Here is a 105287-nt window from a genome sequence, read left to right on the forward strand (position 1 = left end):
CCTCCCGTGCCGCCGGGATTGATGAACGGGGCCGGCAGTTGATTCCCGGGTCCGGCCGGTGCGGGTGGCCCCGGAGGCAGGGCGGGCGCGAACGTTGACGGTGGCGGCAGCGGCCCGGCGGGCTGCAGGTTCTCGGAGCGCGCGCCCGGCGGTGCCTGGGTGGGCAGTGGCACGGGTGTGCCCGGCACCTCCGGGGGCGGATCGCCCGGCCGCCCGGCGATCGCGATCCCCGGCGTCGGGGGCAGGCCGTTCGGGTTCGGCGGCGAGGCCTGCACGTCCATCGGCGCCGGGAAGCTGCCGCCGAACGGGCCGACGGTTACGCCCGTGCACGGCAACGGGTTCCACGGCCGGGGCAGCGCGTCGGCCGGTGGTGTGTACGAACACGCCGTTCCCGGCGGGACGGCCGGTCCCGGATGGTCGGGCGTGCCCTCCAGCACCGGAGGTGCCGGCGGTGGCGCCCCGTTGGGGAACCGGGTCCCGTTCGGGTCGGGCCAGCGGAACTCGGGCAGCCCGGCGCTGCGCCAGAAGTCCTCCGGATCGATACCTCGTTTCTTGAAGGCGGCATCGACGAACGGCTGCAGGATCCAGTACGGCAAGAGGTTGGACAGCACGATCTTGAAGTACGGTCCCGACGCGACGGATTCGCCCAGCGATGCGGCGAATTGGCTGACATAGGTGAGGGTTTGGGCCAGGTCGTCCTTGCGCGCCACCAGCACGTCGGTGATGGCGTGCAACTGCTCCAGCACGGGGTTGAGGCTCGGGTTGTCGTTGATGAACCCCTGCACCTGCGTCGAGAAGGCCGATACGTTTTGCAGCAGGGCGTCGATGGCCCGGCCGCGCTCGTTGAACGCGACCAGCAGCGTCTTGGCGTTGACCAGCAATCGGTTGATCTGTTCGCTGCGGTCACCGAGCACGCCGGCCACCTGGTGGGCCTGTGCGAGCAGGTGCTTGATCTGTTCGTCGCGCTTGCCGATGGTGTCGGAGAACTTGGTCAACCCGTCGAGCGTGGCGCTCAGGTGCGGGTAAGTCTGGTCGATGGTCTGCGACAAGACGTTCAGCGAACGCTTGACGGTGTCGATGTCCCAGCCGGCGGCGGCCCTGGTGATGTCGAAGTTCGCGTCGTAGAGCTGATAGGGGGTGGTGCTTTGGCTCAGCGGCAAGACGCTGCCCGGCTTCAACGTCTGGTTTCCGCGCGGCTCGATCTCGAGAACTTTCTTGCCCAGGATGGTGTCGGTCTTGATCGCGAGCCGGCTCTCGGTGCCGATGGTGTTGGCGCCGATGTCGAACTTGATCAGGACATGGTCGCCGTCGATCGCGAAGGACTCCACCTTGCCGACATTCACACCGGAGATGCGCACCTTGTCGCCCTTGTTCAGCTGGCCGGTGTCGGTGAACTGACCGTAGAAGCTCGGAGTGGCGAAGATCATCGGCACACTGGTGAAGCTTTGGCCGACCACGACGCCGAGAATCAACACCGTGATGCCCATGAGACCCACGCGGCTGCGGTTGAATTCGGTCAGCGTTCTCATTGCGGCGAGCACCTGCCCGTGGGCTGCTGCCAAATACGGACCGTCCGGACCGGGCCCCCGGCCTGCAGCCCGTTCCACTTGATCGTCAGGTCGCAGAGGTAGAAGTTCACCCAGTCGCCGTAGAGGCCGATGCTGCGCCCGATCAGGTTGAGCGCGGTCGGCGTCTTGTGGATCAGATCGCTGAGCTGATCGCGTTGGTCCACGAGCGGCTGCTGGAGCGCCTGCAGGTAGTCGATCTCCTTGTGCAGCAGAGCGCGGTTGTCGGCCAGCAGGTTGGCCACGGTTCCGGCGGCGTTGCTGATGTTCGCGGTGCCGGCGGCAAGCGGGTCGGCGTGGTTTTCCAGCCCGGTGATCAACCGCTCGAAGTTGTCGACCGTCTGGTCGAATTCCTTGCGATGCCGAACCGTGGTGTCCAGCACCACATTCAGATTCTTGACCACCTCGCCGATTGCCTCGTCACGCTCCGCGAGGTGCGAGGTCAGCTGCGCGGTCTGGTCGAGGATATCGTTGATGGTGCCGCCCTGACCCTGAAACACGGTGATGATCGCCGACGCGATGGTGTTGACCTTTTCCGGATCCAGCGCCCGGAACAGGGGTTTGAAACCACCGATCAGGGCGTCGAGGTCTAAGGCCGGTGAGGTTCGGGACAGCGGGATGAATCCGCCCGGCGGCAGCACGCGATCGGCACCCGCACCCTCGCCGCGCTTGAGTTCCAGGAAGCGGTTGGCGAACAGGTCGAGATAGCGGATCTGGGCCGTCGTCGACTGGTAGAGCGGAATCGAGCGGTCGACGGCGAAGTCCACCTGCGCCTTGCGGCCACCGTCGACCAGGCGCACCTTCTTGACCTTGCCAACCTCCACTCCGGAGGCGCGGACGAACTGGCCGTCTTTGAGGCCGCTGGCGTTGCTGAACTCCGCGGTATAGCTGTTGGTGCGGTTGAAGCGCAGCTGCGCGAACACGACCACGATCGAGACGGTGATCAGCGCCAGCACCAACGAGACGATGCCGAGCTTGATTGCGGAGCCGGTGATTTTCATGGGTTGATCGTGTTGTCCCCGACTTGGCGGCCCCACACGTACTCGATGGCGTACGGCGAGCCGGTGTCCAGATGGTTGTACGGCGCGAGGCTGGCGCCGGTGTCCAGCACCAGCTCGGGCGCGGGCCACAGGTCATGGGTGATGGCTTGCCAGCAACCCGGCGCACCCCCGGGTCCGCCGCGAGCGTTCACCCGCGGCAGATTGTCCGGGTAGACATAAGGATTCGGCGCGCCGCCCACCAGTCCGGCCAGCCCGAGGAGCCCCATGGTGGCCACCGTGCCGGCCAGCCCGGGGAGCGTCAGGATGCCGCCCAACCCCGACGTCAGCTCGGTCATCGTCCTCAGCGCGTAGCCGTTGCCGCCGCCCGTCGTCGCGAAGGCCGCGGGCTCTTCGTCGTAGTAATTGCGGATGGTGCAGAAGAATTCGGGGCTGTAGGTGTCGAGCAGCTGGGCGGTGGGCACCAGATCCGCGGCGCCCCGCTGGAAGTAGGGGCCGCCGCGGGCGAAGATGTCCTCACCCGTGTTGCCCAACCCGGCCGCGGCCAGCAACGCGGCGTCCAGGTCGGCCTCCTGCCGGTGCAGGGTGCGCGCCGTGACCACCGCGTGGTTAAGGGAGTCCAACAGATCCGGTGCGGCGTTCGCGTAGGTGTCGCCGAGGTCCGCCAGCCGCGCAATGTCGTGGCGGATCTGCGGCATTTGCGGATTGATGTCGTCAAGGATGGTGTTGCCGTTGACGATCGACTGCCCGAACTTGTCACCCAGCCCGGTCAGTGCCTGCGCCGCCGCGGCCAGCGTGAGGTTCACCTTGACCGGATCGACCTTGTCCGCGATCGAGGTGATCGTCCCGAACAACGTGTTGAACTCCGTCGTCACCGACCGCGCCTCGATCACCTGACTCGTGGTAACGCGTTGCGCCGTCGGGTTTTTCGGTGAGGTCAACGACACGTATTTGTTGCCGAACACGGTGGTCGCCTTGATATTGGCCTCAACGTTGGCCGGGATCAGGTCGATGTACTTGGGCTGGACGTCCAAGACGAACTTGGCCGCCGGCACGCCATCGCGCTGGATCTGCGAAATGCTGGCCACCCGGCCGATTTCCACCCCGTTGTAGGTGACCTTCGAATTCGGATCCATCACCAAGCCGGACCGGGGGGCCACCATCGTCAGGGGCGTCTTCGGCGTGAGCCGGCCCCGGAACTGCAGCCACACGAACGACAACACCACCGCGGCGATCACCAGGAACACCGCGGCCGTGGTCTTGTAGGGCGGGATCCGTGGCGGGTGATCCTTGATTTGCGGGGCCGCCGCTGTCCGAGTCGTCATGGGCGGCTACACCGTGAGGTTGAAGTTCGGGCTCTTGCCGTAGACCGCCATCGCGGTCAGGACGACGACGACGACGATCGTGATCAACGACAGCCGCATCGACCGGCCGACGGCTTCGCCGACGCCGACCGGCCCGCCGCTGGCGGTGTAGCCGTAGTAGCAGTGGGTGGTCATCACGACCACCGCGACCAGGATCACCTCCGCGAACGACCAGCCCACGTCGTTGAGGCGCAGGAATGTGTGGAAGTAGTGGTTGTAGGTGCCGGCGGACTGCCCGTAGAAGAAAACCGTGGTGACCTGCTGGGACACGAAGGCCAGGGTGATCGCCAACCCGTAGAGCGGGATGATGACGACGAGACCCGCCACCACCCGGGTGGACGCCAAAAAGGCGACCGACCGGATGCTCATCACCTCCAGCGCGTCGATCTCCTCGCTGATGCGCATGGCGCCCAGTTCCGCGGTGGCGCCGGCACCAACCGTCGCGGCCAACGCCTGACCGGCGGCCACGGGCGCCACGAACCGCACGTTGACCAGCGCGGCCAAGAACCCGGTGAACGCCTCGACACCGATGTTGCCCAGCGTCGCGTAGCCCTGGATGGCGACCAGCGAGCCCGCGGACAGGGTGATGAAGCCGACGATGGCGGCGGTGCCGCCGACCACGGCCATGGCGCCGGTGCCCATGCCCATCTGGGCGACCATCCGCAACATTTCTTTGCGGTAGCGGCGCATGGCGAAGGGGATCTGCCCGACGGCGGTCATCGCGAACCAGACCATCTGCCCGATCTCGACCAGTGCCCGGGCCGGGGCCTCGCCGTATCGGCTGAGGCTGGCCCATGAGAAGCGGGCGGGCGCCGTGGATTCCGCTGCGGTGACCGTCATCAGCGCCCCGTCCCGAACCGGACGCCGATGGTGGTCAGCGCCGCGTTGACCGCGAACAAGGCGATGAAGCACAGCACCACCGTCTCGTTGACCGCGGTGCCCAGACCCTTGGACCCGCCGCGGACGATGAGCCCGCGGTAACAGCCGACGAGGCCGGCGATCAGCCCGAACGTCGCGGCCTTGATGAACGCGATCACCACCTCCGGCAGGCCGGTCAGCGCCGTCAACGTGGACAGGTAGGCACCGCTCGAGACGTTCTGCAGGTAGACGCTGAAGAGGTAGCCGCCCCCGAGGCCGACGGCGACCACGAGGCCGTTGAGCAGCACCGCGACCATCGTTGAGGCGACGACGCGTGGCACCACCAGCCGGTGGATCGGGTCGATGCCGAGTACCTCGAGCGCGTCGATCTCCTCGCGGATGGTGCGGGCGCCGAGGTCGGCGCAGATGGCGGTGCCTCCCGCGCCGGCGACCACCAGCACCGTCACGATCGGGCCGAGCTGGGTGACCGCGCCGATCGCGGCACCGGCACCGGAGACGTCGGCAGCGCCGATCTCGGCGAGCAGCAGGTTGAGCGTGAAGATCAGCAGCACGGTCTCAGGGATGGACACCGCGATCGTCGGCAGCAGCGACACCCGCATGAGGAACCAGCCGGTCCAGATGAACTCGCGCCACTCGAACGGCTGCCTCAGGGCCTTGCCGGTCAGCACGCACATCCGGAAGAACCCGCCGGCGACTTCGGTGCCCGGCCGGATCCGCTGGCCCACTTTGCCGGCAAACGAGTGCGTAGTGGTCATCGGCGCAGACCCCGGCGCGGATGCGTGACGGATTGCGGCTCTTGTGCCGGCCGTTCACGTGAGCGACGCGGCGGCGCGGGGGAGCGGCGGAGCCAGCCGGCGTGATTCCGATTCACGGCCCTGCCCTTAGGGTAGGTACGCCCCGAAAATCGGCGCGGCAGAGCGCTTTTCGATGGTGGCTCGAGAGATGACGCCTGCCGGCTGCCGCGCGACGCGATCGGTCCCAACGGTGCTCGACGCGACCCCCGGCGTCGCGCATCATGCCGTTCGAGGTGCTGGCTCACTCCGTGGTCCTCCCAGGCGGCGGCCCGGGTCCCCGCCCTCCGGCCCGTCGCCGCCATCGTTTGCGCCACGCTGCAACTATCGCATTAGACCGTACGTGCGGTCAATAAATCGCAAATCTCGCCCGCTTTCGCCCAAATCATGGTGCCGATCCGCGTAACGCCCGGTTTTATCAGGGCTTCTTGTGTTTCATGGCGGCTGCCGGCGCAAGCCAGCTCAGCGGTATGTCATGCACGCCGACTATCGGCGACTTTGGCTCCCGTGCAACGCGTTTCGGCGATCGCCCGTCAGCGTCGCCCGGCCGTGACCGCGGCGAGGCACTCACGCACCACCGTGACGACGGCGGCGGACGGGTTCGCCCACTTGGCGAGCCCGAGGCGGTCGAGCAGGAGCCCGCCCAGAAACACGTCGACGAAAGCGGCGCCGACTTCTTCGGGCGTCCGGGAATCGGCCGGATCGAACCACACCCACATCCACTCCAGCGATCCCCACAACTGCAGCGCCGCCAATTCGACGTCCACGCTTCGGAACACGCCGAGGTCGATTCCGTTGCGGATTTCGTCAATCGCGTGTGCCTGCAACTGATCGCGCAGCTTGCGTACGTGCTGCATCGCCGGGTCGTCGGACAGTTGAACCACCTCGCGCTGGCTCGCGACCGTCGCGTGGCGCGCGCTCACCTGCAGCAGTGCGGAGGCGTAAATGATTGCCGCGATGCGCTCGTGCGGGGCGGCCAGGCGATCCCAGGCCATCCGCAGCACATCGAGCTGGAGGGCCAGGTGGGTCTCTTCGAGCTCCCGCAGCATCTGGGCCTTGGTGCCGAAGTGGTGGACGATCGTGCCCTTCGACATGCCGAGTTCGTCGGCGATGTCGCCGATATTCGTTCTCTCATAGCCACGTTCGGCCACGTAGCGGACGAACGCGTCCAGAATCTCGCCACGCCTGCCAGGCGACCTGGGCATTCTTCAACCCTTCGGCATAACTAACCGTACGAACGGTCTATCATAGCGTTCGGCGGCGCGAATACACGTAACGGTTTGGTCAGCGGGGCCCGCGGCGTGCGGGGCCGGACCCGTCCGGTGCCGTCACGACATACATGTCCTCGCCGGGCGCGGAGCTGATCTCACCGGCTGCGTACACGGTCAGAAGTTCGGCGCCATCACGATCGGCGACGCACACGTAGGCGTCCGTCTCGGCGTCGTATTCGAAACTATCCCAAGCCAATACAAACGCTAGGCAGTTGCCGTCGCGGTCCAGAACGACGAGCTTGTGTACGCCGGATTCCTTCAATACTTGGGCATCCCGGGCGCACCCTTGAGGGCCGTGGTTGTTGGTGACCGCTAGGCTGTCTAACATCTGCGTACTCCCTTTGCGAGGGCGTTGGGACCTGCCAGAGACGTTTCTCCCAGATACGGCCTCCGACCAGGGCATTACGGCCCCTCTCAAGGGGTCGTAAGTCGCTTGCCAAACGGGCCGGGCCGTTATCCCCGGGGCGCCCGAGTCCTCCCTGTCGCCGGTGCCGGATCGAGCGCGCTCCGGCCGGTCCTGGTCGGGCGAAGCGCCACCAGCAGCACGCCGCCGGCGAACAACGCGGTGGTCACCCACGGTAGGCGGCCGTCCGGCGCGAACCCCGCGTAGGCGAAGAAATGTAGGCCAGCGGCGGCCAGCGCGGCACCGACCAGCATGGTCACTTCCCCCCAGCGCTCCGTAAGGGGCACACCCAGCATGGGCAGCGGGGCCGCGAAAACACGCCGCAACGACCACAACAACACGAGCTCGACTGCCGTCACGACGCCGAGGACGACCACCCACTCCAGCCGGGCCAGCCACCACAGGCCCGTTCCCTCCGGCGGTTGGGGCAGCAGGCCCGCCGGATACGCGACGATCGCAACGATCACGACCGGGATCATGTGCCAGAGGTAAAGCGCCATCACGTTGTTGTTGCCGATGGCCAGCGCCCGCTTGACCCGGGCGGCGCGCAGCGCGCGGTTCAGCGCGGGGGCGAGCGTTATCGCCAGCCCGCCCTGCGCGCATCCGAACGCCAGCAGCGCCGCGGTGGGTGGCGTCGTGTTGTCGATCGTCTGCCCGGGAACGCCGATCATGCTGACCGGATACATCCCCAGCCCGATCAGCAGCCCGAGCGCGATCGCCGAGCAGGCGGCCAGCACCACCGCTCTGCGGCCGCCCAGTAGCCCTCCGCGCCAAGCGATCCCGAGCTGGTAGAACGCCCCCCAGCACAGCAGGTAGTTGACCCAGCCAAGGTTATGCACGTGGGCACCGATCGAGAGGGCGTCCACCGCCAGGACCCCCACCCCCAACGCCGCCGGCGCCAGGAGCCCCCAACGACGATGCGCCGCAACCGCAATCGGGGTCAGCGAAACGACGATCAGGTAGACGGCCAGGAACCACAAATGCATTGCGACGGCCCAACCCGCGTACTCCATCGTCGTACGGGCCACATGGCCGACGTCGAGAACCGCAACCACCACCAACACCAGCGCCACGTAGACCGCCGTCGGGCCCAGCACGCGGGCCAGCCGGTGCCGAAGCCAGGCCTGGCGCGACACACCGTCGGTTTCGCGCCGATGCGTCCAGGACAACGCGCCGGCGTAGCCGGCGACCAGAAAGAACGTCGGAACCGCCTGGAAGGGCCAGGTCAGCCATTGGGTCCACGGTATGTCGACGAGCGGGTTCTGCCGACCGAAGGAGCCGTCGTGATAGGTCACCGAGCCGGCCAACCAATGCCCCAGCACGATCAGGATCACACCCGACACGCGGTAGAAGTCGACCGCCAGATTGCGGGCCGGTCGCGCTGTGTCCTGCACGAACGCAACCGTACCCGCCCGGTGGCCCCGAGGAGCCCGGCGCACAATGGGGGCCATGAAACGGGCTCATCTCGCGCAACTCGAAGTCGGACGCCTCGGCCTGGGCGCGATGGGCATGTCCGTCGCGTACGCAGGCGCCGGCACCGACGACGCCGAATCGATTCGCACCATCCATCGCGCCATCGACCTCGGTGTCACGTTGATCGACACGGCGGAGGTCTACGGGCCCTACGTGAACGAGGAACTCGTCGCCCGCGCCCTGCAGGGCCGCCGCGACCGGGTGGTGCTGGCGACAAAGTTCGGCCTGATCTCGCACACCGGCCGTAACGGCCTCGACAGCAGCCCGGCCAACATCCGCACCGCGGTGGAGGGATCCCTGAAGAGGCTGGCGACCGATCACATCGACCTCTACTACCAACATCGCCTCGATCGCGAGACCCCGATCGAAGACACGATCGGTGCCCTGGCCGAGCTGGTGGCGGCCGGAAAGATCCGGCACATCGGTCTTTCCGAGGTGGGCGTCAACACCATCCGCCGGGCCCAGGCCGTGCATCCCATCACCGCTGTGCAGTCGGAATACTCCGTGTGGACCCGCGACCCCGAGGACGGGGTGCTCGACGTGCTACGCGAACTCGGCATCGGGTTCGTCGCCTACTCGCCGCTGGGCCGCGGGTTCCTCACCGGCGCCATCCGCTCCAACGGAGAGCTCCCCGACAGCGACTACCGCAAGACCAACCCCCGCTTCTTCGACGAGAACTTCCAGCACAACCTGCGCAGCGCGGACGAGCTCCGCGACATCGCCGCCGACGCGGGGGCCACCCCGGCCCAGGTGGCATTGGCCTGGCTGCTGGCGAAAGGTCCTGACATCGTGCCGATTCCGGGGACCAAGCGCGTCGCCCGCCTGGAAGAGAACGTCACCGCCGACGCCGTCGAACTCACCCCCGACCAACTGGCGAGGATCGACCGACTCACCCCACCCGTCGGCGGCCACCACGCCGAGGCGCAAATGGGATGGATCGATCGCTAGTGGTCGCCAAAAAGAAGCTGGTGATCGGGGCCAGCGGTTTCCTCGGGTCCCATGTCACGCGGCAGCTCGTCGCCTCAGGCGCCGATGTGCGAGTCATGTTGCGCCGCACCAGTTCCACCCACGGGATCGACGACCTCCCCGTCGAGCGCTGCTACGGCGACGTCTTCGACGACGACGCCCTGCGCGCCGCCATGGCCGGATGTGACGTCGTGTACTAATGCGTGGTCGACGCCCGGATGTGGCTGCGCGATCCGGCGCCGTTGTTTCGCACCAACTTCGAAGGGCTGCGGCACGTTCTGGACGCCGCCCTGGATGCCGACCTGCAGAGGTTTGTATACACCAGCACCACGGGCTCTTTGGCGATCAGCGACAGCCGGCCGGTCACCGAAGGCGACCCGCACAACTGGGACCAGGGCGGCCCCTACATCGAGGCTCGGGTGGCCGGCGAGAACCTGCTGCTGTCGTACGCCCGGGAGCGGGGGCTGCCCGCCGTGGCGATGTGCATCTCCACCACCTACGGTCCCGGCGATTGGGCGCCGACGCCGCACGGCTCCCTGATCGCCCTCGTCGCCAAGGGCCGTTTCCCGTTCTACTTCGGCTACTCGTCGGAGGTCGTGGGCATCGAGGACGCCGCCAGGGCAATGCTTTTGGCCGCGGAACGGGGACGAAACGGCGAGCGCTACATCGTGTCCGACCGATACATGAGCGGCCGGGAGCTGCACCAGATCGCCGCCACCGCCGTCGGCAGGCGCCCGCCGCGCATCGGCATCCCGATTTCGGTGGTGCGCGCCGGTGCGCGCGTCAACGATCTGGCGGCGCGGCTGCTGCGCCGAGACCTTCCGTTCGCCTACGCGGGAATTCGTATGGCGGAGCTGATGTCGCCGCTCGACCACGGCAAGGCCGAACGCGAACTGGGGTGGAAACCGGAGCCCGTCGAAGACTCGATTCGCAAGGCCGCGATCTTCTTCGCGTCCGGCGGATAGCCCTTAATCCGAGGCGGCCAGCGCCGCCGGGCCGTACTTCTGCTCGATCAGCCCCCACGGGTCGGCGTACGGGCCACGGCCCTCGGCGCGGCGCTGCAGCTTGAGCAGGGCGCGCAGCACCGGTCGCAGGATCGGGCCCAACGCCAACAGGACGATGCGGGTACGACCCTGGGATTCGGCGACCCAGGCGGTCGACTCGTGCCAGTCGTGCTCCTGGAAGTCAAGCAGCGCTTGGGCTTCGGTGGTGTCGAACCATCCGGTGAAGCTCCAGCCGCGGTCGTCGCTTGGGTCGCCGGGCAGGCTCGCCGAGGGCCCGAGCCGGCCCAGGCCCGCCGCGGTCATCAGGTCGTCCTCGAGGTCGCGCTGCAGCATCACATACGAATCGTTGCCGCCGATCAGCAGCACCTTGCCGGCGATGCTGGCACCCCGATCGACGGCGTTGGCGAACGCCAGCGCCACGTCGCGCGCGTCCACCATGTGGATGCGGTTGTCACCGGGCATCGAGCGCATCAGGAGCAAGTGGTCGCCGCTGATGCTTGCCTGGGTATCCGGCGAGATCACCCCGCCCAGCCGAAACATCGCATACGGCAGGCCGCTGGCCCGGATCGCCGCCTCGGCCAGCACCTTGTCCTCGCCGTACTGGTCGATCGGCTGCACCGGCGTCTCCGGGGTGATCCGCTCGGGGTAGCGGTACGGATTGCGCGACCCGTAGACCGCGGCGCTGGACGCCATCAAGAACAGCGGGGGATCGGGCAGCTGGGCGGCCGCCGCCAGCAGGGTCTCGGTGCCCCCGACGTTGACTCGTCGGGCCAGCGCGGGATTGCGGTACGACGGCGGCGAAACGATGGCGGCGAGGTGAACGATCGCTTCGGGCCGATGGGTCGCGATCAGGTCGCCCACCGCCTCGGCGTCCAGTAGGTCGATGTAGGCCGCAATCAGCTTGCCGGGGCCCTGGGACAACTCCGCCGCGGCGGCCAGGGTCTTTTCGGTCCGCAGGTCGGTGGCGACGACGGTCCGTCCCCGGTCGAGCAGGATTTGCGCGCATCGCTTGCCGACCTGGCCGAACGCGCCGGTGATCAAAATGGTGCCAGCACTCATCGGCGTATCACTGCTCCATCATTCGGCCGGCGAGCTTGGTGGCGGCCCGCCGGATACGGTCGGAGATATAGATCGAGAACAGCGGGGTGACGATGTCCTCCCGCAGCCGAGTCAGCTTGGAGCTCTTGATGAGCCAGCGCCCGTCGATGCTCTCGTAGGTCTCGTGGTAGTGGCCGTACCCGACCAGCGTCACCCCCGGCCCGAAGCGAACCACATCTTGCAGCGCCCACACCCCGCGCGCCGTCGTCGCCGACGTCAGCTCGATCTCGGGCGCGTGCACCTGGTGCGCCGTCGCCTGCGTGGGGCGTCCGATGCCTTTGCGGGTGAACGCCACGAACTCGTCGGCGCCGACGATCAGCTTGCCGCCGGCCTCGGACGTGTCGCTGACGAAGTCGTCGGCGAACAGCGCCCGCCACGCCGCCCAGTCCTTGCTGTCGAGGTACCGGCAGTAGCGGGCTTTGAGCTGTTTGATGGCCTCGATCGTCAGGAGCGCGGTGGCGTGATCTGCTGCGGCGTCCCCCGTCATCGCGGGGCCCTCGCGTGACACTTCACCCCGAAACTGTAACCCGAGAAGCGATCGACGCCTCGGGTGGCGCCCAGGCGGTCTGCGCCGCCCAGGGGAATCAACGGTCGCCCGCGGATGCTTATCGTCACATCTACAGGGCGCAAGCGCCGAACGTGAGGAGCCGAATCGCATGAGCATTCCCGATCGTCAGCGTGCGGTGGTGATGCCGGGGCCCGGGGCGCCCCTCGAGACCGTGGACAGGCCGGTCGATGGACCGGGCCCGGGCCAGGCCCTGGTCAGGGTGAGGGCGTCGAGCCTGAACTTTCACGACAACATCAACCTCATGGGGCTGCTCCCGGGGCCGTGGCCGCGCGTGCCGATGAGCGACGGTGCGGGAGAGGTCGTCGCGGTCGGGCCCGGGGTGGACGGGCTGCAAGTGGGCGACCGCGTCATGGGCGCGTTCCACCCCGGTTGGCTGGATGGGCCGCCCACGCCGGAGTCGAAACGGGAGCTGCCCGGCGACACCGAAGACGGGTGGTTGCAGCAGTACCGCGTCGCCGGCGTGTCGGCTCTGGTCCGCACGCCCGCGCACCTCAGCGACGTCGAAGCCGCCACCGTGCCGTGTGCCGGCGTGACGGCCTTCAGTGCGCTGATGGAGGCCAACATCGGTGCCGGCGACGTCGTGGTGACCCAGGGGACCGGCGGCGTCTCGTTGTTCACGGTGCAGCTCGCCCGGGCGCTGGGCGCCACGGTGATTTTGACGTCGTCGTCCGACGACAAGCTGAAAATTGGATCCGATTTGGGCGCAACGCATCTCATCAACTACCGCGCGACCCCGGACTGGGAGACCGAGGTGAAGCGACTGACCGGCGGACAGGGCGCCGACCTGATCGTCGACCTCGGCGGGCCCGCTACTCTGGCGAAGTCGGTGCACTCGGCGCGGGTGGGCGGCACGGTCGCCGTGATCGGCGTCCTCAGCGGATTCGACACGGCGCCCATCTCCGTCGCGGAAGTGATGCTCAACAACCTGCGCATCGTCGGAATTACGGTGGGCAGCGTGCAGTCGCAGCGGTCCCTCTGCGATTTGATGTCGGCCACCGGCATCAAGCCCCACATCAGCCATGTCTTTGACTGGCAGCAGCTGGACGAGGCGCTGGCGGTGATGCGTGCCGGCCAACACGTCGGCAAGATCGCCATCACCATCCCCGACGAAACCACCGGAAAGGCAACATGACGGACTCTCCCTCGAAGCTAATCGACGCCAGGATCAAAGAGCTGGGCGATTGGCGCGGCGAAACGCTTTCTCGCATCCGGGAATTGATCAAGCAGGCCGACCCCGACGTGGTCGAGGAGTGGAAGTGGCGAGGTGTCCCGGTGTGGTACCACGACGGCACGATCTGCACCGGCGAGACCTACAAGAGCGTGGTCAAGGTGACGTTCGCCAAGGGCGCCTCGCTGGCGGACCCGTCGGGCCTCTTCAATTCCAGCCTCGACGGCAGCACCCGGCGCGCCATCGATTTCCACGAGGGCGACGAGGTCGACGAGGCTGCGTTCAAGGCGCTCGTTCGCGCCGCGGTGAAGCTGAACGCATCCTAGGCGACCTGTACAGTCGTCAAGCGGTGCTGTACAGTCGCCCAGCACAAGCCCGAGGAGGCCATCGGCGATGACGCACAGGCGAATTCGGTGACCGTCGAGTCGGTCGAAGAATTCCGCGGCCGCGCCAAAGCGTGGCTGGCCGCGAACCTGCCGAGGCTCGACTCTGAAGACGCCATGGTCCTCGAACGCGACGAACTGGCGTCCTGGCGGCGCGCTCGCGAATTGCAACGCAAGTTGTACGACGGCGGCTTCGCCGGGATTTGCTTTCCCCGCGAGTACGGCGGCCTCGGGCTGAGCTACGAGTACAAGAAGGCGTTCGACGCCGAGGCGGCCGCCTACGAGACGCCCTTGCTGCTCAACGTCCCGTCGTTCGCCATTTGCTGCGCGACGATTCTGGACATGGGCACCGAGGAGCAGAAGCGCACCCACGTCGGCGCGGCGCTGCGCGGCGACGAAGTGCTCGTCCAGCTGCTCTCCGAACCGAGTGGCGGTTCGGACCTCGCCGGGGTGATCACCCGCGCCGACCGCCGAGACGGACGGTGGGTCATCAACGGCGCCAAGACGTGGAGCACCTGGGCGTTCGCCGCCGACTACGGGCTGTGCCTGGCCCGAACCGACTGGGACGCACCCAAACACAACGGCCTCACGATGTTTTTGCTGCCGCTTCGACACCCCGGCGTGACGATCAACCGCATCCGCCAGGTCAATGGCTCGGTCGAATTCTGCGAGGAGTTTTTCGACGACGTCGATGTGGGCGACGACGCCGTCGTCGGGGAACCGGGCAAGGGCTGGGACGTCGCGTCACGACAGCTTTACCACGAGCGCCGCACCATGGGCGACGGCTCGGAGTACACCAGCGGACCCGGAATCGCTGAGGCCGAGGACATTTCGATCGACCTGATGTCGTTGGTCGACAGCACCAGGCAAGGGGACAGCGAACGCGTCCGCGAGATGGTGGGCCGCGTCCTGGTGCACCGGGCCGTGCACGGGCAACTGAGCGAGCACGTCTACCACGCCGTCGTCGACGGATCCTTGCCGCCCGCCGCGGGGTCGATCATCAGGCTCGACATGGCCGAGGTGCACGACGTCGAGAACGACACCGCCCTCGCCATTGCCGGTTCGGCCGGCGTGGTCGACGATGACGCGGGGCTGCTCGGTATCGGCATGCGATATCTGGGCCGTCAGATCGCCAGCATCGGGGGCGGCACCACGGAGATGGCGCGCAACGTCATTGGCGAACGGGTCCTGAACTTTCCGCGCGAGTACGCCGCCGACCGCGGTGTGCCGTTCAACCAGGTGCGCCGGGGCAAAGCGGCGAAGGGAGATCAACGGTGAGCGACCAACTTCGCGACATCCGAGAGCTGACCAACGACGCCGGCGCCTACCGCGACGAGTTGTACCGACGCTGGACCGGGCTGCTCAGCTATCGCTACATCGGCCGTAACCACTCGGCGATGAACATCGGCGAGACCGACGACACCGTGACCATTCGCCGCGACATGCGCAACGAGGCCGGCGGGCTCATGGTGGCGCCGTTGGCGATCTCGTCGCCGGAGGGATGCCAGACCGACATGGTCGCGGTGCCGAACCCGGTCATCGCGTCGGTACAGATCATCGACCCCGGCTACGACGTTTCGCGGATCGAGATCGTCGGGTCCGGCATCGTGCACCAGGGCCGGACCATGGGTTACGGCCGGTGCAAGATCGTCGACGCCGACAACCCCGACCGGGTGATTGCGTTCAACGAGGGCCAGGGAGCCGTCATCGGTGTTCCCCCGGAAGGCCTTGGCAAGATGGATGTTTCGGGCACCGAGCTGGTGATCGAGGATTCGCCCGACCTGCCCCCGCTGTGGCAGGCCTTCGGGGCCGACAAGCGCGACGACGGGCATTGGGTGCTGCCCGCGCTGAGCGCCGAGCTCGCCTCGCCGGACGCCGCGCTGCACATCGGGCCTCAGCACGTGGTCCTCGAGACCGCCGCAACCGACCTGGCCGCCGAGGTCGCCGGCACCCGGAAGCTTCAGGTCATCAGCTGGCACGTGATGTTCATGTCCCGCGGCAAGGTGGGCCCCTTCCGCGTCGAGGGCACGGCGCATGCCGGTGGGCCCGGACGCATCGGCGTGCGCATGCTCCTGCACGACGAAGGAAACGCGGACAAGGCCGTCACTTCCGCCGCAGCGATCTTCGAAACGGTGACCCGCGGCATTTAATTCAGCCGGAATTAACGACCAACGGCCGGTAAACCTTCCTGCCTCGTCGGCCGCGGCGTGCGTCGGCCCTTGACGGGCGTGACCTGGCGAGCAATGATCTTTGCCGTATGCAATCATCGATGCTAGACACGGTAAATGTTAGAAACAGTCCGACGTGTAATTTCAGCGGTTTGGGTCAATCCGAACTAGGTGTCGAGCCTTGAATGTGATGGGGGAACGATGAAGCAGCACCGGATTGTTGGGAAGATTTCTGCCTGCGCGCTCGGTGCGCTGGCCACTCTCATGCTGGCTCCGTCGAGCGTCGCGCGCGCCGACCAGACGGACCAGGACTTTACGGAATACCTGCAGGCGCATGGCGTCGACCTCGGTGGCCCGGCAATGGACGTGAAGGCGGCCCAGGTCATGTGCAAAGACCTCGACGCCGGCTACAGCCAGAAGGACGAGATAGACCAACTGACCGGCTCGCATCGGCTGAACCAGGGCCAAGCCCAAATGTTCGTCGCCGCGGCTACCGCGGATTACTGCCCCGCAAAGCACCCGGCGAGCAAGCCCAGCAAGTAACGGCGTTCGTCGGGTCGCGACTGCGGGGATCGCGACGCGTCGCGGCCCTGGTCATACATCTGTGTGCGTCTGTATGGTGCAAAAAACGCACCGGATGACAGGAGACGCACAGTGGCAGAACGGTTGGCGGGGAAGGTCGCGCTCGTCAGTGGCGGGGCTCGGGGGATGGGCGCATCACACGTGCGGACCCTGGTCGCCGAGGGGGCCAAGGTGGTGTTCGGCGACATCCTCGACGACGAGGGCAAGGCCGTCGCGGCCGAGCTCGGCGACACCGTTCGCTACGTGCATCTGGACGTCACCAAACCCGAACAGTGGGAAGCCGCGGTGGCCACCGCCGTGACCGAGTTCGGCGGGGTCGACGTCCTGGTGAACAACGCCGGCATCATCAACATCGGCACGTTTGAGGACTACGAGCTCTCGGAGTGGCAACGCATCCTCGACATCAACCTCACGGGAGTGTTCCTCGGCATCCGCGCCGTGGTGAAACCCATGAAGGAAGCGGGACGGGGATCGATCATCAACATCTCCTCGATCGAAGGCATGGCCGGCACCATCGGTTGCCATGGGTACACCGCAACCAAATTCGCGGTCCGCGGGTTGACCAAGTCGGCCGCACTGGAACTGGGGCCCAGCGGAATCCGGGTCAACTCGATTCATCCCGGGCTCATCAAGACGCCGATGACCGAGTGGGTCCCCGAAGACATCTTCAATACCGCGGTGGGCCGGATCGGCGAGCCGAAGGAGGTGTCCAGTCTCGTGGTGTATCTGGCCAGCGACGAGTCCAGCTACTCGACCGGCTCGGAGTTCGTGGTCGACGGCGGCACCACCGCGGGCCTGGCACACAAGGACTTCTCCGTGGTCGACGCCAGCCAGCAGCCCGAGTGGGTGACCTAGCCTCTCGCCGAGACTGCGCCCAGCGCTAGAGAATTGGTGCCAAGCACGCGCTGTGCGCAGGCTCGGCGACTCGCTCCCTAGTTCAGGGCGCCACCGCGAACGATTCGCGCTCCTTCGCCGGCGTGGGCCACGGCGCAGGCAGCGGCCGCTGCCGCACCCGTTGCGGCCACCAGAACCACTTGCCCAGCAGCGCGGCGATCGACGGCATCATCAATGACCGCACGATCAGCGTGTCGAAGAGCAGGCCGAGGCCGATCGTGGTGCCGACCTGGCCGATGACCGTGAGTTCACTGACCGCCATCGTCATCATCGTGAACGCGAACACCAGGCCCGCCGACGTGACCACCGACCCGGTCCCTCCCATCGCGCGGATGATGCCCGTGTTCAGGCCGGCGTGGATCTCCTCCTTGAACCGGGCCACCAGCAGCAGGTTGTAGTCGGCCCCGACGGCCAGCAGGATGATGACCGACATCGCCAGCACCATCCAGTGCAGTTCGATGCCGATCAGGTGTTGCCAGATGAGGACCGAGAGTCCAAAGGATGCGCCCAGCGAGATCAGGACGGTGCCCACGATCACGGCCGAGCCGACGACGCTGCGCGTGATGATCAGCATGATGATGAAAATCAGGCACAGCGAGGCGATTCCGGCGATCAGCAGGTCATAGTTGCTGCCGTCCTGCATGTCCTTGTAGGTGGCCGCGGTGCCGCCGAGGTAGATCTTGGAGCCCTCCAGCGGCGTTCCCTTGAGCGATTCGTAAGCGGCCTTCTTGATCGCGTCGATGTGCGAAATGCCCTCTGGCGTCATGGGATCGCCGTCATGGCTGATGATGAACCGCACGGCGTGGCCGTCGGGCGAAAGGAAGTTCTTCATGCCCTTCTTGAACTCGGCGTTGTTGAACGTCTCCGGGGGCAGGTAGAACGAGTCGTCGTTCTTGGAGGCGTCGAACGCCTTGCCCATGGCGTTGGAGTTCTTCTGTGCCTCGTTCTGCTGATCCTGCAGGCCCTTCTGGGTCGAATACATGGTCAGCATCGTCGTTTTCATGGCCCGCATGTTCTCGATCATGGAGGGCATCAGCGCCACCATCTGGGGCATCAGCGTGTCGAGATGATCCATGATCGGCAACAGGCTCTGGATGTCGTCGGTCATCGTGTCGATGCCGTCGAGGGCGTCGAACACCGACCGAATCGAGAAGCACACCGGGATGTCGTAGCAGTGCTTCTCCCAGTAGAAGTAGCTGCGGATCGGCCGGAAGAAGTCCTCGAAATCGGCCATGTGCTGGCGCAATTCCTGGATGTCGATGGTCATGTCATGCATTTTCCTGACCATCACGTGCATGTCGTCGGCCATCTGCGCGGTGATGCTTTGCATCTTTTCCATGCTGTCGATGGTCGTCTGCATCATGTCGGCCTGGTGCAGCATGTCGGCCATCTGATCCGCTTGGTACTTCTGATTCATCTGCTGGGTGACGCCCTGCATGCTGATCTGGAACGGGATCGAGGTGTGCTCGATCGGAGTGCCCTGCGGACGGGTGATCGCCTGCACGCGCGAAATTCCGGGCACCCGGAAGATCGACTTGGCGATCTTGTCGATGACCAGGAAATCGGCGGAATTGCGTAGGTCGTGGTCACTTTCGATCATCAGCAGCTCGGGGTTCATCCGGGCGTTCGAGAAGTGCCGGTCCGCCGCCGCATAACCGGCGTTCGCCGGCAGATCGGCGGGCAGGTATTTGCGGTCGTTGTAATTGGTCCGGTAGCCGGGCAGGGTCAGCAGGCCGATGAGTGCGATCGCGATCGTCACGATCAGAACGGGGCCGGGCCACCGGACGACGACGGCCCCGACCTTGCGCCAGCCGCGGGTCCGCTGCGCCCGCCTGGGCTCCAGCGTCTGGCGGAACCGCGACGCCACCGAGATCACCGCGGGGCCGAGCGTGAGAGCTGCCGCGACGACGACCACCATGCCGATGGCCAATGGGATGCCCAGCGTCTGGAAGTAGGGCAGGTTGGTGAAGTGCAGGCAGAACGTCGCGCCGGCGATGGTCAGGCCGGAGCCGGCCACCACGTGCGCGGTGCCGCCAAACATGGTGTAGTACGCGTCTTCTCGCGATTCGCCGACCGACCGGGCCTCCTGATATCGGCCGATCAGGAAGATCGCATAGTCGGTCGCGGCCGCGATTGCCAGCGTCACCAACAGGTTCGTGGCGAAGGTGGACAGCCCGATGATGTTGTAGTAGCCGAGGAACGCCACCATGCCGCGCGCCGCGGAGAGTTCGAGCACCACCATCACCAACGTGAGCAGCACCGTGATGATGGACCGGTAGACCATCAGCAGCATCGCGATGATCACGACGAACGTGACGGTCGTGATCACCTGCAGGCTGCGGTCGCCGGCGATGTGCTGATCCGCTTGCACGGCGGCGGGCCCGGTGACGTAGGCCTTGACCCCGTTGGGCGCCGGCAGGCTCTTGACGATGTTCTGCACGGCCTCGACCGACTCGTTGGCCAGGGCCTCGCCCTGGTTGCCCGCGAGGTAGACCTGGACATAGGCGGCCTTGCCGTCATTGCTCTGGACGCCGGCCCCACTCAAGGGATCGCTCCACATGTCCTGGACGTGTTCGACGTGTTTGGTGTCGGCGTCCAGCTTTTTGACCATCTGGTCGTAGTAGGCGTGCGCGTCGTTGCCCAACGGGTTTTGGCCCTCGAGGACGATCATCACCGAGCTGTTGGACTTGTACTCGTGGAACACGTCACCCATGTGTTTGGTCGCGATGACCGACTGCGCGTCGTCCGGGCTCATCGACACCGAGCGCATCTTCCCGACCTCGTCCAGCTGCGGGACGATCGTGTTGAGCACCGCGATGATCGCGATCCAGCCGAGAACGATTGGCAGGGCGAACTTTCGGATGATTCGCGGGATCGCCGGGCGCTCCGCGTGTCTGGCGACCGGAAGGGTATCGGTCGGGTGTTCGGTGCTTGCGCTCATGCGGATTTCACCAAGCAAAAGGTCAGGGCGTGCACGCCGTTGGTTATGTTCTCGTCCTTCACTTCGTCGTCGATCGTGATGCGACAACCGAGGCGGTCACCGTCGCTTTGGGCAGAAAGGTTCGGGAACACCGACGGGGCCGTCGTGCTCAGGACCAGCGTCCAGGGCAGCGGCGCGTCGTCGACGCGTTTCGGGTCGGCGGACAGATCGAGGTAGTTGACGTTGGCGTGGCTGGCCGAACCGAAGATCTCGTATTTGACGACCTTGGGCTTGAACGGCTTGGAATCGTCCTGCCGGGGGCTGGTCATGACGCCGGTGTCGTTGGCAGCGAAGAACGTCTTGACCCGCGCCACGGTGAACCCGCCGATCACCACCACCGCGACGATCAACAGCGGCAACCACGCGTTGCGCACGATCCTGGATAGCTGCACCTGCGTGGATTCCTCTCCTGGTCAATCAACGGTGCCGCATCACCCGCTAGGTGATCACCGCATTACGTTGCGCCACAACGAAGTTCATGACCCGCCGCGATCTGTACGGTCTGAGCCGTCGGGCCCCTGGAAATCTGCCCTGCATCGTCGAACCCCCGCCTGATGCCACCAAAGCATAGTACATCGCCTGCAGAGTTTGCAGACAGTGCAAAAAAGTGATCTAGCTAACTATCCGGGCTCACTTCGCGAAGATGCTGTTGACCAGCGCGGCCGCGCGTTCGACGTAGGGCATCGGGGTGTCGTCGGAATCCTTCGGCACGCCACTGGCCCAGCGCTCGATGCCCGACCGCACGGCGGTCAACGCCAGCGCGGCGATCAAGGCGGGTATCTCGTCTTCCGGCCGCATCGCCTGGCGGCGGGCGACGATGTCGGTCAGCTGGTTCTGGAACCGCTCCAGCTCGGCGAGAAAGGCGGCCATGACGGCGGGGCTGGTCTTGGCGAGCTCGAGCATCCCGACGGCCTGTTCGCGTCGTGGGGGCACGTCGCGGAGATGGTGCGCCGCCAGCGTGATCAGCTCCGCCAGGATCACCCGATACGGTGCCGGCCCGGCCGCGACGAAATCTTCGGCCAGCTCCGGGGGCAGGTCGGAGGGGCCGTAGGCGATTGCCGATTCCTTGGTGGGGAAGTAGTTGAAGAACGTCCGCGTCGAGATTCCCGCCTCGACGCAGATCTCCTCGATGGTCACCTTGTCGAAACCGCGGCTGGTCGTCAGGCGCACCGCGGCGTCGCGGATGTCCGCGCTCGTCTGGCGACGACGTCGCTCGCGAAGACCCATAGGGTGGCACTGATTGCGCATGACACTCATCGTTGCACGATACGCAAACTTTGCAGTCAACTAGCCGTGCGGAGCGAGGGCCGCGCGCAGGTGAGCGCACTGACTGGCGAAGAACTTCACCGAAATCGGCGCCTTGTCCGCGATCTGATCGAACGCGTGAAACGCGCCCGGGACGATCTCTTCGTGGACGGGCACCCCGGCCTGCCGCAGGCGCCGCCCGTAGTCCAAGCACTCCTCGTAGAACAGGTCCAGCGTCCCGACGCCGATCCAGGCCGGCGGCAGGCCCGAGAGGTCTTCTCGACGGGCCGGCGCCGCCTCGCGAGGATCCGCGCCATTGAGGTACCACCGCCACGCCAGCTGATTGTCGGTTTCGGTCCACATCAGCCGCTTGTGGCCGTCGTGCCCGGCGCCGGTGCGGTCGTCGAGCATCGGGTAGACCAGCATCTGGAACGCGAGGTTGACGTCGCCGCGATCGTGCGCCCGCTGTGCAACCGCGGCCGCGAAATGCCCACCGGCACTGGCCCCGCCGACGGCGACGCGGTCCGAGTCGGCCCACGGTTGGCGCGCCAACCACCGCAACGCCGCGTAGCAGTCCTCGACCGGGATCGGATAAGGGTGCTCCGGCGCCAGCCGGTGTTCCACCGCGGCCACCGCGACACCGGTGAGGTGTGACAGCCTGCGTAGAAACTTGTCGTCCTGCGCGGCATGTCCCATGATCGTGCCGCCACCGTGGATCCACAGCATCGCCGGCGCCGGATGGGGAAGGCCGACGGGACGGTGCAGGCGAACCGTGACGTGCTCGTTGACGGTGGCCACCGGGACATTTCGCAGCCGGCCCGCGTTGCCCATCAGGTTCATCAGCGCGCGTTGCACCCGGTAGCCGCGCTGCAGGGCGTATCCGCGGGGCAAGAAGTGGGCCGCCTTGCGCAGGCCGGGATCCAACACATGCCGCGACGTGAAGGCCTTGCCGGCGTGGGTTTTTGCCATCCCGTGCCCTCCGCTCCAGTGCGCCGACCATACAAGACGTGGTCATGAACTGATTGGCCCGCGCACCGAGAGGGTAAACGGGGTCGTGGCTTCGACCATGACCAAGGTCATCAACGTCCTGGATCCCCGCACCGGCGACCAAGTGACGCAGGTGCCCGTCACCGAGCCGTCGGACTGTGACGATGCGGTGCGGCGCGCCGCGGATGCCGCCGCCGGCTGGGCGCGCACGGCGCCCGCCGACCGGGCCGAGGCCATCGCGGCGGCCGCGGCCGACGTCCGCGGTGCCGCCGACGAACTCGCCGAACTGAACGAGCGGGAAACGGGGAAACTGGGCGACGACGCTCGCGGTGGCGTGGAGGCCGGGGTGGGCACCCTGTTGCAGTACGCCCAACTCGGCCCGTTGCATCGCGGGCGCAGCCTGCAGGGCGATTGGTCGGCAACCGATCTGATGATCCCGCAGCCGCGCGGTGTCGTCGCGGTGCTCACGCCCTGGAACGACCCCGTCGCGGTGGCCGCCGGACTGCTCGGCGCGGCGCTCGTCACCGGAAACACCGTGGTCCACAAGCCCAGTGAGCGCTGCCCGGGGACCGGTCGGCGGTTCGCCGAGCTGCTGGCCGCGCGTCTGCCCGAGGGCGTGCTCGAAATCGTCGACGGCGACGGCACGGTCGGTGCGCGGTTGGCCGAGTCGGAGCGCGTCGACGTGGTCGCGCACGTCGGCAGCAGCGCGACCGGCCGGGAGATCGCCCGGGCCTGCGTGGAACGCGGCGCCAAGGCGCTGCTGGAGAACGGCGGAAACGACGCCCTAATCGTCGACGCGGACGTCGATCCCCGCTGGGCGGCTGGCCAGGCGGCACTTGGCGCCTTCGCCAACGCGGGTCAGATCTGTGTGTCGGTCGAGCGCGTGTATGTGGTCCAGCCGATCGCCGACGAGTTCGTCGATGCGTTGGTCGACGAGGCCTTGGCGTGGGCCGAAAGGATCGGGCCGTTAGTGGACCAGGGCCACCGCGAGCACGTGCACGCCCACGTCGAGGACGCGGTGCGACGCGGCGCCCACGTCCTGGCGGGCGGCGAACCGCGTCCGGGACCGGGTTCGTTCTATCCGCCGACCGTGCTGACGGACTGCGCGCCGGACATGCTGGTGCTGCGCGAGGAGACGTTTGGTCCGATCGCGCCGGTGCGCATGGTGCCCGACTTCGCCGCGGCCTTGGCCGAGGCCGCCGACGACCGCTTCGGCCTCGCCGCCACGGTGCTGACCGGAGACATGGCGCACGCGCAGGAGGCGTGGCGCAGCCTCCCGGTCGGCACCGTAAAGATCAACAACGTATTCGGGGGAGCCCCCGGAGGAGCGTCCGAGCCGCGCCGGGCCAGCGGCACCGGCTTCGGCTTCGGTCCGGAGCTGCTCGACGAGATGACCACCACGAAGGTGGTGCACTGGTCGCCGCTTTGATTGGTCGCGAAAGTGCAACTACGGACGCGTCCACTCGAGAAACGTGCCGGCAGTTGCACTTTCGCGGCTAGGCTTGGTTCCGTTCCAGGTCGAGCAGGACGCGCTTGGCGGTCGGGCCGCCGCGGTAGGCGCCCACGGCTCCGTCGGACCGGATCACCCGATGACACGGCACGAAGATAGGGATCGGGTTCGTCGCGCACGCCGTGCCGACGGCGCGGACGGCCTTGGGGGAACCGGACAGTCGGGCCAAGGTGGCGTAACTCGCGGTGTTGCCGTAGGCGACGTCGGCGTTGAGGTGTTCCAGCACCGTGCGCCGAAAACCTTGTGAAAGCGACCAGTCCAGCGCGACGTCAAACTTGTGGCGGCGGCCGGTGAAGTATTCGTCGAGTTGTTGCGCGAAAGGGTCCAGCCGTGGGCGCGATTCGAGCACGCGCGGACTGATGCGCTCCGCGAGGTTCTGCAGCACGCTGTCGCGGTCTTCGTTGGCGAACGCCACCCGCAACAGCCCCTGGGGGGTGGCCGCCAACAGTAGCGGTCCGACGTCGGAGTCCACTGTGCGATAGGCGATGTCGAGCAGATCGCCGGCCTGGGCGTCCCTTTCCAGGCGTGCGTGCAGGCGCCGGAGCCGATCGCGATCGACCGGATAGTGCTGGGTGAGATCCATTGCGGTCATTCATGATTCCTTGTCGTATCGATGCGGGGATAGGTGCGGCGGAGGGTGGCGATACCGTCGGCGGCGGCCCGGCGAGCAGCGTCGACGCTGCTGTCGAGGATCACCGCGATCTCGGCGTAGGGCAGGCCGGCCAGATAGTGGTACGCGACGGCCTGGCGCTGTTTGGGTGGCAGCGCGCTCACCGCGGCGTCCAGGTCGAGATCGTGCGCGTCGGCCCGCTCGGCGGCGGGGGAGTCGGGCGGATCGGCGACGGGGGCGGCCCGTCGCGCGGCACCGCGCGCGATGTCAATGGCTTTACGGTGTGCGATGGTCACCAGCCACGCTTCGACGTTGGCGTCGGCGGGCAGCTGCGGGTAGGCCTTCAAGGCGGCCAAGAACGTGTCCGACCAGGCGTCATCGGCGTCGACGTGCCCGATCACCGCGCGGACGACCCGCCACACCGTGGCGCCGTGTCGAGCCACGACAGCCTCGAAAGGTGGCTTGACGTGCCGATCGACATTCATCCCGATGCCATTTCCTCCGTGACAATCCGCACTCTCATTGTGAAGACGCGGGGCCGGCCCCAGATGTGAGACACCGAGATGCGGTCTCACGTATTCCAGCCGCCCGTCGTCTACCAGGAAAGGAGGTTGAACGATGCACACCCGACACACGGTGATCGATAGCCCCCTCGGGGAGCTGACACTGGCCGCGGACGGCGACGCCCTCACCGGTGTGTACTTCCGGCATCATTGGCACCCACCCGCTGCCGACGCTCTCGGTCGGTCGGTGCCACCGGTCGTCGACGAACTCTTCCGGCGCGCCGCCGATCAGCTGGGAGAATACTTCGCCGGAGAACGGACTCGGTTCGAAGTCCCCTGCGCCCTGAATGGCGATGCCCGTCAGAGAAGAGTCTGGGACTTGTTGCCCGGCATCGGCTACGGCGAGACCACCACCTATGGCGAGCTGGCCGCGACGCTGACTGACGGCTACACCGCGTACGAAGTTGGTCAGGCGGTGGGACGCAACCCGTTGAGCATCGTCGTCCCGTGCCACCGCGTCGTCGGCAAGAACGGCGCCCTCACCGGTTACGCTGGCGGCCTGAAGCGAAAACGATTCCTGCTAGATCTAGAGGCGCCGGTGCCCGCGGCGGCCGGCAGATTGTTCTGATGCCGTCGAAATGGGATCGGAGGGTGAACGCCGCGGACTGGGACGCGGTCACCGCCGACATGAATGAGCTTGGCGGCGCGCTGCTTCCGCAGCTGCTGACCCCAAGGGAATGCGCAGCCGTGCTCGATCTCTATCCCGACGACAGTCGATTCCGCGCCACCGTCGACATGGGGCGCCACCGTTATGGGCAAGGCGAGTACCGCTATTTCAAGCGGCCCTACCCGCACCCCATCGACGAGCTGAAGCAGGCGCTCTATCCCCGGTTGTTGCCGATCGCGCGCGACTGGTGGACGAAGCTGCGACGCGACCCGCCCTGGCCCGACACACTCGACGAGTGGCTCGACATGTGCCATCGCGCCGGCCAAACCAAACCCACCGCGTTGTTGCTCAAATACGGGCCGGGCGATTGGAACGCGCTGCACCGAGACCTGTACGGGGACCTCGTCTTTCCGCTTCAGGCCGTCATCAACCTTACCGAGCCGGGCGTGACGCACAGCGGCGGCGAATTCCTGCTCGTCGAGCAGCGACCCCGGGCGCAATCGCGTGGAACCGCCACCACGCTGCCGCACGGGCACGGCTACATCTTCACCACCAGGGAACGGCCGGTCCGCTCGACGCGGGCATGGTCTGCCGCGCCCGTGCGGCACGGGGTCTCGGTGGTCCGCACCGGTCACCGGTGCACGCTCGGGTTGATCTTCCACGACGCCGCCTGACCCCATGCGGCACGATGGCTTGTATGGAGCTCTACGACGTCATGCGGTCGACGCCCGCGGTCCGCGAATACACCGACGACCCGCTTCCCGACAAGGTGCTCGAACGGATTCTCGACAATGCCCGCTTCGCGCCGTCCGGCGGCAATCGGCAGGGCGTGCGCGTCATCGTGGTGCGAGACAAGGACACCCGGGCTGCGCTGGCCGAGCTCGGACTTCCCGCCGCACGGCGGTACGCCGCACAACTCGCCAACGGTGAGACGCCGTGGAATCCCTTGCAACCGACGGGCGTCGACCCGTCGACCATCGAGGCGACCGAGCCGCCCGCGCAGATGTCGGCCCCGATCCGCGACGCTCCGGTGGTGCTCGTTATTTGTCTGGATCTCTCGGTCGTCGCGGCCACCGATCAGAACCTCGATCGCATCGGCGTGGTGCCCGGAGCCTCGGTCTACCCGTTCGTGTGGAACGTGCTGCTGGCCGCGCGCAACGAGGGCTACGGCGGCGTGCTGACCACAATTGCCGTCGCCGAGGAGCCGCGCGTCAAAGAGCTTCTCGGCATGCCCGACTCGTACGCGATTGCCGCGGTGGTGCCGCTGGGTAAACCGGTGCGCCGGGTGACGAAGCTGCGACGACGGCCGGTCTCCGAGTTCGCCACCCGCGAGCGCTTCGACGGGGAACCCTTCGACGCTTAGGCGGGCGCCGACACGACCGCGACGCCGACCATGGCGTCGCGGCTAACAAGTCGCGTCAGCGCCTCCATGCTCCATCCCCTGGTGTTCGGTGGTCGCTGTGGCAGTACCAAGTAGCGGGTTTCGGCGTTGGAGTCCCATACGCGGATCTGAGTCGAATCTCTCAGGTGCAGGCCAAATTCGGCGAGCACCGCGCGCGGTTCGATTACGACGCGGGACCGGTACTCCGGGGACCTGTACCAGTCGGGCGGGAGGCCAAGTATGGTCCACGGATAGCAGGAACACAGTGTGCACACTATGACGTTGTGGACCCGATCGGTGTTTTCAACCACGATCAGTTCGGTGCCCAGCTTGAGGCCGGCTGCTTCAATCGCGGCATTGCCGTCCCGTAGCAGTAGGTCTTTGTAGTCCGGGTCGCTCCAGGCGCGAGCGACGACTCGCGCGCCATTGAGGGGGCCGATGTCGTGTTCGAGCATGTCGGCGACCGCGTCAATTGCCCCCGGTGGAACCAATCCCTTTTCAAGCAGCAGGGATTCGATCGTCTCTGCCCGTAAGGCCGGATCCGGTCGCCGGGAATCATGGTGGTCGCTCATGCCGCCTCCAAATACGCTTCCCATAGCCCGACGTATATCTCTTCGTTTTGCTCGGCTGTGGCTCCCCACAGGTCGTGGCTGTCGAAGCGCACGGTGTAGACGTGTTGAGGGTGCTCTCCTTGACCGCGAGCGTCGGTGTCGGGAAAGACGGCCGCCGGGTGAACGCGCACAATCGTGCCGGGACGGCCACGGACGTAGCGAGGCAGCCGGGTGTGACCCCGCGGGTGCATGTTGATGGCAATTACCGCGTCGCCCAACGCAAACCGCGGCGTGCGGTCAATGTCGCGGCGGTTGGTCGGTGCGCCACCACCGGTCATCGTGGCTTCCAGCACGTCGGCTACTGGGATGTGCTCGCGTTGTGGCGGCGCACTAGCATCGGCGGCAAGCCGTGCGGCGCGAACACGGATCTCCTCCGCACTTAAGAGCATGCGGTCCACCAACAGCGATTCCAGCCCGTCGAGGTGGCGTTCGTAATAGCTGTCTACCAAGTAGCGCAGCGGCGGCAGACTCTCCATCGCGTGGCGCAGAGCACCGCCCCCGCCGAAGAGGCCGCGCATCAGTAATATCATCGTCATCGCTTCGACCCGACCTTCCCATGGGTTGTGAAATGCCGGCTCGTTGTGCTCGCGCCTCGGTGGTCCGAACGACTGGATGCCACCGAGGTCGTGTTGCCCGTTCATGAGCCGGCTCCTTTCACCGGATCTGTTGCGCCCCGTACCAGACGCCATCGGGTGCGCCGATCGCGCCGGCCCGTTCGCGGGCCGCCGCCAGTTCCGGTGACGTAGCGAATTGACGTGCCTTGTCCACGTCGTGCATGTCCATGACCACGACGACGGTGTTGGCGTCGTCGGCGTCGACGTAGGTTCCGGTGACGACCAGGCCGTGCTCGCGGCGCACGGCGTCGAGCTCCGGATCGCGGAACACGGTGTTCCATTGCTCGACGCTGGTGACTCGTTGTTTGACGAGCATTACTCCGGCCACGATGGATTCTCCTGACAATGTGTGCTTTTCAGGGCGCGGTCTTGTGAGCGGTTAGCAACCAGGCGCGGCCTGGTTACGCTCGATATATGTCTACAATCGTAGACATAGCCGAGTCTAGTCCGGCGGCTCGAACATGTCTACAGTTGTAGATAAATTCGGATGGAGGTGGGATGAAGTCCACTGTCGACGACGTGAGTTCCGGCGCGAATCCGCCGCGGCGCAATGCCGCGGCTACCCGGGCGCGGCTGCTAACTGCGGCACGTGAACAGTTCTTGCGCAACGGGTATCGGGCGACCTCGCTGCGGGCGATCGCGGCCCAAGCTGGCGTTGACGTGATGCTGATCCGTCGATACTTCGGCTCCAAGGAACAGCTCTTCACGGAAGCCACCGACATTTCGGACAATGTTGAAGCGGTGCGGCGCTCCCCGGACGACGTGATTGGTCGCGCCATGATCGAACGGGTGCTGCGCGCACGCCGAGACGTCGACGCCCCCCTGTTTGCGCTGCTGCGCTCCAGCGGCGACCCTGACGTCGTCGCGCGCCTTAACGAACAGCTCGAGACCGGCCTGACCCGCAATCTGTCTCGCAGGATCAAGGCCGACCAACCCCGACTTCGCGCCGACATGGTCGCCGCCCTGCTCCTCGGCATTGGCGTGCAGCGCGTGCTGCTGAACAAGGATCCAATCGCCACCGCCGACGACCGCGCCATCGCCACGATTTTCACGGAGGCCTTTGAGGCACTGACCAAGCTGCCCCAAGGAGCCACGCGAGGGGAGTGGCACCCGGATCGCTAGGCCGCCATACTCCAAGGAATCCAGCTCGAGTCGGAACGGGAGATGATGACGTGACACGAATCCAGCCTTCGGGCGCGTTCGCCGCAGTGCCGATCCAAGATCTCGGTCAAGGGGATCGGATCAACCTTGGCGTCGCCGCCATCATGGGTCGCCTGCCCGCGGTGGCCGAGGCGCTGGGCTCGCTGACCGCGGCGCTGCGCACTAATGGCACGCTGCCGCCCCGGCTGCTCGAACTGGTGCGGCTGCGCATCGCGTTCTTCAACCAATGCCGAAGCTGCATCGCGGTGCGTTACCAGAGCGCCATCGACGACGGCCTCGACCACGACGCGGTCTGCTCGCTGGAACGCCCGGCCGAGGCCGAAAACCTATCGGCCGCCGAGCAATCCGCCCTGCACTTCGCGGAGCTGTTCGCCACCGACCATCTCGCCATCGATGACTCGGTTTATGAAGAGCTGCGCGAGCACTTCAACGAAGACCAGCTCGTTGAACTCGGCATGCACTGCGCGATCGCGCTGGGCGTCGGCCGACTTTCGGCGACTTGGGACGTCAGTGACGACCTTCCGGAGACGACGGCTTCGTCGGAACGCGTGGCGCCGTGGAGCTCCGCCTCGGTGGTGGCGTCAGGTTAGGTGCAACGCGCACACAGCGATCACCGGTACTAAATTTAGTACCAAATGCAGTACCATAGGCGCATGCCTTCGCTGAATATCTCGTTCACCGACGAAGAACTCGAGGCCATCCGAATTGCGGCCGCGGGCGATGACCTGTCTCTCCGTGCGTTCGCCCACCAGGCGATTCTTTCGGCGGCCAGTGAGCACAAGCGCCGGGTCGCTGAGGCCGCGAAAATCGTCGCGGCGAGGTCGGCCGAACTCAACCAGCGTTTGGCGTGACCGAATTTCTCGACCGCGATGACGTCCTCACCGCCGGCGCGGCGGCTGTCGGAGAGGTCCTCACAGTGAGCGATTACGGCCTTCTCGACGCGGCCGTTGCGAGGCCCCGCGCGACCGTCTTCGGCATTGACGCGTATCCCGACCACCTGTCCAAGGCGGCCGCGCTGATGCAATCGCTTGCGCGCAACCACGCGCTTGCCGATGGCAACAAGCGCACCGCGTGGGCGTCGGCATGGACTTTCCTGTACATCAACGGAATCCAACTGGGTGACTTTGACATCGACGACGCCGAACAGTTCGTGAACGCGGTCGCAACCGATGCGAGCATGTCGGTCACCGTCATCGCTGAAAAGTTGGCTTCGTACGCCGCTTCGTAACCGCGGCATTCTTCAGATGCTCATCCACACCAAGGAGCGTGTGCGACAAGACAATTAGTCACAGTGACGTATTGTCCATGGCTGAGCGGACCGGGCGTGGTTGCCGCGGGGATGGTGGTGAGCGGTAAATCCTTGATAGTGGGGCGGCGGGCTGCGGCGTGCCGACGACGGTGGTGGGCGGTCCGCTAGCGGAACGGCGAATGTCGTCGATGCGAGGGCGTTGAGCTTGGTCGTCGAATGGCCGGGTTAGTCAGCGGCTTCGTAGCAACGACGTTCTCGGCGGTGTTCGGCGCGTGTAGCGCGGCGCGTTAATAGCGCTGCGCCACTGACCATTTCGTCACAGTGACGTATTGCTGCGATTTGGCGGGAAGGGGACGGAAGGGTTTTCGGGTCACCGACCGGCGGGTCGGCCGGCATTGGCGGAGCGCTGGGCTCATTACGTTTCGTCGATTGAGGCCATCGGCTCTGCCCGATCTGCCGAGAACCCCGTGTGCAAGTTGCGGCGTCGTGGCGATGGCGAGCAGCGCCGGGTATGGGACGCTCGAGGCTATTCGTGCAGTACGGGCGCGCCGTCTCGAAGTCTCCTGCTGATCGCTGTACCGATAAGCGACATTACGTCAAGTAACGCTTGTCGGTGCCTGCCTCCAGACTCGCGTTCATGACACTGTGCTCTGCACGGAAGAACTCCTCCGATGTGCACCATCAATGGCTGGCTCTTCTAAGTCCCTGAGGGCCCGGTGTTGAGCTGTCGGCGTCGCGATAGCAGCCGGTCTAGGGAGTATCTGTTGTCGCCGCGGAACGCAATGACCGCAGCGAGAAAGATCGTGTGAACGAGCTGATCGGCGATAAGGTCGAAACGTTCAATCGACGTCGCGCCGAAGATCAGGATCATCATGACGCAGCTGCCCGCCACCGCGGCCATACGCGTCATTGCGCCGGCCACTAACAGCAATCCGCTGAGCAACTCCACAAACGGCAAAACATAGCCGCACCCGGAGACCAGCGCCCGAGGCAGCAGCGATGCCTGAAACTCGCTCATCAAGTGAGCGTGAAAGGCACCCAGCTTTGGCAGCCGAACCACGCCATGCCCAAGCAGACTGACTCCAATGGCAAGGCGCACGACGACATAGGCCAGGGTGCGATCTTCTCCTGCGGCTGGCATCTTATTCTCCCCCACGGCATCCGACGGTGTCAGGACCGCACTGTCCCAACCGAGTTCATCGTGTTCCCCTGCGGCCCAAGTTTTTCCGCTTGCTGAGGCTGCGACACGGCGCCGACGAACTGGGCCACCGCGGACATCGGATCAACATTCGTCGGTGACCCGGACGCGGCTCACTTCGGCGTAGTCGACCGGCTCCCCACAGGCGTCGCAGGTGTGACCGACCGACAACTCGTGGTCGCGATGACGCATCGAGATCGGCGGCTGCTCAACCGCCCACCGGTTACCCCATTGGCGCAGCACCTGCAGCACGGGTATCAGGTCGCGACCTGCCTCGCTCAGGTAATAGCCGCAGCGAGGCGGCGCCTCTTGGTACGTCGTGCGCTCGAGGACACCAGCGGCGACGAGTTCCTTGAGCCGGGCGGCCAGACGGTCGCGTGGGGCGCCGGTGTTCCGCGCGATCTCGCCGAAGCGGTGGTGCCCGAGATTGACCTCCCGAATGATCAGCAGGGACCACCGGTCCCCGACGATCTCCAATGCGGCGGCGATCGCGCAGGGCCTGCCCCGGACCGTCGGGGTCTGCAACGGTTCTCGGTTTTGGGCGGCACGCACGGACATACGCCCTAGGTTTGCATATCAAACCGTGGGGCCGCTAGTCTGCTGCCTGTGATGGTCCGGAAATCAAACCATGCAGCCGCGCGGTGGATCATGTCCGCCGTGGTCGTGGCGGCGGTGTTCATGTCGAACCTGGACCTTTGGATTGTCAACGTCGCCCTGGTGGGCATCGGGCGCGGCTTCGGCAACTCCTTGTCCGCCGCCTCCTGGGTGCTCAACGCGTACGCCATCGGGCTGGCCGCACTGCTGATTCCGGCGGGGCGCCTCGGTGACCGGTTCGGACAGCGAAGGGTTTTCCTTTGGGGCGTCGCGGTGTTCACTGTCGCCTCGCTGGCCTGCGCCGTTGCGCCCAATCTCGCCATCCTGGTGGCCGCCCGCGTCCTGCAATCCGTCGGCGCCGCCGCGCAACTGCCGACATCCCTGGCCTTGCTGATGGCGTCGGTGGAACCGCATCGTCGTACCAACGCGGCCCGTGGCTGGGCGGCCGTCGGCGGGCTGGCCGCGGTCTGCGGGCCAGTGCTCGGCGGGGTCCTGGTCACCTTCAGCTGGCGGTGGGTATTCCTGGTGAACCTGCCTGTCGGGCTTGCGGCGTGGCTCCTCGGCCGCCGTGTGCTGCCGTTCGAACCGGCCCGCCGCGACGAGCGATTGCCCGACCTCGTCGGCAGCGCCCTATTGATCGTCGCGGTGGCCGCCCTGACCGGTGCGCTGGTGCAGGCACCCATCTGGGGATGGGTCTCGGCAGGCACGGTCGCGTTGGCGGCGCTCGCCATGCTGGGAACGGCGGGGTTCCTGTGGCGGACGACGCGGCACCCGCACCCGCTGCTCGAACTGCCGCTGCTGAAGATCCGAAATTTCGCCATCGCCAACCTTGCGTTCTTCTGCTTCGGCGCCGCCTTCGCCATCATGCTTCTGTCGAACTCGCTTTGGTGTCAAAATATTTGGCACTACAGCGTGTTGCGCACCGGTCTCGCGATGGCGCCCAGTCCGGCCCTGGTGCCGGTCGTCACCTTCGGGTCCGCCCGTCTCGTCCACCGCATCGGTCCGGGCCCGGTGGCCGCGATCGGAAGCGCGCTGTTCGCCGCCTCGCTGGTTTGGCGAATCGTCTTCGCCAGGGCCGCGCCACATTACGTGACCGATCTGCTACCCAGCATGCTGCTCAGCGGAATCGGGGTCGGACTGACGCTGAGCACTCTCATGGCCGCCGGCGCGACCGCCCTGCCGCCGGCACGCGCTGCCACGGGTTCGGCGCTCGTCAATTCCGGTCGGCAGGTGGCCTCGGCGCTGGGCGTGGCCATCCTGGTGACCGCCCTGGGGCCCACCGCTTCGGTGCCCGACTTCGATCTCGGCTGGTGGCTGGCCCTCGCCTTCATCGCCGCGACCGTGGTCATCAGTCTCACCCTGCCGCACGTCCGCTCCGAGGTGTCCGCCTCCGCGGCGGTTCCGAGGCGCTCGCTGACCGGCGCAATAATCGAAATGTCCTGAGGAAACAGGCTTCTGCTGGTGGCGCCTTGAAAGCATCCGGCATCAGGCACGGCCGCCGACGCGGAGGAATGTGATCACGACTTCCCCTGGTTTCCCGTGCCGCCCAAGCCTTACGTCCGTCGAGTGCCGCGACGGACGGGTTGAGTGGCGATCAGTTTTGCCCTCCAGGGCAGTCTGATCTGTATGGGCAAACTCATCTATGGCTTCAACGTGTCGGTGGACGGGTACATCGCCGATGCGCACGGCAAAATCGACTGGTCCGAGCCGAGCGACGAACTTCACCAGTACTGGAACGACTTCGAGCGGGAGACCGCCTTGTCGTTCTACGGCCGGCGGCTCTACGAACTGATGTCCGCGTACTGGCCGACCGCCGACAAGTCCCCGGACGCCACGCCCCTGATCGTCGACTTCGCTCACATCTGGCGCGACATGCCCAAGGTCGTGTTCTCGCGCACCTTGGAGTCCGTCGACTGGAACTCCCGCCTGGAACGTGGCGACCCGGTCGAGGTGGTAACGAAGCTGAAAGCCGAAACCGACGGCAGGCTGGAGGTGGGCGGCGCGACGCTGGCCGCGCCAATCGTGCAAGCCGGACTGGTCGACGAGTACCGGATCGTGGTCACACCCACCGCCGTGGGTGGCGGCACCCCGTTCTTCCCGGCACTGCCGTCATGGATCTCGCTGCGACTGTTGGAGAACCGCACTTTTCCGGGCGGCACGGTCCTGCTGCGCTACGAGGCGAAACAAGAGTGATCGGACGCGCAGTTAACCGCCGTAGAGTCCGCAGGAAAAAACTTATGACTTGCGGTTGACTGTCATTCGATCGCGGCGAGCGCCCGCGACAGGCCACTGCGAGGGGACGACTGTGCCTACCATCACCACGTCGGACGGTGTCGAGATCTTCTACAAGGACTGGGGCTCTGGGCAGCCGATCGTTTTCAGTCATGGCTGGCCGCTGACGGCCGACGACTGGGACGCGCAGATGATGTTCTTCCTGCACCACGGTTATCGGGTGATCGCTCACGACCGGCGCGGGCATGGCCGATCTGATCAGGTCGGAACTGGCAATGACATCGAGCACTGGGTGGCCGACCTGGCCGCGTTGACCGAGCAGCTCGACCTGCGCGAGGCCGTCCATATTGGGCACTCCACCGGCGGCGCTGAGGTGGCTCGTTATGTGGCGCGCCACCAGGAGCGGGTCGCCAAGGTGATCCTGGTCTCCTCCCCGACGCCGAACATGATGCAGACAGAGGACAATCCGGGCGGGCAACCCCAAGAGTGGTTCGAGGCCGTGCGGGCGGGTGTCTTGGGAAATCGATCGGAGTTCTACCGCGCGGTGCCGGAGGGTCCGTTCTACGGATTCAACCGATCAGGGGTGGAGCCGTCCGAGGCGGTTATCGCGAACTGGTGGCGACAGGGCATGTCCGGCAGTGCCCAGGCGCACTATGAGACGGTGCTTTCCTGGCTGCAGGACTACAGCGAGGATCTGCGCGCCATCACCGTTCCCGTCCTGGTGATGCACGGCGACGACGATCAGATCGTTCCCTTCACCAGCTCGGTGCCCCGAGCGGTCGACCTACTCCCGAACGGCGCGTTGAAGGCCTACGCCGGCTACCCGCACGGCATGCTGACCACGCACGCGGAGGTTCTCAACCCAGATCTGCTCGCGTTCATCGAGTCCTGATCAGATGCGTCGGGCGGATCGGCTGCTAACCCATGGTCACGATCGCGCCGCCCGCGACGCAGATCACCGCCACGAGGGCCACCAAGATCACCGCGATCGCCGCGCGGACGATCTCCTCTTCGGTGAGTCGCCAGGGCGGCTTCAATTCGACGAGATCGCTGTAGGCAGTCGAGTTGAGTCTTGCGACCGCCAAACTGACATCGTCATGTCCCTGGGCCGCGCAGTTCTCGACCGGGTCGTGCGCGGCGATTGCGGTGGTCATATCAGCCCCCCAGGCTTGCGGACGCCGATAGGCGTGGTGTGTGGGTCGAAGGAATCGGCCTTCTCTCGTATATCCAAGATACGGGTGTGAAAATCACGATCGCGGTAACGATCCCTAACGGTCACAGCACAGATTCGTTGCGCGCCAACCACGCTCGTCGGCACCTGGACTCGGTCATCCCGGAGACAGCGGGAGACCGAAGTTCCGTTCGAAAGCGCGACAGCCACTTGGGGCATTTGAGCGGTGCGGTCGCCGGCGACGAAGCGCCATGGCAGCTTCGGTTTCGCCGCTCAACGCCGACGCGCGACCGTGCCGCGTACCGGGCCGATGACTCAAATGTCTTGATCGACAGGCGTTGTGGAGACGGTGATGTTGCCGCCCTTGCGTTTCGCATCGAGCATCGCTTGGTCGGCTCGATTAAGGACGGCGTCGAGGAGGGCCATCGGGTCGGCCTCTGGCGCGGTGAAGAAGCCGAGTTCGACATGAGTGACGCCGATGCTGGCGGTGACTGGAGCGTGATCGGCCGGTTCGGCGACCGCGCACCTGACTCGTTCAGCAGTTTGTTCTACGTGGCCGGGATCGCTGACCTCGATGACGACGAATTCTTCTCCCCCGACGCGGGCCACTAATGCGCTGCCGCGCACAGCGGATTCGATCTGCCGAGCGGTGCGGATCAAGACGTCATCGCCGATCGGATGGCCAAAGGTGTCGTTGATGTTTTTAAAGCGGTCGAGGTCGGCGATTATCACGGCGAGGTGCCTGCCCGAGGGATGATGGTCGCTCAACAACTCGGCGAAGTGAAGGTGCAGTCCCCGCCTGTTGAGTAGACCGGTCAGCGGATCGGTGACCGACTCGTTGGCGTCATTGCGCAGCGTCCGGATCCCGAACTGGATCCCCACGGGTGCGGCAAGGACTGGTGTCGTCACGGCGAGGATGCTGGCGGCAAAGACCAAACCGTCAAAGTGTGCGTCGGCGGCCGCCTGCACGGCAAACACGGCCGTCGACGCGAAGATCCACAGGGTATGCAGCGCAAGGAATCTCGGTCCGTCGAAGAACAGCAGATAGACCGAGAGTTGCGTAAACGCGTTGAACCCGTACAGGCCCGCGAGCCACGTTGGTTCGTACAACGCCAGCGTGGCGATGCCGATGTCGCAGGAGATGACGAACGCGCGCGACACCGGCAACGTCGGCCATGGTCGAAAACACCACCGGATCACCCAGAACATCACCAGGACCGCGAACGATGCCACGACAACCCGAGACACGAGACGATCTGGGCCGGCCCAGGGCAGCAGAATCGCCAGGGCAGTCACGACCGTCAGCCCGTTGCCCACCCCGATCATTACCCGGATGGCCTCTGCCATCGACCGTTTGGCGAAGTACTGCACCTGCGCGGCGTAGTCGACCGGTGAATTCCACCATTCACCGACAAGACCCCGAAACACCGCGAAACTTCTGGACTCGGCCAGCGAAGCCATCTGTAGAGACGCCTCCTCGACCGACCTGAGAATATTGCCGCTATTCAAACGCGATACTGCGCGAAGATCAGCGAACGATATTACAGGTGGTGCCCGCCGGCTATACCGGAGTATGAGCGCCCGGTTGAGGTGCGCCAAGGTGAATGCCTTGGCCGTATTCGATACCGAGACGAATCAGCGTCTGGAGCTGGCTGGGTGTCTCCACAGCTTCGGCCACCAATTTGGCATGCAGCTCGGCGGCCAGCGAATTCAGTGCGGTCGCCAACGCACGTTTGACGGGGTCGCCGTCGATGCCGACGATCAACTCCCCGTCGATCTTGATGATGTCTGGATGTAACCGGAGCAATTGCGTGAAGCTGGCATATCCGGCGCCGGCATCGTCGACTGCCACACGTATCCCGCGATCGCGCAGATGCCTCAGGCTCGGGCCGAGATCGTCGGGGAACGGTTCATGCTCGGTGATCTCCACGACCAACGCCCGGTCCTGGGCGGTAAGCAGGTCTTGAATCGCTGGTTCGAGCGCAGCGCTTGGGCTCAGGTTGGCGGCGACTGGACGGTCACTGGGGATGCCGCGAGCAGCGCTGAGGATGGTGCACAGCGCGGCGCGTTCCAATTCGATGCCCCGGCCCACGCGCCGGGCAGCGCTAAACCATTCCGTCGGGGTCATCTCCGACGATTCCGGAAACCTTATCAACCCCTCGTAGGCGATCGTCGTGCCGCTTTTCAGATGGACGATGGGTTGAAAGACCGCGCTGAGAGCGTTCGGGTGTGCCAGCAGTTCGTCCACTTGATCTTGCAGCGCCTCGGTGTCCACTGCCTCCGGCAACATCACTGAGGCGATGAATCGCTCTGTGAGGGCGCGTTGCCCGCGCTCGTCGCTGTCGCTCATAACGTGGGTCAGCAGCGTTGACAGTTGTGACTGGGCGCCGATCGCCGCGGAAACGAACTCGCTGATGGCGAGCATCGCGTCGATGTCTGTGTCGGTGAACGCGGCGGGGGCGGTCGCGGCCAGGAGCAGTGAACCGATGGCGTCGTCGTTGTACATCAGGGGTATCGCCGCCCACGACCGGGTGCCCCACTGTTTATTCATCGCACGAACACGCGCCGATAGGCGTCGGTCGCTAACGGCATCGTCTATCAGCTTCGGGTGTTTCTCTCGCGCCGCGAGCCCCTGGATGCTGCTCTGCTTGGGCACCACGAAACCCGGCGTAGTCGCAAGCACGCCATGTCCAGAAACGGTCACGTACGCGTTATCGGAGGCGCGAAGTAGCGTGACGGCCGCTCCGTCGGCCTTCTGCATAAATACACAAGCCTGCTCGGCAATGCGTCCCATCAAAGACACCGGGTCCATCGACGCGGCCAGTGCTTGCGCCAGGCTCTCCGACATGTCACCCCCGTTCGCAGCGGCGTGTGCGGGTCGCGCCGTTCACGATAACGACCGTCCACCCGCCGCGGGCGAGATTCAAAGCGGGGCCAACCCGCGCCGCCCTTGCGTTTTGCAGCGAGCATCGCGTGGTCGGCTCGACTAAGGAGAGTGTCGAGGAGGGCCATCGGGTCGGACTCTGCCGCCGGTCGTTGGGCAGCGTCCTCATCCCGAGACCAGGGTTCGGTACTAGCCGCCGCTGCCGCCGGTGCCGCCCTCGGCGCTCCCTCCGTTGTCACCGCCTCTGATTGCGACGCCCCCGCCGCCGCCCCCGCCGACGCCCGCGGGGCCGCCGCTACCGCCCATGCCGCCCGAGAGGCCGGCGCCGGCGATGCCCACCATCCCGGCAGTACCGCCGGCACCGCCGTGAACCACGACATTAGTGTTGGTAAACGCGCCGCCACCGGTTCCGCCGGTGCCGCCGGTGCCGTTGAAACCCCCGCCCCCGCCGCCGCCGCCCGCGGCAGCGTCGATTGAGGCGAAATCGGTGCCACCGCTGGCGACGGCACCGCCGCCGCCCTGGCCGCCGACTAGGCCGCCGGCACCGGAGCTGCCGGCGCCGCCGACGACCCCGAACCCGGTGGCACCCACGCTTACGGCACCGCCGCCCCCTCCACCACCACCGGGACCGCCGCCGGCGCCGCCGGGCCCGCCGCCCTGGCCGCCCGCGCCGCCGGCTCCGACGGGGCCGGAGACTACGGGCATGTCGGCACCGGCATTGCCGCCGCTCCCGCCGGTGCCGCCGGTGCCGCCGATCCCGCCGCCGATGCCGTCGCCGCCGGTGCCGCCGCCGCCGCCACCGCCGCCGCCGATGGCGCCGCTGGAGGCAACGGTGAGGGAGCCGTTCCCGCCGTTGCCGCCGTTGCCGCCATTGCCCCCGGTGAGGCCGTTGCCCCCGTCGCCGCCGTTGCCGCCGGTGCCGCTGGCGCCTATGACGGCGTCGATCATGGCGTTGACGTCGCCGCCGTCGCCGCCAGTGCCGCCGGTACCGCCGATGCCGATGGCGCCCGGGGTGCCGCCGCTGCCGCCAGCGCTGCCCCCTACGCCGGCGGGCCCGCCGGTGCCGCCGTTGCCGCCGTTGCCGGCGCTGATGGTGGCGGTGCCGTCTGCACCCCTACCGCCGGTTCCGCCGGTTCCACCGGTGCCGCCGACGCCGCCGTCGCCCGCATGGCCGCCGAACATTGCGGACAATCCCTGGGCTTGGCCGCCGCTCCCGCCCGTTCCGCCGGGGCCGCCTTGGCCGCCGTCGGTGCCGTTGGTGGTGACCGTGACACCGAACCCGCCGGTTCCGCCGGTGCCGCCCGTCCCGCCGACGCCGCCGTTACCGCCATTGCCGAAGATCAGCCCGCCGGTGCCGCCGGACCCACCGATGCCGCCATTGCCGCCGGTGCTGCCGGCGGTGAAGGTCGCCGCTGATCCTGGGTTGCCCGTGACGCCGACTCCCCCGGCTCCGCCGGTGCCGCCGCGGCCGAACAGCCAGGCGTTGCCGCCCCGGCCGCCGGGTTGCCCGGGCGCCCCGGATCCGCCGTCACCGCCCGGCCCGAACAGAAGCCCGCCGGGCCCGCCGGGTTGCCCGGTGCCTGGGGCACCGTTGATCCCCTTGCCGATCAACGGGGTCCCCAACAACAACTCGGTGGGCGTATTTATCACCGCGCGGACGGGTTGCCAGAGGGCGTCCAACGGCGATGCGTTGGCCGCCTCGGTGGCCGCATACGCAGCCCCCGCGCCGCTCAAGGCCTGCACGAACTGGGCGTGAAACGCCGCCGCCTGCGCGCTGAGCCCTTGAAATTCCTGTGCGTGTGCGGAAAACAGCGACCGCACTGCCGCCGACACCTCATCCGCACCGGCGGCTAGCAGCTCAGTGGTCCCGGTTGATGCCGCCGCATTCGCGGCGGTCAACGCGGAACCGATGCTCGACAAATTTTCGGCTGCCGAAGCCATAAACTCTGGGGCGGCCACCAGATACGACATCGCAATGCCTCCGCCAGGTCGTCGACCAGTCCTCGAATCGGACCTGCGTCAAGAGTGTCAATAGCGTACGCCGATTCCGCATTGCTCACTACCCCGTGAAAAGGGATGCTATCCACCCGCGCCTTGCCAAATTCGAGGCGCCTTTAGGTCAAGGATTTCGCAAGCGCTCGGCAATAAAGCTTCGGCCCGGCGCTGCGCACGGAGCGGCCGTTCCTGCGCCATTAACCACTACAAAGCGGCAAAAGCGTTATCTTCCAGCGCATCTGATCGCAACCAGACTCGGATGGCTGACTCATGGTCGCTGCTAGTCCTGCCTCGACGATGAACCCTCGTCCGGACGCTTCAGGCATTGCTCAGCGAGCTTTCACGTACTCCCACTTCAAACGGCCATCGGCCTAGCGCACACTTGGGGGATGGATATACGCCATGTCAGCACCGTCGCGCCGAGCGCAGCGCCCCCGTCCCCGCCCACCTCGAACCGGCCCCCGACGCCGACGTCACAACGGGTGGCGTGAACATGGCAATTGAGCCGCAGCCGCCCCGCAAGCTGAACGGCCTCTCGGACGTACGGGCGTTTTTCCACACCAACAAGACACCGCTCTTCTTCATCTCCCCGACCCCGTTCAACCTGTTGGGCGTGGACCGCTGGATACGAAACTTCTTCTACCTGACCTACTTTGACTCGTTCGAGGGCACGCACTCGCGCGTATTCGTGCCGCGCCGGCGCGACCGTCGTGATTTCGACTCCATGGACGAGGTGTGCAGCCATCTGCTGTCCGATCCCGAGACGCTCGAGTTCATCGCGGGCAAAGGTCCCGGTGGCAAGTGCTGCTTTGTGATGATGAACGAGGAAATCCAGGCCCTCGCGCGGTCGGCGGGCCTCGAGGTCATGCATCCGCCGATCGAGCTGCGCAATCGCCTGGGCTCCAAGATCGTCATGACGCGCCTGGCCGACGAGGCGGGCGTACCGAGCGTCCCAAACACCATCGGACGGGCCGGCTCCTACGACGATTTGCTGGCGCTGGCACAGGGCGCCGGCTTAGGAGATGACCTCGTCATCTCGATCGCTTATGGCAACGCCGGCAGCGGAACGTTTTTTGTGCATGGTCAGCGCGACTGGGACGAGCACGCCGGTGACCTGGTCGGGCAGGACCTCAAGGTCATGAAGCGGATCCGCAACGTCGAGGTTTGCCTGGAGGGTGCCGTCACCCGCCACGGCACCGTGGTCGGCCCCGCGATGACTAGCCTCGTCGGTTACTCGGAGCTGACGCCGAGCCGGGGCAGCTGGTGTGGCAATGACATTTGGCACGAGGTGCTGCCGCCCGCCCAGACGCACGCCGCGCGAGAAATGGTGACGAAGCTGGGCGACGTCATGCGCCGCGAGGGCTACCTCGGCTACTTCGAGGTGGACCTCTTGCATGATCTCGACTCCGACGAGCTCTACCTCGGCGAGGTGAACCCCCGCCTATCCGGTGCCAGCCCGATGACGAACCTGACCACCGAGGCCTACGCCGACATGCCGCTGTTCCTCTTTCACCTGCTCGAGTACATGGACGTGGAGTACGAACTCGACATCGACGAGATCAACTCGCGCTGGGAACGCGGCTATGGCGAGGACGAGGTCTGGGGCCAGGTGATTCTTACCGAGACCTCGCCGGATATCGAGATTTTCACCGCGACTCCGCGCACCGGGGTCTGGCGCATCGACGACGAGGGCCGGGTCTCCTTTTCGCGGACCGCCAACGACTGGGCCACGCTGCTCGACGGCTCCGAGGCGTTTTACATGCGGGTCGCGGCGCCCGGCGACTTGCGTTCCGAGGGAGCGCAACTGGGTGTGCTGGTCACTCGCTCACACCTGCAGACGGATGACTATCAGCTCAGCGAGCGCTGCCAGCGCTGGGTCAAAGGCATGAAGGCGAAGTTCATCTCGACGCCCCTGACTCCGGCCGCGCCGATCGTCTCACGGCTCGTCGCACGCGCGTGAGCCGCCCGGCGGGCATCTCACTGGGCAACTGGCTGGCGCCGCCCTACTCGCATTGGTCGTTTCAACACGTCGAAGACTTCGTGCCGACCGCGCGAATCTCGCGCGGGACCGGACCCGTCGCCGCGATCGCCGCCGCCTCCGCTCCCCTGTCCGAGATCCCGGTGACCAACACCAACGGGACGCCCACCACCGTCGGTGCGGTGATGGCCGCCACGGCCACCGACGGCTGGGCCGTTGCCCACCGCGGGTCGCTGATCGTCGAGGAGTATCTGGGCGGCATGGGGGCCGACACCCGGCACCTGCTGTTTTCGGTGAGCAAGTCGCTGGTGGCAACCGTCGTCGGCGCGCTGCACGGCGCCGGCGCGATCGACCTTGATTCGCCGGTCACGAGATTCATTCCGGCCCTGGCGAATTGCGGCTACGCCGGCGCGACGGTGCGCGACCTGCTGGACATGAGGTCGGGCATCGCCTTCTCCGAGAACTACGACGACCCGGCCGCGGAGATACACCTGCTCGACCAGGCGATGGGTTGGGCGCCCAGGACTCGGCCGGACGCACCCGCCACGCTGCAGGAGTTCCTACTGACCTTGCGGCAGAAGTCGGCCCACGGTGGGCCCTTCCAGTACCGCTCGTGCGAAACCGACGTCCTCGGCTGGATCTGCGAAGTCGCCGGCGCCCAGCGGATGCCGGAGCTGATGTCCGAACTGCTGTGGAGCCGCATCGGCGCCCAACGCGACGCCACGATTGCCGTCGACGCGGCGGGAACTGGGTTCTTCGACGGCGGCGTCAACGCCTGCCTCACCGACATGATCCGGTTCGGGTCGCTACTCCTGAACGATGGCGCCTCGTTGACCGGCCAGCAAGTGGTGCCGGCGGCGTGGATCGCCGACACCCTCGACGGCGGTCCCGACTCGCGCGATGCTTTCGCCGCCAGCCCCGATGACACCGAGCTGCCCGGTGGCATGTACCGCAACCAAGTGTGGCTGCCCTACCCCGACAGCAACATCGCGCTGTGCCTGGGCATGTGCGGTCAAATGATCTATGTCAACCGCGCTGCGGAGATAGTTGCCGCCAAGCTATCCACCCAGCCGCACTCGCACGAGCCGCACATGCTGGACGCGTTGCGCGCATTCGATGCGGTGGCAGGCAAACTGGCCGAATCCCCCAGCGCGACTATCGCTGACGGATAATGGCGACCCGCGCCGGCCTCCGCCGCTTGACGACTTGGCTTTCCTGGCGTTGGCGCTCCCACCACGCCCGCAGATTCTGAACGTCGATCGGCGCGGTCGGGTCGTCAAAAGGCGATGGTGCGGTGTACATGGCGCCTTCGTTCTGCACATTGTAGACGGGAACGTTCACTATTTACTGTGAGCATACTATGCGTCGATAAGAGTCGCCAGTGACGGTCGGTACATCGCGTTCCCGACGCCAGAGGGGCACACTCAAAAGTATGGACGGCGTTCTGATTTTCGATGGGAACTGCGGTGTGTGCACTCGTGCGCGCAACGGCCTCCTCCGGCTCGACAGGACCGGGCGGCTGCGAACCGAGCCCATGCAGAAGCCAGGCGTGTCCGAGCGGCTGGGAGTTGCGTCCGAGCGGTTGTCGGAAACTAGCTGGTGGCTGGATTCGTCGGGCGCGGTGTTCGCCGGCGCGGAGGCGATGAACGCGGCGCTATCGACGGCGCTGGGAACGCAGTTGCCGCTACGCATCTACCGCGTGCCGGGAATCCGTTCGATGCAAGAGGCGGTCTACCGCTGGGTGGCCGCACACCGGTATCGATTCCGCGGAGTCACGCCGTTGTGCGAATCTCAACCCGAGGAGTGCCGTGCTCCTCAAGCATCCTGATTGAAGAAACCAACGGTGGGCCTCCGGTCGGGAACGCGATAAGCGTCTGTAGCGTGGCGGCCGTGAAGTCCTCCTCCGCCACGCTCGCGGCTTGCGTCGCAGCGCTCGCCCTCCCGTTCGCTGCACCCGGCATGGCAACCGCGGCCGGCTCGTGCCCGACCGCAGCACCGCCGAACGGTGGCACGCCCGAATGGACGCTGACCGGGACCACCGGCAGCGTCGCGGTCACCGGATCCACCGATACGACGGCTCCGCGGGTGAACGTGACGACGCCGTTCAGCGTGACCCAGACCCAGGTTCAGACGCTGCGCGCCGGCGATGGACCGGTGGTCCCGGGCACGGCCAAGGTTTCCGTCTGCTACATGGGGGTCAATGGACGCGACGGGTCGGTGTTCGACAGCAGCTATGAACGGGGCGCGCCGGTCGACTTTCCACTTGGCGGAGTCGTGCCGGGCTTCCAGAAAGCCATCTCCGGGCAAAAGGTCGGATCCACCGTCGCGGTCGCGATGACCTCCGCGGATGGTTACCCGAATGGTCAGCCCAGCGCGGGCATCCGACCGGGCGACACGCTCGTCTTCGCAATCAAGATCCTCAGCGCCTCGAGCTGAGGGTCGATTTTCCAGCGCCGGAATGATTTTCAACATGTGCACCAGCGCGTGCTAGCCTGGTCGCTTGGATGTTTTTGGTACATCCATATTTGAATGAGAGAAGTAAGTAAATGGCACAGGGAACTGTGAAATGGTTCAACGGGGACAAGGGCTTCGGCTTCATCACCCCCGACGAAGGTGACAAGGACCTCTTCGTCCACTACTCGGAGATCCAGGGCAGCGGCTACCGCACCCTCGATGAGAACCAGCGGGTTCAGTTCGAGGTTGGGCAAGGAGCGAAAGGTCCTCAGGCAGTAGGAGTCACAGCCGTCTAGGGAACTCAAACCTGACAGTGGGCTGGTGCGGTAATCCGCACCAGCCCGCTGTAGTTTTCGAGGCTTTACCCAATGCTCAACGTCCGACACGAAACCGCTTGACCCGTGACGTCGTCCCCGTTACCAATTCGACTCGGCCTCTTGGCAATTGAAGGTGCGCCGCCAGCAGGCGGGTGACCGCTTCGTTGGCCTTGCCATCCACCGCTGGCTCCCGGACGTAGATCGTCAGCTCACCGTCGGGGCCGACCTCGACGAGGGGCCCCTTGCGGCTGCCGGGCTTGACCTTGACGACGACAACGTCGTTCATGCCGCGTAAGGCTACCGGCGCGGACTCGTGTGTTGACGCATGGAGAACGTTCACGCGGTTGTCGGTGGCTGCTGCTATTTCTTAAGCAGCAACAGATTGGAGTCGGGATGGACAGCGCAGCTCTGGCCCAGCGCGGCGAACGGTTCCGCCGGCTACACGACGGTGACGAGATGCTGGTGCTCCCCAACCCCTGGGACGTCGGCACCGCACGGTTGTTCGCCAACCTCGGATTTCAGGGGCTCGCGACTACCAGTGCGGGACTGGCGTTTTCGTTGGGCCGACGCGATGGCGATGGCGCAGTCAGCAGGAGCGAGACCCTCGCGCATGTGCGCACCATCGTCGACGCGACATCGTTACCGGTGACCGCGGATTTGGAGAACGGCTTCGGAGCGTCGCCCGAGACCGTGGCAGAGACGGTGCGGCTCGCGGGCGAGGTCGGCCTGGCGGGAGCCTCGATCGAAGACGCAACGTACCGGCCCGAGGACCCGATCTTCGACCGCGGGCTGGCGGTAGAACGAATCCAGGCCGCCGTGGCGGCCGCGCGGTCGCTGCCGTACCCCTTTACCCTGACGGCTCGCTGCGAGAACTTCATCCGCGGCCGACCCGACCTGGAAGACACGCTGTCACGGCTTCAGGCCTTCGAAGCCGCCGGCGCCGACGTGCTTTACGCGCCCGGCATTCCCGACGAAACCGCCCTTCGCCTCGCGTGCAGCAGCGTATCGAAGCCGCTCAATTACGTTGCCGGGATTGGACCGGCCCGGTTCACGGTCGCCGAGCTCAAGGAATTCGGGGTGCGCAGGGTGACTATCGGGACCTCGTTTTGCCGCGCCGCGCTGACCGCCGTCGTCCGTGCCGCGCGTGAGGTGCTCGACAGCGGGTCGTTCAACTATCTCGATGGCGTGTACAGCGTGGCCGAGTTCAACGCTCTCATTGATCCCCACGCGGGCGACCGCTGACGTCGGCGGCCCAATCGATTTCGTCAATCCCTGGCAGCGCCGCTACAGACCGAGCACGATTCGCAGAGCGGCGTCAACGCGTCGCGACTCTTCGAGGCTGAGATAACCCACGCTGTTGCCGAGGCGACCGTGATCGACCGCCGCGGTCTGTTCGGCGAGCACCCGTGTGACTTGGCCCTCGATCTCGACTTCGGGCCGAAAGCTTGCGGCCCGAGCGGATGTGGAGGTGGGTGCTACTAGCCATGTCGACAACGGCAGTTGGTCGGATTGAACTACGACGGCGTATCGCGAGCCGGCCTGCTCGCGTCCGCGTCCCCGCCGAGGAGCATGAAGCCGGAAAACCTCACCACGCACGCAGGGTCTCCATGTCGCGCAGCACCTGCAACGCCTCGGCGCGGTCTGCCTCGTCTGCGGCGAGCTCTTCGGCTTCGGCGCGCACGGCCGCGGCGGCCTTCCGACGCGCGGCCTCGATGAGCGCTGCCCGCACAGCCGCAGAAACTGGTGTGCCATCCCTGGTCAAGACGGCAAGCGCGCGGGACGCATCCTCGTCCGGGCGGAAGGTGATCGTGTCAGCCACAGAATCGAGTGTAATACAAAATGTAAGACACGGGCGTGGCCCCGGCGGACTGACGGCGAAGCCGCCGGTGTCACGACTGGCCGGCGCGGGCGCGCCACCATCGCCACCATATTGACGGGTGCCGAAGGAGCATGGGCAGGATGGCGAGAGGATCGAAATACGTGACGCGTTCGATTGCCTTGCCATCGTGTAGCACGAGCCGGTTCACGTTGGGCCACTCGATAATTCGGCCCCCAATCCGGGCATGTAGCCGGAACTCGATGAACAGCAGGTCGCCATCTCCGCACCAACGGTCGACGCCACCTCGTAAGTCTGGAAGGCAGCACCAGATGCGTTGGAACTCCGCTTGCGCCGCCTCGATCCCGATCATCCGGCCCACGAGAGGTTGCACGAGAACCACATTGGGGTGCAGAAGTTCCGGCAGCCGCTGCGGTGACGGGTCGTGCCAGAAATCGGCGAACTTGGTGACGAACTCTTCAGGCTGGAAGTGTGGGTTCACTCCCCCACGATGCCGACCGGGGTGCTGCCATCTCGACGCGCGACACTGCCAGGAACCGCCAACCCGAAGGGCGGGATTAGCCGGACGGCGGCACCAGCGGCGGACGGCACGCGTTGGCGGTCGGATCCCACCACCAACCGTTGTCGCATGCCAGCGGCTGCGGACCGACACCGAGCGGCCGGCACACGTTAGCCGTCGGATCCCACCACTGGCCGGCATCGCACGCCAGGGGTTGCGGCCCGACGCCCAGCGGCCGGCACGTGTCGGCCGTCGGATCCCACCACTGTCCTGCGTGACATTGCAGCGGGATCGGCGCCCCGAGCGGTCGACAGACATTGGCCTTCGCGTCCCACCACTCGCCGTTCGCGCAGTCGGCCCGACTCACCGCCGGCATCGCGATGGTCACGGCCGCCATCGACCCCAACGCCACGCTCGCGGCGGACCCCGCACGGGTAATCCACGTCTTCATTTCGAGCCTCCCCCAGTCGACATATCCATCAATCGAACCGAGCCGAGACATCGAGGTCAAGGCCGCAGCCAACACCGCTCCGGCGCGGCTACCGTGAATCCCGTGACCTTTGCTACCGAACGCTCGGATGACGAGGCCGACATTCGACAGCGAACTGACCAGCTGGCGGCCGCGATTCGCGCCGCGGATCTCGAAGTCGTGATGTCGATCTATGCGCCGGACGTCGTGTCTTTCGACATCGAACCGCCCCTACGACACATTGGGACGGAGGCAAAGCGGCGAAACTGGGAACGCGTCTTCGCGGCATACGAGCACCCGCTCGGTTACGAAATTCGCGACCTCACCGTCGCCGTGAGCGGCGAGGTGGCATTTGCTTACAGCCTGAATCGGCTCAGCGGCACGTTGAAGAGCGGACCGACGACCGCCGGCTTCTGGGTCCGCGCGACGACGTGCTTCCGGAAGCTCGATGGCCGCTGGTTCATCGCCCACGACCACGTGTCGGCACCTTTGGATGTGCCGACGGGCGCCGGGCTACTCAACCTGCAGCCCTGAGGAGGACATTGGCAGTAGTTGGCAGTTCATCGGGTGGACCTGGCAGCGGCCCTGAGGTGCGATGACGGACAAGGGTCGGGACGGAACGCTCAGGGAGGAACAACCGACATGCCGCAGCTCGCACTTCGCCAGGCCACCATCGAATACCAGGAATTCGGACCGCAGGATTCACCGCACCCGCCGGTGCTGTTCGTCCACGGCATCCTGGTCGACGGGCAACTGTGGCGCGATGTCGCCGAAGGCCTGGCGCGTCGGGGTTTCCGCTGCATCGTGCCGACGTGGCCGCTGGGCTCGCACACCATCCCAGTCAATGACGCCACCGCGCTGTCGCTGCCCGGGGTTGCCGAGATGGTCAACGACGCGCTCGTCGCCCTTGACCTCTCCGATGTGACGCTGGTCGGCAGCGACACCGGAGGTGGAATATGCCAACTGGTCGTCGACGCTCACCCCGACCGAATCGGCCGTCTCGTGCTCACCAACTGCGACGCCTTCGACAAGTGCCCGCCCTTCCCCTTCGACGTCGCGTTCGCGGTGCTTCGCGGCCCCGCCTCGATCAAGGCGCTCGCCCAACCGCTGCGGTTGCGCGCCGTGCGGCAGTCGCTCTTCGGATTCGGCCTGCTCGTCAGCAAAGCCGATCCGGACCTCACCTCGGCCTGGCTGCAACCCTGCCTGAAGGACTCACGCATCCGCCGCGACATGGCTGCGTTGGCGCGTAGCGTGGCGCGCTTCGATCTCACCGATGTGGCCACCCGCCTGCCCCGATTCACCGAGCCCGTCACGCTGGTGTGGGGCCAGCGGGACCGCTGCTTCACCCCCGGCCTGGGCCGGCGCCTGGCCGGGTTGTTCAGCAACGCGAAGCTGATCGAGGTGCCCGACGCGAAAACGTTTGTCGCCCTTGATCAGCCGGATGCGGTGATCGACGCGATAGCGACGATCACCGCGGTGAGCGCGTAGCACTCCGGCGTCTGGCGGACTTCCGTGGGTAAATCCCGCGATCGGGAGCGATGAGTTCCGGGCGCGCCACCAGTCATACCTAGGAGAACGGAGTAATCGACAGCGCTAACGAAAGAGGTCTGGTCGGATGCCCTCCAACAACACGGCTCTACCACCAATCGTCGACCAGCGGACCTGGCGCGCGGCACTCGACGACCTGCGCAAGCGGGAGAAGGCGGCCACCCGGGAGCTGGATGCGATCGCCGCCCAACGGCGCCGGCTGCCCATTGTCCAATTGCCCGACTACACCCTGATCGGGGCCGACGGACCCATCCGTCTGGCCGAGGTGTTCGACGGCCGGTCGCAGCTCATCGTTTATCACCACATGTGGTCCGACGGCGCGGAGTGGCAGTGCGGTGGGTGCACGGGCTTCACTTCGCAGTTCACGCGGTTGGAGTTCCTCGACAATTACGACGCCCGCTTCGTCATCGTCACCAACGGACCGATCGAGGAGGCACTCGCCTACAAGCGCAAGGTCGGTAACCGGATGGAATGGTATTCGTCGGCGAAGAGCTCGTTCGGCGCCGACATGGACGCCCCGCCCGGGGGCGGCTTCGGGGTCAACGTGTTCCTGCGCGACGGCGACACCGTCTACCGGACCTGGCATACGAACGGGCGGGGCACCGAGCAGCTCAGCCACTCGTTCGGGCTGATCGACATCTTGCCGTGGGGCCGGCAGGAAGAATGGCTCGATTCGCCCGCAGGCTGGCCGTCGCGGCCGACATACTCGGGTTGGCTCGACTCCCCCGATATCGCCGCGGCCTATGGACCCAAGGACAACGCATGACCACGACCACCGAACGCTACGTCGTCACCCGCACCATCGCCGCGAGGCCGGACCAGATTTTCACCGTCCTCGCCGACCCCGCCCGCCACTGCAACACCGAACCCACCGACTGGGTCCGCGACGCGGTGGACACCGGACCGATCACCGGCACGGGACAGATGTTCGCGATGAACATGTTTCTCACCCAGGCCGGCGGTCACTACGTCGTCTACAACCTGGTGAACGTGTTCGACAAGGACCGCGCGATCGGGTGGATTCCGGGCCAGCTCGACGAGGCGGGTAACCACAATCCCGGCGGCTGGTTCTGGCGCTACGACCTCGCACCGAACGGGGACGGCACCGATGTCACCCTCACCTACGACTGGAGCGGTACGCCACAGGACTTCCGCGAGCGCGTCGGCGAGATGCCGATCTTCGGCGAGGACTACCTCGCCGCGTCGCTGGCGACCCTGGAAAAATCCGTCGCGAATTGATGTCGCCGCGCAGCCCTCGGGTACGTCAAAGCGGCGTTGAGGAAACCCTTTTTCCGGTATGGGCCGCCGAATGAAGTCGATGGGATCGAATTCTCCGGTTTTCGGTTAGACCAGGTGTTTTGGGCGCGCATTCGCGCGAGAACAGCACTCCCGAATTGGTCTCCCCAATTCGCGCCATCCGGTTTACTTTGGTAGAAATCCAAGCCAGGTTTCAGCGACGTTGGTCGCGGAATGCACCAATCGGGAAGGCGCGCAATGAGTTGGTTGGCGGCGTCGTGGAGACGGCCTGACCACTTCGACTGGCTGACCGGCTACCTGCAGGCTCACGGCCTGAGCACCCCCACCCGCCGCATCATGGCGGGGGTTTCGGCATCGCTGGCCTTGTGGCCGGCGAACGTCCTGTGGGGAGTGCCCCCGTATTTGCCGGGCCTTTCGCTGGCGGTGTCGGTGCTGGCCGGATTGATCGGGCTGGTCATGGCGGCGCTTTGGCTGACGCGCTGGCCCACGCGCCGGCAATCGATCTTTTTCGCGATGATGGGCAGCGCCAGCATCGTGATCGGCTGCGTGACGCAGACCCAGCCGATGGTCGCGCTGATGGCATGCTCGGCCTTGGCCGTGTCGGGCGGATACCTCGCGTTTTTCCACACCGCCCGATATATGGTCGTGAATTTCTTGCTGGCCGGCGCGGCGGGCGGTATCGAGGTGGCTCGCCTGGTTATGGCTGGTGAGACAACGCTGGCCCTCACTGGCTACTTTCTGGTGCTCGAACTCAACGTGGTGGTCCCCTTCGCTATCCATATCGTCGTCCGGGCGCTGGGCGTAGATCTGTTACGCGCCGACCGGGACCCGCTCACCGGTCTGCTGAATCGGCGCGCCTGCGATCGCGCCATCATCGGCCGGATGCTTGCCGGCCACGACCACATGTTCCTGGCGGTGGCGATGGTCGACCTCGACCACTTCAAAGCGGTCAACGACAGCAGAGGACATGCCGCGGGCGATGAGGCGCTCGTCGCGGCGGCCCGCGCGATAACCGCCGCGTGCCAAGAGAGCGCGGTCGTCGGTCGTGTCGGCGGAGAAGAGTTTTTGATCGCGGACGTCGTCGCGACACACCGGCCACAGGGATGGGGTCATAAGTTCTGCAATGCGGTCGCGGCGATTCCCGCCTCGGTAACGGCCAGCGTGGGGACCGCCACCCTGCCGTTGCGCAACGTGGGCTGCGACGACGTGGAACAAGCGCTGCGCCAGCTGGTCGCCGATGCCGACACCGCTATGTACGAAGCCAAGAGATGCGGCGGAAACCAAGCTCGACACCACCGCTCCCCCGCGCCGGCGGCGATGTCCTGACGACAGAGTCCCCTCCGCCGCGAGAACCCTAGATCCTGCGCCAAACGGCGCGCGCTGCCTTAGCCTGTCTAAGACACTTGTGCATGCGACGACGGGCGCGGCCGGGCGTGGGGATTCGATATGGCGGAGCAGGTCGTCGGACGGCGGGCTGAAGAACGAGTCGTTACGGAATTTCTCGATTGTGTGCCGCGTGGGGCCGCTGCTCTGGTCATTGAGGGCGACCCGGGTATCGGCAAGACCACGCTGTGGTTTGACGCGGTAGACCTCGCCGCGGCGCGTGGCTTCAGGACGTTGAGCTGTCGCGCGGCTTCGGCCGAATCTGTGCTGGCCTACACCGTATTGGCCGACCTGCTCGGCGATGTCGACGACTCGATTTGGGCGGACTTGCCGCCACCGCAACAGCAAGCCTTGGACGCCGCGCTGCTGCGGCACCGCATGGACGCCCACAACATCGATCCGCGGGCGGTTGCGGCGGCATTTGTGACCGTTATCGGCCGGCTGGCTACCGAAAGTCCGGTGGTGATCGCGGTCGACGACCTGCAGTGGATGGATACCTCCAGCGCGAATGTGGTGTCGTATGCAGCGCGGCGGCTTCCGGCCGGCGCCGCCCTGCTGTGCACGACCCGTGCCGAGGAGGTCGCGGCGGCCCTGCAGCTGCCCAGCCCGGACGCGGTGCGCCGAATCCGGCTGCAGCCGTTGACGATTGGTGAATTGCATCGCGTCGTGGTTGCTCGGCTGGGGCGGTCGCTGGCTCGCCCTACGTTGTTGCGTATTCACGAGATCTCCGGCGGGAATCCCTTTTTCGCGCTGGAATTGGTCCGGGAACTCGGTGCCCACGGCCGCGCCTTCGAATTAGGCCTGCCAAGCAGTCTCACTGATCTGGTTGAGTCGAGGATTCGACGGGTTGGTGCCCCAGATGTGCTGCTTGCGATGGCCAGCCTTCCCGATCCGACGGTCCCGGTGGTGGCTCGCGCCACCGACTCGACGCCGGAAGAGGTAGTGCGGTCGCTCGGTGAAGCGGAGGACGAAGCCGTGGTGGCGATCGATGGGCACCAGCTGCGATTCGCCCACCCGATTTTGGCGCACGGGGTTTACAGCGCGGCGCCGCCGCGGCGGCGCCGCGAAATGCACGGGCGGCTGGCCGAACTCGTCACCGAGCCCGAGTTACGCGCCCGCCACCTCGCCCTGGCGGACACGTCTGGACAGCCGGAGACGGTAGCGGCCCTCGACGCGGCCGCCGAGATCGCTCGCAACAGAGGGGCGCCGGCGGCCGCCGCGGAACTGCTTGAGCTCGCATTCGGCCTGGGTGCTGATGCAGTGGAACGCCAAATCCTATGTGCCCTATGTTATCTCGAAGCCAGCGATCCGACACGGGCCCGTCTTATGCTGGAGAACACGATCGAGCGATGTGGCCCCGGGCCATTGCGCGCAAACGCATTGAGCATGCTTGGGTTGGTCAGGCTGGTCAACGACGATTTCGCCGAGGCGGCCGCGCTGCTGGAACGCGCATTGGTTGACGCGGCCGATCACGACGCGCTCCAACCAACCATCTTGGTCATGCTGTCCTACGCGTTGTTCAATGGCGACCAGTTGCAGGCGGCTGTCGAGCGCGCAGAGCAAGCGGTCGCTGCGGCGACACGACTGGCCGATACACCACTGCTCGGGCAAGCATTGGGGATGCGGATCATGATGCGCTTCCTCACCGGCGCCGGCGTTGACGACGAAAGCCTGCGGCGGGCAGTGGAATTAGAGGGCGGCGACGTCAGCATCCCGATTCCGTTTCGGCCCAGCGCTCAACGTGCGTTGTTACTGGACTGGAGCGGCCGGCACGCCGAGGCGCGAAATGGACTGCTGCGACTGCGTCGCACATGCGTCGAACGCGGCGATGAGGCAGCGCTGAGCTTTATCGACTTCAACGCCGTACTCAACAGCATTTGGCGAGGTCGCCTCGACGAGGCGGCGACGATCGCCGAGGAGTCGGTCGAACGTGCAGGCCAACTCGGTGGCGACGTTCCCCTGGCTGCGGCAGTGACGAGCCGGGCCGTGGTCGCGGCCTACTGCGGGAATGAGCAACTGGCTCGAAGCGATGCCGCTGCGGGGCTCGCGGGGTTTGAGCGCGCCAACTCGTTCCGACTGCGGGAATGGGCTTTTACCGCGCTGGGATTTCTCGAAGTGTCTCTGGGCAACTACCAGGCGGCCCTCGATGCGATTCGGCCGCTGCTTTCCCGGCTGGATCCGGGTACAAATGCCACCGAAATCGTCCAAGCCACGTTTGTCCCCGACGCCGTTGAGGCGATGATCGGTGTGGGCCGCTTCGACGACGCAGAGCCGCTGATCGATGCGCTCGAGCGCAACGGTCGCCGGCTTGATCGCCCATGGATGCTGGCCACCGGCGCGCGCGGTCGGGCCATGCTGCAGGCCAGGCTCGGCGATATGACGGCAGCCACCGCCACGGCGGAGCTCGCCATGGCCGAGCACCAACGCCTGGCAATGCCGTTCGAGCGCGCCCGCACCCAGCTGTTGCTCGGTCAGCTGCAACGTCGCCAGCGGCGCGGCGATGCGATTCCGACCCTGCGCGAGGCCCTCCGGACATTCCAGCAGCTCGGTACCAAAGTGTGGGCCGGGCGCGCCGAAGCGGAACTGGCGCGCGGTGGCTCGGGCAGGCGGCGCGAGCAGGGATTGACCGCGACCGAAGCGCGGGTCGCCGAGCTGGCCGCCTCGGGCATGATCAACCGCGACATTGCCGCCGCGCTTTTCGTCAGCACCAAGACGGTGGAGGTCAACCTCAGCCGCGTCTACCGCAAGCTCAACATCCGCTCGCGCGCGGAGCTCTACCAAGCGCTGCAAGTCTGGAGATCAGAATCGGATATGAGTAGGTAAACCCCTGATGTAAGCGGCCGCCATCAGCTATAGCGTGGCCGGGGTGGCGAGCACTGACGCGGCGGGAACACACTCATTTCTTGTCGAGTGGTATGGCCCCCGCGCGCCCGCGCACTGGATCGGCGAAACCGCTCAACGCCTCAACGACCACGCAGCGGCAATGTCGGCCCGCGGAGGACTGATCCGATTGCTCATGGCCGTCGCCGTTCCGGCGGACGACTACGCGTTCGGCGTGTTTGCCGCCGATTCTGCCGAGGTTGTCGCGGAAACCTGCGCCGACGCCGGTGCTCCCCCGGAACGGATCAGTGCCGCCGTCGGCTGGTGGCAAGGGCAGGATTTTCGATCGCCCAGTGAGGCTTAGGGACTCGCCGCGCTGCGAAACTGCTCGTCAGCTTTAGCAAGACGCCCTGCGTCCCCGGGTAGGGTCAGCGCATGACCGCTCTGCGAACCCAGGTCTGTGTAGCCGGCGGCGGTCCCGCCGGACTCGTTCACGCTCTTCTGCTCGCACGTGCCGGCGTCCAGGTTGTCGTCTTGGAGAAGCACAACGACTTCTTGCGCGACTTCCGCGGCGACACCGTGCACCCCACCACCCTTCGGATCATGGACGAGCTGGGGTTCGTCGACGAGTTCCTGCGCCTGCCCCACACCAAGATCACCCGTGTCGCCTTCGACGCCGACGGGACGCTTCGCACCTTCGGTAACTTCAGCGCGCTCAAACGGCTGGGATTCAACCAGCCGTACATCGCGCTGATGCCGCAGTGGGACTTCCTCGACTTCCTGGCCGAAAAGGCAAGCGCGTACCCGGAATTCACCTTGATCCGCAACGCCGAGGTCAAGGAGCTCATCTTCGACGGCGACCGGGTCGCCGGGGTGCGCACGCCGGAACTTGAGGTGCGTGCCGAACTGGTGGTCGGCGCCGACGGACGCAAGTCCGCCGTGCGGGAGGCCGCCGGTCTGAACCTCGCCGCCGCGCACTCGCCGATGGACGTCTTGTGGTTCCGGCTGAAATGGCGTCCCGGCGATCCCCAAGAGCTCTTCGGAATCGCCCGTAGGGGCCTGCTGATGGCCATGATCTATCGCGGGGACTACTGGCAGGTCGCCCATCTCATGCCCAAGGGAACCGACCCGCGCGACGGTTCGCTGGAGGCGTTCAAGGAGCGGCTGGTCACCGCGCGACCGCAGCTGCGCGAACACGTCAACGACCTGCACTCGTGGGACGACACCAGCCATCTCGACGTGCGGGTGGACCGGCTCGAGACCTGGTGGCGCACAGGACTGCTCTGCATCGGTGACGCCGCGCACGCTATGTCTCCGGCTGGTGGGGTCGGCATCAACCTCGCGGTCGCCGATGCGGTCGCCGCCGCGAATATTCTGTGCGCCCCACTTCGCGAAAACCGATTGACCGATGCGGATCTCGCCAGGGTTCAGCGCCGCCGCGAGCTACCCACGCGAATCATCCAGGCCGGCCAGGTCTTCATCCAGAACCGGGCTGTCGAACCCAATTTGACCGGCGACCTCTCGCCGATCAAGATTCCCAGCTTCATCGGTCGCGGTCCCTTGCAGTTCATCCCGCCGATCATCGTCGGACGCGGCTTCCGCCCCGAGCACGTGCGCACCCCGGACGTACACGCTTCCTAGAAGCTGATCGCTCAGCGGGCGAGCGGGTCGAACATGTGCGCCGGGTCGATGCCGAGTTGCTGAGCGACGTGGCTGGTGTCCCAATACTCGCGCCAGTGGGTGATCGCGCCGTCGCGAACCTCGAAGAGGGCGGTGACGTTGAACGTGACCGCGACACCGTTCATCGCATTGACGTCGACCCGTTCGACCACCACCGTGTCCGCGTCCGACACGACCGTGCGGATCTCGCTCCCCTCGATCATCCCGGTCGAGAGGCTGCTGTGCTTTTCCAACTCCGCGCGGGCGGCGTCGCGGCCCACGACCACCGGTGAGAGAGGCACATGAAGCTGCCAAATGAAGTCGTCCGCCATCAACGCGGTCATCGCATCCACGTCCATGCGCTCGCCGTACGCCGCATGCAGGAAGTCGAGCACCAACTTCTCGTTCTCATTCTTCGCAACGGCCTGGGACATGGTCTTTTCCTAACTTCCGACGAGCGCACGACCTAAATAAACTGGTTGATTTAATGCCAGGTCAATCACGCTATCCCCTCGACCGGTAAGGGTAAAGACCCGGTGCGACGTTGCAGGCCGGCGCTCGGCCGATTGCCGCGCCGAATGTGGCGGCTATGGACGGATTTTGAGGAATTTTCGTGCATAGCACCCACAGTCGGCGGATGAAGGCACTGACACCGCCTCAGGCCTGGGGGCCCTCCGAGGGCGGCCAGTGCGCACCCGGCGACGCATCGCCGGGCTCGGCGTGCTCGCCACGGGCCAGCGGAACCCATTGCTCGGTCGGCGCGGGTTGCTTCGACGACGGGAAGTCCCGCAGCGGACCCGACGGCTTGGCGTCCCACTTGGCGAAGGTCAGCGGCGTCCGCAGCCAGCAGTGCAGCAGGTTGTAGGCCGCCTCCAGCGAGTCGATGTGGGTGCGCTCCCACCCGTGACTGCCGTCCAGCCCGAAGCCGACGAGTGCCGCCCTGGTGCCCGCGCCCGCTTCGATCGCCGCGGCGGCGTCCGAGCGGTAATAGCGAAACACGTCCCGCACGAAGCGAATCCCTTGCTCCTCGGCGAGCCGGCACAGCTTCCGCGTCAGGTGGTAGTCGAAGGGGCCGTGCATGTCGGCCATGGGGATCGTGACGCCGTCCTCGATGGAGTGCTGGCCGGGCGCACACACCGCGTTGTCCACCGAGATCAGCTCGGCGACGTCGGCGGGCAGGCCATGGCTGGCGCCGTGGCCGACCTCCTCGGTGATGGTGACCATGATCGTGGTGCGGTGCGGCAGTACGACTTTGTTTTCCGAAAAGTGCTTGGCCAGTGCGAGCGCGACCGCGACGCCGGCCTTGCCGTCAAGGTGACGGGAGACGATGAAGCCGTCGGCGGTGAGTTCGGGGCTGGCGATCAGCGCGACGAAGTCGCCGACGTTTACGCCAAGCTTGACCAGGTCCTCCCGCGAGGACACCTTGCGGTCGACGCGGACCTCGACGCTGTCCCAGTCGGTGGGTTGGGTGTCGATCTCGTCGCCGAACCGGTGCCCACTTGCCTTGAGCGGCAAGACCGTGCCGGTGATGAACTCGTCGGGGTCGTCGCTGAAGATCCGCACCCGGGCGCCCGTGGCGAACCGGGCCGAAAAGGTGCCGACCGGAACCAGCTCGAGGCGGCCGTTTTCCTTGAGGCTGCGCACCATGCAACCGATGGTGTCGGCGTGAACGGCCAGCGCCCGGTCGATGGTCGCGGACTCCCCCGGCAGTTCGGCCGTCAGCGCACCGCGGCGCGTGAGGGTGAACGGCACCCCGAAGTCATCGAAGATGTCGCCGATCAGCTGCATCACCGCATCCGTGCGTCCCGCCGGACTCGGGGTCTGCAGCAATGCGAGCAGCGTGTCGATCATCCACGCGCGGTCGGCCTCCGCCATGGCCGCGGTCTGGGGCACAGCCTCTCCTTCCCGGTTCGTTCGGAATCCGGGTTCAACCTACCGGTTCGCGCGGGAGCGGAAGGGCGCAGTCGCAACGTCTACAGTTGGAGCGCGATGAACGCGTCAGCGGTTACCGGGTGACCGACTTCGTCAAGCGCCGCCCAGGCGCACCCGCCGGCTACTTCGCGTGGGAAGCAGCCGGGCTGCGATGGCTTTCGGCCGTCGCGGGTGGCGTGCCATGCGCGGCGGTCGTCTCTTTCGGCGCCGACCACCTCACGCTGGGGCGACTGGAGTCGGTGCCTCCCAGCCCGGACGCGGCCTACGAATTCGGCAGCCGACTCGCCGTCACACACGACGCGGGCGCACCCGCGTTCGGCGCCGGACCCGACGACTGGGACGGTCCCGGGTTCTTTGGCCCGTTGTCGCAGCCGCTGCCGATGTCGCTGCGGAGCCATCCAAGCTGGGGTGAGTTCTACGCCGAGGAGCGGCTGGTCCCGATGGCCGAAATAGCGGCGCCGCGCCTCGATGCTTCCGTCCGCGCCGCGATCGACGCCGTCGTGGCGCGTTGCCGTGCCGGCGACTACGACTCCGATGACGACTTTCCGGCGCGGCTGCACGGCGATTTGTGGAGCGGCAACGTGATGTGGACACCCGACGGGGTGGTCCTGATCGATCCGGCCGCCCATGCCGGTCACCGCGAGACCGACCTGGCGATGCTCGCGCTGTTCGGCTGCCCGCACTACGACGCGGTCCTCACCGGTTACCAGCGCGTGCGATCGCTGAACCCGGGCTGGCGCAACAGGATCGGACTCCACCAGCTTTTCCCGCTGCTGGCGCATGTCGCATTGTTCGGCGGAGGGTATGCCGCGCGGACCCATGCAGCGGCGGGCGCCGCGCTGGACGCTCGTTCGACGTAAGCCCAGCTGCAGCACCTTTTGCCGCAAAAATTTATTTCCGGCGTTGCCGCAAATTGGAGTTAGGCTCCTCGATGTCCGGTCACATCGCAGATTAGGAGCCCGCTATGAAAGTGGATGCGCAGGGACACGAGGAAAAAGACATCCGCCGGCTACGGGAATTCGCCACATTCGACAAGCTTTCGGATAGTGATTTGCGGCTCATTGTCTCGGCGGCACATCACACCTCCACTCACGCGCCCCTGCCGCTCATTCACGAGCAGACCCCGTCGGACGCCTGCTACATCCTGCTGACCGGCGAGGCCGGCGTCTACGTCGGCCACGACCGCGTCGCCGTGGTGGGGCCGGGCGAAGTGATCGGCGAATCCGCGCTGCGCCGTGGGAAATTGCGTTCCGCGACCGTCACGACGACCGGGCCGGCCGAGGTGCTGCGCATCGAACGCGACGACCTGGGCCGCTTGCTCGACGAGATGCCGGCACTGCGCGAAACCATGGACGCCACCGCGGCGCGGCACGCGGCCGCGGCCGTCCCCGAGCAGCCGCCGAAGCCAAAGCCGACGCATCGCAGGGTGGACGCGCAGGTCCCGACGGAGTTGGTCGAGCGGTTCGAGCAGGCAGCGGAGGGCGCCGGGGTGCGGGTCTCGGCCGCGCTAGAAGATGCGCTCACCCAGTGGATCGAGCGAAACGGCACAGGGTAGCCGGCAGACGGCCGCCTAAGGGTTCACATTCGGGCAGATCTGCTTGATCCAACCGGTGATCGAGTCCCGGTTGGAGTTCAGGTCGGGGTCGTCGGGCCGCGCGCCGACGGTGGTGACGAAATGCTCGATCGCGGCCTTCACCGGATCGGGCGGACCGTACTTCTCCAGCGTGTCGGCCCACTTGCGCGCGTTTTCCGGTTTCGCCGCCACCATCAGGTTGTCCTTGGCGAACGAAATGTCCAGGCAGGTGGATTGGTCGAGTGGCGCGGCCGGCGCGGACGAGGAGGGTGCCGTCGTCGGCTGGGACGAGGCCGCCGTCGGCGAGCTCGAGGCCGACGTCTCACTCGACGTCGAAGCCGACTGAGTGTTGCCGCTCGAGCAGCCCGCGATGATGACCGCGATGGCGACCATTCCCGCGAGCGCAGTTCCGTTTCGCCGCACCAGACACTCCTTTGCCCGACGATCGATTTGCTGCAGGCACCCTACCGGCAATTCCGCGTCGACGCCGTTTGACGGCCGAATCCGGTTATGCCGATTCCATTTCGGCGATCAAGTCGCCGAGGGCGAGGATCCGCTGGGCGTCGCGCACGTGCAGGCTCTCGATCATCCGGCCGTCGACCGTGATGACGCTGTTCCCCGCGGCCTGGGCCTCCTCGTAGGCCGAGACGATCTTGCGGGCGTCGGCCAGCTCCTCGTCCGACGGACCAAACACGTCGTTCGCCGGTCCGATCTGGGATGGGTGAATGAGGGTCTTGCCGTCGAAACCGAACTCCCGGCCTTGCCGGGCCTCGGCCCGGAAGCCGCCCTCGTCGGTGATGTCGTTGAAGACGCCATCCAGGACGACCTTGCCGGCCGCCCTCGCCCCCAACACGGCGAGCGACAGCGCGGTGAGAACCGGCGCCCGGCCGGGCAGGTGCAATCCGTGCAGATCGTTCACCAGATCGTTGGTACCGACCACCAACGCCGCCAACCGATCGCTGGCCGACGCGATCTCTTCGGCTCGCAAGATGGCCCTGGGCGTTTCGATCATCACCCACAGCCGCAACGACTCCGGCGCGCCGGCCCGGTCGAGCGCGGCGATCAGCGCCCGGACCTGTTCGCCCGTCTCGACCTTGGGCACGAGCACGCCGTCGGCGGCCGAATGGGCCACGGCCGCCAGGTCGTCGTCGTGCCAGTCGGTGCCCAAGCCATTGACGCGCACCACGATCTCGCGAGGTCGGTAGGCCCCGGAACAGACGGCGTCGCACACCCGCGAGCGCGAGTCGGCCTTGGCGTCGGGCCCGACGGCGTCCTCGAGGTCGAAAATGAGCACGTCCGCCGGCAGCGCGCGGCCCTTCTCCAGGGCACGGGCGTTATTGCCAGGTAGGTACAGGGCGGATCGGCGCGGGCGCAGCGTCGGTGGCATGCCACGACAGTAGGGCCTTTGGGATAAGCCTCGCCCGCAGTGGGAAATCCCCCGAATGGGTAACCCCGGTGGGAACAGGGAGGATCACCTCATGCAGCGAGACGAAATCCGGTCACTCGCCGACTTGGCCGGTGAGGGCACCCGCGTCTTGACCACGCTCGTGCGTGATACCCACAGCGGCATCGCGCGGCGCGTCTTCGGCGCCGTCGGACCGGTGTCGAAACCCGTGGAGGTCGTCCACAACACGACCGCCGCGGCGACGTACTACGCCGTCGACCGCGCGCTGCGGGGCGCCCTGCGCGCCGCCGGTGAACTGGCCGCCGAGACGCGCGGCAGCGACGAGGACGAGACCGTCGAAGCCAATCCGAGGGTCGCCGGGGTCATCGCGGCGCTCAACGGCATCTACGGCGACGAGCTGACCGATCGGGGCAACGGCTTCGCGCTGACCATGCAGGTGCGCCACCGCGGCAAGCCGGTCGCGATGACCGCCCCCGACATCGCGGCGGCGTTCCCGCGGGCGACGGGCCGGATCGCGGTCTTCGTCCACGGCTGGTGCATGACCGAGATGTCGTGGTGGCGACGCCCGCGCGACGGCGAGGAGGTGAAGTCCTACGGCGCGCGGCTGCGCGACGACCTGGGATTCACCCCGGTTTACCTGCGCTACAACACCGGCCTGCACATCTCCGACAACGGAAAATCGCTCGCTGCCCTGCTGGATCAGCTGCAAGCGCTGTGGCCGGTGCCCGTCGAGGAGATCGCGCTGATCGGTCATTCGATGGGCGGCCTGGTGGTCCGGAGCGCCTGCCACTACGGAACCCAGCATGAGCACGGCTGGCCCGACGCCGTTCGGCACGTCGCCTGCCTCGGCTCCCCGCACCTGGGTGCCGACCTGGAGAAGGGGGTCAACGCCGCCTCGTGGGCGCTGGCCCGACTGCCGGAAACCCGCGCCCTGTCTTCATTTCTCAACGCCCGCAGCTCGGGCACCAAGGATCTGCGGTACGGCGCGCTGCTCGACGAGGACTGGAGCGACTGCGACCCCGACGAGTTCCTGCGGGACCGCTGCAACGAGGTGCCCTTCCTGCCCCACGCCGTCTACCACTTCGTGGCGACCAGCGCGGGCCCGGGCGCGGTCGGGGCGGTGCTGGGCGATCGCCTGGTCCGGCCGCACAGCGCGTCCGGGGCGGGCAAGTCCCGGCAGATTCCGTTCGACCCGGATCACGGGCTGACGCTCACCGGCCTGCACCACTTCGATCTGCTCAACCACGCCGACATCTACGCGAAGTTGCACCACTGGCTCGATCAGCCCGTGCCGCCGGCGGACTAGCCCTTTTTCTCGCGCCACTCCCGCTCGAACGGCAATCGCCACGCGTTGGGCGCGATCAGCTGGTGAATCGCGTTGGGACCCCACGTGCCCGCCGGGTAGATCTTGGCCGGCGGCGGGTCATCAAGCAGTTCCTGCGAACGCTCCCACAACGATTCGATGCCCTCGGCGGTGGTGAACAGCGTGTGGTCGCCACGCATCGCGTCGAGGATCAGCCGCTCGTAGGCCTCCAGCACGTCGACGACGGTGTCGATCTCCTGCGAGGAGAACTGCATGGACAACTTGTCCAGCTTCATGCCGGGGCCCGGCCGCTTGCCGTAGAAGGACAGTGAGACCTTCGAGTTGTCGGCGAGGTCGAAGGTGAGGTGGTCCGGACCTTGAGTGCCGACCCCCGATCCGGGCGGAAACATCGTTCGCGGAGCCTCTTTGAAGGCGATCGAGATGATGCGGATGCCCTCGGCCATCTTCTTGCCGGTGCGCAGGTAGATCGGCACGCCGGCCCAGCGCCAGTTGTCGATGCCGACCTTGAGTGCGATGAAGGTCTCGGTGTCGGAGTCCTTCGCCACTCCCTTCTCGTCGCGATACCCGCCGTACTGGCCGCGCACCACGTTGGACGGCTTGACCGGCAGCATCGACCGGAACACCTTGTTCTTTTCCTCGCTGATGGCAAAGGGTTCGAGCGCCGTCGGCGGTTCCATCACCACGAACGCCATCACCTGGAAGAGGTGGGTCACCACCATGTCCTTGTAGGCGCCGGTTTCCTCGTAGAAGTTGGCCCGCTGATCCAGGCCCAGCGCCTCGGGAATGTCGATTTGGATGTGGTCGATGAAGTTGCGGTTCCAGATCGGCTCGAACAGGCCGTTGGCGAAGCGGAACGCCAGGATGTTCTGGGCGGCCTCCTTCCCCAGAAAGTGGTCGATGCGGAAAATCTGTGATTCCTCGAACGTTTCGTGCACGAAGTCGTTCAGCGCCACCGCGCTGGCCAGATCCGTGCCAAACGGCTTCTCCATGACCACCCGGGAACGGTCGACGAGGTCTGCGTCGCGCAGCATGGTGATGACGTCACGCGCCGCCTTCGGCGGAACCGAAAGGTAATGCAGCCGCCGAACGTTGGGTCCGAGGCTCGCTTCGGCCTCGGCGACCGCGGTGGCGAGCGCCCCGGGTCCGGCGCCTTGCGGGACGTAGGTGATGATTTTGGCGAAGTTGGCCCACTGCTCGTCCGTCAGCTTGTGCGTGCCGAACGAATCGATCGCGTTCTTGGCCAGATCACGGAACTCGTCGTCACTCATGTCTTCCAGCGACGTCGCGACGACTTGAATGTCGGGGGCCAGTTCGGACTGATCCAAATAGGCCAGGCCCGGGATCAGCTTGCGCTTGGCGAGGTCCCCCGTCGCGCCGAACAGGACGATGACGTGGGGCTCCAGCCGTTCAGTGTCGTGGCGTCGCGGGCGTTTCTCCGGCGCCGGGTAAGAGATCGTTTGCGGTTTCTTGTCGGCCACCCTTGCGATCCTTCCATCGCAGCGCCGTGTGTGCAGCCCCATGTTGGGGTCGATCTGCGCGGTTATCCATCGCGGGGCGGGGTATGGAAAGCGATATGACCGGACCCGACCGAGACCAGCTGAGCCACGCCGAGGAGCTGGAAAACATCGTCGACGAGCTCGACGAGAAGGTTGCCAACGAGCGGGAGGCCGAAGGTGTCCCCGGCAAGCCCAGCGACCGCGAACGTGACGCCGCCGGGCCCGGCGCGCAGGACGAGCCGCCGGACTAGGCCTCGCACTTGGCCGCCGCGGGCGGCCCGAACCAGGCCGTCATGGCGTCGGCGAGGGGTCGCTCCCCTACCCAGGCGACGTATCCGTCGGGGCGAATCAACACCGCGTCGAGGGCGGTGACGGGGCCGAGGTCCGGAAGTTCCCACGCTCCAACGTATTTCGCGTCGACCAACGTGACGCGATCCCCCCAGCCGGCGATGTCGACGGCGCCGGGCTCGCCGAGGTTGAGCAGCACCGGCCGCGCGTTGTGCAGCAGGGCGAATACCCGCACCGTGCCGTCGGCGGTGACCACGTCGAGATCGGGCATCCGACGGCCGAGCAGCGGGTGGCCCTCGCCCAGGTCGTAGTGGATGTCGAGACCCGACATCATCGCGGCGAATCGCCGCCGCGGCTCGGCCATGCTGAGCAGGTCGGAAGTGACCTCTCGCAAGGCCTTTGTGCGGTCGTCCGGGCGAAGCAGCGCCATTTGGGCCATGACGTTGCGCAGCACGCGCGCAGCGACCGGGTGCCGTTCGGTGTGGTAGGTGTCCAGCAGGCTTTCCGGGGCCGCTCCTTTGACCACGTGGGCCAGCTTCCATCCCAGGTTCACCGCGTCCTGCATGCCGGTGTTGAGGCCCTGCCCGCCGATCGGATGGTGCACGTGCGCGGCGTCGCCGGCCAGCAGGATCCGCCCGTCGCGGTAGGCCGCCGCTTGCCGCGCCGCGTCGGTGAACCTGGAAATCCATGCGGGACTGTGGATCCCGTAATCCGTTCCGTACACGGCGATCAGCGCCTCACTCAGCTCGCGCAGGGTGGGCTCGCCGGCGGGCCCGACCTGGCGCTCGGTCACCATGACCCGCACCGGCCCCCCGTCCTCCATCATGCTGAGCGAATGGACGCCGAGGGAATCGTGGCGGATGCCCCATTCCGGCGCTTCGCCCGCCATGTCGACCTCGGCGAGGAGGTAGCTCATGGTGGGGTCCCACCCCGGAAAGTCGATGCCCGCCGCCTTGCGGACCGAACTGCGTCCCCCGTCGCACCCGACGACGTATTCCGCGCGTAGGGAGTTGCCGTCGGTGAGTTCGATGTCGACGCCGGCGTCGTCTTGGGCGACCCCCGTCACCTCCCGTCCGCGATAGGTCGGCACGTTCAGCTCGTCGACCCAGCCGGCCAGGATGCGCTCGATGTGGATTTGCCACAGCGCGAGCCCGTAGGGATGCCGGGTGGGAAAGTCGCTGATGTCCAACCGAATCTGGGAAAACCCGGCGACCTGTGCCACTTGGCCTTCGGAAAGGAAACGATCGGCGATGCCGCGCTGATCGAGGACCTCGATGGTGCGCGAATGCAGGCCGCCCGCCCGCGCCCCGATCAGCTCCTGGCTGGCGCGCCGCTCCACGATCGCCACGTCGACGCCCGCCAATGCCAGCTCGCCCGCCAGCATCAGCCCGGTCGGGCCGCCCCCGACGACTGCCACCGCGTGGTCGGCCATTGGTTCCCTCAACGCACTCATTTCGCCCCCCCGAGTCGGTCCGCTTTCGCTTCGACCAGCGATTTTGCGGCATGACCCCGGTCTTGCCGCAAGCCCCGGGGTGCGTAATATGTTGAAGTGGGACGGATTAAAAGCCGCCCCTTCTTTTTGCATCCGATCTGGGTTTTCGATAAACCATCAACGGTCTCCTGGGATCTGAACTACGGTTCAGACGAATGGCGGTTGCGCGCTCCCAAAATGGCGGTGAAATAATCGGCCGCGCGTCCGCATCGGCGCATCTGACCAGAGAGTGACGGGATGGGTCTACGCCTCGCAGGCCCCGTGGGCCACCCCCGCCGATACAAGCTGCGGTTGCGAGCCGACTCCGGAAGCGGTTTTTACGGCAAACACCAGGTCCGGCTGCTGCGAATCTACTTGGGCACCACGACATTCCTGTTCGCCTACGGCGTGCTGTTCACCACCTTGATTCCGCTTCATCCCGACCGTCCCCGGGGCCATCCGGCCGGGGGCATCGTGGCGATCATCCTCGGTATCGCGGCGCTGGTCTGGCTGGCCGTGCGGCCCGACAAAACCGGGCCGGCGACGGCCGTGGCCATCGCGGCCACGCCGATCGTGATGGCCTTCCACATCGCGATCATCGCCGAGTTCGTCTGCCTGATCGCGCCGATGTTTCTGGCGATGTACCTGCGCGCGTTCTACTCGCCGCGCCGCGGCATGGTCCTGGTGTGCGTGCTTGCCCTGGCCTGCGTTGCCGGCCTGGCGGTCTCGCGCACCGCCACGCTCGGCATCGATTACCTCATCTTTGTGATTGCGATCGTCGGCGCCGCGGAGTCGTTCGGCCTGGTGACGCGGACGCTGGTGGACGCGGCGTGCACCGATCCACTCACGGGGTCGCTCAACCGCGCCGGTTGGGAGATCGCCACCGCCGACCTGCTGGCGCGATCGCGTTCGACTTCCACCGTCATCACCGTCATCGCGCTGGACATCGACAACTTCAAGCGCATCAACGACACCGACGGGCACGTCGCCGGCGACCAGCACCTGATCAGCCGAGCGACCGCGTGGCGAAACGCGGTTCCCCCCAACGCCATTGTGGCCAGGCTTGGGGGCGACGAGTTCGCTGTGTGCATCGCCGAGCGCCCAGGCCCCGGTCCGACGGCGGCCGAGCAATTCGTCGCCGCCGTGCGGCTACAGACCCCGGGCACGAGCGTCGGGACCGCATCGGCCGACGGAGCGATCGCCAACGTGGCCGTGCTGTGGGCGGTCGCCGACGCGAATCTGTACGCCGCCAAGCAGAACAGGGCTCCGCAGCAGCGGGATCCCGATCTGCGCCACGCGCTGTAGACCCGACTTGGCCGGAATTGGTCAAGGTCCGATTGCAGCGAGCGCTAACGAAATCCCCTACGCGACAACCCGTTTCGGCTCAGGTACGGAACCGGCCTAGTTGTTTGTTGGTGGGGGTTGGGGTTCGAAGGGGGTGTACCACCACCAGTTGGCGCGTTCGCCGAGGGGTCCGCGGCAGGGTGGGACGGCGGGTGGGGGGCGCTTCGGTGGCCGGGCGAGTGATCCCGCGGACAGTGGTTGCCCGTCGTCGTCGGTGACGACGAGGTGGTCGGCGGGTCCGGTGATGGTGATCAGGCCGCGGTGGTGTGCCCGGTGGTGATAGGGGCACAGCAGCACCAGGTTGGTCAACTCGGTGGGGCCGCCGTTTTCCCAGTGCACGAGGTGGTGGGCGTGCAGGCCGCGGGTGGCCCCGCAGCCGGGGACCGCGCAGGTGGGGTGGCGGTGCTCGAGGGCGCGGCGCAGCCGGCGGTTGACGGTGCGGGTGGTGCGCCCGGCACCGATGGGCCGCCCGTCGCGTTCGAACCACACCTCGCAGGTGGCATCACAGGTCAGGTATTGGCGCTCGGCGTCGGATAGCAGCGGGCCCAGGTGTAGCGCGGCGGCGCGCCGCTCGACGTCGAGGTGCACCACCACCGTGGTGTGCTGGGCGTGCGGGCGGCGGGCCGCTTCGGCGTCCCAGCCCGCCTCCACCAGCCGCATCAACGCATCAACCGTGTTGGGCAGCGGCGGCGCCGCTTCGGAGGGGGCGTTGCCGTCGCCGCGGTCGCGTTTCCACGCCGCGAACAGCGCGTCGCGATGCGCGGCCAGCGCCGCGTCGAATGTCGCCGCGTCCACGTGCGGGAGTTTGATCCGATAGCAGCTGCCCTGCTCGTCGGTGGTCTTGGTGATCGAGCGCTCGGGTTCGGACCGGGATCGGGGTCGGGGCGCGGTTCGAGTTTGATCGCGGTGCGCAACTGGGTGACCGTGGCCACCTTCGCCAGCTGGACGTAATGCTCATCCGAGCCCGCGCCCGCGCGGGTGGCGATCACCCCGACCTGATCCAGCGACAACTGCCCCTGCCGCAAGGCCGCGGTGCAGCGCGGAAACTCCTGCGCGCGGCCGGCCACCGTGGCGATCGTATGGGCGTTGGCCGGCGAGCAGCCGGTCTTCCAGGCCACCAACGCCGGGATCGACCGCGCCCCGGTATTACCCCACAACCCGTCGCGATCGATCTCAGCGACGATCTGCACAATGCGCCCATCAATCGCATTGCGTTGACCGCACAACTCCGCCAACTCCTCAAACAGCACCTCAAGACGCGTCGGCGTATTCACCAAAGCCCCACCAGCTGCGGTCGAAGACATGACCCCATCATCACAGCCGGGTACGACAAGTTTTCGGCCAAGCGGGACAACGAGATTGGCCGCCAGGGCGCCGATCCCCGTCACTGCGGGTGGCTGGCCACGTACTCCGCGGCGGGGATCGGCGACGAGGCGGCGTAGCCGATGGGCAACAGCACGTCGCCCGAGGTGGTGTTGCAGTAGACGTCCCAGCGGTAGTAGGCGGCAAACGTGGCGGGATCGGACCCGATGAGCGCCGCGTACTGATCGACCGCGCGCACGTATTCATTCGCGTGGTTGTACCGGTAGATGGCGTGATCGCGGTCGCCGGCAAAGCCATTGGCCGCCAGGTAGCGGCCCGCGGCCATGATGCTGTCGTGCGGCGAGTTGATGTCACCGCCCTGCCCGTAGCTGGCAAACGTCCCGGGCAGGAACTGCATCGGCCCCTGCGCGCCGGCGGTGCTCACGCCATGGATGCTGCCGAGGCGGGTCTCGACAAGGTTGATGGCGGCCAGGTAGTTCCAGCCGACGCCGGATTCCGACTCCGCCTGGTGGTAGTAGCCCAGCAGCTCGTCGGCCGCGGCCGGCGGCTCGATGCTCCACGCGGGCAGCGTGTCCCGCACGGCCGTCATCGCGGTGAGCTGCCGGCGGGCGTCGACGTTGCGGTCGTAGACATCGAGCAGCGATGCCGGGATCCGCGGTCGTATGGTCGCGTCCCATTCGGGGTGGCGCCCGATGGCGCGATACGCCGCCTGCTCGCGGTGCGCCGCCGCCACCAACCCAGCCTCCCCCGTCGACGCGTCACGCAGCGCGTGCTCATCGGCGACGAGGTCGTCGGCCACTTGCGCGGGGTCCGACGCCAGCTGGGGCTGCGCGCCGGCGGGGATGCTCGGCGCCGCGGGCCGCGTCATGGTCGTGGCGGATGCCGTGGGAGCCGGCGCCCCGACGAGGGCGACCAGGATCGCGCCGAGGACAACCAGCTTGGCGTGCGGTTTACCGCTCACAGTGTGCCTCCCGTCCGATCCGACTCGGGGTAGCTCAACGGTAGCGACACGCGCGGCGGCCGCTATGCGCTGTCCCCGATTCGCGCGCCGGTGGCCGTCATCGGCTCGAGCGGCGGTTGCGGGGTCGGCAAACTGGCCCCGGCGGCTTCGTCGCGGCCCAGCGCGATCGCGGCCGCCGCCATCGCCACCACCGCGACGGCAAGGACCAGTGCCGCCGATCCCCGCACCGCCAGGTGCTCCCCGAGGACCACCACACCGAGCACGACCGCGACGATCGGTTCGCCGACCAACATGATCGGTACGGACGCCTGCAACGCGCCGGCGTGAAACGCCGCCTGTTGCACGACGGTGAGCGCTGCGGCGAGCCCGACCAGCACATACAGGGCCGGCACGGTCAGCAGTCCCTGCCACCCGGCCACGGCGAAGCGGTGCGTGCAGATCTTGGTCAGGACGGCAATCATGCCCAGCAGGACCGCCACCGGGACCGCCAGCAGCATGGCGCGGGGTCGGCCGGCGGCGCGGCGGGCTGCGGCGACGCACACGATCACCAGCGGCACGGTCATCATCAGGGCGATCGTCCACGCGGGAACCGGGGCCCGGTTGTGGCCCTCGCGGGGCTGCCCGACGAGCACGAAGACGGCCAGGGCGGCGGTCAACAGCGTCGCCCACCCCCAGTCGGCCCAACTGATGCGCTGGTGGCACAGCCTCGCGCTCATCGGCAGTGCGAACAGCAGCGACGACACCAGCAGCGGCTGGACCAAGAGCAAGGATCCGTGGGCCAGCGCCAGCGCTTGGAAGACGTAACCGGCGACCGCGGCGAGAGTGCCCGCCCACCACAGCGGTTCGCGGACCACGGTGGTGGCCATCGTTGCCGACATGGCTTTGTCGTCAGGCACGCCGCGTGCGACGCGTTGCCGAACGACGATGCCGACCGCGGCCCAGAATGCGGCGAGCAACGCCGACACGATCGCCACTGCGTGTTGCGCCACCCACCCCATGGCCGGGTGCATACCCAGCATTCAAGCGGTGCGAACCTCACGCGGCGAGAGGGCGCGACTCACTGGTAGAAGATCGTCGTCCCGGCGCCACCCCGGCTATACGAGATGTACACGGGATGTTCGAGGAAGGGCAGCGCCCGGTGTTCATCACGCACGAGCCGGCACCCGCGAACATCAGCGCCGAATTGGCGGTGCCGAAGAAATGAGAGTCGTTCTACCCGTTAGGGAATCGCCAATTCGGCCATGCGGGATTGCGGATTTCGCCTCAGGTCACTGGAAAACGGTCGCGGTGCCGTTGCCGTAGTTGATGTAAACCGGGTGCTCCGCGAAAATCAGGTTCCCGGTGTTCATCAGCCCGCTCGAGATCGGCGTCGGGAAGTAATCCCCGTTGTATGTGTACGAGTACAGCAGGTGCGTACCGCTCGCGTCGTAGACGTCGATGGTCTGTCCGGGCAACGCGCCAAGGCCCGACGGCAGAGTTCCTTGCACGCCACCGGAGTCGACGATCGACGCGACTTGGCCCACATCGACGCCGTTGACCTTCACGTCGAGGTTGGTAATCGGCATCTGGGGCAGCGTCGTCACCACAGGGTGCCCTGCGACCGACGAGAAGCTACCGAACTGGAGCTGAGGATTGGCGGCGGTCTGGTCGATGAGCAGGCCCGAATTGTAGGGCGCCGGCAGCGCCTGCAGCGGAATGCTGGGACCGGGGCCGCCGGCGTTCGGTCCCACTCCCAGGACGCCGGAGGCACCGTCGGAAGCGAAGAAGGACTGGAACGTCAGCCCGTTTGTCATCGCGGACTGGATGGACACCGGGAAGGCCAGGAACTCGACGTTGACGGGGGTGGACGCGGTCGTCAGCCCGCCGCCGAAATTCACCGGCGCGTTGTAGGTCAGGTACAGGTAATCCAGTCCCCCGCTGTACCCCCCGATGCCGCCTCCGATGGGGATGCCGAGCTGCAGCACGCCCAACAGACCGCCGACCTTGGTGAACGGGATGACGAGGCCGGCGGAGCCGGTGTCGACCAGCAACGGCACAGCCGATCCGGTGCCGACGGAGGCGTTCACCAACGGCTCGGTCCCGGCGAAGACCGATAGCGGGGCGGTCGCTGTGCCGCCGCTTACCGTCGCGCTGGTGCCGAGCGACTGCGGCCCCGTGGGAATCAGCTGGCGCCCGAACAAGATGTCGGTCGGGAAATTGATGATGTCGGCGGCGTAGGTTTCCAACGCCTGAACAGGGTTCCCGAGTGGGTTGCTGGCCGCGGAGGTCAGCGAACCGATGGCCGCGGGGGCGGCGGCCGCCGGGTTGGCAATCGCCGCGGACGCCTGCGCCGGCAGCGCCTGGAGCGCGGACGCCCAGGTAGAGAGTTGGGCCGCGGCGGCCGAAACTCCGCCGTGGTATCCGACCATCGCGGAAACGTCCTGGGCCCACATCTCCTCGTATGCGGCTTCCGTGGCGGCGATGGCGGGCGCGTTTTGCCCGAACAGGTTGGAGAACACCAGCTGCACCAGCTGGTTCCGGTTCGCGTCGACCACCAGGGGATGCACCGTGGCGGCCAGGGCGGATTCGAACTCGCCGGCCACCACCTGGGCTTGCAGGGCGGCCGTCTGCGCATGCGCCGCCGCCGCACTCAGGGACGCCGAGTACTGCGCCGCGGTCGACAGCATCGCCGCCGAGGCGGGCCCCTGCCAGGCGTCGGCGGCCAGACCGGAGGTGATCGAAGAGAACGACTGCGCCGCGGTACCGAGTTCGGCGGCAAGCCCGTCCCACGCCGCGGAAGCGGCCAGCATGGGCGTCGGGCCGGCGCCGGAATGGAGCAGAGAAGAAATAATCTCTGGCGGTGACGTCAGAAAACTCATCCCCCGGGTGTCCTTCCCTCTGCCCCACGACCACGCGTTTTCACCGGGGACGGGCCTTCAAGCCACCAGCCGGTACGCCAGACTCTAGGGAAAAGCGGGCCAAAATTCTCGGTATTTACCAAACGTTTTCGCGCCGACGGCCCTGGGCGCCGACCGCGACTACGGTGGCACCGTGACCGACCGTCAACAACGCGCGATGTCCTTCGGGTCGATTGCCGAAAACTACGACGGGCTGCGGCCCCAACCCCCGCCGGAGGCGGTGAACTGGCTGGTCCCGTCCGGATGCGGGGTGGCCGTCGACGTCGGTGCCGGCACCGGACTCTTCACCCGGGCGTTGCTGGGCAAGGTCGCGCAGGTGGTCGCCGTCGAACCGGACGCGCGCATGCGGAGGGTCCTCGCGGCCCGATCCCCCGGCGTGCGGGTCGTCGAGGGCCGCGGCGAGTCGATTCCGCTACCCGACGCGTCTGCGGACGCGGTGTTCGTCTCCTCGGCGTGGCACTGGATGGACCCCGAGCGCGCCGTGCCGGAGATCGGTCGAGTGCTGCGTGACGGCGGTCGGCTCGGCCTGATCTGGACGAGCCGGGACCGCGAGGTGGGCTGGGTCCGGGACCTCGACCGGCTACCCGGCGACGAGGCCTCCGACGCCGAGGCGGCCGACCGGGCTCGCCGGCGCCTGGACGTCGTCCTCCCGTTGCCGACGACGTTCCGCAACTTCGCCCGCGAGACGTTCCGATTCACGCGAACCATGACGATCGACGACGCCGTCGCGATGCTGGGCACCTACAGCAGGTTCCTCGTCGCCTCCCCCGACGACCGCGCCCGGCGGCTGACCGAAGCGCGGGAGGCCCTAGCGGCGCGGTTCCCCGGCGCCGACACGGTCGATATGCCCATGCAGGCGCGCTGTTGGCGGGCCGATCGGCTCGCGCGCGGCGACGGGATTTGAGGCACCGCTTGCGCCGCCGTCGTCGCGGGTGTGTCAGCATTTGGAAATGAATTCACCCAGGCTTGCCCGCATCGCTGGCGTATCGGCCGTGACGGCGTGGGCGGCGCTGAGCGCGCCGATCGCCATCCCGGTCGCGTCCGCCGACCCCTGCACCGACGTCGCGGTCGTCTTCGCTCGTGGCACCCACCAGGAGCCCGGCCTCGGAAACATGGGGCAGGCATTCGTCGACTCGCTCACTGCACAGCTGGCGGGGCGGTCGGTCAGTTCCTACGCCGTCAATTACCCGGCGAACGACGACTATCACAACAGCGCGTCGGCCGGCTCCAACGACGCCAGCGCGCACATCCAGGACGTCGCCGCCAGCTGCCCCAACACGAAAATGGTGCTCGGCGGGTACTCCCAGGGCTCGACCGTGATCGACCTCGCCAGCCAGACCCTGCCGGGCCCGGTGGCCGACCACGTCGCCGCCGTCGCCCTGTTCGGCGAGCCGTCCAGCGGGTTCTCCAGCATGTTGTGGGGCGGCCAGCCGCTTCCGACGATCAGCCCGGTGCTGGTCGGCCGGACCATCAGCCTGTGCGCGCCCGACGACCCGATCTGCTCCCCGGGCGGCAACATCTTGTCGCACATGTCGTACATCGACTCCGGCATGGTCAACCAGGCCGCGACGTTCGCCGCCAACAAGATCGGTCAGGCGCCCGGCCGGGCACAGAACGGCTAGCGGCCTCCGAGCCACCCGACCGTGAGATCCCTTGTAGCGGTTCGGATCCTGATCGCCGTGGTGCTCGGCGTCGCGGTCGCATTCGCGGTGGGCAATACCATCGGCTGGCGATTCGCCCTCGTCGGCTGGGTCGTCACCGCCGGCGTGTATGTGGTGTGGACGTGGCTCCTGTTGGGCGGCATGGACGCCGACCGAACCCGCGAATACGTCACCCGCGAGGACCCCACCCGGTGGATCGCCGATACCGTCGTCGTGTCGGCAAGCCTCGCCAGCCTGGTCGGGGTGGCCTATGTGGTCGCCGCCGGGTCGCGCTCCGGCGCCGCGGCCGTCGTCGCCGCCCTGCTGGGCATCCTGGCGGTCTCGGCGTCCTGGTTCGCGGTGCACACGCTGTTCACCGTGCACTACGCGCGCCTCTACTACTCCGACGAACCGGGCGGGATCAACTTCCACGACCCGGAGCCGCCCCGATTCAGCGACTTCGCGTATCTGGCCTTCACCGTCGGCATGACCTATCAGGCGTCGGACACCGAGATCGGGCTGACGTCCATCCGCTCGACGGTGTTGCGCCAGGCGCTGCTGTCCTATCTGCTTGGCGCCGTTGTCCTTGCGGTCACCATCAATTTGATCGCCGGGCTGGGCTCCAAGGTGTGATCCGCGGCTAATCTGGCTGGCATGGCCATCGAGTCCACCATGCTTGCCCTCGGCACCCCCGCGCCGCCGTTCTCGCTGCCCGAGCCGGCCACCGGCGCCACGGTCAGCCTCGACGACCGCGCGGGCCCCGCGCTGGTCGTCACCTTCATCTGCAACCACTGCCCTTACGTCAAGCACGTCGCCGCCGGGCTCGCCGCGCTGGGCCGCGACCTGGCGGACAAGGGCGTCGCGATGGTCGGCATCTCGAGCAACGACGTCGTCACCTACCCGCAGGACGGGCCCGAGCAGATGGTCGCCGAGGCCCGTGCCCACGGCTGGACGTTTCCGTACCTGTACGACGAGAGCCAGGACGTCGCGCGCGCCTTCTCGGCGGCCTGCACGCCCGACACGTTCGTGTTCGACGGCGAGCGCCGCCTCGTCTATCGCGGACAGCTCGACGATTCCCGCCCGGGAAACGACAAGCCGGTGACGGCCGCCGACGTCCGGGCCGCGGTCGACGCGGTGCTCGCCGGCCGGCCGGTCGACGCCGATCAGCGCCCGTCGATCGGGTGCGGCATCAAGTGGCGTTCAGCCTGATTCGCGCGTTTGGGCGCCGCTCGGGCGGGTATCGCAACACCAGCCATGACCGCGCAACCTCCCGACCCCGACCCCACGCAAACCCCCGACCTCGAGCGGGGTGGAGGCGTCGCGCCCGGCGCGACACCGCCGGCCGCGCCGCAGACCTCGGGTGTGGCCGAGGCTCAACCACCCAATCGCCGGCGATTCACTCCCGGCGCCACGCTCACGGTCCTCGCCGTCTGCGTGTTCTCCGTGGCGTTCCTCGCGGTGGCCGTGCTGCTCGTCATGAAAATGGTTGGGGCCCACTGATTACGGGCCGATGGTGACGGGGTCACCGACCCGAATGACACCCTGCCGAACCACCTCCAGGTAGGTCCCCGCGCACGGCTGCGGTCCGTGACCGCCGGTGTCCCAACGGTTCTCGGCCGCTGGAATGCGAAGCGCGTGCGGGGCTCGGGGCAACGGGCCGTGCTCAAGGGTGGGCACCACGCACCGTGAGGTGGCAGTCAGGGCTCGCAGCCGTGCCTCCCCGACCACTATTTCCCTTCCCGTCCAATCGTTTTCGGCATATGGCGGATGCCCCGGCGGCGTCGCGATCACCAGGTTGGGCCGGTAGCGCAGCGCCTCCACGTCGATGTGCTCGAGGGTGGCCGTGGTGATCGCGTGCAGCGGAGCCTCGTCGGTGAACGAGTCGCCCGGGGTCGCCTGAGCGATCTGAAGGATGCGGCCGCCGACTTCGGCGTCCAACCCGAACTCGAGCAGCTGCTCGGGATCCGGGCGTTCCAGCGTGGCGCCCTGCGGTCGCTGCCTGACAAGTCGGACCGTCCGCCCCAGCAGCCGCGAGAGCACGTCGTCGACGTCGGGGTCATCGGCGGTGACGTCGGTCCCGTCGGGCAGCCTGATCGTGACCCGGCCGGTGCCGGCGTGGGCGGTGCATTTGAGCAACCCGCGCCAGAGCCGCGCCTGTTTGGCGCTGGCCACATGGCCGGTCTCGGTGTCGACGAGCGCCAGCCGCCGGTCCCCCTCGGCTCCGCCTTCGTCGATGAACAGGGAGTCCACGGTTTCGCCGAGCATCGACTTCACCGGGTAGCGGCGCAAACTCTCCACCCGCATGTGCACTTTTCCCCCGCGAGAGACCCGTCGTTCACCGTCAGGGACGACAGTAGTGCGGTCGCGGCGGCCGGGTGTCGACTAGTCCGGGCAGTAGGTCGATTCCGCCGCGCTGACCCAGCCGGTCATGTCGGCGAACGAGAAGCCCTTCGAGCTCATGCCGGAGTGCAAGTCGGCGGCGATCGCGTCGGGCGTCTTGCCGGCCATCCGGTCGGCGCAGACCGCATGCCCCAGTGCGATCATGTCGGAGTCACCCGACGAGGGCCAGCTAAATCCGAGGTTTTTCAGTTTCGCGAGGTATGCGTCGTCCGTCGAGTCGGCCGATGCAATCGCGATGCTTGCTGTCAGGGCAGCGCCAACCATCACGGGAATTGTCAGTTTGGCCAGCCAGCGAGGTGCAGACATTTCGTGCCCTTCTTTTCTTGTCGGCGTTCAGGTGCCGTCAGTATATGGTCGTCCGGCCCGGCATGAACATTAAAAACTTCGAAACGTGCGGCCAGGAGGTCTGTGCCGGCGGTCGAACGATGGGCGGCTACTCGAAGGCCTTCGCGAGTTGGCGAGAATGCAACGCCGGCGAATACACGGCGTAACCAACCGGTGCATAGCTTCATTTGCTGTCAAAAGACAACTGTTGCCGTGGCCGACGATTTGCTAAGGAATCTGAGACAGGAGTTTCTTCTTTTGTTCGGTGAATTCCTCGTCGGTGAGGACTCCCGAGTCGCGCAGCGAGGCCAGCTCCCGAAGCTCGGCGGCGACGCTCGTGACCGGGCCGCCGGCCGGGGCTTCCGGCGGCGCCTTCTTGTCGGTTGTCGTCGGCGCCCCGATCCGCTCCCGGCGGGCCGGGGCGCCGGCCCCGCCACCGGTGCCGGCCATCGCGCGCCCCGCCATGCCCGCCAGGGCCATCTGGCTGAACAGGCTTCCCATGCTCCCGGTCGAGGCCTCGGCGGCGGCGCCCATGCTGGTCGCCGGCAAGGCGACCGCCAAGGGCCGTATCATCGTCGTCTCGGCGGCCCAGGCGGGCGGAACCGACAGGGCCCCAACGGTTTTCGCTTCGGCGAGGCCCGCCGTGGCCGCCGACCCGCCGGCCAGGTTGGTGATCACCGGGAACGGGGAGGGCGGCACCGGCGCATCCCCCGGCCAGGGCTGGACCCCTGCCCAGCCGCTGACGATGTCGTCGGTGTGGAAACCGGTCAGGGCACCGGCAACGTCGAACGGAAGGGCCGGCAGCGCCACCCCCGTGTCAACCCCGAGGCTCGCCGCGCTCAACTCGGGGTCGATGAAAACCCCGCTCAGGTTCGCCAGCACAGCCAGCAGGTCGAGCGGCCCGAACTGGGCGGGGGTGGCGGCCGCCAGGCTGGTCAGCGCGCTGGGGACCGCCGCGATGGCCTGCACGCTGGACACGGCGCCCTGCGCGTTTCCCGCGGAGGTGCCGGTGGCTTGCGCCACCGCCGCGGCCTGCGCGGCCGGCCCGGCGGAACTGGTGTTTTGCGGCGGCGGCGCGAACGGCGTCAGCGTCGTCGCCAACGCCGACGCGGCGGCATAGCCGTACATCGCGGCGGCGTCCTGGGCCCACATCTCGGCATACTGCGCCTCGGTGGTCGCGATCGCTGGAGTGTTCTGACCGAAGATATTGGTCGCGACCAGTGCCAGCAGCAGGCTGCGGTTGGCCGCGACCACCGGCGGCGGAATCGTCTGCGCGAAGGCCGCCTCGTAGGCGCCGGCCGCGGCCTTGGCCTGGTTGGCGGTCTGCTCGGCCTGCGTGGCCGAGGTTCTCGTCCACGCCAAATACGGGGCGGCCGCAGCCGCCATCAACCCCGAGGTCGGGCCCAGCCAGGGCCCGGCGGTCAGCGCCGCCACCTCCGATTGGTAGGAACTCGCCGCCGCGTGCAGGGCGGCGGCCAGGCCGTCCCAGGCCGTCGCGGCGGCCAGCAGCGGTCCCGAGCCGGGGCCGGTGTACATCCGGGCGGAGTTGATCTCGGGCGGTAATGCCGCGAAGTCCATGTCGGTTCCCTCCGATCGAGTCAAACGCCGCCAGGACACGGACGGCTTCCCGACTAGTTGGGCGGCGCGGCCGAATCGGACCGGCAAACGATTGCACTTCCCTCAGTAGTACATGTCCGGCACGTGAACTTGGCTAATACCCCGCCAAACGGCAGTGTTAACGGGTGGTGTAGGACGGCGGCCCCTGTGCGACCGCGGATCGGGTCGTGTAGAAGAGTCTCGTGGACGCGCCGCAGCCCAAACCGTTCGACACGCCGAGGTTGCGCGAAGCGATGGTCAGCCGGGTGTACCGCCGGTCGATGGCCGAGGGCCAGATTTCGGTGCCCGCCGTTCCCGGCATGATCGACGAGTACGCCCAGTTGTGCGCCAACCTGTGCGCGACGCTGGGTGTGCCCTATACGCCCGAACAAGCTCGTCAGCTCAACAAGGTGCTGGAGACGGAGCTGGCGAAGGCCTTCAAGGCCTCCCAGCGTTCGGAGATCATCATCTCGTTTCAGGTTCCCTTCGGAACGGGTCTGAACTACCGCGTCAACGCCGAATGGCGCACCGTCGAGGCCGACTACGACAACTGGGTCGAGACCCGGCCGGCGCCCCTGTTCGGCGCCGAACCCGACGCGCGCGTGCTCGCGCTGGCCTGCGAGGCGGCCGACCCGGCGAGCTGTCGGGTACTGGACGTCGGCGCCGGCACCGGGCGCAACGCGGTAGCCCTGGCGCGGCGCGGCCATCCCGTGGACGCCGTGGAGATGGCGCCGAAGTTCGCCGAGCTCATGCGCGCGGACGTGGAACGCGAATCGCTCGGCGTGCGCGTCATGCAGAGCGACGTCTTCACCGCCATGGAGGGCGTCCGCGACGAGTACCAGCTGATGGTCCTCTCCGAGGTGGTACCCGACTTCCGTACTCCGCACGAATTGCGAGGCGTGTTCGAACTCGCCGCCGATGTGTTGGCACCGGGCGGGCGGCTGGTGTTCAACACGTTCCTGCCGCGGCCCGGCTATACCCCCGACAGAGCCGCGATCGAACTCGGGCAGCAGTGCAACACGATGATCTTCACCCGCGACGAGGTATCGAACGCGGCGACCGGGCTGCCTTTCGACCTCGTCGCCGACGATTCGGCCTACGACTACGAGAAGGCCCACCTGCCGGAGGGCGCCTGGCCCCCGACCGGTTGGTTCGAGAGCTGGGCCAGCGGCCTCGACGTGTTCGACATCCCCCGCGATCAGTCCCCGATCGAGTTGCGCTGGCTCGTCTATCAGAAGACGGCCTGAGGGCCTACCCCGAGTACACGTTCGGCGCGCTACGTGTCAGATCCCTGGTCGCCGGGCCTTCCAGAAGGGTGCCGTCCGGGGCGAAGCGCGACCCGTGGAGCGGGCATTCCCACGCCTGGTCGGCGTCGTTCCAGTTGACGATCCCACCGAGGTGCGGGCACACCGGGGAAACGCGGTGCTCGGTGCCGTCCACGCGGCAGCGGGCCTCCAGGTGCCACGGCGGCCCGCTCACCACGCCGCCCTCGCCGTTGACCGGGCTGCGGCGGCCGGTGCGTATCGCCGGGGTGATCCAACCCTTCGCCAGGTCGAAGCCCACCTCGAGGTTGGCCTGCAGCGCCATCAGCAAGCCCGACAGCTCGTGCGGGCTCCAGCTGGCGAACGCGCCGGCCCAATCCATCCGCCCGCCCAGGATGCGGCTGGACAACGCCAACGCGGCCGCGGGGCCGTTGGTCATGCCCCACTTGTTGAAACCCGTTGCGACGAAGATGGTTTCGGTGTTCGGCAGGATGGGGCCCACATACGGCAGGTAGTCGATGGGCGTGTAGTCCTGCGCCGACCAGAAATGGGTCTGCACGGACCCCGGGTAGTGCTTGCGCGCCCACGACGATAGTTCCTGCAACGATTTCGACGGGCTCTTCTTGCGGCCCACCGTGTGGCCGGCCCCGCCGACGATCAGCCGCTCGCCGTCCGCGACGGGCGCGTAGCGGACCGAACGGGTCGGCGAGTCGGTGGAAATCATCATCGGCCGGGTGATGTTGCCGGGGACCTTGAACGCCAGACAGTAGGACCGGCTTGGCTTCACGCGCGCGAAATAGCCGCCGCGATCCAGGATCGGGATTCCGGTGGCGAGCACCAGCTGCTCGGCCTGCAGCTCGACGTCCTGCCGCGCGGCGTCGTTGACGTGCACCCGCACCCCCTTGCCGCGCCAGGACACCCGCCGCACCCGGGTGTGCTCGACCAGCCGCCCGCCGCGGCCGAGCAGCTCGGTGGCCAGCGAGTCGAGGAACGGCATGGGGTCGAACTGCGCCTGGTCGGGCAGCCGCACGCCGCCGTGGTACGGGAACGGCACGTCGGCGGCGTCGTCCCACACGGCGCCCAGGCCCACCGCCTGGCAGGCCGCCAGCTCCGCGCGCGCGGACAACACGCCCCGAGCCGACTGCGCGTAGGTATAGGCGTCCTCGCGCTGCACGGCGACGCCGTTCGACTCGCAGTGCTGCAGCACCCACTCCTGGCCCTCGCGATTGCCGTCGACGTAGGCGCGGGCGACGTCCAGACCGTGCCTGGGCAGGATCTTCGACAGCGGGCTGCCCTGCAACAAACTGATCTTCGCCGTGGTGTTTCCCGTCGCACAGGAACCGACCGTGCGGGCCTCGACCACCAACACGTCCTTGCCCGCGCGGGCCAGCAGGACGGCGGTCATCAGCCCGGTGATCCCGGCGCCGACGACGATGACATCGGCGGAACGTGGGCCGTCCTCGAGCCGGCTTGCGGTCCAGGTCGGTTCGGCGCGGTCGGATAGCCATAAAGAAGTCACGGCTGGGCTGATACCCCCACAGCGTCGACGGAAACTGCGCGCCGCCCGCGGAATCGCAGTCACGCGCTGTTGAGCTGCGCTTTCGCCTCCTTCAGCGATTCGGCGGCCGCGCGGCTGGCGCGCTTCGCCTTGTCGTAGGCGGCCTCGGCCTTGTCGAATTCGCGCTCGGCCTTGCGCAGGGCCGCGATCGCTTCGTCGCGTCGTTGCCGGGCCGCGTCGCGTTCGGCGTGCCGCTTCGAGAGGGCGTCGTCGGCGGCGGCTTGGGCTTGCTCGGCGTCGGTGACGGCCGCGGTCAACTTCTCCCGGCGCCGCTCCGCGGCCCTCTGCGAACGCTTCGCCGGCGGGGCCGGCGCCGCGTCGCCGAACCCGCCGAAACCCGACCATCGCTCGGGCTTGGCCAATCGGCCGAGTCGCTCCCTGACCTCGGGGTCGGCGATCGCGGCTTGCAGGGTGGCGGTCACGTCCTCGCGCACCGACGCGGACGGCCGCTTGACGTCGGCCACTTCGAACGCGGCGCGGGCGAGCCCCTCGATCAGCTTGTGTTGCTCGGCGGACAGCGCCCGGATGCGTTCGCCGTCCATCGCGGCGTGCGCGTCGCGCAGGCGGTCACCGAGGTCGGCGAGGCGCTTCTTGGTGTCCTTCTGCGAGAGCGCGACCCGGTTGACGATCCAGGCCGCGGCGGTGGGTTTGCGCGCCGCGGAGATTCGTTTAGCGGCCGCCGCGTCACCGCGGTCCTTCGCCGCTTTGGCCAATCTGTTGCGTTCGGCGGTGAAAGCCTCCGGCTCGGTCCGGTACAGACTGTCGAGTTCGTCGTCGGCCATGACCCCCATGATCCTCCGCACGCGCGACGCGGCCCGCGCCACGTTTCAGCGCGTACGCCCCGGGCTATGTGATGCACATGATCGCCCCTCGTCCGGCAGTTGGATGGCTGCGCCCGCTCCTGTTCGCGGTGTTGCTGGTGGCCGGGGTGGTGGGCGCGATCCAGCTGGCCACGTCGGTCAGGTGCCCGCACGGCGCGTGCCCCGGCACCGGCACGAAAGAGCCTGCCGCGGCGCGGATAACGATCACCCCCGGACCCAACGCGCACGACGTCGACCCGGTCGCGCCGGTCATGGTGAAGGCCGACGCGGGAACGCTGACGGACGTTCGCATGGTCAACGAGAGCGGCAAACCGATCGAGGGCATCACCACCCCGGACAACACCGCCTGGAAGCCCACCGTGCCGCTGGGATACGGGCGCACCTACACGCTGACCGTCACCGCCCGCGGGCCCAACGGTGTTGCGGCAACGCAGGTCTCGTCGTTCTCGACGCTGCGTCCGTCCAACCAGACCAAGGTTTCGTTCACCACCACCTCGGAGGCTCCGCTGCACGACGGCGGCACTTACGGCGTCGGAATGGTGGTCGTCGCCCACTTCGACGAGCAGATCACCGACCGGGCCGCCGCCGAGCGACAGCTGAGCGTGACCACCAGCCCGCCGGTGCAGGGCTCCTGGTTCTGGGTCGACAGCCAAAACGCCCACTGGCGACCCGAGCACTACTACGCCCCGGGAACGACGGTCACCGCCGAAGCCAAGATCTACGGAATTGCCTTGGGCGACGGGCTGTTCGGGCAAGACGACACGCGGGTGTCGTTCCGGATCGGTGACGCGCACATATCCATCGCCGACGACGCCACCAAACAGGTCAGCGTCTTCGACAACGGCAAGCTGGTGCGCACCATGCCCACCTCGATGGGGATGGGCGGCACCGAGGACGTCGGCGGTCACACCATCTCGCTGTGGACCCCGCCGGGCATCTACACCGTGATCGACAAGGGCAACCCGGTCGTGATGGACTCCTCGACGTTCGGCCTGCCCAAGAACTCGCGGCTCGGCTATCGCGAGACGATCAACTACGCGACCAAGATCAGCACCGACGGCATCTACCTGCACGAGCTCGACGCCACGGTGTGGGCCCAGGGCCACCGGGACACCTCGCACGGCTGCCTGAACCTCAACGCCGACAACGCGAAGTGGTTCTACGACTTCTCGGTACCCGGTGACGTCGTCGAGGTCCGCAACAGCGGAGGGCCGCCGTTGACGCTGGCCCAGAACGGCGACTGGACGCTGAGCTGGGACCAGTGGCGCAACGGCAGCGCCCTGAAGCCGGCTTCCTAAGTTTGCAGAGTCGCGCTCTGGCGCAACGTCATTCGGTCCGGCGGACCGACCGGATGCGCACGGTTCACCACTTATTCGGCGGCTCGCCCCCGGGAAAGTCTTGACTGATTCCAAATAAGAGTGTGATATGGACCACGTGTCCTCATCGGCGAGTTACGCGGACCGGCTGCGTATGGCCGACCTGCGCGTGACCCGGCCGCGGGTCGCCGTGCTGGAGGCGGTACACGCCCACCCCCATGCCGACACCGACACGATCTTCAACGCCGTACGCGGGGATCTGCCCGACGTCTCCCGCCAGGCCGTCTACGACGTGCTGAGCGCGGTGACCGCCGCGGGCCTGGTGCGGCGGATCCAGCCCTTGGGCCTGGTCGCCCGCTACGAATCCCGCGTCGGCGACAACCACCATCATGTCGTCTGCCGCTCCTGCGGGGTCATCAACGACGTCGACTGCGCAGTCGGCGAGGCGCCGTGCTTGACCCCGTTGGACGACAACAACGTTCTGGATGGCTTCGTCCTCGATGAGGCCGAGGTCATCTACTGGGGCATGTGCCCCGACTGCTCGACGGCAGAGTCCTGATCACTCCCGTGATCGCAGCCCGCATTACAACCACCGGAAAGGAATGCTGTGTCAACATCTGACAGCCGCCCACCCCACGACGACACCAAGACGACGAGCAACAGCGAGAGCGAAAACCCGGCAATCCCTTCCCCCAAACCGAAATCGCACGCGCCCCTGACGAACCGGGACTGGTGGCCCGACCAGATCGACGTGTCGACGCTGCACCCGAACCACCCCCATGCCAGCCCGTACGGCGAAGATTTCAACTACGCCGAGGAGTTCGCCAAGCTCGATGTCGAGGCGCTCAAGCGCGACGTGTTCGAGGTCATGACCACCTCGCAGGACTGGTGGCCCGCCGACTATGGCCACTATGGCGGCCTGTTCATCCGGATGAGCTGGCACGCCGCCGGCACCTACCGGATCTTCGACGGCCGCGGCGGCGGCGGCCAGGGCATGCAGCGCTTTGCCCCGCTCAACAGCTGGCCGGACAACGTCAGCTTGGACAAGGCCCGCCGGCTGCTGTGGCCGGTCAAGAAGAAGTACGGCAACAAGATCTCCTGGGCCGACCTGATCATCTTCGCCGGCAACTGTGCCCTGGAGTCGATGGGATTCAAGACCTTCGGCTTCGGCTTCGGCCGCGAAGACGTCTGGGGGCCCGAAGAGATCCTGTGGGGTGAAGAAGACACCTGGCTCGGCACCGACAAGCGCTACTCCGGCGAGCGTGACCTCGCCCAGCCCTACGGCGCGACCACCATGGGCCTGATCTACGTGAATCCCGAAGGCCCGGAAGGCAAGCCGGACCCGGTCGCCGCCGCGATCGACATCCGCGAGACCTTCGGCCGCATGGCGATGAACGACGAGGAGACCGCCGCGCTGATCGTCGGCGGCCACAGCTTCGGCAAGACGCACGGCGCCGGTCCTGGCGACCTGGTGGGCCCCGAGCCGGAGGCCGCCCCCATCGAGCAGCAGGGGCTGGGCTGGAAGAGCTCGTATGGCACCGGCGTGGGCAAGGACGCCATCACCAGCGGCCTGGAGGTGGTCTGGACGCCCACCCCGACCAAGTGGGACAACACCTTCCTGGAGACCCTGTACGGCTACGAGTGGGAGCTGACCAAGAGCCCCGGCGATGCCTGGCAGTTCGTCGCCAAGGACGGCGCGGGTGCGGGCACCATCCCGGACCCGTTCGGCGGGCCGGGCCGCGCGCCGACGATGCTGGTCACCGACATCTCGATGCGTGAGTCGCCCATCTACCGCGACATCACCCGTCGCTGGCTCGATCACCCCGAAGAGCTGGCGGACGCGTTCGCCAGGGCCTGGTACAAGCTGCTGCACCGCGACATGGGGCCGATCAGCCGCTACCTGGGGCCGTGGGTCGCCGAGCCGCAGCTGTGGCAGGACCCGGTTCCGGCCGTCGACCACGAGCTGGTCGACGAGAACGACGTCGCCGCCCTGAAGAGCAAGGTGCTCGACTCTGGCCTGTCGGTGCCGCAACTGGTCAAGACGGCCTGGTCGGCGGCGTCGAGCTACCGCCGCACCGACAAGCGGGGCGGCGCCAACGGGGCGCGGCTGCGCCTCGAGCCGCAGCGCAACTGGGAGGTCAACGAGCCCTCCGAGCTGGACAAGGTGTTGCCCGTGCTGGAGAAGATCCAGCAGGACTTCAACGCGTCGGCTTCGGGTGGCAAGAAGATCTCGTTGGCGGACTTGATCGTGCTGGCCGGCTCGGCGGCGGTGGAGAAGGCGGCCAAGGACGCCGGCTACGAGATCGCGGTGCACTTTGCGCCCGGGCGCACCGACGCCTCGCAGGAGAGCACCGACGTGGAGTCGTTCGCGGTGCTCGAACCGAGGGCTGACGGGTTCCGCAACTACATCCGCGCCGGCGAGAAGGCGCCGCTGGAGCAGTTGCTGGTGGAGCGGGCCTACCTGCTGGGTGTGACCGGGCCCGAAATGACGGTGCTCGTCGGCGGGCTGCGTGCCCTCGGCGCGAACCACGGCGGCAGCAAGCACGGCGTCTTCACCGACCGGCCCGGCACGCTGACCAACGACTTCTTCGTCAACCTGCTCGACATGGACAACGCGTGGAAGGCGTCGGAGACGGCGGAGAACGTCTACGAGGTCGTCGACCGCAAGTCGGGACAGAAGAAGTGGACGGCCACGGCCAACGACCTGGTGTTCGGGTCGAACTCGGTGCTGCGCGCGCTGTCCGAGGTCTACGCCCAGGACGACAACCAGGGGAAGTTCGTCGAGGACTTCGTCGCGGCCTGGGTGAAGGTGATGAACGCCGACCGGTTCGACCTGAAGTAGCAGCCGGATGGCAAGCGACGCCCCGCGGGCTACCAGGCTCGCGGGGCGTCGGCTATTTCGAGCACTCCGTGAGGCCAGCCACACTATTACCCACCGGTAACCTACGAAGGCGTAAGTTACGTACCATGGCTAATGGCCGATGCGTCCAACTACCGAAGCTGGGTAAACGGTGACATGAGCGAATTGAAGTATCTCGAACTTCACGGAGACCGGATCGCCTACCGGGATGCCGGCGACGGGCCTGCCGTGTTGCTGATACACGGGATGGCCGGCAGCTCCGCGACGTGGCATGCGATCATTCCGCAGCTGTCGAAGAATTACCGCGTCATTGCGCCCGACCTGCTCGGCCACGGCATGTCCGCGAAGCCGCGTGGCGACTACTCGCTGGGAGCCTTCGCCGTCTTTCTGCGCGACCTGCTCGACGAACTCGAGGTGGACCGGGCAACCGTGATTGGGCAGTCTCTCGGCGGCGGCATCGCAATGCAGTTCGCCCACCAGCACCGGGAACATTGCGAGCGGCTGGCCCTCATCGGCAGCGGTGGCCTCGGGCCCGACCTCAGCCCGGTGCTACGGATCCTGTCGGCACCGGGCGCCGAGTTCGTATTGCCCGTCGTCGCACCGCAGTCGGTGTTGAACCTTGGGAACAAGCTGGGTTCGTGGCTGACTTCGGCCGGGGTGCAGTCGCCGCGAGCCGGTGAGATGTGGCACGCCTACTCCTCGCTGTCCGATCGACGGACCCGCCAAGCCTTTTTGCGGACGTTGCGCTCAGTGGTGGACTACCGCGGTCAGGCGGTCAGCGCGTTGAACAAGATCCACGTCGCGGCCGGGATGCCCGTCCTGCTGATCTGGGGCGAGCAGGACCGCATCATTCCCGTGGCCCACGCCTACGCTGCCCATGACGCGCTGGAGGGCAGTCGGCTCGAGGTGCTGGAGGGAATCGGGCACTTTCCGCATGTGGAGGCTCCGTCGGTGGTGGCGGACATCCTGGAGGACTTCATAGCGTCGACGACCCCGTCGACGACCCCTCTTATGAACGGTGACAGGTCGGTACACCTAGGGATGTAGCCGAATCAGCGCGCAAGATCCCATTGGCCGTAGTCGGCCGCGAGGACGTCGTCGATGTCCACGTTGATCCCCCCCAGCAGCGGGCTCGGGTTCGACGGGCTGTTGACCACGGCCTGATACAGCACCGCCGCCGGTTCGCGTTCCCCGTTGGACCACGACCTGGTCTGCCACGCCCAGCGGTGGCCCGGGGTGGTCGAGTTTCCGATGACGCCGTCGCGGATCGCCCAGCCGCACGCCCGGGCATGTCCGTAGATGCCGGTGCGGCCCACTCCCAACACCGAGTTGATGCCCCGAAACCATTGCACGGCAGGGCCGTTCCACGTGTTTTCGTCGATGTTGTCGTCGACGCTGAAGAAGATCGGGGCCGACGCCGTCCCGCCTGCCGCGTTGTGCAGTTGCAGGGCGGTGTGCGCGTCGGCCACCCCGCCGTCGTACCCGCGGGTGTAATCCGACGGGTCGGGCCAGCCGGGTTTGCCGTACTGGAAGTTGCTGACGATCTGAAGCCCCGCCGCGCGCAGCGCGTCCGCGTACTCGCGCGTGATGGGCTTGGCCTCAAAGTTCGCGCCCGGTCGCGACGCCGACACGTAGTTGACCACCCCGCCGTAGCCCGCCGCCTTGATCTCGCCCGGCGCGATCCGCTTCTCGGCGAAATCGATCAGCTGCAGGTCGGCCGCCGAGGCCCGCTGCTGCGCGAGCGGCGCGGCCAGGCCCAGCAGGGCCGGCGCGAACGCATACTTGAGGGCGTCACGTCGCGAGATCGATCGCCATCCGTCGTGCACGGCGCGATGGTAACAAAGCGGGCTCATCCCGCGGGCCGGCACTCTCCGCCGATTTCATGACGGTTTCGATTGGGCAAAGGTCGTGCAGCTTACCCGCGATGCGCGGGCCGATACCGCCTGCTTGTCCCTACTGTTGGCCACTATGGCCCGCCTGAACAATTGCGTGAAACGCTGGCGCACAGCGCTTCACGTGACCGTGCCGGCAATGCTGGTTGCCGGCCTGGGACTCGCCGGCTCCCCCGCCGCTCATGCGGCCGCGGCCGCGGCGTCGTTGTCGGTGGAACACACGTGGCAGACCGGCTTCATCGCCAACTTCACCGTCACCAACGCGAGCGCGGCGCCGATGAGCGATTGGAAGATCGAATTCGACTTGCCGGCCGGAGAAGGCATCTCCCATACGTGGAACAGCTCGTTCACCCAATACGGAACGCACTTCGTCATCACCCCCGCGAACTGGAATCGCGTCATCCCGCCCCTCGGTTCAGCCACGGGTGGCATGAGGGGCGTGCTGAGCGGCACCTACTCGCCGCCGGTGAACTGCGTGCTCAACGGGCAATATCCCTGCAGCTAGCGGCGGCCGCTTCGCAAGCGCCGAGGCCTCGAGGGCAGACTGAACACGGTGTTCCGCCCTCGATTGCATCAATTAGGTCGGCGAACTATAGTCTGGACACATGTCCAGTTTGCTGTCACGGAGCTCGGGAGTCCGTTGATCGCGATGGATTGGGGGCCGCCCGCCCGCCATCTTTCTTCGGCGGATAAGAGTTGAGTATGCGAATTGCCCTGCTGTCCTATCGCAGTAAGGACCATTGCGGCGGACAGGGCGTCTACGTGCGCCATCTCAGCCGCGGCCTGGTCGAGCTAGGCCACGACGTCGAAGTGTTCTCCGGGCAGCCGTATCCCGAGCTGCTCGATCCGCGGGTGCGGCTGACCAAGGTGCCCAGCCTGGATCTCTACCGTGAGCCCGACCCCTTCCGGGTGCCGCGCCCCAGCGAGATCCGCGACTCGATCGACCTGCTCGAGCTGCTGACCGTGTGGACGGCGGGCTTTCCCGAACCGCGGACGTTCACCATGCGCGTGGCGCGGCTGTTGGCCGAGCGCGCCAAAGACTTCGACCTGGTGCACGACAACCAGAGCCTGGGCACCGGGCTGCTGGCGATCGCCGACGCGGGGCTGCCGGTGGTGGCCACCGTGCATCACCCCATCACCCGGGACCGCGTGCTCGACGTCGCCGCCGCGCGCTGGTGGCGCAAGCCGCTGGTGCACCGCTGGTACGGGTTCTCCAAAATGCAGGAGCAGGTGGCCCGCCGGATCCCCGACCTGTTGACGGTCTCGTCGTCGTCGGCCGCGGACATCGTCGCCGACTTCGGCGTCTCCCCCGATCAACTGCACGTCGTGCCGCTGGGTGTGAACACCGAGCTGTTCCGGCCGGCATCCGGCCCGCGCCAACCTGGCCGCATCATCGCGATCGCCAGCGCCGACACCCCTTTGAAGGGCGTGCGGACCTTGTTGCACGCGGTCGCCAGGCTGCGCACCCGCCGAGATGTCGAATTGCGGCTCGTCGCCAAGGTCGAACCCAACGGTCCCACCCACAAACTCATCGCGGAGCTGGGAATCTCGGACATCGTCCACATCACCAGCGGGTTGTCCGACGAAGCGCTCGCCGCCCTGTTCGCGTCGGCCGAGGTCGCCTGCATTCCCTCTCTGTACGAAGGGTTTTCGCTGCCCGCGGTGGAAGCCATGGCGAGCGGGACGCCGATCGTGGCCAGCCGCGTGGGCGCGCTGCCCGAAGTCCTGGGGACCGACGGCGCCTGCGCCGAGCTGGTGCCCCCGGCCGACGTCGACGCCCTGACCGGCGCGCTCGGCGAGCTGCTCGACTCGCCGGAAAAGCGCCGCACCATGGGCAAGGCGGGCAGGGAGCGCGCGATCAACGTGTTCAGCTGGGAAGCGGTGGCCGCCCAAACCGTGCAGGTCTACGAGCGGGCGATCGCGCGATGCTGACCATAGATTTCGACCGGCTGGGTATCGGTCCGTCCGCCAAGGTGATCGACGTGGGATGCGGCGGCGGGCGGCACGCCTTCGAGGCCTACCGGCGCGGCGCCGACGTCGTCGCCTTCGACAGAGATCCGGACGAACTGCGGTCCGTCGACACGATCCTGAAGGCGATGGCCGAGAGCGGCGAGGCGCCCGAGGGGGCCTCGGCGAAGGTCGTGCTCGGTGACGCGCTGAGCCTGCCGTACGCCGACGAGACGTTCGACTGCGTCATCGCCTCGGAGATCCTCGAGCACGTCCCTCAGGACGACGCCGCCATCGCCGAACTGATCAGGGTCCTCAAAGTCGGTGGGACGCTGGCGGTCAGCGTCCCGCGCTGGCTGCCCGAGCGCATTTGTTGGCTGCTTTCCGACGAATACCATGCCAACGAGGGCGGCCACGTTCGCATCTACCGGGCCGACGAGCTGCGCGGCAAGATCGCCGGCGGCGGAATCGAGTTGATCCACGCCCATCACGCGCACGCTTTGCACTCGCCGTTCTGGTGGCTGAAATGCGCAGTGGGCGTGTCGAATTCGGATCACCCTGCCGTGGCCACCTATCACAAGCTTCTGGTCTGGGACCTGATGCGGCGGCCCAAGGTGACGCAGCTGGCCGAGTCGCTGCTCAACCCGTTTGTCGGAAAGAGCGTGGTCCTGTATTTCGCGAAGTACTACGCTGCGTCGCCTGTCGCGGAAAGCGAAGCCGCCCCGGGATATTCAGTTGCGTCGAGTTAACGCGCCGGCGATTCCGGGTGTCCTCACCCCGGACCAATGCCGACAGACCGCGAAGTCGATAGCGGCCGACCAGGAACCGTCGGGAGCCATCCCCTGGTTCGCGGGTGGTCACACCGATCCGTGGGACCACGTGGAGTGCGCGATGGCGCTCACCGCGGCCGGACTGCTGGAGCCGGCGCGGGCGGCGTTCGAATGGAGCCGCCGCACGCAGCGGCCCGACGGCTCCTGGCCCATCCAAATGCGCGAGGGCACAATCGAAGACGCCAACAGCGACAGCAACTTCTGCGCATACATCGCCACCGGGGTCTGGCATCACGTGTTGATCACCGGCGACAGGTCGTTCGCCGCCGAGATGTGGCCGGTGGTGCACAAGGCGATCGACTTCGTCATCGATTTGCAGTTCGGCTACGGCGAAATCGCCTGGGCTCGCAGCGAAGCCGGGCCTGTCCAGGAGGCGTTGCTGACCGGGTGTGCCAGCGTGTTCCACAGCATCCGCTGCGCACTGGCGCTGGCCGTCCTGGTAGGGGACCCCCAGCCGGAATGGGAGCTGGCCCTCGGGCGCCTGGGCCACGCGATCGCGGTGCACCCCGAGGCGTTCACCGAGAAGGACCGCTACTCGATGGACTGGTACTACCCGATCCTGGGCGGTGCCCTGCGGGGTCCGGCGGCGGCCCGCCGGATCAGGCAGCGCTGGGACGACTTCGTGGTCGGCGGCCTCGGCATCCGCTGCGTCGACGATCGGCCCTGGGTGACCGGCGCCGAGACCTGCGAACTGGTGATGGCCCTCGACGCCATCGGCCACCGCTCCGCCGCGCACCGCCAGTTCGCCGCGATGCAGCACCTGCGCGAAAAGGACGGGTCCTATTGGACCGGTCTGGTTTTCGCCGACGGCAAGCGATGGCCCGAGGAACGCACCACCTGGACCGGCGCGGCGATGATCCTGGCCGCGGACGCGCTGTCGGACACCACCAAGGGCAGCGGGATCTTCCGCGGCGACGGGCTGCCGATGGGGCTGCAGACCGACTTCGACTGCGAGTGCGTGGTTACCGGCCGGTGATTATCTGCTCGCCCGCCCGCCCGCCGGTGCGTTCGAGCACCCGCAGCGACCCGGTGGCCGAAACCTCCCGGAACTGACCGGAATCCATCGCGCGGCGATAGATGTAGTACGGCGGGCGGCCGCCGTCGCGTGGGTCGGGGAACACGTCATGGATGAGCAGCGCCCCGCCGGTGTCCACCCATTTCGCCCAGCCGTCGAAGTCCTCGTTCGCCGCCTTCTCGGAGTGGCCGCCGTCGATGAACAACAACGACAGCGGTGCCCGCCACCCCCGGGCCACCACCGGCGACTTGCCGACGACGGCGACGACGTGGTCGTCGAGCCCGGCGGCGTCCAGCGTGCGGCGAAACGTCGGCAGCGTGTCGAACAGACCCGTCACGTCGTCGACCATCGAGGCGTCGTGGTACTCCCACCCGGGTTGGTGTTCCTCCGAGCCGTGGTGATGGTCGACGGTGTAGAGCACGCTGTTGGTCTGTTGCGCGGCCGCGCCGAGCAAGAGGGTGGATTTGCCGCAGTAGGTGCCGACCTCGACGCCGACGCCGCCGTCGAGGTACCGCAGCGCGGCCTCGTAGAGGGCGCGGCCCTCGTCGGGCGGCATGAAGCCCTGCACCTGCTCGGCGAGCGCAAACAGGCGCTCGGGTGACTCGGCGTCGGCACGGCTCATGAGGCGAACCTATCCGACCGCTGCCCAGGCGGCGCGATCGCTCTACCATCGTGCTGTGCGCGCTTTGCTCGTTCGCAGGTTGCTTGACATCGGGATGGCCGCCGTCGTCGCCGCGGCGGCGTTGACTGTGGCGCCAGCGGTGGTGCCGGCGGGGACGCCCCGGGCCGCCGCCGCGAGTTGTCCCGCCGTGCAGGTCGTCTTCGCCCGCGGACGGTTCGAGTCGCCCGGCACCGGCGCGCTCGGCAGCGCGTTCATCAGTGCGCTGCGATCCAAGGTTTCGAAGAACATCGGCGTGTATGCGGTGAAGTACGGCGCCGACACGGACGTCGACGTCGGTGCCAACGACATGAGCCATCACATCCAGGACATGGCCAACAACTGCCCGGACACCCGGCTGGTGCTGGGGGGCTATTCGCTTGGTGCGGCCGTCACCGACGTGGTGCTCGCCGCGCCCATCGCCGCGTTCGGTTTCGACAGCCCACTGCCGCCGGGCATCGACCAGCACGTCGCCGCCGTCGCGCTGTTCGGCAACGGAAGCCAGTGGGTGGGTCCGATCACGAACTTCAACCCGCTCTACAACGACAGGACCATCGAGTTGTGCCATGGTGCCGACCCCGTCTGCAACCCGGCCGACCCGAACACCTGGAAAGAGAACTGGCCGCAACACCTCGCCGGCGCGTACATCGACGCGGGCATGGCCAATCAGGCCGCCGATTTCGTCGCGGGCAAGCTCTGAGCTGGCGATTCAGGCTTCGTACGTGACCTGATACCAGTGGCGGACCGGCTTGTGGCTCTTGTCCGCCTGCCCGGTGTCCGTCGCGCTGACGACGTTGACGTCCGTCACGCCGGGATTGTGGGCCTCGATGTAGCGCTCCAACTCGTGCAGGAGCGCGCCGTGGGGCTGGGCGGGGTTCGCGAGCGCCTTCGTCCTGCGTGTCTGGGCCACGCGAGGAATTATGCCGCGGCTCGGGCCGTCGCGCATCCGCTGCTATTTCATTGCATTACAAGGGAATTCGGATTAATGGCCGAACCCTCGAAAGTGCAATTGGTCCGCATTTCGCGGTTTAAAGGCGGATTCAGGCCGGGGTGTCGGTGCTCGAGTACACCTTGAAGTTGCGGGTGACCTGGCCACCCGCCACGGCGGCGTGCCGCCGGGCAAGGGAAGAAGGATGGCGGCGCATCGCGTCGCGGCGCTCCCGGTCCCGCCGCCGGGCCGCGGCCCATGCGGGATGGGATTGAAGGAAAATGACCGTCGCGCCGTCTGCGTCCGCCATGATTCCAACTCCTCCCGAGCAATCCGCAAAAGAATGAACAGTGTTTATCGGTTCGTAATTTCAGGATGCCCTGCGAATCCTGTGACCAAACCACGCGCCAAGTTGAGAATTAGCCATGAATTTCGGCGTCATCCTGAACCCGCTGGCCTGGCGATCCACACGCTAACGGCGGCCACCGACAGATTTCTCGTTTCGACCTAGGACAGCCCCGGCTGCTAGGGTGCCTTGCTTATGCCGCAGATAGACCGCCGCCGCATGATGCTGACGACCGGGATCGGCGTGCTGGCAGCCGCGCTGCCGCTCCCCGAAGCCTGCGCCTTTCCGAGTCGACCAGACACACCGAGCGGCCAGAGCTACATCTTCCAGGACGAATTCGACGGGCCGGCCGGCTCGGCCCCCGACGCGTCCAAGTGGGCGGTGGCCAAGGCCCGCGAGACGATCAAGGACCCGACGTACTGGGAGTTGCCCGAGCACATCGGGCAGTACCGCGATGATCGCAAGAACGTGTTTCTCGACGGCAACTCCAACCTGGTACTGCGCGCGGCCAAGGATGGGCCCACCTACTTCAGCGGCAAGGTCCAAAGCCTGTGGCGGGGCGGCGTCGGGCACACGTGGGAGGCCCGGATCAAGCTCAATTGCCTGACCGCCGGCGCCTGGCCCGCCTACTGGCTGGGTAACGACGATCAGGGCGAGATCGACGTCATGGAGTGGTACGGCAACGGCAACTGGCCCTCGGCCACCACCGTGCACGCGAAGGCGAACGGCGGTGAATGGAAGACCCACAACATCGCGATGGATAGCGCCTGGCACACCTGGCGCACTCAGTGGGACGCGAACGGCATCCGCTTCTGGAAGGACTACTCCGAAGGCGCCCAGCCCTACTTCGATGTGCCCGCCAGCTCGCTTCCGGATTGGCCGTTCAACAATCCCGGCTACGCCGCCTACCCGGTGTTCAACCTTGCGGTCGCCGGTTCGGGCGGCGGCGACCCGGGACCGGGGACCTATCCCGCGGACATGCTCGTCGACTGGATCCGCGTCTGGTAGCTCAGTGGGTCAGCAGGGCGACTGCTCCCCAGGGCCTGCGGCCCGGATGACGCGGATCCGTCGGGCGAAGCCACGTGGCCGGACGCATGAACAGCGGCAACCGATGAAACCGGTGGGCCGCCTCGAGGTTTGATTCCGCTTCGACGGTGCGCCAGCCGAGGTCCTCGAAGTAGGCCAAGCCATTCTCGGGGGCGAACTTGAACGGCGCGTTTTCCAGCATCCCGGCCATCTTTCTGTTCATCATCTTCCGCAGGCCCGGAAAGGCGAGGTCGAGCATCCACCAGGCGATCTCGGGCCGTTTGAACGCCGCCGAAAGCGCGTCGACGTCGCTGTCTTCCAGATACATCAACAGGCCCTCGGTCAACACCAGCGCCTTGGTCGCGCCGTCGAGGGCCTCGTCGAGGAAGGCGTCGCGGGCCTGCGGGTCGGCCAGATCGAGGGCGACCCGGGTCAGCCGGCACCGCGGCGTCTGATCCGCGAGAACTTGCGTCTTTTCCTCGAGCAACTTCGGCAGGTCGGCCTCCACCCAGGTGAACTCCGGCGGCAGGTCGAGTCGGTATGGCCGGGTGTCCAGGCCGGCGGCCAGGTTCAGCACCCGGTCGCAGCCGGCGGCGATCGCTTCGGCGATGGCGTCGTCGATGATCTTGGTGCGCGCGACGAGCCACCATCCGTTTCGTGTCGACCGCGGGACGTTGGCGACGATCGCGCGGCCGTGTTCACCGGCGAGGCGCTCGGCGAGCGGATCGCTGAAAAGCGCGTCGGGGCGGGCCGATTCGGTGGCCCGGTGCAGCGCCGTCCAGCGCGCGGTGTCCGAAACGTGGGTGATCGCATGCATGGGGTCTGACAGTAGTTGGCGGGTCTGACGACTCGGTGCGGGGTTTTAGTGAACTGCGACGGGCGGCGGGTGCTGGGTAGGCTTGGCTGATATTCGCCCGCGGGGTGTTCAGGGAGGTGATGGGCGATGGTATTTGCGATGGAGCCGGCTGCGGTGGGGGCCGCGGCTTCGGCCCAGGCGGAGCTGGCTGCGCAGACTGGCGCCAGCGCGGCCGCGGGTGCCCCGACGCTGTTGGGAGTCATGCCGATGGGCGCCGACGCCGATTCGGTGGCGTTCGCCGCGGCACTGGCCGCAGTGGCTGCCGCGTATATGGCGACCGCGGGTGAGCATGCGGCCCAGCGGGGATTGTTCTCCGACGCCCAGTCGTTGGCGGCGACGACCACCGTGGCCAGCGAGGCGACGCGCGCGGCGGCCATGACGCTGTAGCGGCAAGGGGCTCTGGTGTCGCATCCGTGGCCAACGTTTAGCCCGGAGGCCAACTACACGGCGCTGGCGTCGGGGTCAGGCCCGGCGTCCACCTTGGCCTACGGCGAGACGTTAAGCGCCGAGGCGGCGAATCTGCAGACCGTGATGGCGGCGTCGACCGCAACCGGCGCAGCGACCTATGGCGCCAGTTGGCAGGGCGTGGGTGCGACCGCCTCGGCGACCACCCAGACCGCATTGGACACCCAGCACCAACTGCTCGCCGCGGCGCTCTTAGAGAAGGTGCCGCATGTGGCGGCGGCGGCCAGTGCGCACCAGACGGCGCTGGCGTCGATGGTGACCGCTGAGCAGGCCGTGGCCAACCGGATGGAGGAATCGGCCGCTCAGAAGATCAACCCGGCCGTCTTGGGCGCGTTGACCCCGCGGATCACGGCGTTGAACCTCGAGTACTACGGGCAGATGTGGCCACGCAACGCCGGCGCGGGCGCGGCCTATGGCGCGGCGTTGCGCGCGAGTGCGGCGGCGATCATGGTCCCCTTTCCGCCGGCCGTGGCCGGAGCGTCGGCGGCGGCGCCGGCCGTCGCCGCGGCGGCGTTGGCCGAAAACGAGGCCATGGCCGCCGCCGGGGCGACGATGCAGGCCAGCGAGCAAGCCGTCCAAGCGGCGATAACTCCGGCAGCGGCCGCGGCGCAGGCGGCGGCCCCGTTGGCGGCCACACAAGCCCCGGCCCATACGGTGACGGCGGCTCCGCAACCTCCGGCGGGCATGTTCGCGCAGCCGTCGCCGGCCGGAGGGCTTCCTGCACCGAGCGCCGCCACACCCGGCCAGGGTCTAGGCCCTTCCCAGATTCAGCAGGCGCTGGCCGCGCGCGCCGAAACCCTCACCCCGCCAACGGAATCGGCGCCACGGCCCGGTGGCGTAACCGGCGGGTATCCGGGTGCGGGGTTAACCAGCTATGTGCGGCCCAAGGGCGACGGTTTTAACCCGCCGACGGCCGAGCAGGCCAGCGGCGCGAGTCCGGGCATGCTCAACGCCGCTTTTCTGACCACCACGAGCGCGACACCGACGGTTTCTCAACCGTTGGCCTACGTGCACCCCGAACCACCAAGGCCAACCGTTGCCTCCACCCCGTCGCCACGGCCCCAGCTGGACCTCGGCGACACCGCCCACACGCTCAACTCCCCTCCGCCACCGCAACATCCACCGACCTCACCACCGCCGGCGCCCCCACCACCTGCACCGCAAAGTGGTCCGCAGGGGCCAGCCCCCGACGGCAACGGTCCGAGCGGCCCCGGCGCGCAGATGCTCGGCACCGGACCGGGTCATGCACCCCAGGCGCCGCCCATCCCACCGCCGCTTGCTCCGCAACCGCCCTTTCCCCCGCCGCCTCCGCCTCCATCGCCGGGCAACCCGCCGCTACGGCCCCCGTCTCCTCCGTCTTGGGCCAGCCCGCCCGTGCCGAAGTCGGTGGAGGCAGCGCAGCAGGCATATCGGGACCTCATGCAAGCTATAGAGCGCCACAATTCTTGGCGGCCTGATCCCACCAATTTGGACGCGGTAAACGCATACAACCAAGAAGCGTGGACCTACAACTCTCAGAAGGAGCAACTCGAAAACCAATTAAAATCGTCGAATGCGGAGTACACGCCCGCGAAAGACGCCGTACGCACCGACATACCGTCCTGGACACAGCCTGCGCCCGAGCAGCCGCATCCGCCCGCTCCGGATCCGAAGACGCCTACGGGTCAGCGCGGTAGCCCGATGGATGTTCCCCCCGGAACGAATGCTCCTGAGACGATTGATGGGATATCTTTCAGCGGACACGCTCTTGACGAAATGCAAAGCGAAGGCATTCCGGTAAGCGTCGTGCAAAACACGCTACAAAACGGCCTGTCCGCACCAGGTAGAGGAGGCACAACGGTTTTCTATGATCCAGTTAACAATATCAGCGTAGTCCAAGCCCCGAGCGGAAGAATTGTCACCGTGAGCTTTGGAAGGTTACGACCTTGGTGAATGAAGAGGTTTTCCGCGACCGGGTTGCGGATCTTCGGCAACTCGCTCTTGATTCATTGAACCGTTACGCGGGTGGGTTCGCCGAGCTCGAACGGATAGATCGTGACCTGAAATCGATAATCCGATCTCTTGAAGAAGTCGCGGATCCATCCTGGACCGGGTCGTTGCTCGGACAGTGGGGTGAACTTGAAATTATCTATGCACTGGCGCTCGACGACGGACGTCGGTATTTGACCCAGGACGAAGAAGCCGATGTGCAGGGAATTGTCGCCGAGCTCCGCGACGAGCTTCAGGGCTATAAACTGCCTCCCGCCCTCGACGCAGGAAATGGCACTTGACGGCCTGGACGCTGGGTTGATCACCCGCGAGATGATCAACCCAGCACCAGATCGAGTAGCCGGCGCCCAACCTCAGCTACCGACGGATGTGCAAGACACACTGGCCAAAGTGGATACTGGAATATGTGGTGGAAGTTTACTCATGGCAAATCTGGATTGCCTCGATTAGAGGCATGATTTGGTGTGGTCACTGATGCCGTCGGATAGAGCAGCAGTCGAAAGAATGTGTGCCAAGTATGCGCCCTTGATCGCTAGCTTTGTCGATCACCAGATATCAGCGCGGGAGTTCGAATCTAGATATCTCACCTTATTCAAGAACGACAGAGATCAAGTTCGCAGCCGCGAGTTTAATATACTTGATCGGCTGTTCGCCGATGTCGATGAATATACTGCAGATCCGGATTTGCGCCGAAGGGTGGGCGGCCTCGACGATCAAGAACTTCGAACTTGCGCCCGCGAGGCATACCGGAAACTGCGCGAAACCTAGTTTGCAGCGGAAAATCACAGCCACGCGACTTTACTTATATCGCCGCCCTACCGTCCCCGGACAAACATAGCGCAGACGGTTGGCCACGGCCGAGCTGACAGGGCGTCGGGCCTAGAGGGTAGGCGTGGCCGGCCGCAGTTTTCTTAAAACAGCGGTGAACTTGTACTTCAACCGTGCCGTTCTTGACCGCGATGTCGCGATGTTGCGCGACGCTCGGTACCACGTTGTGCACGCCGATGCCTCGGGTTGGTCGGGCACGGTTGACATGCATCGCTACCTGTCGAAAATGTTTGCATTTCCTGCGCATTACGGCCAGAACTGGGCGGCGCTGAATGACTGCCTGAGCGACGTTTTTGACCGCGATGACCCTGCGGACATCCGTCCCGCACGGGCTGCCGGGGTGGTGATGGTGCTCACCGGTTTCGACCGCTTCGCCGCGAGGTTTCCCGATGACGCCCATACCTTGCTCGATATCTATGCCCTACGCCAGCGTGCCGCTTTGATAGGCGGGCATCATTTGATTTGCCTTGTGCAATCTGATGATCCGCATCTGAGACTGGCACCGGTCGGCGCTACCCCGCCGGAATGGAACCGAGACGAATGGCTGGATCGGAATCGTGGTCTGTGAGTGGGCCGCCCCGCCGCGCTACTGACCGGCCTTACCTCCGGCAAACCACACGGCCGTCACTGCATGAGTCTGCGGCGGCGGGAAGACGCTGTCCGGTTCGCCGACTTCTCCGACTTTGACCTTCCACACCGCCGAGGTGCGGTCGATGCAGGCCCCGGCACCCTGGCTGGGCTGCCACAACACCGCGGTGTTGTCGGGGCCGCCGATGCCACAGCCATAGACGCCCACGTATCCGTCGGCGCGCCCACCCCAGGCGCCCCCGTTGCGGAGCAGGCAGCGGGTGCCGTCGTCGAGGGTCAGCGCGAACGGGTCCGGGGTGGCGTTCGGCTGCACGGGCGGCAGCGGACCGTCATAGCTGACCCGGTGCAGGCGCTTGTCCCACGGATCGTCGACGCACAACAGCGTTCCGGGCGTCGAGGGCCAGCAGGTGCCGGCGCCGGCCGCGGTCGGCGAACAGTAGTAGACGTTGCCGGCCACCGCCGACGGCGACGATGTTGTGCAGTCGGTGACCGTGAAGACGTCGCTCTCCCCCGGCGCCTCCCGGTAACCGTTGATCGGTTGGCCGCTGGGTCCGACGGCCACGACGGTGATCTGTTGCGTCGGTGGCGGATCGGCGGCCGCCGGTACCGCCAGTGACAAACCTGCCGCCGTCATCACGGCAACCAGGGCGCTTCGGGATACCACGTTCACCGTGCACAACCTTCCGTCCGGCACCCCCTTGTTTGAAGGGTAGAACGAAGGGACCTGGACGGACAGCAACCGCGCCGCCGACTACTGGCCGGCTCTACCTCCGGCAAACCACGCCTCGGTCACCGCGTGGGTCTGCGGCGGTGGAAGGGCGGCGTCGGGTGTGCCGAGCTGACCGACCTTGACCGTCCAGGCCGGCGACGAGCGGTCGATGCAGCTACCGGCGCCTTGGCTGGGCAGCCATAGCACCGCGAGGTGCGGGCCGTTGCAGCTGTAGGCGCCCTCGTAGCCGTCGGCGCGCACGCCCCAAGCGCCTCCGTTGCGAAGCAGGCAATGGGTGCCGTCGTCGAGTGTCAGCGCGAACGGCTCCGGGGTCGCGGTCGGCTGCACCGGCGGCAGACCCCGGCATATCTCACCCGATGCATGCGCCTGGCCCATGGGTCATCCACGCACAACAGCGACCCCGGTGTGGACGGCCAGCAGGTCCCGGCGCCGGCCGCGCTCGGCGAGCAGGAGTAGACGTTGTCGGTCACGGCCGACCGTGAGGGTTCCGAGCACTCGACGGTGACGACGTTGCCCTGCGGTGGCGTCTCCGTATAGCCGTTGATCGGTTCGCCGCCGGGGCCGACGGCCATGACGGCGATCTGCTGCGTGGGTGGCGGATCGGCGGCCGCCACGGGCAGCGACAATGCGGCGGCTGTGAGAGCGATGGTCACCAGGGCAATTCGCGACACCACGTTCACCGCGCAAACCTCCCGTCCGGCGGGCCCCCTCCGGTGAAGCGTAGTTGTCGGGGCGCCGGTCCAGTACGGTGCGCTTATGCCCGATCGAAATCGCCGTTTTCTGCTCCGCGAACGCCCCACCGGCCGTATCGGCCCCGACACTTTCGAGTTGAGCGAGGAGGCCGTGCCGGAGCTCGCCGACGGCGAGGCGCTGGTGCGCGTCGACTGGATATCGCTCGACCCGACAAACCGGATGTGGATCAACGACACCCCGACTTACCTGCCGCCGGTGGGCATCGGCGAGGTCATGCGTGCGGGCGGCCTGGGCGAGGTCGTCGCGTCGAAGAGCGCGCGGTTCCCGGTCGGGCAGAGGGTGCAGGGGCTCCTCGGCTGGCAGGAGTATGCGGTGCTGTCGGACTCGGCGCTGGTGATGCCGGTCGACGTTGCCGAGGGCATTTCGCCGAGCGCCTACTTGGGCGCGCTGGGCACGACGGGGCTGACCGCATGGGTCGGCATCCGGGACATCGGCAAGCCGAAGCAAGGTGAGACGGTCGTGGTGTCGGCCGCGGCGGGCGCGGTCGGGTCGATCGCCGGGCAGCTCGCCAAGGTCGACGGCGCACGCGTCGTCGGCATCGCCGGCGGCCCCGAGAAGTGCGCCCTGCTCACCGAGCAGCTCGGCTTCGACGCGGCGGTCGACCACCGCGCCGACGACTGGGCCGCCCAGCTCGTCGCGGCGACCCCCGACGGCATCGACGTCGACTTCGAAAATGTCGGCGGCGACATCATGGACGCCGTCTTCGCGCGCCTCAACATCGGTGCGCGCGTTGCGCTTTGCGGCCTGATCTCCGGCTACAACGCGGCCGATCCGCCGCCGGGGCCCCGCGCGTTCGGCAACCTGCTCGTCCAGCGCGCGACGCTGCAGGGCTTCATCGTCCTCGACCACCTGGGGCGCGCGGCGGAGGCGGCCACCGAGATCGCGGACCTGATCGCCGGCGGCAAGCTCACCCCGCTCGAGACGGTCGTCGAGGGCTTCGAGCAGCTGCCGACGGCGATCAACATGCTCTTCGACGGCAAGAACGTCGGCAAGCTCGTGGTGAAGCTGTCGGACTAGATACATGTTTCGCATGACGGTCCAGGACGTCTTCGTGATCCGCGGTCGCGGCGCGGTGGCCACCGGCCGCGTGGAGTATGGGGAGCTGCGCGTCGGCGACCAGGTGAAGATCAACGACGGGCCGACGGTCCGCGTGGACGCTATCGAGGCTTTTCGCAAGAAGATCGATACCGCGGCAACCGGTGACAACGTCGGATTGCTTTTCAAATCGCTTGACCAGAACGATCTTGCGGCAGGGGACGTAATCGCCTCGTCAGACGTGTTTTTGGCATAAGCGGGGCCAAATCACATCTGTCGCGGGCCGGCGCCCTCGGCTCTAATGTCTTCGCCATGACATCCGCCATCCCGCAACTGCGCCGGGGTCTCGCCAACCGTCACATCCAGTTGATCGCGATCGGCGGGGCGATCGGCACCGGGCTTTTCATGGGGAGCGGAAAAACGATCTCGCTGGCCGGCCCGGCGGTGCTGCTGGTGTACGCGATCATCGGGTTCTTCGTGTTTTTCGTGCTGCGCGCGATGGGCGAATTGCTGCTGTCGAACCTGAACTACAAGTCGTTCGTCGATTTCGCCGCCGACCTATTGGGGCCCGCCGCGGGCTTTTTCGTCGGCTGGTCGTATTGGTTCGCCTGGATTGTCACGGGCATCGCCGAGATCGTTGCGATCGCCGGCTACGCGAGGTTCTGGTGGCCCGACGTGCCGTTGTGGCTGCCGCCGCTGGTGACCGGGTGCGTGATCCTGGTGTTGAACTTGTCCAGCGTGCGCAACTTCGGGGAGCTGGAGTTCTGGTTCGCCCTGATCAAGGTCGCGGCGATCGGGTGCCTCATCGTCGTTGGCGTCGTGCTGGCGGCGACGGATTTCGTTTCGCCGCAAGGCAATCGGGCGACGGTCGAGAACCTGTGGAACGACGGCGGGTTCTTCGCGACGGGGTTCATGGGTGTGGTCGGCGGGTTTCAGATCGCGTTCTTCGCGTTCGTCGGGGTGGAACTCGTCGGCGCCGCGGCGGCCGAAACGGCGGATCCGCGCCGCACCCTCCCCCGCGCCATCAACGCGGTTCCCATTCGGGTGGCGATCTTCTACATCGGTGCGCTGCTGGCGATCCTCACCGTCGTCCCGTGGCGGCACTTCGCCGGCGGCCAATCCCCTTTCGTGACGATGTTCGCGCTGGCGGGACTCGGCGCCGCGGCGTCGATCGTCAACTTCGTGGTGACCACGGCGGCCGCCTCGTCGGCCAACTCCGGCGTCTTCTCCACCGGTCGCATGCTGTTCGGCCTGGCCGACAACGGAAGCGCCCCGTCGCCCTTTCGGCGCCTGAACCGTCGCGGCGTGCCGTCGGTCGCACTCTTTCTCACCGCGGCGCTGCTGCTGACCTCCATCCCGCTGCTCTACGTCGGCGGTTCGGTCATGGGCGCGTTCACGTTGGTGACCACGGTCGCGTCGCTGTTGTTCATGTTCGTGTGGGCGGTGATCGTCGTCAGCTACCTCGTCTACCGGCGCCGGCACCCGCGACGGCATGCCGACTCGTCCTACCAGATGCCCGCCGGCGTGGCGATGTGCTGGGCCACCCTGGGTTTTTTCGCGTTCGTGATCTGGACGCTGTGCACCGAACATGAGACCGCGATCGCCCTGGCGTGGTTCCCCCTCTGGTTCCTGGTGCTCGGCATCGGGTGGCTGGTGGTGCGGCGCCGGCCCGGGCGCGCCGAGACGTATCGCCGGTTCCAGGCCGAGATGAACCAGACCGTCGGCGACACCGCCGAGCCCGCGCCCGCCGCCTGACGCCCGGCGTTCTTGGGATCGGTAGCGAATCGCGGCCTCTGTACTTATCCCAACGACGACGCCAACCCGGCGGCGCCACCTGAAAGGAAGTCAGAAATGAAGCTTGTTCCCGCCGCGCTCGAACAGCAGATCAACCGCGTCGACCGTCAGCGCAGCCTGTACATCGGGATCGGCAACGCGTTGGTTGCCCTCTGGTGCCTGTACCGCGTGTTCTGGGGGCTCTACCTCGCGATGACGTTCAATTGGGTCACCGGGGCGATGATTCCTCAGGTGCTGCTCTGGGGCGTGATCGGTGTCATCGCGGGAGTCGTCGCCTTCGGGTTCCTCACCCGCTACTTCAGGGAGTCATGACTCGCGCACGCTGCGGTCGAAAAGTCCCGAACCCACTTGGGGTTCGGGACTTTTCCCGTTGTGGGCTCTTAGCGGATCTGCTGGATGCGGATCAGGTTCCCGGCGGGATCGCGCAC

General features: G+C 66.9%; 115 protein-coding genes and 2 pseudogenes. 64 read left to right on the top strand and 53 right to left on the bottom strand.

Translation table 11 applies throughout. The features are described 5' to 3' along the window. From A5712_RS13880 to A5712_RS13915, 8 genes are all read right to left on the bottom strand, one after another. Positions 1-1529, bottom strand: a 1529-nt coding sequence (locus A5712_RS13880; protein ID WP_068105867.1) for a virulence factor Mce family protein, incomplete at its 3' end; no start/stop codon positions are given. Beyond that, the gene (locus tag A5712_RS13885; RefSeq protein ID WP_068105868.1) at positions 1526-2566 is read right to left on the bottom strand and encodes a virulence factor Mce family protein; all 1041 of its coding nucleotides are present in this window, start codon (positions 2564-2566) and stop codon (positions 1526-1528) included. The genes A5712_RS13885 and A5712_RS13880, both read right to left, overlap by 4 nt. Beyond that, the gene (locus tag A5712_RS13890) at positions 2563-3888 is read right to left on the bottom strand and encodes an MCE family protein (RefSeq protein WP_068105873.1); all 1326 of its coding nucleotides are present in this window, start codon (positions 3886-3888) and stop codon (positions 2563-2565) included. The genes A5712_RS13885 and A5712_RS13890 overlap by 4 nt, the downstream gene beginning before the upstream one ends. Before the next feature lie 6 nt (positions 3889-3894). Next, on the bottom strand, positions 3895-4767 hold the full coding sequence (locus A5712_RS13895) for an ABC transporter permease (protein WP_068105876.1): 873 nt from the start codon (positions 4765-4767) through the stop codon (positions 3895-3897). Continuing rightward, positions 4767-5480 (bottom strand): MlaE family ABC transporter permease, encoded by a 714-nt coding sequence (locus A5712_RS13900; protein WP_369830390.1) that lies wholly within the window; start codon positions 5478-5480, stop codon positions 4767-4769. Before A5712_RS13900 ends, A5712_RS13895 begins: the two co-directional genes overlap by 1 nt. Positions 5481-6130: 650 nt before the next feature. Beyond that, positions 6131-6802: a TetR/AcrR family transcriptional regulator gene (locus A5712_RS13905; protein ID WP_068105888.1), complete on the bottom strand. Its 672-nt coding sequence runs from the start codon at positions 6800-6802 to the stop codon at positions 6131-6133. Between the two features lie 79 nt (positions 6803-6881). Next, positions 6882-7196 (bottom strand): hypothetical protein, encoded by a 315-nt coding sequence (locus A5712_RS13910; RefSeq protein WP_068105891.1) that lies wholly within the window; start codon positions 7194-7196, stop codon positions 6882-6884. 125 nt (positions 7197-7321) lie between these two features. Next, positions 7322-8665, bottom strand: a complete 1344-nt coding sequence (locus A5712_RS13915; protein WP_068105894.1) for an acyltransferase — start codon at positions 8663-8665, stop codon at positions 7322-7324. A 55-nt stretch (positions 8666-8720) separates the two neighbouring features. On the opposite strand from A5712_RS13915, the gene A5712_RS13920 reads away from it, so the two are divergent. Continuing rightward, positions 8721-9692, top strand: a complete 972-nt coding sequence (locus A5712_RS13920; RefSeq protein WP_068106174.1) for an aldo/keto reductase — start codon at positions 8721-8723, stop codon at positions 9690-9692. Further along, positions 9677-10675, top strand: a pseudogene (locus A5712_RS13925) (NAD-dependent epimerase/dehydratase family protein). Before A5712_RS13920 ends, A5712_RS13925 begins: the two are co-directional and overlap by 16 nt. Positions 10676-10678: 3 nt before the next feature. On the opposite strand, the gene A5712_RS13930 reads toward A5712_RS13925, so the two are convergent. Together A5712_RS13930 and A5712_RS13935 are read right to left on the bottom strand one after the other, a co-directional pair. Further along, entirely contained in the window at positions 10679-11773 is a 1095-nt protein-coding gene (locus A5712_RS13930) for an NAD(P)-dependent oxidoreductase (RefSeq protein WP_068105897.1), read from the bottom strand. A gap of 7 nt (positions 11774-11780) precedes the next feature. Then, positions 11781-12299 (bottom strand): nuclear transport factor 2 family protein, encoded by a 519-nt coding sequence (locus tag A5712_RS13935; protein ID WP_068106176.1) that lies wholly within the window; start codon positions 12297-12299, stop codon positions 11781-11783. A gap of 169 nt (positions 12300-12468) precedes the next feature. On the opposite strand from A5712_RS13935, the gene A5712_RS13940 reads away from it, so the two are divergent. From A5712_RS13940 to A5712_RS13965, 6 genes are all read left to right on the top strand, one after another. After that, positions 12469-13512 (top strand): NAD(P)-dependent alcohol dehydrogenase, encoded by a 1044-nt coding sequence (locus A5712_RS13940; protein ID WP_068105899.1) that lies wholly within the window; start codon positions 12469-12471, stop codon positions 13510-13512. Beyond that, positions 13509-13874 (top strand): DUF1801 domain-containing protein, encoded by a 366-nt coding sequence (locus tag A5712_RS13945; protein WP_068105902.1) that lies wholly within the window; start codon positions 13509-13511, stop codon positions 13872-13874. Before A5712_RS13940 ends, A5712_RS13945 begins: the two co-directional genes overlap by 4 nt. Before the next feature lie 87 nt (positions 13875-13961). Next, positions 13962-15209, top strand: coding sequence for an acyl-CoA dehydrogenase family protein (locus tag A5712_RS13950; RefSeq protein ID WP_068105905.1), 1248 nt, complete (start codon positions 13962-13964; stop codon positions 15207-15209). Beyond that, complete coding sequence (locus A5712_RS13955; protein ID WP_068105908.1) at positions 15206-16081, top strand: hypothetical protein; 876 nt, start codon at positions 15206-15208, stop codon at positions 16079-16081. The genes A5712_RS13950 and A5712_RS13955 overlap by 4 nt, the downstream gene beginning before the upstream one ends. Positions 16082-16300: 219 nt before the next feature. Beyond that, on the top strand, positions 16301-16642 hold the full coding sequence (locus tag A5712_RS13960; protein WP_068105910.1) for a DUF732 domain-containing protein: 342 nt from the start codon (positions 16301-16303) through the stop codon (positions 16640-16642). A 111-nt stretch (positions 16643-16753) separates the two neighbouring features. Continuing rightward, on the top strand, positions 16754-17536 hold the full coding sequence (locus A5712_RS13965; RefSeq protein WP_068105913.1) for an SDR family oxidoreductase: 783 nt from the start codon (positions 16754-16756) through the stop codon (positions 17534-17536). 82 nt (positions 17537-17618) lie between these two features. Here the strand turns inward: A5712_RS13965 and A5712_RS13970 are convergent, their stop codons facing one another. The 4 genes from A5712_RS13970 to A5712_RS13985 form a co-directional block, all read right to left on the bottom strand. Further along, on the bottom strand, positions 17619-20516 hold the full coding sequence (locus tag A5712_RS13970; protein WP_068105915.1) for an RND family transporter: 2898 nt from the start codon (positions 20514-20516) through the stop codon (positions 17619-17621). After that, positions 20513-20947: an MmpS family transport accessory protein gene (locus A5712_RS13975; RefSeq protein ID WP_197519382.1), complete on the bottom strand. Its 435-nt coding sequence runs from the start codon at positions 20945-20947 to the stop codon at positions 20513-20515. The genes A5712_RS13970 and A5712_RS13975 overlap by 4 nt, the downstream gene beginning before the upstream one ends. A 238-nt stretch (positions 20948-21185) precedes the next feature. Beyond that, positions 21186-21803, bottom strand: a complete 618-nt coding sequence (locus tag A5712_RS13980) for a TetR/AcrR family transcriptional regulator (protein ID WP_082973430.1) — start codon at positions 21801-21803, stop codon at positions 21186-21188. Positions 21804-21842: 39 nt separating this feature from the next. After that, a complete protein-coding gene (locus A5712_RS13985; protein WP_068105921.1) occupies positions 21843-22769 on the bottom strand; it encodes an alpha/beta hydrolase in 927 nt (308 codons plus the stop codon). Between the two features lie 97 nt (positions 22770-22866). On the opposite strand from A5712_RS13985, the gene A5712_RS13990 reads away from it, so the two are divergent. Then, positions 22867-24216 (top strand): aldehyde dehydrogenase, encoded by a 1350-nt coding sequence (locus A5712_RS13990; RefSeq protein WP_197519386.1) that lies wholly within the window; start codon positions 22867-22869, stop codon positions 24214-24216. 67 nt (positions 24217-24283) lie between these two features. On the opposite strand, the gene A5712_RS13995 is transcribed toward A5712_RS13990, so the two are convergent. After that, positions 24284-24889 carry a methylated-DNA--[protein]-cysteine S-methyltransferase gene (locus A5712_RS13995; RefSeq protein ID WP_068105925.1) on the bottom strand — a complete coding sequence of 202 codons (606 nt, stop codon included), beginning with the start codon at positions 24887-24889 and terminating at the stop codon, positions 24284-24286. Continuing rightward, a complete protein-coding gene (locus A5712_RS14000) occupies positions 24886-25392 on the bottom strand; it encodes an RNA polymerase sigma factor (RefSeq protein WP_068105927.1) in 507 nt (168 codons plus the stop codon). Before A5712_RS14000 ends, A5712_RS13995 begins: the two co-directional genes overlap by 4 nt. Positions 25393-25525: 133 nt before the next feature. On the opposite strand from A5712_RS14000, the gene A5712_RS14005 reads away from it, so the two are divergent. The 3 genes from A5712_RS14005 to A5712_RS14015 are packed head-to-tail and all read left to right on the top strand — an operon-like array spanning position 25526 to position 27440. Beyond that, positions 25526-26038: a methylated-DNA--[protein]-cysteine S-methyltransferase gene (locus tag A5712_RS14005; RefSeq protein WP_068105930.1), complete on the top strand. Its 513-nt coding sequence runs from the start codon at positions 25526-25528 to the stop codon at positions 26036-26038. Then, positions 26038-26751, top strand: coding sequence for a 2OG-Fe(II) oxygenase (locus A5712_RS14010; RefSeq protein ID WP_068105933.1), 714 nt, complete (start codon positions 26038-26040; stop codon positions 26749-26751). The genes A5712_RS14005 and A5712_RS14010 overlap by 1 nt, the downstream gene beginning before the upstream one ends. Positions 26752-26774: 23 nt before the next feature. Then, entirely contained in the window at positions 26775-27440 is a 666-nt protein-coding gene (locus tag A5712_RS14015) for a nitroreductase family protein (RefSeq protein WP_068105936.1), read from the top strand. Here A5712_RS14015 and nthA read toward each other — a convergent pair. From nthA to A5712_RS14030, 3 genes are read right to left on the bottom strand one after another with little or no spacing between them, the layout of a single operon-like run. Next, positions 27437-28030, bottom strand: coding sequence for a nitrile hydratase subunit alpha (gene nthA, locus A5712_RS14020; protein WP_068105939.1), 594 nt, complete (start codon positions 28028-28030; stop codon positions 27437-27439). The genes A5712_RS14015 and nthA overlap by 4 nt on opposite strands. Beyond that, positions 28027-28710, bottom strand: coding sequence for a nitrile hydratase subunit beta (gene nthB, locus A5712_RS14025; protein WP_068105941.1), 684 nt, complete (start codon positions 28708-28710; stop codon positions 28027-28029). Before nthB ends, nthA begins: the two co-directional genes overlap by 4 nt. Positions 28711-28723: 13 nt before the next feature. After that, positions 28724-29011: a hypothetical protein gene (locus tag A5712_RS14030; protein WP_231982121.1), complete on the bottom strand. Its 288-nt coding sequence runs from the start codon at positions 29009-29011 to the stop codon at positions 28724-28726. A 170-nt stretch (positions 29012-29181) separates the two neighbouring features. Between A5712_RS14030 and A5712_RS14035 the strand changes: the two genes are divergently transcribed. The 4 genes from A5712_RS14035 (at position 29182) to A5712_RS14050 (ending at position 31072) form a co-directional block, all read left to right on the top strand. Then, positions 29182-29805: a TetR/AcrR family transcriptional regulator gene (locus tag A5712_RS14035; RefSeq protein ID WP_068105946.1), complete on the top strand. Its 624-nt coding sequence runs from the start codon at positions 29182-29184 to the stop codon at positions 29803-29805. Between the two features lie 50 nt (positions 29806-29855). Then, complete coding sequence (locus tag A5712_RS14040; RefSeq protein WP_068105949.1) at positions 29856-30434, top strand: carboxymuconolactone decarboxylase family protein; 579 nt, start codon at positions 29856-29858, stop codon at positions 30432-30434. Positions 30435-30497: 63 nt separating this feature from the next. Beyond that, positions 30498-30695: an antitoxin Phd gene (locus tag A5712_RS14045; protein WP_068106182.1), complete on the top strand. Its 198-nt coding sequence runs from the start codon at positions 30498-30500 to the stop codon at positions 30693-30695. After that, on the top strand, positions 30692-31072 hold the full coding sequence (locus tag A5712_RS14050; RefSeq protein ID WP_068105952.1) for a type II toxin-antitoxin system death-on-curing family toxin: 381 nt from the start codon (positions 30692-30694) through the stop codon (positions 31070-31072). Before A5712_RS14045 ends, A5712_RS14050 begins: the two co-directional genes overlap by 4 nt. A 718-nt stretch (positions 31073-31790) precedes the next feature. On the opposite strand, the gene A5712_RS14055 is transcribed toward A5712_RS14050, so the two are convergent. Both A5712_RS14055 and A5712_RS14060 read right to left on the bottom strand, forming a co-directional pair. Continuing rightward, positions 31791-32234, bottom strand: a complete 444-nt coding sequence (locus A5712_RS14055) for a DoxX family protein (protein ID WP_068106184.1) — start codon at positions 32232-32234, stop codon at positions 31791-31793. Between the two features lie 141 nt (positions 32235-32375). After that, positions 32376-32849 (bottom strand): helix-turn-helix domain-containing protein, encoded by a 474-nt coding sequence (locus A5712_RS14060; protein WP_068105957.1) that lies wholly within the window; start codon positions 32847-32849, stop codon positions 32376-32378. 90 nt (positions 32850-32939) lie between these two features. Here A5712_RS14060 and A5712_RS14065 point away from each other — a divergent pair, with 90 nt between their 5' ends. From A5712_RS14065 to A5712_RS14075, 3 genes are all read left to right on the top strand, one after another. Beyond that, positions 32940-34328 (top strand): DHA2 family efflux MFS transporter permease subunit, encoded by a 1389-nt coding sequence (locus tag A5712_RS14065; RefSeq protein WP_068105959.1) that lies wholly within the window; start codon positions 32940-32942, stop codon positions 34326-34328. Between the two features lie 183 nt (positions 34329-34511). Continuing rightward, on the top strand, positions 34512-35078 hold the full coding sequence (locus A5712_RS14070) for a dihydrofolate reductase family protein (protein WP_068105961.1): 567 nt from the start codon (positions 34512-34514) through the stop codon (positions 35076-35078). Between the two features lie 112 nt (positions 35079-35190). Further along, positions 35191-36009 carry an alpha/beta fold hydrolase gene (locus tag A5712_RS14075; protein ID WP_068105964.1) on the top strand — a complete coding sequence of 273 codons (819 nt, stop codon included), beginning with the start codon at positions 35191-35193 and terminating at the stop codon, positions 36007-36009. Between the two features lie 25 nt (positions 36010-36034). Here the strand turns inward: A5712_RS14075 and A5712_RS14080 are convergent, their stop codons facing one another. The 4 genes from A5712_RS14080 to A5712_RS32480 all read right to left on the bottom strand — a co-directional run bounded on the left by A5712_RS14080 (position 36035) and on the right by A5712_RS32480 (position 41143). Continuing rightward, positions 36035-36271: a hypothetical protein gene (locus A5712_RS14080; RefSeq protein WP_068105967.1), complete on the bottom strand. Its 237-nt coding sequence runs from the start codon at positions 36269-36271 to the stop codon at positions 36035-36037. Positions 36272-36603: 332 nt separating this feature from the next. Beyond that, positions 36604-37749 (bottom strand): diguanylate cyclase, encoded by a 1146-nt coding sequence (locus A5712_RS14085; RefSeq protein ID WP_068105970.1) that lies wholly within the window; start codon positions 37747-37749, stop codon positions 36604-36606. Positions 37750-37849: 100 nt separating this feature from the next. Beyond that, positions 37850-39136 carry an EAL domain-containing protein gene (locus A5712_RS14090; RefSeq protein WP_068105974.1) on the bottom strand — a complete coding sequence of 429 codons (1287 nt, stop codon included), beginning with the start codon at positions 39134-39136 and terminating at the stop codon, positions 37850-37852. A 225-nt stretch (positions 39137-39361) separates the two neighbouring features. Next, positions 39362-41143: a PE family protein gene (locus A5712_RS32480; RefSeq protein ID WP_068105977.1), complete on the bottom strand. Its 1782-nt coding sequence runs from the start codon at positions 41141-41143 to the stop codon at positions 39362-39364. Positions 41144-41660: 517 nt separating this feature from the next. On the opposite strand from A5712_RS32480, the gene A5712_RS14100 reads away from it, so the two are divergent. The 5 genes from A5712_RS14100 (at position 41661) to A5712_RS14120 (ending at position 45895) form a co-directional block, all read left to right on the top strand. Then, entirely contained in the window at positions 41661-43127 is a 1467-nt protein-coding gene (locus tag A5712_RS14100) for a biotin carboxylase (protein WP_068106185.1), read from the top strand. Further along, a complete protein-coding gene (locus tag A5712_RS14105; RefSeq protein WP_068105980.1) occupies positions 43124-44317 on the top strand; it encodes a serine hydrolase domain-containing protein in 1194 nt (397 codons plus the stop codon). The genes A5712_RS14100 and A5712_RS14105 overlap by 4 nt, the downstream gene beginning before the upstream one ends. Positions 44318-44577: 260 nt before the next feature. Further along, a complete protein-coding gene (locus tag A5712_RS14110; protein ID WP_068105984.1) occupies positions 44578-44973 on the top strand; it encodes a thiol-disulfide oxidoreductase DCC family protein in 396 nt (131 codons plus the stop codon). Positions 44974-45026: 53 nt separating this feature from the next. Next, positions 45027-45581 (top strand): FKBP-type peptidyl-prolyl cis-trans isomerase, encoded by a 555-nt coding sequence (locus tag A5712_RS14115; RefSeq protein ID WP_068105988.1) that lies wholly within the window; start codon positions 45027-45029, stop codon positions 45579-45581. A gap of 110 nt (positions 45582-45691) precedes the next feature. After that, positions 45692-45895, top strand: a complete 204-nt coding sequence (locus A5712_RS14120; RefSeq protein WP_068105991.1) for a cold-shock protein — start codon at positions 45692-45694, stop codon at positions 45893-45895. 76 nt (positions 45896-45971) lie between these two features. Here A5712_RS14120 and A5712_RS30255 read toward each other — a convergent pair whose 3' ends face one another. Beyond that, complete coding sequence (locus A5712_RS30255) at positions 45972-46202, bottom strand: DUF167 domain-containing protein (protein ID WP_082973432.1); 231 nt, start codon at positions 46200-46202, stop codon at positions 45972-45974. Positions 46203-46309: 107 nt separating this feature from the next. Between A5712_RS30255 and A5712_RS14125 the strand changes: the two genes are divergently transcribed. Then, positions 46310-47158, top strand: coding sequence for an oxaloacetate decarboxylase (locus A5712_RS14125; RefSeq protein WP_068105995.1), 849 nt, complete (start codon positions 46310-46312; stop codon positions 47156-47158). 42 nt (positions 47159-47200) lie between these two features. Here the strand turns inward: A5712_RS14125 and A5712_RS14130 are convergent, their stop codons facing one another. The 4 genes from A5712_RS14130 to A5712_RS14145 form a co-directional block, all read right to left on the bottom strand. Next, positions 47201-47512 (bottom strand): type II toxin-antitoxin system PemK/MazF family toxin, encoded by a 312-nt coding sequence (locus tag A5712_RS14130; RefSeq protein WP_068105999.1) that lies wholly within the window; start codon positions 47510-47512, stop codon positions 47201-47203. Beyond that, entirely contained in the window at positions 47502-47735 is a 234-nt protein-coding gene (locus tag A5712_RS14135; protein ID WP_068106003.1) for a hypothetical protein, read from the bottom strand. The genes A5712_RS14130 and A5712_RS14135 overlap by 11 nt, the downstream gene beginning before the upstream one ends. A 70-nt stretch (positions 47736-47805) precedes the next feature. Continuing rightward, positions 47806-48234 carry a nuclear transport factor 2 family protein gene (locus A5712_RS14140; RefSeq protein WP_068106008.1) on the bottom strand — a complete coding sequence of 143 codons (429 nt, stop codon included), beginning with the start codon at positions 48232-48234 and terminating at the stop codon, positions 47806-47808. Between the two features lie 76 nt (positions 48235-48310). After that, on the bottom strand, positions 48311-48703 hold the full coding sequence (locus A5712_RS14145; RefSeq protein ID WP_068106012.1) for a hypothetical protein: 393 nt from the start codon (positions 48701-48703) through the stop codon (positions 48311-48313). 102 nt (positions 48704-48805) lie between these two features. On the opposite strand from A5712_RS14145, the gene A5712_RS14150 reads away from it, so the two are divergent. The 8 genes from A5712_RS14150 to A5712_RS14185 all read left to right on the top strand — a co-directional run bounded on the left by A5712_RS14150 (position 48806) and on the right by A5712_RS14185 (position 57370). After that, on the top strand, positions 48806-49255 hold the full coding sequence (locus A5712_RS14150) for a nuclear transport factor 2 family protein (RefSeq protein WP_068106015.1): 450 nt from the start codon (positions 48806-48808) through the stop codon (positions 49253-49255). Positions 49256-49363: 108 nt separating this feature from the next. Further along, on the top strand, positions 49364-50209 hold the full coding sequence (locus A5712_RS14155; RefSeq protein ID WP_068106018.1) for an alpha/beta fold hydrolase: 846 nt from the start codon (positions 49364-49366) through the stop codon (positions 50207-50209). 127 nt (positions 50210-50336) lie between these two features. Further along, positions 50337-51035 carry a DUF899 family protein gene (locus tag A5712_RS14160; RefSeq protein WP_068106021.1) on the top strand — a complete coding sequence of 233 codons (699 nt, stop codon included), beginning with the start codon at positions 50337-50339 and terminating at the stop codon, positions 51033-51035. After that, the gene (locus A5712_RS14165; RefSeq protein ID WP_068106024.1) at positions 51032-51508 is read left to right on the top strand and encodes an SRPBCC family protein; all 477 of its coding nucleotides are present in this window, start codon (positions 51032-51034) and stop codon (positions 51506-51508) included. Before A5712_RS14160 ends, A5712_RS14165 begins: the two co-directional genes overlap by 4 nt. A 255-nt stretch (positions 51509-51763) precedes the next feature. After that, positions 51764-52852: a diguanylate cyclase gene (locus A5712_RS14170; RefSeq protein ID WP_068106027.1), complete on the top strand. Its 1089-nt coding sequence runs from the start codon at positions 51764-51766 to the stop codon at positions 52850-52852. A 120-nt stretch (positions 52853-52972) separates the two neighbouring features. Then, entirely contained in the window at positions 52973-55732 is a 2760-nt protein-coding gene (locus A5712_RS14175; protein ID WP_068106030.1) for an AAA family ATPase, read from the top strand. A gap of 43 nt (positions 55733-55775) precedes the next feature. Continuing rightward, on the top strand, positions 55776-56093 hold the full coding sequence (locus A5712_RS30820) for a hypothetical protein (protein WP_068106033.1): 318 nt from the start codon (positions 55776-55778) through the stop codon (positions 56091-56093). 71 nt (positions 56094-56164) lie between these two features. Then, positions 56165-57370: an FAD-dependent oxidoreductase gene (locus tag A5712_RS14185; protein WP_082973434.1), complete on the top strand. Its 1206-nt coding sequence runs from the start codon at positions 56165-56167 to the stop codon at positions 57368-57370. Positions 57371-57381: 11 nt separating this feature from the next. On the opposite strand, the gene A5712_RS14190 is transcribed toward A5712_RS14185, so the two are convergent. Beyond that, complete coding sequence (locus A5712_RS14190) at positions 57382-57783, bottom strand: nuclear transport factor 2 family protein (RefSeq protein WP_231982122.1); 402 nt, start codon at positions 57781-57783, stop codon at positions 57382-57384. A 262-nt stretch (positions 57784-58045) separates the two neighbouring features. Next, entirely contained in the window at positions 58046-59281 is a 1236-nt protein-coding gene (locus tag A5712_RS14195; protein WP_068106039.1) for an osmoprotectant NAGGN system M42 family peptidase, read from the bottom strand. 119 nt (positions 59282-59400) lie between these two features. On the opposite strand from A5712_RS14195, the gene A5712_RS14200 reads away from it, so the two are divergent. Together A5712_RS14200 and A5712_RS14205 are read left to right on the top strand one after the other, a co-directional pair. Continuing rightward, positions 59401-60180, top strand: coding sequence for a fructosamine kinase family protein (locus A5712_RS14200; protein WP_068106190.1), 780 nt, complete (start codon positions 59401-59403; stop codon positions 60178-60180). Positions 60181-60284: 104 nt separating this feature from the next. Next, positions 60285-60875, top strand: coding sequence for a cyclic nucleotide-binding domain-containing protein (locus tag A5712_RS14205; protein ID WP_068106042.1), 591 nt, complete (start codon positions 60285-60287; stop codon positions 60873-60875). Between the two features lie 15 nt (positions 60876-60890). Here A5712_RS14205 and A5712_RS30825 read toward each other — a convergent pair whose 3' ends face one another. After that, positions 60891-61088, bottom strand: a complete 198-nt coding sequence (locus tag A5712_RS30825; protein ID WP_068126821.1) for a hypothetical protein — start codon at positions 61086-61088, stop codon at positions 60891-60893. 22 nt (positions 61089-61110) lie between these two features. On the opposite strand from A5712_RS30825, the gene A5712_RS32355 reads away from it, so the two are divergent. Next, the gene (locus A5712_RS32355) at positions 61111-61239 is read left to right on the top strand and encodes a hypothetical protein (protein ID WP_255404409.1); all 129 of its coding nucleotides are present in this window, start codon (positions 61111-61113) and stop codon (positions 61237-61239) included. Between the two features lie 162 nt (positions 61240-61401). Here A5712_RS32355 and A5712_RS14215 read toward each other — a convergent pair whose 3' ends face one another. Next, positions 61402-62280, bottom strand: coding sequence for a CoA ester lyase (locus A5712_RS14215; protein WP_068106049.1), 879 nt, complete (start codon positions 62278-62280; stop codon positions 61402-61404). A 91-nt stretch (positions 62281-62371) separates the two neighbouring features. On the opposite strand from A5712_RS14215, the gene A5712_RS14220 reads away from it, so the two are divergent. Next, positions 62372-63604, top strand: coding sequence for a triacylglycerol lipase (locus A5712_RS14220; RefSeq protein WP_068106053.1), 1233 nt, complete (start codon positions 62372-62374; stop codon positions 63602-63604). On the opposite strand, the gene zwf is transcribed toward A5712_RS14220, so the two are convergent. After that, a complete protein-coding gene (zwf, locus tag A5712_RS14225; protein WP_068106054.1) occupies positions 63601-65100 on the bottom strand; it encodes a glucose-6-phosphate dehydrogenase in 1500 nt (499 codons plus the stop codon). The genes A5712_RS14220 and zwf overlap by 4 nt on opposite strands. A gap of 83 nt (positions 65101-65183) precedes the next feature. On the opposite strand from zwf, the gene A5712_RS14230 reads away from it, so the two are divergent. After that, positions 65184-65369 carry a hypothetical protein gene (locus A5712_RS14230; RefSeq protein WP_068106058.1) on the top strand — a complete coding sequence of 62 codons (186 nt, stop codon included), beginning with the start codon at positions 65184-65186 and terminating at the stop codon, positions 65367-65369. Here the strand turns inward: A5712_RS14230 and A5712_RS14235 are convergent. Continuing rightward, complete coding sequence (locus A5712_RS14235) at positions 65366-66859, bottom strand: FAD-dependent monooxygenase (RefSeq protein ID WP_068106060.1); 1494 nt, start codon at positions 66857-66859, stop codon at positions 65366-65368. The genes A5712_RS14230 and A5712_RS14235 overlap by 4 nt on opposite strands. 324 nt (positions 66860-67183) lie before the next feature. On the opposite strand from A5712_RS14235, the gene A5712_RS14240 reads away from it, so the two are divergent. Then, the gene (locus A5712_RS14240) at positions 67184-68182 is read left to right on the top strand and encodes a GGDEF domain-containing protein (protein WP_068106193.1); all 999 of its coding nucleotides are present in this window, start codon (positions 67184-67186) and stop codon (positions 68180-68182) included. 96 nt (positions 68183-68278) lie between these two features. Here the strand turns inward: A5712_RS14240 and A5712_RS14245 are convergent. The 4 genes and pseudogenes from A5712_RS14245 to A5712_RS14260 all read right to left on the bottom strand — a co-directional run bounded on the left by A5712_RS14245 (position 68279) and on the right by A5712_RS14260 (position 73363). Beyond that, positions 68279-69525 (bottom strand): annotated as a pseudogene (locus A5712_RS14245) (HNH endonuclease signature motif containing protein). Between the two features lie 80 nt (positions 69526-69605). Beyond that, positions 69606-70412 carry a transglycosylase SLT domain-containing protein gene (locus A5712_RS14250; RefSeq protein WP_156766564.1) on the bottom strand — a complete coding sequence of 269 codons (807 nt, stop codon included), beginning with the start codon at positions 70410-70412 and terminating at the stop codon, positions 69606-69608. Positions 70413-70567: 155 nt separating this feature from the next. Continuing rightward, on the bottom strand, positions 70568-71515 hold the full coding sequence (locus A5712_RS14255; protein ID WP_231982124.1) for a DMT family transporter: 948 nt from the start codon (positions 71513-71515) through the stop codon (positions 70568-70570). A gap of 258 nt (positions 71516-71773) precedes the next feature. Continuing rightward, entirely contained in the window at positions 71774-73363 is a 1590-nt protein-coding gene (locus tag A5712_RS14260; protein ID WP_082973435.1) for a PecA family PE domain-processing aspartic protease, read from the bottom strand. Between the two features lie 172 nt (positions 73364-73535). Here A5712_RS14260 and A5712_RS14265 point away from each other — a divergent pair, with 172 nt between their 5' ends. From A5712_RS14265 to A5712_RS14285, 5 genes are read left to right on the top strand one after another with little or no spacing between them, the layout of a single operon-like run. After that, complete coding sequence (locus A5712_RS14265) at positions 73536-74306, top strand: class I SAM-dependent methyltransferase (protein ID WP_068106070.1); 771 nt, start codon at positions 73536-73538, stop codon at positions 74304-74306. A 46-nt stretch (positions 74307-74352) separates the two neighbouring features. After that, entirely contained in the window at positions 74353-75024 is a 672-nt protein-coding gene (locus A5712_RS14270; protein ID WP_068106073.1) for a cutinase family protein, read from the top strand. Between the two features lie 21 nt (positions 75025-75045). After that, positions 75046-75675 carry a DUF1345 domain-containing protein gene (locus A5712_RS14275; RefSeq protein ID WP_068106074.1) on the top strand — a complete coding sequence of 210 codons (630 nt, stop codon included), beginning with the start codon at positions 75046-75048 and terminating at the stop codon, positions 75673-75675. 21 nt (positions 75676-75696) lie between these two features. Further along, positions 75697-76251 carry a thioredoxin family protein gene (locus A5712_RS14280; protein ID WP_068106077.1) on the top strand — a complete coding sequence of 185 codons (555 nt, stop codon included), beginning with the start codon at positions 75697-75699 and terminating at the stop codon, positions 76249-76251. A gap of 45 nt (positions 76252-76296) precedes the next feature. Next, positions 76297-76542 carry a DUF6480 family protein gene (locus tag A5712_RS14285; protein WP_068106080.1) on the top strand — a complete coding sequence of 82 codons (246 nt, stop codon included), beginning with the start codon at positions 76297-76299 and terminating at the stop codon, positions 76540-76542. Here A5712_RS14285 and A5712_RS14290 read toward each other — a convergent pair whose 3' ends face one another. The 3 genes from A5712_RS14290 to A5712_RS14300 all read right to left on the bottom strand — a co-directional run bounded on the left by A5712_RS14290 (position 76543) and on the right by A5712_RS14300 (position 79344). After that, positions 76543-77346, bottom strand: coding sequence for an MOSC domain-containing protein (locus tag A5712_RS14290; RefSeq protein WP_068106083.1), 804 nt, complete (start codon positions 77344-77346; stop codon positions 76543-76545). It abuts the gene before it with no gap. A 78-nt stretch (positions 77347-77424) separates the two neighbouring features. Continuing rightward, positions 77425-77748: a DUF732 domain-containing protein gene (locus tag A5712_RS14295; RefSeq protein ID WP_068106086.1), complete on the bottom strand. Its 324-nt coding sequence runs from the start codon at positions 77746-77748 to the stop codon at positions 77425-77427. Between the two features lie 246 nt (positions 77749-77994). Further along, a complete protein-coding gene (locus A5712_RS14300) occupies positions 77995-79344 on the bottom strand; it encodes a PPE domain-containing protein (RefSeq protein WP_068106089.1) in 1350 nt (449 codons plus the stop codon). A 272-nt stretch (positions 79345-79616) separates the two neighbouring features. On the opposite strand from A5712_RS14300, the gene A5712_RS14305 reads away from it, so the two are divergent. Beyond that, positions 79617-80609 (top strand): bifunctional 2-polyprenyl-6-hydroxyphenol methylase/3-demethylubiquinol 3-O-methyltransferase UbiG, encoded by a 993-nt coding sequence (locus A5712_RS14305; protein ID WP_068106201.1) that lies wholly within the window; start codon positions 79617-79619, stop codon positions 80607-80609. 4 nt (positions 80610-80613) lie between these two features. Here A5712_RS14305 and A5712_RS14310 read toward each other — a convergent pair whose 3' ends face one another. Both A5712_RS14310 and A5712_RS14315 read right to left on the bottom strand, forming a co-directional pair. Beyond that, entirely contained in the window at positions 80614-82143 is a 1530-nt protein-coding gene (locus tag A5712_RS14310) for an FAD-dependent oxidoreductase (RefSeq protein ID WP_068106092.1), read from the bottom strand. A 59-nt stretch (positions 82144-82202) separates the two neighbouring features. After that, positions 82203-82964 carry a hypothetical protein gene (locus A5712_RS14315; RefSeq protein ID WP_068106202.1) on the bottom strand — a complete coding sequence of 254 codons (762 nt, stop codon included), beginning with the start codon at positions 82962-82964 and terminating at the stop codon, positions 82203-82205. A 77-nt stretch (positions 82965-83041) separates the two neighbouring features. On the opposite strand from A5712_RS14315, the gene A5712_RS14320 reads away from it, so the two are divergent. The 4 genes from A5712_RS14320 to A5712_RS14335 all read left to right on the top strand — a co-directional run bounded on the left by A5712_RS14320 (position 83042) and on the right by A5712_RS14335 (position 88226). Beyond that, positions 83042-84301 carry an Ig-like domain-containing protein gene (locus A5712_RS14320; RefSeq protein WP_156766561.1) on the top strand — a complete coding sequence of 420 codons (1260 nt, stop codon included), beginning with the start codon at positions 83042-83044 and terminating at the stop codon, positions 84299-84301. A gap of 136 nt (positions 84302-84437) precedes the next feature. Next, positions 84438-84878, top strand: a complete 441-nt coding sequence (locus A5712_RS14325) for a Fur family transcriptional regulator (RefSeq protein ID WP_197519388.1) — start codon at positions 84438-84440, stop codon at positions 84876-84878. Between the two features lie 48 nt (positions 84879-84926). Continuing rightward, on the top strand, positions 84927-87161 hold the full coding sequence (katG, locus tag A5712_RS14330) for a catalase/peroxidase HPI (protein WP_068106100.1): 2235 nt from the start codon (positions 84927-84929) through the stop codon (positions 87159-87161). 174 nt (positions 87162-87335) lie between these two features. Next, positions 87336-88226: an alpha/beta fold hydrolase gene (locus A5712_RS14335; protein ID WP_068106205.1), complete on the top strand. Its 891-nt coding sequence runs from the start codon at positions 87336-87338 to the stop codon at positions 88224-88226. A 5-nt stretch (positions 88227-88231) separates the two neighbouring features. Here the strand turns inward: A5712_RS14335 and A5712_RS14340 are convergent, their stop codons facing one another. Further along, positions 88232-89032, bottom strand: a complete 801-nt coding sequence (locus tag A5712_RS14340; RefSeq protein ID WP_068106103.1) for a DUF1906 domain-containing protein — start codon at positions 89030-89032, stop codon at positions 88232-88234. A gap of 115 nt (positions 89033-89147) precedes the next feature. On the opposite strand from A5712_RS14340, the gene A5712_RS14345 reads away from it, so the two are divergent. From A5712_RS14345 to A5712_RS14360, 4 genes are all read left to right on the top strand, one after another. Then, a complete protein-coding gene (locus tag A5712_RS14345) occupies positions 89148-89576 on the top strand; it encodes a cellulose-binding domain-containing protein (RefSeq protein WP_068106106.1) in 429 nt (142 codons plus the stop codon). A 197-nt stretch (positions 89577-89773) separates the two neighbouring features. After that, complete coding sequence (locus A5712_RS14350) at positions 89774-91003, top strand: glycosyltransferase family 4 protein (RefSeq protein WP_068106109.1); 1230 nt, start codon at positions 89774-89776, stop codon at positions 91001-91003. Next, positions 90997-91767, top strand: a complete 771-nt coding sequence (locus A5712_RS14355) for a class I SAM-dependent methyltransferase (protein ID WP_068106114.1) — start codon at positions 90997-90999, stop codon at positions 91765-91767. The genes A5712_RS14350 and A5712_RS14355 overlap by 7 nt, the downstream gene beginning before the upstream one ends. Beyond that, positions 91754-92824 carry a prenyltransferase gene (locus A5712_RS14360; protein ID WP_068106118.1) on the top strand — a complete coding sequence of 357 codons (1071 nt, stop codon included), beginning with the start codon at positions 91754-91756 and terminating at the stop codon, positions 92822-92824. The genes A5712_RS14355 and A5712_RS14360 overlap by 14 nt, the downstream gene beginning before the upstream one ends. On the opposite strand, the gene A5712_RS14365 is transcribed toward A5712_RS14360, so the two are convergent. Next, positions 92811-93485 (bottom strand): class I SAM-dependent methyltransferase, encoded by a 675-nt coding sequence (locus tag A5712_RS14365; protein ID WP_068106121.1) that lies wholly within the window; start codon positions 93483-93485, stop codon positions 92811-92813. The genes A5712_RS14360 and A5712_RS14365 overlap by 14 nt on opposite strands. 55 nt (positions 93486-93540) lie before the next feature. On the opposite strand from A5712_RS14365, the gene A5712_RS14370 reads away from it, so the two are divergent. Continuing rightward, positions 93541-94221: a cutinase family protein gene (locus A5712_RS14370; protein WP_068106124.1), complete on the top strand. Its 681-nt coding sequence runs from the start codon at positions 93541-93543 to the stop codon at positions 94219-94221. 9 nt (positions 94222-94230) lie between these two features. On the opposite strand, the gene A5712_RS14375 is transcribed toward A5712_RS14370, so the two are convergent. Together A5712_RS14375 and A5712_RS14380 are read right to left on the bottom strand one after the other, a co-directional pair. Next, positions 94231-94431, bottom strand: a complete 201-nt coding sequence (locus A5712_RS14375; protein WP_068182199.1) for a hypothetical protein — start codon at positions 94429-94431, stop codon at positions 94231-94233. Positions 94432-94561: 130 nt separating this feature from the next. Further along, positions 94562-94759, bottom strand: coding sequence for a hypothetical protein (locus A5712_RS14380; RefSeq protein ID WP_068106133.1), 198 nt, complete (start codon positions 94757-94759; stop codon positions 94562-94564). A 231-nt stretch (positions 94760-94990) separates the two neighbouring features. On the opposite strand from A5712_RS14380, the gene A5712_RS14385 reads away from it, so the two are divergent. Beyond that, a complete protein-coding gene (locus tag A5712_RS14385) occupies positions 94991-95803 on the top strand; it encodes a family 16 glycosylhydrolase (protein ID WP_068106136.1) in 813 nt (270 codons plus the stop codon). Position 95804: 1 nt separating this feature from the next. On the opposite strand, the gene A5712_RS14390 is transcribed toward A5712_RS14385, so the two are convergent. Beyond that, positions 95805-96650 carry an SAM-dependent methyltransferase gene (locus A5712_RS14390; RefSeq protein WP_197519389.1) on the bottom strand — a complete coding sequence of 282 codons (846 nt, stop codon included), beginning with the start codon at positions 96648-96650 and terminating at the stop codon, positions 95805-95807. 114 nt (positions 96651-96764) lie between these two features. Between A5712_RS14390 and A5712_RS14395 the strand changes: the two genes are divergently transcribed. From A5712_RS14395 to A5712_RS14410, 5 genes are all read left to right on the top strand, one after another. Continuing rightward, positions 96765-97064, top strand: coding sequence for a PE domain-containing protein (locus A5712_RS14395; protein WP_068106143.1), 300 nt, complete (start codon positions 96765-96767; stop codon positions 97062-97064). A 15-nt stretch (positions 97065-97079) separates the two neighbouring features. Continuing rightward, complete coding sequence (locus tag A5712_RS30265; protein ID WP_082973437.1) at positions 97080-99074, top strand: PPE domain-containing protein; 1995 nt, start codon at positions 97080-97082, stop codon at positions 99072-99074. Next, the gene (locus tag A5712_RS30830) at positions 99071-99412 is read left to right on the top strand and encodes a hypothetical protein (RefSeq protein ID WP_156766562.1); all 342 of its coding nucleotides are present in this window, start codon (positions 99071-99073) and stop codon (positions 99410-99412) included. Before A5712_RS30265 ends, A5712_RS30830 begins: the two co-directional genes overlap by 4 nt. A 223-nt stretch (positions 99413-99635) precedes the next feature. After that, complete coding sequence (locus tag A5712_RS32685) at positions 99636-99899, top strand: colicin immunity domain-containing protein (protein WP_082973438.1); 264 nt, start codon at positions 99636-99638, stop codon at positions 99897-99899. A 124-nt stretch (positions 99900-100023) separates the two neighbouring features. Next, positions 100024-100527: a barstar family protein gene (locus A5712_RS14410; protein WP_197519385.1), complete on the top strand. Its 504-nt coding sequence runs from the start codon at positions 100024-100026 to the stop codon at positions 100525-100527. An 18-nt stretch (positions 100528-100545) separates the two neighbouring features. Here the strand turns inward: A5712_RS14410 and A5712_RS14415 are convergent, their stop codons facing one another. The 3 genes from A5712_RS14415 to A5712_RS31975 form a co-directional block, all read right to left on the bottom strand. Next, positions 100546-101181 (bottom strand): hypothetical protein, encoded by a 636-nt coding sequence (locus A5712_RS14415; RefSeq protein WP_369830391.1) that lies wholly within the window; start codon positions 101179-101181, stop codon positions 100546-100548. A 117-nt stretch (positions 101182-101298) separates the two neighbouring features. Beyond that, positions 101299-101604, bottom strand: a complete 306-nt coding sequence (locus tag A5712_RS31970) for a hypothetical protein (protein ID WP_231982125.1) — start codon at positions 101602-101604, stop codon at positions 101299-101301. Next, the gene (locus A5712_RS31975; protein ID WP_231982126.1) at positions 101568-101957 is read right to left on the bottom strand and encodes a hypothetical protein; all 390 of its coding nucleotides are present in this window, start codon (positions 101955-101957) and stop codon (positions 101568-101570) included. Before A5712_RS31975 ends, A5712_RS31970 begins: the two co-directional genes overlap by 37 nt. A 76-nt stretch (positions 101958-102033) precedes the next feature. On the opposite strand from A5712_RS31975, the gene A5712_RS14425 reads away from it, so the two are divergent. From A5712_RS14425 to A5712_RS14440, 4 genes are all read left to right on the top strand, one after another. Then, positions 102034-103047, top strand: a complete 1014-nt coding sequence (locus tag A5712_RS14425) for an NADP-dependent oxidoreductase (RefSeq protein ID WP_068106161.1) — start codon at positions 102034-102036, stop codon at positions 103045-103047. Positions 103048-103051: 4 nt separating this feature from the next. Continuing rightward, positions 103052-103321 carry an EF-Tu/IF-2/RF-3 family GTPase gene (locus A5712_RS14430; protein ID WP_068106164.1) on the top strand — a complete coding sequence of 90 codons (270 nt, stop codon included), beginning with the start codon at positions 103052-103054 and terminating at the stop codon, positions 103319-103321. A 56-nt stretch (positions 103322-103377) separates the two neighbouring features. After that, the gene (locus A5712_RS14435) at positions 103378-104820 is read left to right on the top strand and encodes an amino acid permease (protein WP_068106167.1); all 1443 of its coding nucleotides are present in this window, start codon (positions 103378-103380) and stop codon (positions 104818-104820) included. A 96-nt stretch (positions 104821-104916) separates the two neighbouring features. Further along, entirely contained in the window at positions 104917-105171 is a 255-nt protein-coding gene (locus A5712_RS14440; RefSeq protein ID WP_068106171.1) for a hypothetical protein, read from the top strand. The last annotated feature ends 116 nt before the right edge of the window (positions 105172-105287 follow it).

It is taken from the genome of Mycobacterium sp. E2327 (assembly GCF_001672675.1).
Classification (GTDB): Bacteria; Actinomycetota; Actinomycetes; order Mycobacteriales; family Mycobacteriaceae; genus Mycobacterium.

What these genes read in the sequence shown, in the direction of transcription:
- A5712_RS13885 (WP_068105868.1), bottom strand. Translation starts at nt 2,566, where the DNA reads ATGAAAATCACCGGCTCCGCAATCAAGCTCGGCATCGTCTCGTTGGTG.
- A5712_RS13890 (WP_068105873.1), bottom strand. Translation starts at nt 3,888, where the DNA reads ATGACGACTCGGACAGCGGCGGCCCCGCAAATCAAGGATCACCCGCCA.
- A5712_RS13895 (WP_068105876.1), bottom strand. Translation starts at nt 4,767, where the DNA reads ATGACGGTCACCGCAGCGGAATCCACGGCGCCCGCCCGCTTCTCATGG.
- A5712_RS13900 (WP_369830390.1), bottom strand. Translation starts at nt 5,480, where the DNA reads ATGTGCGTGCTGACCGGCAAGGCCCTGAGGCAGCCGTTCGAGTGGCGC.
- A5712_RS13905 (WP_068105888.1), bottom strand. Translation starts at nt 6,802, where the DNA reads ATGCCCAGGTCGCCTGGCAGGCGTGGCGAGATTCTGGACGCGTTCGTC.
- A5712_RS13910 (WP_068105891.1), bottom strand. Translation starts at nt 7,196, where the DNA reads ATGTTAGACAGCCTAGCGGTCACCAACAACCACGGCCCTCAAGGGTGC.
- A5712_RS13920 (WP_068106174.1), top strand. Translation starts at nt 8,721, where the DNA reads ATGAAACGGGCTCATCTCGCGCAACTCGAAGTCGGACGCCTCGGCCTG.
- A5712_RS13930 (WP_068105897.1), bottom strand. Translation starts at nt 11,773, where the DNA reads ATGAGTGCTGGCACCATTTTGATCACCGGCGCGTTCGGCCAGGTCGGC.
- A5712_RS13935 (WP_068106176.1), bottom strand. Translation starts at nt 12,299, where the DNA reads ATGACGGGGGACGCCGCAGCAGATCACGCCACCGCGCTCCTGACGATC.
- A5712_RS13940 (WP_068105899.1), top strand. Translation starts at nt 12,469, where the DNA reads ATGAGCATTCCCGATCGTCAGCGTGCGGTGGTGATGCCGGGGCCCGGG.
- A5712_RS13945 (WP_068105902.1), top strand. Translation starts at nt 13,509, where the DNA reads ATGACGGACTCTCCCTCGAAGCTAATCGACGCCAGGATCAAAGAGCTG.
- A5712_RS13960 (WP_068105910.1), top strand. Translation starts at nt 16,301, where the DNA reads ATGAAGCAGCACCGGATTGTTGGGAAGATTTCTGCCTGCGCGCTCGGT.
- A5712_RS13970 (WP_068105915.1), bottom strand. Translation starts at nt 20,516, where the DNA reads ATGAGCGCAAGCACCGAACACCCGACCGATACCCTTCCGGTCGCCAGA.
- A5712_RS13980 (WP_082973430.1), bottom strand. Translation starts at nt 21,803, where the DNA reads ATGCGCAATCAGTGCCACCCTATGGGTCTTCGCGAGCGACGTCGTCGC.
- A5712_RS13985 (WP_068105921.1), bottom strand. Translation starts at nt 22,769, where the DNA reads ATGGCAAAAACCCACGCCGGCAAGGCCTTCACGTCGCGGCATGTGTTG.
- A5712_RS13990 (WP_197519386.1), top strand. Translation starts at nt 22,867, where the DNA reads ATGACCAAGGTCATCAACGTCCTGGATCCCCGCACCGGCGACCAAGTG.
- A5712_RS13995 (WP_068105925.1), bottom strand. Translation starts at nt 24,889, where the DNA reads ATGACCGCAATGGATCTCACCCAGCACTATCCGGTCGATCGCGATCGG.
- A5712_RS14000 (WP_068105927.1), bottom strand. Translation starts at nt 25,392, where the DNA reads ATGAATGTCGATCGGCACGTCAAGCCACCTTTCGAGGCTGTCGTGGCT.
- A5712_RS14005 (WP_068105930.1), top strand. Translation starts at nt 25,526, where the DNA reads ATGCACACCCGACACACGGTGATCGATAGCCCCCTCGGGGAGCTGACA.
- A5712_RS14010 (WP_068105933.1), top strand. Translation starts at nt 26,038, where the DNA reads ATGCCGTCGAAATGGGATCGGAGGGTGAACGCCGCGGACTGGGACGCG.
- A5712_RS14015 (WP_068105936.1), top strand. Translation starts at nt 26,775, where the DNA reads ATGGAGCTCTACGACGTCATGCGGTCGACGCCCGCGGTCCGCGAATAC.
- nthA (WP_068105939.1), bottom strand. Translation starts at nt 28,030, where the DNA reads ATGAGCGACCACCATGATTCCCGGCGACCGGATCCGGCCTTACGGGCA.
- nthB (WP_068105941.1), bottom strand. Translation starts at nt 28,710, where the DNA reads ATGAACGGGCAACACGACCTCGGTGGCATCCAGTCGTTCGGACCACCG.
- A5712_RS14035 (WP_068105946.1), top strand. Translation starts at nt 29,182, where the DNA reads ATGAAGTCCACTGTCGACGACGTGAGTTCCGGCGCGAATCCGCCGCGG.
- A5712_RS14045 (WP_068106182.1), top strand. Translation starts at nt 30,498, where the DNA reads ATGCCTTCGCTGAATATCTCGTTCACCGACGAAGAACTCGAGGCCATC.
- A5712_RS14055 (WP_068106184.1), bottom strand. Translation starts at nt 32,234, where the DNA reads ATGCCAGCCGCAGGAGAAGATCGCACCCTGGCCTATGTCGTCGTGCGC.
- A5712_RS14060 (WP_068105957.1), bottom strand. Translation starts at nt 32,849, where the DNA reads ATGTCCGTGCGTGCCGCCCAAAACCGAGAACCGTTGCAGACCCCGACG.
- A5712_RS14065 (WP_068105959.1), top strand. Translation starts at nt 32,940, where the DNA reads ATGTCCGCCGTGGTCGTGGCGGCGGTGTTCATGTCGAACCTGGACCTT.
- A5712_RS14070 (WP_068105961.1), top strand. Translation starts at nt 34,512, where the DNA reads ATGGGCAAACTCATCTATGGCTTCAACGTGTCGGTGGACGGGTACATC.
- A5712_RS14080 (WP_068105967.1), bottom strand. Translation starts at nt 36,271, where the DNA reads ATGACCACCGCAATCGCCGCGCACGACCCGGTCGAGAACTGCGCGGCC.
- A5712_RS14085 (WP_068105970.1), bottom strand. Translation starts at nt 37,749, where the DNA reads ATGGCTTCGCTGGCCGAGTCCAGAAGTTTCGCGGTGTTTCGGGGTCTT.
- A5712_RS14090 (WP_068105974.1), bottom strand. Translation starts at nt 39,136, where the DNA reads ATGTCGGAGAGCCTGGCGCAAGCACTGGCCGCGTCGATGGACCCGGTG.
- A5712_RS32480 (WP_068105977.1), bottom strand. Translation starts at nt 41,143, where the DNA reads ATGTCGTATCTGGTGGCCGCCCCAGAGTTTATGGCTTCGGCAGCCGAA.
- A5712_RS14100 (WP_068106185.1), top strand. Translation starts at nt 41,661, where the DNA reads ATGGCAATTGAGCCGCAGCCGCCCCGCAAGCTGAACGGCCTCTCGGAC.
- A5712_RS14110 (WP_068105984.1), top strand. Translation starts at nt 44,578, where the DNA reads ATGGACGGCGTTCTGATTTTCGATGGGAACTGCGGTGTGTGCACTCGT.
- A5712_RS14120 (WP_068105991.1), top strand. Translation starts at nt 45,692, where the DNA reads ATGGCACAGGGAACTGTGAAATGGTTCAACGGGGACAAGGGCTTCGGC.
- A5712_RS30255 (WP_082973432.1), bottom strand. Translation starts at nt 46,202, where the DNA reads ATGAACGACGTTGTCGTCGTCAAGGTCAAGCCCGGCAGCCGCAAGGGG.
- A5712_RS14125 (WP_068105995.1), top strand. Translation starts at nt 46,310, where the DNA reads ATGGACAGCGCAGCTCTGGCCCAGCGCGGCGAACGGTTCCGCCGGCTA.
- A5712_RS14145 (WP_068106012.1), bottom strand. Translation starts at nt 48,703, where the DNA reads ATGAAGACGTGGATTACCCGTGCGGGGTCCGCCGCGAGCGTGGCGTTG.
- A5712_RS14155 (WP_068106018.1), top strand. Translation starts at nt 49,364, where the DNA reads ATGCCGCAGCTCGCACTTCGCCAGGCCACCATCGAATACCAGGAATTC.
- A5712_RS14160 (WP_068106021.1), top strand. Translation starts at nt 50,337, where the DNA reads ATGCCCTCCAACAACACGGCTCTACCACCAATCGTCGACCAGCGGACC.
- A5712_RS14165 (WP_068106024.1), top strand. Translation starts at nt 51,032, where the DNA reads ATGACCACGACCACCGAACGCTACGTCGTCACCCGCACCATCGCCGCG.
- A5712_RS14170 (WP_068106027.1), top strand. Translation starts at nt 51,764, where the DNA reads ATGAGTTGGTTGGCGGCGTCGTGGAGACGGCCTGACCACTTCGACTGG.
- A5712_RS14175 (WP_068106030.1), top strand. Translation starts at nt 52,973, where the DNA reads ATGGCGGAGCAGGTCGTCGGACGGCGGGCTGAAGAACGAGTCGTTACG.
- A5712_RS14185 (WP_082973434.1), top strand. Translation starts at nt 56,165, where the DNA reads ATGACCGCTCTGCGAACCCAGGTCTGTGTAGCCGGCGGCGGTCCCGCC.
- A5712_RS14205 (WP_068106042.1), top strand. Translation starts at nt 60,285, where the DNA reads ATGAAAGTGGATGCGCAGGGACACGAGGAAAAAGACATCCGCCGGCTA.
- A5712_RS30825 (WP_068126821.1), bottom strand. Translation starts at nt 61,088, where the DNA reads ATGGTGGCGGCGAAACCGGAAAACGCGCGCAAGTGGGCCGACACGCTG.
- A5712_RS32355 (WP_255404409.1), top strand. Translation starts at nt 61,111, where the DNA reads ATGTCCAGGCAGGTGGATTGGTCGAGTGGCGCGGCCGGCGCGGACGAG.
- A5712_RS14215 (WP_068106049.1), bottom strand. Translation starts at nt 62,280, where the DNA reads ATGCCACCGACGCTGCGCCCGCGCCGATCCGCCCTGTACCTACCTGGC.
- A5712_RS14220 (WP_068106053.1), top strand. Translation starts at nt 62,372, where the DNA reads ATGCAGCGAGACGAAATCCGGTCACTCGCCGACTTGGCCGGTGAGGGC.
- A5712_RS14230 (WP_068106058.1), top strand. Translation starts at nt 65,184, where the DNA reads ATGGAAAGCGATATGACCGGACCCGACCGAGACCAGCTGAGCCACGCC.
- A5712_RS14235 (WP_068106060.1), bottom strand. Translation starts at nt 66,859, where the DNA reads ATGAGTGCGTTGAGGGAACCAATGGCCGACCACGCGGTGGCAGTCGTC.
- A5712_RS14250 (WP_156766564.1), bottom strand. Translation starts at nt 70,412, where the DNA reads ATGACGCGGCCCGCGGCGCCGAGCATCCCCGCCGGCGCGCAGCCCCAG.
- A5712_RS14255 (WP_231982124.1), bottom strand. Translation starts at nt 71,515, where the DNA reads ATGCACCCGGCCATGGGGTGGGTGGCGCAACACGCAGTGGCGATCGTG.
- A5712_RS14260 (WP_082973435.1), bottom strand. Translation starts at nt 73,363, where the DNA reads ATGAGTTTTCTGACGTCACCGCCAGAGATTATTTCTTCTCTGCTCCAT.
- A5712_RS14270 (WP_068106073.1), top strand. Translation starts at nt 74,353, where the DNA reads ATGAATTCACCCAGGCTTGCCCGCATCGCTGGCGTATCGGCCGTGACG.
- A5712_RS14280 (WP_068106077.1), top strand. Translation starts at nt 75,697, where the DNA reads ATGGCCATCGAGTCCACCATGCTTGCCCTCGGCACCCCCGCGCCGCCG.
- A5712_RS14285 (WP_068106080.1), top strand. Translation starts at nt 76,297, where the DNA reads ATGACCGCGCAACCTCCCGACCCCGACCCCACGCAAACCCCCGACCTC.
- A5712_RS14290 (WP_068106083.1), bottom strand. Translation starts at nt 77,346, where the DNA reads ATGCGGGTGGAGAGTTTGCGCCGCTACCCGGTGAAGTCGATGCTCGGC.
- A5712_RS14295 (WP_068106086.1), bottom strand. Translation starts at nt 77,748, where the DNA reads ATGTCTGCACCTCGCTGGCTGGCCAAACTGACAATTCCCGTGATGGTT.
- A5712_RS14300 (WP_068106089.1), bottom strand. Translation starts at nt 79,344, where the DNA reads ATGGACTTCGCGGCATTACCGCCCGAGATCAACTCCGCCCGGATGTAC.
- A5712_RS14305 (WP_068106201.1), top strand. Translation starts at nt 79,617, where the DNA reads ATGGTCAGCCGGGTGTACCGCCGGTCGATGGCCGAGGGCCAGATTTCG.
- A5712_RS14315 (WP_068106202.1), bottom strand. Translation starts at nt 82,964, where the DNA reads ATGGCCGACGACGAACTCGACAGTCTGTACCGGACCGAGCCGGAGGCT.
- A5712_RS14320 (WP_156766561.1), top strand. Translation starts at nt 83,042, where the DNA reads ATGATCGCCCCTCGTCCGGCAGTTGGATGGCTGCGCCCGCTCCTGTTC.
- A5712_RS14335 (WP_068106205.1), top strand. Translation starts at nt 87,336, where the DNA reads ATGAGCGAATTGAAGTATCTCGAACTTCACGGAGACCGGATCGCCTAC.
- A5712_RS14340 (WP_068106103.1), bottom strand. Translation starts at nt 89,032, where the DNA reads ATGAGCCCGCTTTGTTACCATCGCGCCGTGCACGACGGATGGCGATCG.
- A5712_RS14345 (WP_068106106.1), top strand. Translation starts at nt 89,148, where the DNA reads ATGGCCCGCCTGAACAATTGCGTGAAACGCTGGCGCACAGCGCTTCAC.
- A5712_RS14350 (WP_068106109.1), top strand. Translation starts at nt 89,774, where the DNA reads ATGCGAATTGCCCTGCTGTCCTATCGCAGTAAGGACCATTGCGGCGGA.
- A5712_RS14355 (WP_068106114.1), top strand. Translation starts at nt 90,997, where the DNA reads ATGCTGACCATAGATTTCGACCGGCTGGGTATCGGTCCGTCCGCCAAG.
- A5712_RS14365 (WP_068106121.1), bottom strand. Translation starts at nt 93,485, where the DNA reads ATGAGCCGTGCCGACGCCGAGTCACCCGAGCGCCTGTTTGCGCTCGCC.
- A5712_RS14380 (WP_068106133.1), bottom strand. Translation starts at nt 94,759, where the DNA reads ATGGCGGACGCAGACGGCGCGACGGTCATTTTCCTTCAATCCCATCCC.
- A5712_RS14385 (WP_068106136.1), top strand. Translation starts at nt 94,991, where the DNA reads ATGCCGCAGATAGACCGCCGCCGCATGATGCTGACGACCGGGATCGGC.
- A5712_RS14395 (WP_068106143.1), top strand. Translation starts at nt 96,765, where the DNA reads ATGGTATTTGCGATGGAGCCGGCTGCGGTGGGGGCCGCGGCTTCGGCC.
- A5712_RS32685 (WP_082973438.1), top strand. Translation starts at nt 99,636, where the DNA reads ATGTGTGCCAAGTATGCGCCCTTGATCGCTAGCTTTGTCGATCACCAG.
- A5712_RS14415 (WP_369830391.1), bottom strand. Translation starts at nt 101,181, where the DNA reads ATGACGGCGGCAGGTTTGTCACTGGCGGTACCGGCGGCCGCCGATCCG.
- A5712_RS14425 (WP_068106161.1), top strand. Translation starts at nt 102,034, where the DNA reads ATGCCCGATCGAAATCGCCGTTTTCTGCTCCGCGAACGCCCCACCGGC.
- A5712_RS14430 (WP_068106164.1), top strand. Translation starts at nt 103,052, where the DNA reads ATGTTTCGCATGACGGTCCAGGACGTCTTCGTGATCCGCGGTCGCGGC.
- A5712_RS14435 (WP_068106167.1), top strand. Translation starts at nt 103,378, where the DNA reads ATGACATCCGCCATCCCGCAACTGCGCCGGGGTCTCGCCAACCGTCAC.
- A5712_RS14440 (WP_068106171.1), top strand. Translation starts at nt 104,917, where the DNA reads ATGAAGCTTGTTCCCGCCGCGCTCGAACAGCAGATCAACCGCGTCGAC.